This is a genomic window from Saccharopolyspora sp. MMCC62 (genome assembly GCF_057736575.1).
This window is the reverse complement of the sequence record NZ_JBYKCM010000012.1, coordinates 1-113,354: the sequence shown is the minus strand read 5'-3', so window position 1 is coordinate 113,354 and position 113,354 is coordinate 1. Positions and strand designations below refer to the sequence as shown.

Sequence of the window (113,354 nt, the reverse complement as noted above, 5' to 3'; positions counted from 1 at the left end):
CGCTTCCGCTACGAGTTCGACGGCGAGGTCACCCACCACCTGGAGGTCTACCCGGTGCTCGCGGACGAGCTGGCGGGGCTGCTGCGCACCGCCGGCTTCGAGTCCGTCGAGCGCTACGGGGACTTCCGCGCCGAGTTCGACCCGCACGGGGCCGACTTCATCATCCAGGTCGCCCGCAAGTCGTGAAGGAACAACCCATGAACGCATCAACGCACTCCGCTGCGCCCGCGAAGCGCAGCCCCCTGGTCGGTTTCGTGGTCACGGTGCTGCTGACGAGCTTCGTCGCCGCGACCTACGGCTTCGGCTTCTACCTGTTCTCCCAGATCGTCACCGACATGCGGCTGGAGCTCGGTTTCGGCTTCACCGCCGTCGGCACCATCACCGCCGCCGGGCAGCTCGGCTTCCTGGTGTTCGCACTGCTCGGGACCTGGCTGTCCACCCGCATCGGCGGCGGCCAGATGACCTTGGGCTCGGCCGTGCTGTGCGGGCTGTGCCTGGTGCTGGTGCCGGTGACCGACGACATCGTGGTGATCGGGGTGCTGCTGACGATCCTCGGCGGCACCGCGGCCTCGGTGTACGTGCCGCTGGTGGAGATCGTCGGCCGGATCATCAACTACGAGCACCGGGGCAAGGTCCTCGGCCTGATCTCCAGCGGCACCAGCTACGGCGTGTTCATCAACAGCATGCTGGTGCCCTCGTTCGTCAGCGACGACAACTGGCGCGGGCTGTGGTACGCGGTCGGCTCCGGGACGCTGATGGTCACCGCGGTCGCCACGTTCACGTTCTGGCGCATCGGAATCCTCTCCGGCACCGCCGACGAGTCCACGGTGGACTCCGGTGGTGACCGAGCGGTATCCGCCCGCGCCGGCTGGAAGATGGTGCTGGTCCGCTGGGTCGTGATCGTGTGGATCATGAAGTTCCTGAACGGCTTCGCGTCCATGCCGTTCCAGAACTACTTCTCCCCGTACCTGCGCGAGGACCTGGGCTTCGACATCGGTTTCGCCTCCACCGCCTGGGGCGTCATCGGGGTCGTCGGCATGGTCTCCGGCTTCGCCGTCGGCTGGCTCTCGGACAAGATCGGCGTCCGCGCCGCGCTCGTCCTGTGCTACTCGTGCTTCTTCGTGGCCGCGGTGATCCTGGTGGTCGCCCCGGTCGGCTTCCTGCCCATCGCGTCCGGCGTCCTGTTCGGACTCGCCTTCTACCCGATCTACGGACTGGTCCCCGCCTACGTGGCCAAGACCGCGAGCGGTGCGGCGGCGACCATCATCTTCGGCGTCACCAACGTCACCCAGGGCGTCGGCGGCATCGCGGGCAACTACCTGGCCGGCGCGCTGAAGAACCTCACCGGCGGATTCATGTGGTACTACGTCGTGATCGCCGTGACCACCGTGGTGCTGGGCTTCCTCACGCTCCAGCTGCCGCGCGAGGGATCCGTGTCCGACACCGCCGAACCCGCTCGCCCCGACGTGCCGGAGGCCGATCCGGCACCGGTTCCCCGCCCGATCACGGAGGTAGTGCGATGACCCTCGCTCCGAGCTCATCCCGTCCGGACGCGGAGGCCCGGTGGTGCACCTGCCATCCCGGCGCGACCGTCTGGCTGACCGGCCTGCCCAGCGCGGGCAAGACCACCATCGCCCTGGCCCTCGCCGGACGGCTGCGGGAGGAGGGCCGCCGCGTCGAAGTGCTCGACGGCGACGTCATGCGCACCACCCTGTCGCTGGGCCTCGGCTTCTCCCGCCAGGACCGGGAGGCCAACGTCGCCCGCATCGGGCTGATGGCGGAAACCCTGGCCCGCAACGGAGTTCTCGCCCTGGTGCCGGTGATCGCGCCGTTCGCGTCCAGCCGGGCCGCGGTCCGCGATCGCCACGACCGCAGCGGCGCCGACTTCATCGAGGTGCACGTCGCGACCTCGGTGGAGCTGTGCGCGGCCCGCGACGTCAAGGGCCTCTACGCCAAGCACCGAGCGGGCGGGCTCACCGGCCTCACCGGGGTCGACGCCCCGTACGAGGCGCCGGCCGACCCGGACCTGCGGATCGAGACCGACCAGCACAGCGTCGAGGAATCCGTGGTGAGCCTGCGGGCGCTGCTGTTCCAGAGGGGGTTGGCATGACGACCGTCGCCGGACCGTTCACCGACACCGCCGAGACGACCGGCCTGTCGCACCTGGACGTCCTCGAATCCGAAGGCGTGCACATCATCCGGGAGGTGCTGGGGGAGTTCGAGCGGCCCGTGCTGCTGTTCTCCGGCGGCAAGGACTCCATCGTGATGCTGCACCTGGCGCTGAAGGCGTTCGCCCCCGCGCCCGTCCCGTTCCCGCTGCTGCACGTCGACACCGGGCACAACTTCCCGGAGGTGCTCGACCACCGGGACCGCACCGTCGCCCGGCACGGCCTGCGGCTGCACGTGGCCTCCGTGCAGGAGTTCATCGACAGCGGCCGGCTGCGCGAACGCCCCGACGGCACCCGCAACCCGCTGCAGACCGAGCCGCTGCTCGACGCGATCCGCCGCGGCGGGTTCGACGCCGTGTTCGGCGGCGGGCGCCGCGACGAGGAGAAGGCGCGGGCGAAGGAACGCGTGTTCTCGCTGCGCGACGAGTTCGGCGGCTGGGACCCGCGCAGGCAGCGGCCCGAGCTGTGGCAGCTCTACAACGGCAGGCGCGCCCCCGGTGAGCACGTGCGGGTGTTCCCGCTGAGCAACTGGACCGAACTCGACGTGTGGCAGTACATCGAGCGGGAGCGCATCGACCTGCCGAGCATCTACTACGCGCACGACCGCGAGGTGTTCGCGCGCGGCGGGATGTGGCTCGCCCCCGGCGAGTGGGGCGGGCCGCGCGAGGACGAACCCGTCGAGACCCGCACGGTGCGCTACCGCACCGTCGGCGACATGTCCTGCACCGGGGCCGTCGACTCCACCGCGGGCACCGTCGCCGAGGTGATCGACGAGATCGTCGAATCGCGGCTGACCGAGCGCGGCTCGTCCCGCGCCGACGACAAGCTGTCCGAATCCGCCATGGAGGACCGCAAGCGGGAGGGGTACTTCTGATGGGCGTCATCGAGCGGAACCGCGAGATGTCCTTGCTGCGCTTCGCCACCGCGGGCTCGGTGGACGACGGGAAGTCCACATTGGTCGGACGGCTGCTGCACGACTCGAAGTCGGTGCTGTCCGACCAGCTGGAGTCCATCACCCGCGGTGCACCGGAGCACGGGACCGCCGCGCCGGACCTGGCGCTGCTCACCGACGGGCTGCGGGCCGAGCGGGAGCAGGGCATCACCATCGACGTGGCCTACCGGTACTTCGCGACCCCCGGCAGGCGGTTCATCCTCGCCGACACCCCGGGGCACGTGCAGTACACCCGGAACATGGTCACCGGGGCCTCCACCGCCGACCTGGCGATGGTGCTCGTCGACGCCCGCCACGGGCTCGTCGAGCAGACCCGGCGGCACGCCGCGGTCGCGGCGCTGCTGCGGGTGCCGCACCTGGTGCTGGTGGTGAACAAGATGGATCTCGTCGGCTGGTCCGAGCAGCGGTTCACCGAGATCGTCGACGAGTTCGTCCGCTACGCCGCCTCGCTCGGCGCCGGGGACGTGCTGGCCATCCCGATCTCCGCGCTGGAAGGGGACAACGTCGTCGTGCCCTCCCGGCACATGGACTGGTACGGCGGGCCGACCGTGCTGGAGCACCTGGAGACCGCGCCCGCCGACCGGGACCCGGCCGCCGATCCGGTGCGGTTCCCGGTGCAGCACGTCATCCGCCCGCAGACCCCCGAACACCTCGACTACCGCGGCTACGCCGGCCGGTTGTCGTCCGGGACGTTGCGGGTCGGGCAGCGGGTCACCGTGCTGCCGTCCGGGTTGACCAGCACCGTCGAAGCCATCGACGTGCTGGGCGAACCGGCGGCGGTGGCCCGCGCGCCGCAGTCGGTGACGGTGCGGCTCGCCGACGACCTCGACGTGAGCCGCGGTGACCTGCTGGTGCCGGTCGCGGACGCGCCGCGGCCGGTGCGGGAGATCGAAGCCACCGCCTGCCACCTGCACGAGCGGCCGCTGGTCGCCGGGCAGCGCGTGCTGCTCAAGCACGCGACGCGCACCGTGCAGGCGGTGGTGCGCGAAGTGCGGCACCGGCTCACCCCGGAAACGCTGGAACGCAGCCCCGCCCCCGGCGGATTGGAGATGAACGACATCGGCGGGATCGTGCTGCGCACCGCGGAACCGGTACCGGTCGACGCCTACGCCGAATCGCGGGCGACCGGATCGCTGCTGCTGATCGACCCCGGCGACGGCTCGACGCTCACGGCGGCGATGGCGCTGCCCTGATCCGGGGTTCCCGTTCCCACGCGGCTGGCATACTTCTCCGGATCGAAGCTGAGTCGATCAAGACGAATCGAGAGGGAGCCTTCGTGCAGGAGTGGGAACTCGGTCGAGTCCACCGCAGCAGCGCCGGTGACGTCCGCTGGGACGTGCTGGGCGAGGAGGGGAAGGAACCGGTCGTGCTGTTGCACGGCACGCCCTTCTCCTCCTTCGTCTGGCGGGGTGTCGCCAGAGCGCTCGCCCCGCACTTCCGGGTGCACGTCTGGGACATGCCCGGCTACGGGACGTCGGAAAAGCGCGACGGGCAGGACGTGTCGCTCGCCGCGCAGGGCCGGGTCTTCGCGGAACTGCTGGAGCACTGGGGATTGCAGCGGCCCGCGGTGGTCGCGCACGACTTCGGCGGTGCCGTCGCGCTGCGCGCGCACCTGTTGCACGGCGCCGAGTACGAGCGGCTCGCCGTCGTCGACCCGGTCGCGCTGGCCCCGTGGGGATCGCCGTTCTTCCGGCTGGTCGGGGAGAACGTGCAGGTCTTCGAACAACTGCCGCCCGCGATGCACCGGGCGCTGGTGCGCGAGTACATCCGCTCCGCCAGCCACCGCGGGCTGGACGACCCGCTGGTGGACGCGCTGGCCGAACCGTGGCTCGGCGAGCTCGGGCAGCCCGCGTTCTACCGGCAGATCGCGCAGGCCGACCAGTGCTTCACCGACGAGGTGCAGGGCTCCTACGACCGGCTGCGGATGCCGACGCTGGTGTGCTGGGGCGCCGAGGACACCTGGATCCCGGTGGACAAGGCGCACGAGCTCGCCGGCCTGGTCCCCGGCTCCGAGCTGCGGCTGATCCCCGGCGCCGGGCACCTCGTGCAGGAGGACGCCCCGGCGGAACTCGCCGCGGCGCTGTTCGCCTTCCTGCAGCGGAAGGACTGATCGCGGGCGCGCCCCGGGCCTACCCGGCCTGGGGCGCGAGCGCGCGGGCCGGCGCCGGGGCGGGCGCGGTGTGGAACAGCCTGCGGTAGGCCGTCGGCGAGGTCCGCATGATGCGGCTGAAGTGGTACCGGTAGGTCACGACCGATTCGAAGCCGACCGCCTCGGCGACCTCGTCCACCGGGTCCTTCGTCTTCTCCAGCAGCGCCAGGCTCGCCCCGATGCGCTGCGCCGCGAGCCAGCGCATCGGCGAACTCCCGGTGGCGTGGGCGAAGTGGCGCAGGTAGCTGCGCTCGGACATGTGCGCGGCCCCGGCCATCAGCTCCACGGTGAGCGGTTCGGTGAGGTGCGCCAGCGCCCACTCCATGCTGCGCGCCACCCCGTCGTCGGCCGGTGATCCGGCGACCGGCGTCTCCACGTACTGGGCCTGCCCGCCCTCGCGGTGCGGCGGGATCACCAGCCGGCGCGCCACCGTGTTCGCCAGCGCCGGGCCGAGGTCCTTGCGCACCAGGTGCAGGCACAGGTCCAGGCTGGCCGCGCTGCCCGCGCCGGTCAGCACGTCGCCCTCGTCGACGTACAGCGGCGCCGGATCGACCTCGACGCTCGGGTACCGGGTGCGCAGCAGGTCCGCGTAGCGCCAGTGCGTGGTGGCCCGGCGCCCGTCGAGCACCCCGGCGGCGGCGAGGGCGAACGCGCCGGTGCACGTCGACACCAGCCGCGCGCCGCGGTCCCCGGCCGCGCGCAGCGCCGCGACGAGTTCCGCGGACGGCGCCTCGTGCGGGTCGGCCCGGCTGGTGACGATCACCGTGTCGGCGGCCGCGAGTTCGGCGAGCCCGTGCGGGGTGCTCATCACCGCCCCGCCCGCCAGCGGCACCGCGCCCGAGTCCTCCGCGCACACCGCCAGCTCGTAGTGGCTGGGGATCAGGTCGAGCAGGTAGTGCCCGAACACCGCCGAGATCACGCCCAGTTCGAAGGGCGCGGTGCCGGTGGTCGGCAGCACGGCCACCCGGTGCTTGCCCGCGGATCCGGTCGCAGTCGTCATGGCGTGATCTTATCCGCGTGACGGGTTCCCGCCAGGACCGTTCGGCTTAACGGCACCGTCATCCCGCCGCGGGCCGGGGGAAACATCCCGCGGGCAAGGTCGGGGCATGACCGAGCACCGCGGAATCCCGGCAGCGGCCCCCGTCCGAGGTGGCTGGACGCGCGAAGTCGTCGAACTCGCCCTGCTGTGCGCGGCGGCGGGCTTCGCCCACCTGCTCGCCACCGGAAGGCCGACCGCCCCGTCGGTGCTGCTCATCGCGGCGGGCGCGCTGCTCGCGGCCGGTGCCGCGGTGCGGTTCTCCTGGACGCGGCGCCCGGTGCCCCCGCCGGAGTTCGCGCCGGAACAGGTCCTCGGTGAACCCGCCGCACCGCGCGCGCTGTGGCGGCTGCGCGCCTCGGTGACCGACGACCCGGGCAGCCTCGCCGGGCTCGCGTCCGGGCTCGCCGGTCTCGGCGGCGACATCCGCACCGTGCACGTCCACCCGGTCGCCGACGGCGCGGTCGACGAGGTCCTGGTGCACGTGCCCACGTCCGCGGGCGAAGCGGACCTGGTGCGGGCCGTGGCCGACGCGGGCGGCCGCGACGTCACCGCGCGCCCCGCCGACGTGCGGGAGCTCGACGACGTGCCCACCCGGACGCTGCACCTCGCCGCCGACCTGGTGCGCGGGCGCGGCGACCTGGTGCGGGCGCTGCGCGGCACCCTCGGCCCGGTCGAAGTCCGCTGGCAGGAGCACTCGGCCGAACCCGACGGCGTCGACGGCCGGTGGCTGCGGCTGACCGTGCCCGGCGGCGGTGCGCTGGTGCTGGACCGGGCCGGTGCGGAGTTCACCCCGGCCGAGTTCGCGCGGGCGCGGGCGATGGTCGACCTGGCGGCGACCTGCCGGGAACGGCTGCGACCCGAAGTGCGGGAACTCGTCACCACCTGCGGAGAAGCGCTGGTCCTGCGCACCGCGGACCGCGCCGACCTGGATCTCGTCGCCGCGTTCCACGCCCGCTGCTCGGCCGCCACCCGCTACCGCCGCTACGCCAGCCCCGGCCCGGCCGGTGGCGACCGCGGACTGCTGCGGCTGCTCACCCCGGAACTGGGGCGGTCGCTGCTGGTGCTGGATGCCGACGGGCAGGTGGTGGCGATGGGGAACCTGATGCGCGACGGCACGGCCGCGGAACTGGCGCTGCTGGTGCGCGACGACCGGCAGCGCAGCGGCATCGGCACCCGGCTCGCCGCGGAACTCGTCGCGCAGGCCGACGCGGACGGGATGACCGCGGTGTGGGCGCACACCCGCGTGGACGACACGGCGATCGCCCGCACGCTGCGGGCGGCGGGGCTCAAGCTGGTAGGAGTCCCAGAACCAGGCGAGTGGAGCTGGTCCCGTACTTGCCGTGCTCTCGAACCGTCGCGGTGAAGTCTCCGCTGCTCCTGTTGCGCAGTACTCCGGTGGCGGAACCTCAGCGGTTCCCTCGCTGCGGGATCGATTTCACCGGTGGCTCCGCCACAGGAGAAATCGCTGTCCTCGCGAGGGAACCGCTGAGAACCCGCGGCGGTGCCGGTTGCTTGCTGGGTCGCTGCTCAGCGGCTTCGCCGCTGAGAGGACGAAGGTCGAGAGCCGGGTGCGTTCCGGGGATCAGAACTCGCGGTCGGTCGCGGCGGTGAGGAGGTCGGTGAGGGTTCGGCGGGTGTGCTCGGGGACTCGCATCGTCGCCAGCGCTCCTCGCGCCGCGCCGGCGCGGGTGGTGATGAGTCCTTCGACCTCCGCCAGCGCGCCGCTCTCCACGATGACCGACTGCACCCGCCGCACCTGCTCGTCGTCGAGGTCGCCCGCCGCGAAGGCGCGGTCGATCTCGGCGAGTTCGGCGGCCCCGGCGCGCCGCCGGGCGGTCGCCAGCAGCACCGTCGGCTTGCGGGTGCGCAGGTCGTCGCCGACGGGCTTGCCGGTGACGGCGGCGTCGCCGAACGCGCCGAGCACGTCGTCGCGCAGCTGGAACGCCTCGCCCAGCGGCAGCGCGTAGGCCGTGTAGGAGTCGAGCAGCTCCGCGTCGGCCCCGGCGAGCAGCCCGCCGAGGTGCAGCGGCCGCTCGATGGTGTACTTCGCGGTCTTGTAGTGGATGATCGTGCAGGCCCGCTCCACCGAGTGCGTGGACCCCGCCTGCTCGGCGACGTCGAGGTACTGGCCGAGCACCAGCTCCGCGAACGCCTGCGCCACCATCGGCTGCACCGCGGCCAGCCGCTGCGGCGGCAGCCCGCTGGAACCGAGCAGTTCGTGGAACCACGCCAGGCACAGGTCGCCCAGCAGCAGCGCCACGGAGGTCCCGAACAGCTCCGAGGAACCCCGCATCCGCTGGTGCTGGTGCAGGTCGGCGTGCTGGCGGTGCAGCGACGGGGCGCCGCGGCGGGTGTCGCTCTCGTCGATGATGTCGTCGTGGATCAGCGCGAACGCGTGCAGCAGTTCCAGCGCGGCGGCCGCGGCGATGATCCCCTCGTCGTCGGGTGCACCGCCCGCGCCGCGCCAGCCCCAGAAGCAGAACGCCGGGCGCAGCCGCTTGCCGCCGATGAGGAAGGTGCGCAGGGTGTCGATCGCCGCGGCCCACTGCGCGCGCCCCGTGGCGTCGGCGGTCATGTCGCGGTACCGGTCCTCCTGCATGTCGAGGAACCGGGACAGGGCCGCGTCGACCCGCTCGCGGACCCCGTCGACGTCCACGGGGTGGCTCGGGGCGGGGAACGTGGTGGTCATCTGGACTCCGTGGGACGAGGAGCCGGTCGGTGGCTCGCGGTGCTGGACTGGTCCCCACGCTAGGGAGTGCGGGCGGGTGCGGGCATCGGCCGTTGCGCCCGGGATGATCTCCACCGAACGGCCGGGTTCACCGGGATTTTCCGGGCCGTTCGGCCGAGGGCTCAGATCCCGTGGCGGGCGGCGACGCCGTCGAGCAGCGCGTCGAGGCCGTCCGCGAAGCGCTGCCGCGCGGAGCCGGTGCCGCTGAGCCGGGCCCACGCGGTGCCCGGCTCGGCGTCGCCGACGAGGGCGCGCAGCTGCGGGAGGTCGCCGTGGTCGAGCTGCTCGCGGACGAACCGGGCGGTGTCGGCGCTGAGCTCGCCGTGCTGCGGGTCGTCGGTGCGCAGCACGTTGCCCTGCACGTAGTCGTCGACCGCGCCCAGCAGCGCGATCTTCGCCTCGGCGTCCAGCGGGGTGTGCGCGAGCGCGGCGAACGACTGGTCGAAGTGCCGCAGCGCGTTCGGCCCGAGCCGCGCGCCGCGCAGGCCCTGCATCGACCACGGGTGGCGCAGCAGCACGTCGCGGGTGCGGTGCGCGATGGCGGTGAGCGCGGCCCGCCATTCGGTGGGCAGTGCGTCGGCGGGGAGCAGCCCTTCGGCCATCACGGCGTCGTCCATCAGCGCGATCAGGTCGTCCTTGGTGCGCACGTAGTGGTACAGGGTCATCGTCCCGGCGCCGAGTTCGGCGGCGACCCGGCGCATGGAGACGGCTTCGAAGCCTTCGGCGTCGGCGAGGGCGAGCGCGGCCGCGGCGATCTGCTCGCGGGTGAAGCGCGGTTTGCGGGTTCCCGGGGCGGGGGCGGCCCAGATCGGCTCGTGCTCGGTTGCCATGTGGTACACCGTACCGCTAACGTTGTTCGTGCGGTGTACGAATATGGGGTACGCCGTACCGCTTGAAGGAGGTGGGCATGAGCGCCCAGCACGACACCGACGTCCTCATCGCCGGAGCCGGCCCGACCGGACTGGTCCTGGCCTGCGAACTCGCCCGGCGCGGCATCGCGTTCCGGATCATCGACCAGGCCACCGAGCACTTCGGCGGCTCCCGCGGCGACGGCATCCACCCGCGCACCCAGGAGGTCTTCGCCGACCTCGGCGTGCTCGACGAACTGCACGCCGCAGGCGACGGCGGCATCCCGATGCGCAAGTACGACGGCGACGAACTCGTCTGGGAGGGCTACCCCAGCGAGCCGGTGCCCGCCACGCCCGGGGTGCCGCACCCGAACCCGTGGTTCGTCCCGCAGTTCCGCATCGAGGAGGTCCTGCGCAAGGCGCTCGCCGGACACGGCGGCCAGGTCGAGCTCGGCGTCGGGCTCCGCGCGCTGCACCAGGACGGGCAGCAGGTCGTCGCGCAGCTCGCCGACGGCACCGCGCTGCGCGCCCGCTACCTCGTCGGCGCCGACGGCGGGCGCAGCACCGTGCGCCGCGCGCTCGGCATCGCCTTCCTGGGCGAGACCGACGAGACGACCAAGGCGCTCATCGCCGACGTCCGGCTCACCGGGCTCGGCCGGGAACGGGCCCTGGTCTGGACCCGCGACGGCGACATCGCCTCGGTGCAGCCGCTGGCGGGCACCGACCTGTTCACCGTCACCTCCTCCCGCTACGACCTCGACCCCGTGCCGGCGCGGTTGCAGGAATGGCTGCGCGCGGTGACCGGGCTCGATCTGGAGGTGCACGAGGTGCACTGGAACTCGGTGTGGCGGGCCAACGCGCGCCTCGCCGAGCGCTACCGGGACGGGCGGGTGCTGCTCGCGGGCGACGCGGCGCACGTCTGCCCGCCCACCGGCGGCCAGGGCATGAACACCGGGGTGCAGGACGCGCACAACCTCGGCTGGAAGCTCGCCGCCGTGCTGCGCGGCGCGGACGAGGCGCTGCTCGACAGCTACGAGGCCGAGCGGTACCCGGTGGCGGAAGGAGTGCTGCGGCTCAGCGGACGGCTGCTGGACCTGCTGCGCGAGGACGATCCCGAAGCGCACCGGCGCGGACCCGAGCTCAACCAGCTCGGGCTGCACTACCGCGGCGGGCCGCTGGCGGAAGACCGCCGCACCGACCCCGCGGCGGTGCGCGCCGGGGACCGGGCGCCGGACGCCCCGGTCCTGCTCGACGGGGCGGCGGTGCGGTTGTTCGAGCTGTTCGCCGGACCGCACTGGACGCTGCTGGACTTCGGCGGCACCGTCCCCGACCCCGGCATCCCCGGGCTCGACGTGCACGCCGTGCTGCGGGACCCGCGGCCCGGAGCACTGCACGACGTGCACGGCCACGCCCACGACGGCTACGGCGTCGACCGGTCCGCCCTGCTGCTGGTGCGGCCGGACGGCTACCTCGGCTGGGCCGGGGAGCCCGGAGACCTCGCGGGCCTCCGGGCCTACCTGCTGCCGAAGCTGGGGAGCTAGACGAGCATCCCCGCGATGGCGGCGCTCATCAGGTTCGCCAGCGTGCCGCCCGCGATCGCCCGCATCCCGAACTCGGCGATCAGCGGGCGCCGCGACGGCACCAGCCCGCCGAGCCCGCCCAGCAGGATCGCCAGCGAGGAGAAGTTCGCGAACCCGGTCAGCGCGAAGGTGATGATGATGGCGGTGTGCGGCGAGAACGACGCCGCCTGCGGGCCGAAGTCGGTGAACGCGACGAACTCGTTGAGCACCAGCTTCTGGCCGACGAAACCGCCCGCCGCCACCGCGTCCTGCCACGGCACGCCGATCACCCACATCACCGGTGCGAAGACGTAGCCGATGATCTGCTCGAAGGTGATGTCGCCGAGGCCGACCAGGCCGCCTACGGCGCCGAGGACCAGGTTCAGCAGCGCGATCAGCGAGACGAACGCGAACAGCATGGCGCCGACGTTGAGCGCCAGCTTCAGCCCGTCCGACGCGCCGGTCGCGGCCGCGTCGATCACGTTGCGCGGCTTGGTCTCCAGCGCTTCGTCGTCGTCGACCGCGGTGGCGGTGCCCGCCTTCTCCGGTTCGGCGGTGTCGGTGGCGGTGCGCTCCGGTTCGGCGCCGGTGCCGGTGGTGTCGGCGGTGGCGTCGGCGCTGCTCGTGCCGCCGGTGTCCGCCGCCGGTTCCGCGCCGGTCCCGGCCGCGGGCTTCTTCGCGAACCACGCGAGCACGCCGCGCCGCCCGTCCGCGGACCCGGAGGCGGCCTGCTCGGCCTCGCCGGTGGTCGACTCCGTCTCCGGCACGATGATCTTCGCCATCATCAGTCCCGCGGGCGCGGCCATGAAGCTCGCCGCGATGAGGTGGTCCAGGCTCGCGCCGAGCAGCGCGTACCCCACCATCACCGAACCGGCCACAGTGGACAGCCCACCGACCATGACGGCGAAGAACTCGGACCGCGTCATGCCCGCCAGGTACGGCCGCACCACCAGCGGCGCCTCGGTCTGCCCGAGGAAGATGTTGGCCGTGGCGTTCAGCGACTCCGCGCGCGTGGTGCCGAGCACCTTGCGCAGCCCGCCGCCGACGATCCGCACCACCCACTGCAGCACGTTCCAGTGGTAGAGCACCGCGGTCAGCGAGGCCACGAACACGATGATCGGCAACACCTGGAAGGCGACCACCGTCGCCCCGTTCGTCGGCATCACCGGCCCGAGCAGGAAGTCGATGCCCTCCTTCGACGAGTCGATCACCCGCTGCACCCCGGAGGACACCGCGCTCAACGCCGCCTTGCCCGCGTCCCAGCGCAGCACCACGAACGCGAACACCAGTTGCAGCACCAGCGCGCCCAGCACCGTGCGCGGCCGGATCGCCCGTCGATCGGTGGACAGCGCGAACGCGATCAGCAGCAGCACGACCATCCCGGCCGCGCCCCAGAGCACCTGCACGTGACCCACCCTCTCCTCGATGCGAACTCGCGGAATGCTCGCATCCCGGCGGCCCGCGCGTGCGGTCGGCCTCACCTCGGGAAAGCCGGTGAAACGGCCCGCCGCGGCCCGCTCGCGGCCGGTTTCGGCCGAACGGCGGGCCGGATTCCGCCGAAACGCGGCATCGCCGCGAGCAGGCCTCGCTAATCTGGATGATCCGAGGTCACGCGCGGGGGTCGCATGGGCACGCGGAGCAGCAAGGTCGCCGGTCACGGCCGGGCACGCCGGAACGCGCAGCTGCGGCAGCCGCCGCGCGGCAGGTGGCGATCGGCCGCGGTCGCGATCGGGCTGGCGCTGGCGACGGCCGCCGCCGGGCTGGTGGTGCCGAAGGCGTGGACCGCGATATCGGACCGGCTGCACCCGCCGGTCGTCGTGTCCGTCGCGAGCCAGGAGCTCTCCGACGACCACAGCTACGTCCTGCCCTACGTGCCCGGCGCCGCGGAGGCCGCCGCCATCGCCGAGCCCGCGAACCTGTTCGGCGGCGACTCGCCCACCCTGCGGCGCGCCACCAAGGCGGGCACCTCCACGACGCGGATCGTCGTGCAGGGCAAGAGCTCGCACACCGTGGTGATCACCGACATGCGGGCTCGGGTGCTGCGCCGCGAACCGGCGCCCACCGGGACCTACTTCTTCGCCCCCGCGCAGGGGGACCTGAGCACGATCGTCGTCGGCGTGGACCTCGACGAGGTGAACCCGGTGGCGCGCAGCCTCGTCGCCGGGCGCCGCACCGACCCGTACTTCCGGGACAACGCGGTGACGCTCGCCGCGGGGGAACCCGCCGTGTTCCTGGTCGAGTCGCACGCGGCCGAACCCACCTCCTACGAGTGGGCGCTGGAGATCGACCTGGTCGTCGACGGGAAGGCGGAGACGCGGACCGTGCAGCGCGCCGACGGCCCGTTCCGGCTCAGCGGTCTCGGCGGCCACTACTCGGCGGTCTACGAGTGGGCGGGAGATCGGTGGAACCATCCGGATCCGGTCGCCTACTGCGGTGCGGGGAAGTGCGGATGAGGCCCGGTCGTGTCGCGTTCGCCCTGCTGCTGCCGGTGCTGTTCCTCGGCGGCATCGCGCTCGGCGGCTCGGGCGACGAGCCGCCGCCGGTGGCGGGAGCGGGCGCGGACCTGAACTCGGAGGCCGGGATGCTGGGCCTGCTGCCGAAGCCCGGTTCGGGATCGGTGCTCGCCGTGCGCCCGCACGCGCCTGCGGACGGCGTCGACGAGGGCCCGTGGCCGTTGCCTGCCGAGCTCTGCCTGCCCGGCGGGCTCGGCACGCCACCCACCCGCAGTTCTCCGGCCGCCGCGGACCTGGAGCTGCGCGGGGCGGGGCCGGTGCGGGTCCGCTTCGTCCGGTTGGCCGAAGCGGGGATCGCCGACACCGCGGCCGCGCTGCGCGGTGCCGCCGAGACCTGCGAGCAGCAGGTGTTCGGCGCCGACGTCGTGGGCGACCGGTACTACCGGATGCGCGGCCCGGTGTTCGGCGACGCCACCGCGATCTACCGGCGGCTGGGGCGGGTGCGGCTGGACGGCGAACCCGCCGTCATCGCCCGCAGCGGCACCACGCTGCACGCGGTGCAGGGGGAGTGGCTCGTCGCCGTGCACGCGGACTCCGGTCCGGACGAGGAGCTGTTCGCGGCCGCGCGCGAAGTCCTCGGTTCGTTCGACGCGACCGCGCGCACCACGTTCCTCGTCCCGCGTCCGGCACCGGAGGGCTCGGTGGGCTGCGCCGGTGCGGCGGCCCGCGTCGAGGGCCTCCCGGACCCCGGCGCGGCGCAGCCCGCGGAGTTCGTCGAAGCGCTGCACGACGTCGCGTGCGCCCGCGAGGTGCTCGACGTCCGCGACCTCACGTCCGACCCGTTCCTCGCGGACGGCGGGGTGGTGCCGGTGGACCGGGAACCGGTGCCCCCGGACGCGCTCGGCGACCTCGCCCGCGCCCTGGAAGGAAGAGCGACCACTGTGGACGGTCTGATCCGCTACCGCGCGGGGGAGTCCGCGGCGCTGTTCGACTTCCCCCGCGGCGCAGCGGCACCGCGGTTCACCGGATTCGTCCGGGACTGCGCGCACGCCGTGCCCGCGGCGCTCCCGGTGTGCGCGCCCGGCCCGCCGCGCGGGCTGGGCGACGTCGATTGGCCCGCGCTGATCGGGAAGTCGTGGTGCCCGGACGAGCTGCCGGTGGAACCGTCCGTCGCGTACCGGGGTGACCTCACCGGTGACGGGCTGGACGATGCGGTGGTCCTGGTGAGCTGCACGGCGCCGACGTCCGGGATGCCGGACGAGGTCCGCGTCTACGCCGGGACGGCCGCGGAGAATTCCCCACGGCTGCTGGGGATTCCGCTCGGGCCGCGGGACGGGACGGACGAGCGCGGGTTGTTCGTCGACTCCGTCGACCTGCTGGACGGGGTGCTCGTGGTGACGTCGTTCGGCTACGGACCGGGAGACCCCAACGCCGATCCCGGATTCGTCGTCACCGACCGCTTCCGCTGGAACGGCGGCACCTTCGACCGAGGAGCGCGGGATGTCGAACCCGCGCGGTGACCCTCAGCCTTCGATGCCGCGCTGCTCGTCCGCTTCGCGGGAACGCCGGGCGGCGATGCGGATGCAGCGCATGCACGGCATCCCGGTGGATTCCTCGACCAGGGACGGATCGAGCGGGATGCCGCACAACGTGATCAGGACGTCGCGCGGCGTCCAGGTCGCGGCGTGCACGACGCGGGCTCGTTCGCCGACGATTCCCGCGCGGTAGCGGACGTTGAGCACCGCGGGCTCCTCGGGCGGTGACGGGTCGGCACCGATCACCTCGGGCAGCGGCGCCGTGCCGGGTTCGGAGTGGCAATCGTGAAAAGCAGGCATGGTTCTCACCTGACTGGCTAGCGGTGGGTGAGCGCTTGTCCTGTCAAGTTACGACTGCGCAGCAAGGCGGAGTGACAGCTATGTGACAGTGCGGCAATAAGCTGCCCACTCCAACGTGGGTCACCTAGTCTGGTGGTTCTTTGGCCCTACGTGGAAGGAGCCCCGTGCCACGGCCTGAACAGGGATCGGCCCTCGGCGAACGCGTTGCGATGGCTCGAAAAGTCGCGGGACTCAACCAGCAGGCCCTGGCGCAGCGTGCCAATTACAGCATCAGCATGCTCCGAGCGGTCGAACAGGGCCGAGAGCCCGGCTCGCCCGCGTTCGTCGCCGCCGTCGCCCGCGCGCTCGGCATCGAAGCCGAAGAGCTCTACGGGCAGCCGTACCGCGCGACCCTCGACGACGACGGCGGAATCCCGCCCGGGCTCACCGAACTCCGCACCCTGTTCGCCGAAGGGCGCTACGCCGGCGCGCTCGAACCCGGCTCCACCGAGGAGATCGAAGTCGACCTCGCCAAGGTGCGCGACCTCCGGCACTCCGACCGCGCCCGGCAGGCCATCGAACTGACGCCGACGTTGCTGCGCCGGATGGCGGGCGCGATCCGCCAGGCGAGCACCGATTCCGCGCGCGAACGGGGGTACCGGTACCTCGCCCAGGCCTACGGCAACACCGCGCAACTGGTCTACCGCTTCGGCTGGATACCGCTCGCCACCCAGGCCGTCGACCGGATGGAGAGCGCCGCCGAACGCAGCGACGACCCGCTGCTCGCCGCGCACGCCGTGCAGCACCGCGCGCTCATCCTGATGTCCTGCGCGTCCTACGACACCGGAACCCGGTTGGTGGAGCACTCGCTGGACCTGTTGGAGTCCAGACCGGACAGCGAAGAGGTGCTGGCGCTGCGCGGATCGGCGCACCTGCGCGGCGCGATGATCGACGCCCGCGCCTGCGAACTCGACCGGGCCCGCGAGCACATCGCCGAGGCCAGGGCGATCGGCGCCCGCCTCGGCCGCTCCTCCGCCGCCTACGACACGAACTTCGGGCCCGGCAACGTGGACATCCACGACGTCGCGGTCTCCCTCGAAGGCGGTGACCCCGGCCGCGCCGCCCGCGACGGCTCCGAACTGCGGCTGCCCGACGACATGCGGGCCAACCGGATCGGCCACCACTGGCAGGACGTCGCCCGCGCCTGGGTGCTGGCGGGCGACCACGCCAACGCGCTGCGCGCCCTGAACAACGCGCGCCGCGTCGCGCCGCAGCAGACCCGCTACCACCCGCAGGTGCGCGAGACCGCGCGCGCCATCGCGATGGCCGAGCGCCGCAAGTCCGACAGCATCGCCCATTTCACCAACTGGCTCGGCCTCAAGGTCTGACCGCGCGATTCCTAGGTGCGCCACGGCCTGGGTCGGCGGGGCCGCACCGCGCAGAGTCGTCCTCGACGGCCCGCAGGGGGCCGGCCAGGGGAGGACCAGTGGCGAAGACCATCTTGATCACCGGCGCGAGCAGCGGCATCGGCGAAGCCAGTGCCCGCGTGCTCGCGCAGCGCGGACACCGGGTGTTCCTCGGCGCCCGCCGCACCGAACGGCTGGAAGCGCTCACCGCCGAGATCACCGCGGCCGGCGGCACCGCCGCGCACCGCAGGCTCGACGTCACCGACGCCGCCGACGTGCACGCCTTCACCGCCGCCGCCCGCGCCGAGTACGGCAGCGTCGACGTCGTCGTCAACAACGCGGGCGTGATGCCGCTGTCCCCGATCGACGCGCTCAAGGTCGACGAGTGGGACCGGATGATCGACGTGAACGTGCGCGGCGTGCTGCACGGCATCGCCGCCGCGCTGCCGATCATGCGCGAGCAGGGCGGCGGGCAGTTCGTGAACGTGGCCTCCGTCGGCGGCCTCGTGGTCAGCCCCACCGCGGCCGTGTACTGCGCGACCAAGTTCGCGGTGCGCGCGATCTCCGAAGGGCTGCGCCAGGAATCCGACGGCAGCATCCGGGTCAGCGTCGTCTCGCCCGGCGTCGCCGAATCCGAACTCGCCGAGACCATCACGGACGAATCCGCGCGGGAGGCGATGCGCGACTACCGGTCCGTCAGCATCCCCGCGTCCGCGGTCGGCGAATCCATCGCGTTCGCCATCGAGCAGCCGGCGTCCGTGGACGTCTCCGAGATCGTGGTGCGGCCGGCGGCGAGCCCCCTCTGATCGGCCGGGGCGGGCGGGGGCGGTCAGCCGGCACTGCTCGCTGCTGCTACCACCTGCCGCTGCTCTGCTCGCCACTGCACGGCTTGCCGCTGCCCTGCCTGCCGCGCTCCGGGCTTTGCGAGGCCAGTGTTCCGGGCTCCGCTCCGGGCGCCGTGTCCGGGCCGCGCGGCGGGTGCCTTGCTCCGGCTGTGCGGCGATGCCTTGCTCCGGCCGTCCGGTGGGCTCGGTGTTCGGGTCGTGCGGCGGGCTCGGTGTTCCGGCCCGGCGGCGAGCGGTGAGGCCACTTCGGTGCGCGGCGGCCGCACCGGGCACCCTGGAGGCATGGTCAGCATCAAGGACGTTGCCGAGCGCGCCGGAGTCTCGGTGGCCACCGTGTCCAACTCGCTCAACCGGCCCGACCGGGTCTCGGTCACCACCAGGGCCCGCGTGCTGTCGGTGATCGACGAGCTCGGCTACGTCCGCAGCGAATCGGCGCGGCAGCTGCGCGCCGGGCACAGCCGCCTCCTCGCGCTGCTGGTGCTGGACATGGGAAATCCGTTCTTCGTCGACGTGGCCCGCGGCGTGGAGGCCGCGGCCCGCGACGAAGGGCTCGGCGTGATGCTGTGCAACTCCGGGCAGGACCCGGAGGCCGAAGCGCTGTACCTGTCGCTGTTCGCCGAGCAGCGGGTGCGCGGTGTGCTCGTCACCCCGGCCGACGTCAGCGGCGCCAACCTCGATTCGCTGCGGCGGCAGGGAATTCCGTCCGTGCTGGTGGACCGCAAGGTCGGCAGCGAGCGGGCGTGCTCGGTGGCGGTGGACGACGTGGCGGGCGGGGCGCTCGCGGTGCGGCACCTGCTCGAACGCGGGCACCGCGACATCGCCTTCGTCACCGGTCCCGGCTCGCTCACCCAGTGCCTCGACCGGCGCACCGGCGCGCTCAGCGCGCTGCACGAGCACGGGCTCGACGACGACGTGCTGAGCGTGCTGGAAGTGCCCGCGCTCGACGTGGCCTCCGGACGGGACGCCGGGGCCCGGCTGCTCGGCCTGCCCACCCGGCCTAGCGCGGTGTTCTGCGCGAACGACCTGCTCGCCCTCGGCCTGCTGCAGGCCCTGTTCGCCGCCGGGGTGCGGGTGCCGGAGGACATCGCGCTCGTCGGCTACGACGACATCGAATTCGCCGCCGCGGCCGCGGTACCGCTGACCTCGGTGCGCCAGCCCGCGTTCCGCATCGGGCGCAAGGCCGCCGAACTGGTGCTCACCGAAGCCGATCCCGGGCACGTCCACCAGCAGGTGATCTACGAACCGGAACTGGTGGTGCGCAGATCCAGCCTGCCGCCAGCCCGCTGAGCCGCTCCGCTCCTGCGGCGAGCCGGGGCGGGTGGTGGACTCCCGGCCGCCTCCTGGCCACGGGAGCGGTCGAGGAACCGCGGCGGTGCCGGTGTCCCGGGTGGTTCCTGTTCGGCTGCTCCCGCCGCGGACGAGCCGGACGACGAGGAGCGGGTGCGGGTGGGCACCGTCCTCGCTCGCGGCAGGAGCGGCGGCACGAGCCCGATGGGCGGGTGATTCGTCCGGATCGGACGCGGGGGTCGCGGGAAACCGCACGGACGGAGGTTCCTCGCCGTGCGGCCGGTTCGGTAGACCGTTCTGCACCGGTGCCCGCCCGGCGGGGCGCGGGCACCCGCGGAGGACGGGGAATGGCATGGACACCACCGGGCCGGAACTCGATCCCGACGCGGCGAAACCGACCCGCGAGCAGTGGAAGTGGGCGGGGCTCGCCTCCATGGCGTCCTACATCGACGCCGGCTCCATCGTCGCCGCCGCGGCCGGGCTCCCGCTGTGGGAAGCGTTCCTCGGCCTCGACTCCACCGCCATCGGGCTGCTCACCGCGTTCAGCTCCAACGCGATCTCCGCCGCCGTCGGCGCGCTCATCGGCGGCAGGCTCGGCGACCGGTTCGGCCGCAAGCGGATCTACGCGTGGGACCTGCTCGTGTTCGCCTTCGGCGTGCTGTGGATCGTGTGCGCCGTCAACCTGCCGATGCTGTTCGTCGGCTACGTCATCGTCGGACTCGCCGTCGGCGCCGACCTGCCCACCTCGCTCGCGCTGGTCGCCGAATTCGCCCCCGGCCGGTCCCGCGGCAAGCTCATCGGGCTGACCCAGGTGGCGTGGTGCCTAGGGCCGCTGATCACGTTGCTGCTGGCGTTCGCGCTCGCCCCGCTCGGTTTGCTGGGCGTGCGGATCGTGTTCGCGCACCTGCTCGTCGTCGCCCTCGTCACCTGGTACCTGCGCCGCGGCATGGTCGAATCGGCGCGGTGGACGCAGGCCCGGCGCGCGGCCCGCGACAGCGGGAACCCGCTCGCTGCCGGGCGCCTGCGCGACCTGGTCACCGGGCGGAACCTGCGGGCGCTGCTGTTCACCGGCGGGCTCTACGCGCTCTGGAACACCGTGGCGGGCACCAACGGCGCGTTCCTGCCGTACCTGCTGCAACACGCGGGAGGCGTGGACCAGGCCACGAGCGTGGCCGTCCAAGCGTTCAACTCGCTGGTGACGCTGCTCGCCGTCGCGCTGGTGTTCATGCCGCTGGCCGACGGTGCCCGGCGGCGGCCGCTGTTCGCGTTCGGCGCCGTCCTGCAGATCGCCGCGTTCGGCTGCTTCGCGGTGCTGCCGATCGGAGTCGGGGTGGCCGTCGCGAACGTGGGGTTGTTCGGCATCGGTGCGGTGCTCGCCGGGGAATCGTTCTACAAGCTCTGGTCGCAGGAGATGTTCCCGACGATGCTGCGCGCCACCGCGCAAGGCGTCACGTTCGCGTTCGCCCGCATCATCCTCGGAATCTGGAGCTTCCTGGTTCCGGCCATGATCGAATCGGAGTTCGGGGTGTCCGGAATGGCCATGATCATGATGGCTATGCTGGTGCTGTTCGGCGTCATCGGACTCGTCGGGATGCCGGATTCCGCGGGCAGGACCCTCGATGAGCTGGAGCAGGGCCCGTCCGCTCCGGGCACCGCCGAAAGGGTAGATCGCGGCGGCGAATTCGGCGGCGCTGAGTGATCGAATTCGGCCTGATTGGGCTTGATCGGGGAATCACCCTTCAAAATCGGGTGAACTCTGGAAGATTTCGCGGGAATTCGCGTGGCGTCAATTCGCCAACACGGCACGTGTGGTCCATTCGGGACGTTCAATCGATCTCGGCCGGGACGGTCGCGTTCTGGGGTCGAGGACTTCGTTCGGAGGAGCCATGCGTCACATTCGGGGAATCGCGCGCGCCATCGCAGCGACCGTCGTCATCGGAACATCCGTCACCGGCGGGACGGCGTACGCCGCGCAAGCCGACGAGAACTACGCGGCGCTCGGCGACTCGTTCGCCTCCGGCACCGGAACCAGGGACTACTTCGAGGACAGCGGCGACTGCCTGCGCAGCCCCAAGGCCTACCCGCAGCTGTGGGCCGACGCGCACGGCGCCGCCTCGTTCACCTTCGACGCCTGCTCCGGGGCGACCACCGACGACCTCAACGCCGACCAGCTCGGCTCGCTGAGCGCCGACACCACGCTGGTCACCGTGCAGATCGGCGGCAACGACATCGGATTCGCCAACGTCATCCAAGGCTGCCTGCTCGGCAGCGACGAGAACTGCGACTCCGCCGTCACCGACGGAGAAACCGCCACCCGCGACGAACTGCCCGCCAAGCTCGACGCCACCTACGAAGGCATCCGCAGCGCCGCGCCCAACGCCGACATCGTCGTCGTCGGCTACCCGCGCATCAACTCGACCGGCGACTGCGGCATCCCCGGGTTCAGCGAGACCAAGCGCGAACGCATCAACAAGGGCGCCGACGTGCTCGCCGAAGTCATCTCCGAACGGGCCGAAGCCGCCGGGTTCACCTACGCCGACCCGCGCAGCGCCTTCGACGGCCACGGCGTCTGCGGCGACCCGGAATGGATCAACGGGCCCAGCACGCCGCTGCAGGAATCCTTCCACCCCAACGTGACCGGACACGCGGAGGGCTACCTCCCGGTCGTCGAATCCGCGATCGGCTGAGCGAAATCCGCGTCCGCTCCTCGGCGGGGCGGATGGCGGAACCGCACTGCCCGTCTCGCTGCTTCTGATGTGCAGTGCTCGGGTGGCCGAACCTCAGCGGCTTCCTCGCTGCGGGTCGATGTCTGATGTGTGTCCGGCACACTGCGACATCGCCGTCCTCGCGAGGAAGCCGCTGAGAGGGTGTTGTGGATCTGTGGTTTAGGTGGTGTGGGGTGTGGTCTGTTGGGTGTTGTGGCTGGTGAGGCGTTTGGTCATGAGGTGGGTCATGGCGAGGGTGATCATGTTTTCGGCGTGGGTGGGGAGGCGTTCGTAGTCTCGGGCGAGGCGTCGGTGGCGGGTGAGCCAGCCGAAGGTGCGTTCCACGACCCAGCGGCGAGGGAGGACGGTGAAGCCTCGTGCGGTGGCGGGCCGGGTGACGATGTCGAGAGTGACTCCGAGTTCGGTGCGGGTCCAGGTTTCCATGCCGCCGCCTTTCGGGCTGCCGTAGCCGCCGTCGGCCCAGACACGGGTGATCGATCGGTAACGGCTGCTCAGGCGGCGCAGGATCTCTCGGCCGCCGCGCTCGCCCCGGTCTTGGACGGAGGCACTGGTGACCATCACTGCCAGCAGGAGCCCGTGGGTGTCGACCACGAGGTGCCGTTTCCGTCCACGGGTGCGTTTCCCGGCGTCGTAGCCCAGATCGCTGCCTCCTTCACCCGTGACGATCGACTGGGCGTCCAGGATCGCCGCAGTCGGGGCGGGGTCACGGCCGGTGTGTGTGCGGAGCCGGTCTCGGAGGGCGTCGTGCAGGCGGGTGAACGTGCCGTCGGCGGCCCATCGCCGGTACCAGCGGTAGACGGTGTGCCAGGGCGGCAGGTCACGCGGAAGCATCCGCCACGCGCATCCCGACCGCAGCACGAACAAGATCCCGTCCAACACCAGCCGGTCACCGTATTTCCGTGCCACACCGCCCTTCCTGCGGTCCGGCACGGGCATCAACGGCTTCAGCACCGCCCACTCCTGATCACTCAGACTCGACGGATACCATGACCGACGATCATCCCCGCCAGGTCCCTCGCTTGCATACACACAACGAGATCCTGACGGGGATGATCTTGTCTGCCAACCCAGATCCACAACACTCTCTGAGAACCCCCCGCGGTGCCGGTGTCTTGGGTGGTCGTTGCTCAGCGGCGTCGCTGCTGACGAGAAACCGACCCGCCGGGCAGGTTCGGCGACGGGCAGTCAGCGGTTCCCGCGCCGCGAGCTCGATTTCTCGGACGGCTCCGTGAGATCGCCGTCCTCGCGAGGAAACCCCTGAGAGCCCGGCTGGTGGTGCCGGTTGTTCTGGTGGTCGTCGGTTCGGCTTCGCCGCCGGCGGGCGATCGGCGGGTCTCTCGGTGCAGGTGTGACGAGCGGCGGTCGGCGGTGCGTCCGGATGCGGGGCCGTTCGGTGAACGTGGCTCCGTCGCGGGAGGAATGGCTGTTCTCGTGGGGGAATCGCTGAGAACCTGCGGAGGGTGCTGGTCGGTTCGGCGGCTTCGCCGCTGGGTGAACGGCGAGTCCCTTGGCGCAGGTGCGACGGAGTTGCGTCTGCGGTGCACCTTGTTGCTGGTCGTGGTGGGAAACGTGGCTCTGGTGTGGGAAGGAAACGCCGTTCTCGCGGGGGAATCGCTGCGCGCCCGGCTTCCGGTTGGCGGTGCGGGTTGTTCTGGTGGTCGGCGGGTCAGCGGCTTCGTCGCCGGCGAGCGATCGGCGGGTCTCTCGGCGCAGGGAGTGACGAGCGGCGGTCAGCGGTGCACCTGGCTGCGGGTCGTCCGGCACATGTGGCCCTGGCTGAGGAGGAATCGCCGTTCTCGCCAGGGAGCGGCTGAGCGCCCGCGGGTGTTCTGTTGCTCGGGTTGCCGCTGCGCAGCGTCCTCGATCACTGCCGAGATCGGATGATGGTGTCCGTGGTGTCCGTCGGGTGAGGGCTGTCGCCCGGGTAGTGGAGTGCGCGGACTGGTCGTCTGGAGTGCGTGGGCGGCTCGCCCGGGCTGGTCGGGTGTGCGGGCTGGTCTCCCGGAGTCGGGAGCGCGTGGGTCCGTCGCGGCGTGCCGGGTGGGTGAACCGTTCGGCCGGGGTGGTTCTCGGTCCGGTTGGTCAGTCGTGGCCGGGTGCTCGGTGACAGCGGTCCTTCAGTGCTGTTCTCGGTGCGGTGCGGTGCGGTGCGGTGCGGCGGCGGCGGCGGTCGGTGGGAGCGCGCGTTCGTCGATCACCTGCCGGTGGTTCTTCGGACCTGGCCGTACTGCGGTGGCTGTGGCGTCGCTGTGCGCGCCGTCGTGGTGGCGGGCGTTCGACTGAACTTGCCGCGGCGGGCCAACTCGTCCGGCACCGGCTCTCCGAGCTGCGGGGATTCGTCCGAGGGGCGCGGCGCTCAGGACAGGCGGGAGCGGTGGATGGTGGTGAGGGCGCCGTCCTCCTCGGCGCGCTGCAGCGCCACCACCGCGTGCGCGCCGTCGACGTCGAGGACGCCGATCGCGTTGCCGAAGTACGGTCCCGCCGTCCTCGCCCAGGCCAGCGGTAGCGGCGGTACCCCGAGCCGCCTGCCGAGCCCGCGGAACAACGCCGCCAACGAGCGCGCCCACGCCATCCGCAGCGGCGTCGTCAAGTGCGCGGGCGTCGCGTTGTGCAACGGCGAACACGTCACCTGCACGACCCGGGACCGGGTCGCCGGGGCGTACACCGCCTCCGCGACGTAGCTGTGGTGCACGTCCCCGGACAGCACCGACACCGAGGCGGTGTCCGGCCGATCCGCGGCTTCGCGAAGCAGTTCCGACAGCCGGTCGAAGGACTCGCCGAACGCGGCCCAGTGCTCCAGATCGCCCGCCTGCCGCACGCGCTCCGCGAGCTTCGGCCACCGGCCGCGATCCGTGCACGCCGCCTCGTTCCAGGCCTGCAGGTGGTGCACCGCGTGCGGGAGCAGCCACGGCAGCGAGGAAGCGATCACGAGGTGCTCCGGCGACTCCGAAGCACGGCCCGGATCCCCGGTGTGGGCCGCACCCGCCGTTGTGTCGTCTCGTCGGGGTTCGTCGTCGTGCCCGGGTTCGTCGTCGCGCCGGTGTTCATCGTTCCGTCGGTGCTCGTCGTCGCGCCGAGATTCCCTTTCACGCCGAGATTCCCCGTCGCGCCGAGATTCCTCGGCGTGCCCGGACCGTTCGCCCAGCCCGGCCAGACCGCTTCCTTCGGCCCGGGCGCCGCCCTCTGCCCGGCTGTCCCCCTCGGACCGGCTGCTGCGTGGAACACCGCCGTCGAGCTCCGAGTCGTCGTCCGGTCCGGCACCGCTCCCCGGCGGTGAGATCCCGGGCGAGGAGGTCGGTGGCGCCCCCGGTCCGACGCCGTTCGCAGCGCCCCCGCCCGCGGATCCGCGACTCCCGGCGATGCGCACGCGCGCGTGGTCCGGCAGTGGCTCCTGGGCCGGATCGAGCCGCAGCTGCTCGCGCAGCCAGTCGAAGTCGACGTCCGACAGCATCGCCCGGCTGCCGCCCTCCAAGATCCGGCCCGCCCGGGTGTCCAGCACGATCAGCCGCAGCGCGCCCAGGTCCCGCCGGTAGCTCCAGCGCACGTCCTTGTACCGGCCCCGCGGCCCGCCCACCTCCTCCGCGGTGCCCGGGGTGCGCAGCTCGGTGTCGGCGGCCGCGGCGAACTCGCGCAGCACCGGCAGCGCATCCCCGGTGCGACCCGCGGCCAGCACCGCCCGGTAGGTGGGGTCCGCGTCCAGGTCGTCGGGGGAGAGGTTCCCGATGTGCTGGTACACCCAGTAGCCGACGAGGGCGCCGAGCAGACGTTCCCGCCACCAGGGCTGGGCGGACATCGCGGTCCGCCACTCCAGCGAGGTGTTCCAGTCGTCCCGCACGTCGTGATCGTCGAAGATCATCATGCTGGGGACGGTGGACAGCAGCCAGCGCACCAGCGGATCGCCCCAGGCATGCCGGTACAGCACCGTGTACTCCTCGAAGTCGGCGATCTCCTCGCCGGGGGGTTCGCGGAGGTCCCGGTGGGCCGCGAGCTCCCGCTGCACTTCAGGCGCGGTCTGGTCGGCGTACACCTGATCACCGAGGAACAGCATCGCGTGCGGCCAGTCCCGTTCCGGGGTGTCCATCAGCCTGCGGGCGCAGGACTCCAGCGCGTCCGGTCCCAGCGTTCGGCGGCGGCCCGCGTCCTCCGTCGGGCCGAACCGGCACGATCCGAACACCAGCCGGGCTCCAGCTCCCGGCGGCACCGTGCGGATCCGGCTCGGCGGATGGGTGTCCGAGGCGGCCGGCCACACCACGGCGCCACCGACCCGCACGTCGTAGGGAGTCGAGGTGCCCGGCCGCAGTCCGCGCAGCGCGACCAGCGCGTAGTGGTGCCCGCCGACCTGGAACGTGTCGGCAGCGGTGCCGAGCACCTCGACCGTGCAGGCCTCGTCCAGTTCCAGCCACACGGTCGCCGACGTGTCGTCGGTGTAGCGGAGGATCGGCCCCAGCACCACATTCGTCACGCGCCCTGCATACCGCACCGGGCGGCCCGGTGAAAGCGGCCGTGCGCCGGGAGTTCCGCACTGATCGCCGAATGACACCGCCGCGCCCGCGAGGTGCCGGGGCGGGTCCGCGCACCTGTCCGGACCGGCCGAGTCCGGCACCGGCGCATCCGGTGCCGCCGACCGTGCTTCCCGAGGTTCCGACGCTTCCCGAGGTTCCGGCGGCCCGTCCGCGCGGCGCGGTCGTGCGCGTCGACATCCCGGCGCCACGTCGCTCAGCCGCGGACTTCGGCGATGCTCACCGGGCGCCGCTCCCGGCGGGACCGCTCGCACGCCTCCGCGATGCACAGAGCCTCCAGTGCCTCCGCCGCCGTGCACGGGTTGTCCGCTCGCCCGGCCGCGACCTCGACGAACTCGGTGAGCTCGGCGACGTACGCCGCCCGGAAGCGTTCCAGGAACGTGCGGTACGGGGCGCCGGACGGCCAGGGCACACCCTGCTCCGCGGACGGCAGCGGAGCCCGGTCGTCGTGGCCGACGAACAGCGCGCCCAGCGAACCGCACACCTCCAGCCGCACGTCGTGCCCAGCGCCGTTGTAGCGGCTGGCGCTCACCGTGGCGAGGGTGCCGTCGTCGAACTCCAGCAGCGCCACGCAGGTGTCCACGTCGTCGGCCTCGGCGAAGAACGCCGCGCCGCGGTTCGCGCCGAGCGCGCACGCGGACACGACCTCGCGGCCGGTGACCCACCGCAGCGCGTCGAAGTCGTGGATGCTGCAGTCCCGGAACAACCCGCCGGAGGTCAGCAGGTACTCGGCCGGCGGCGGGTCCTGGTCACCGGTGACGGCGCGCAACGTGTGCAGCCAGCCGAGGCGGCCGCTGCGGACCGCCTCCCGCGCCGCCCGGTATCCGGCGTCGTAGCGGCGCTGGAACCCGATCTGCAGCGGAACGTCCACTTCGGTGCTGCGCCGCACCACTTCGCGGGTGCCGGGCAGGTCGAGGGCGACGGGTTTCTCGCAGAACACCGGTTTGCCCCGGTCCAGCGCCCGGTGGATCAGCTCGGCGTGCGCGTGCGTGGCGGCGGTGATCACGACCGCGTCCACCCCCGCCGCGTAGAGCTCTTCCTCGGTCGGAACCGCTTCGGCGGCGAGCCCGTCGGCGCGCAGCTCGGCGGCGAGCCGCGCGGCCCGGTCGGGGAGCGCGTCGGTGATCCGCAGCCCGGTGACGCCGTCCAGCCCCAGCAGGGTCCTGGAGTGCATCGCGCCGATCCGGCCGGTACCGATCAGTCCCAACTGCATCGTCGTTCCTCTCGTCCGGAGTGGAAGTGCGGAGGTGCCGATCGGCCCGCCCGGGCGTGGGGGAGCGGCTCAGGAGTAGCGCACCCGCAGGTCGGTTTCGAGCTCTTCCAGGCTGCGCCCCTTGGTCTCCGGGACCAGCCGCACGCTGAACACGAGCGAACCGATGTTGAGCGCGGCGAACACCCAGAACGTGGCGCTGCCCCCGATGGCCGCCACCATCGGCGGGAACACCAGCGCCACCACGAAGTTCGTCAGCCACAGCACCAGCACCGCCACGCCCATCGCGAAGCCGCGGATCTTCAACGGGAACAGCTCGGTGATCATCAGCCAGGTCACGGTGCTCACGCTGCTCTGCTGGAACGCCATGTACACCACCATGATCGTCAGCGTCAGGTAGCTGACCCAGCTCGCACCGGTCGGCAGCAGGAAGACCAAGCCCAGCAGCGCCAGGCAGCTGGTCACCCCGGCCTGGCCGGTGAGCAGCAGCGGCCGCCTGCCGACCCGATCCATCAGCAGCAGGCCGACCAGCGCCGCCAGCACGGAGATCACCCCGATCGAGATCGTCGCCGCGATGGAGGCGACCTCGCCCAGTCCGGTCTGCGTCAGCAGCATCGGTGCGAAGTAGATGATCGTGTTGACGCCGGTGACCTGCTGCAGCATCGCCAGCCCGATGCCGATGAAGAACACCCGGCGCAGCCACTTCGAGCGCAGTTCCCGCCAACCCCGGCCGGTCGGTTGCTGTTCGTGCGCGGCGGTGATCTGCGCTAGCTCCCGCTCGGCCTCCTCGGGCGACCGGCCGCGGTGCAGCACGGCGCGGGCCTGCTCCGGCCGTTGCTTGCCCGCGTACCACCGCGGGCTGTCCGGCAGGAACAGCATGCCCACGCCCAGCAACACCGCGGGAATGGTCGCGAGCCCGAGCATCCAGCGCCACGCCCCGGCTTCGGCGAGCAGCGCGTTCACCACGTACGCCAGCAGCTGCCCGGTCACGATCATCAGGCCGTTGAAGGTGACCAGCCTGCCGCGCACCTGCGCCGGCGCCATCTCGGAGATGTACAGCGGCACCACCACCGAGGCGGCGCCGACCGCCAGCCCCAGCACCACCCGGGAGAGCACCAGGATCGGGACGTCCGGGGTCAGCGCCGAACCGAGCGTGCCCACCACGAACACCACGGCCGATCCGATCAGCATCGGCCGCCGCCCGGCCCGGTCCGCGATCCGGCCGCCGACCAGCGCGCCCGCGGCGGCGCCCAGCAGCAGCGAGCTGGTGACCAGTCCTTCCAGGAACGGCGTCAGCCCGAAGTGCGGGGTCATGAACAGCAGCGCCCCGGAGATCACCCCGGTGTCGTAGCCGAACAGCGCCCCGCCCAGCGCGGACACGATCGCCACCAGCAGGACGAACCGCTTCGCCTTGCGCACCGCGGCGAGCTCGGCCTGCTCACCGGGCTCGTCGTTCGAGAGCGTTCTCGCCACCATCGATCTCCGTCCTCACCATCGGGCCAAGTACTCGGCGGTCTTCTTCCGCATGAACACCGAGGATTCGCGGGCGCGGTCCTCCCACGCGAACACGGCCACGGTCATGGTGCCGTCGAACCCGTTGTCGCGGAGCGCGCCGAACAGCTCGTCCCAGTCGACCTCGCCCTGCCCGATGTCCAAGTGCTGGTGCACCCGGACCGGGGAGCCCGGCGGGTTGACGATGTAGCGCAGCCCGGACGAGGCGGTGTGGTCGAAGCTGTCCGCCAGGTGCACGTGGGTGAGCAGCTCACCGGCGTGCCGGATGATGCCCGGCGCGTCGTCGCCCATGTGGAAGGTGTGCGGCGCGCAGTACAGGAACTGCGCGTTCGGCGAGTTCAGCCCGCGGATCATGTCCACCGCGACGTGTCCGTCTTCGACGAAGTCGTCCGGGTGCGGTTCGAGCCTGAGCGAGATCCCCTCCCGCTCGAAGATCGGGAGCAGTTCTTCCATCGACTTGAAGAACTTGCCCTCGCTGCGGCTGGAGTCCTCCGGCCTGCCGTTGAACTCCGAGACCATGGCGTCGACGCCGAGCAACGACGTGATCTCGATGGCCCGCTTCCAGTACCGCACGGCCGCTTCCCGCTCCTCCTCGTCGGGGCCGGACCAGCGGTACAGCGGCAGCACCGAGGAGATGCCCACCCCGGCGGCGTCCAGCTCCCGCCGGAACCGGCGGAGGGTCTCGTCGTCGATCCGCGGGTGGCGGAAGAACGGGAGCACGTCCTCGCGCGGAGACAGTTCGATCCACTCGTAGCCGAGTTCGGCGACGAGCTTCGGCAGTTCCAGCAACGGGGTGAACCGGAACATGTTCGGGTCGAGCGCGATCTTCACCAGTTCTCCTCAGGGCCGGTTCAGGTCGGTCAGGCGTAGAGCTCGGGACGTTCGGCGAGCACGATCTCGATGCGCTGCCCGGTCCGCTGGGCGGTCACGCCCGCTTCGCAGGCGGCCGCGGCGGCGTAGCCGTCCCATGCGGAGGCGCCGTCGATACCGCCGGCGCGGGCGGCGCGCACCCACCGCTGGAACTCGGCGTCGAAGGCCTGCCGGAACCGCGGCCGGAAGTCCGAGGTGACGTCGCCGCCCCAGCGGCCCGCGTGGTGCGTGCGCATCCCGGTGTCGTCGCCGACCAGCGCGGTGCCCTGCTCGCAGACCGCTTCGCAGCGGACCTGGTAGCCGAAGCCGCAGTTCACGAAGATCTCGACGTCGACGAGCACGCCACCGGCGGTCTCGATCGTGACGAGCTGGGGGACGCCGGCGTCGGTGCTGGGCGCCGTGCCCTGCTGGCGGACCGATACGGCGGTGAGGTCCCGGCCGAGCAACCACCGGGTGGTGTCGAACTCGTGCACCACCGAGTCGGTGATGAGCATGTCGGTGGTGAACCCCGGTGGTGCGGACGGATTGCGGTGCGCGCAGTGCAGCAGCAGCGTCCGGCCGAACTCCTCGGCGTCGAGCAGTTCCTTCAGACGCAGGTATTCCGGGTCGAACCGGCGCATGAAGCCCACCTGGATGAGCTTGCGGCCGCTCGCCGCTTCGGCGCGCACCACGCGCAGCGCGGACTCGGGGTCCGGGGTGAGCGGTTTCTCGCACAGCACCGGGATGCCGCGTTCCACCGCGGCGAGCAGCAGCGGTTCGTGCGCGGGGCCGGGAGAGGCGATCACCACCGCGTCCACGTCGGACGCGGTGATCACGGCCAGCGGGTCGGTTTCGGCGCGGGCCCCGGGCACACCGCGCACGGCGCGGTCCGCCCGCTCCGCGTCGGGGTCGCCGACGGCGACGAGACGGGCGCCGCTGAGTCGTTCGTGGATGCGGGCGGCGTGGTCGGAACCCATCATGCCGGCTCCGATCACCCCGACCCGGAGGTCCTGATCGGTCATGCTCGTCCCTCCTGGGTGCGCCGTTCGGGGCCGTCGCGCGGTGCGCGCCGGCCGGGGGCGGCGGGTGCTGGTCGCGGTGCGCCGCGCGGTCCGGCAGGACCGGTGGGCAGCGCACCGCGGGTGCGGGTGCGGTGGTGTGGTGGTGCGGTGGCTCAGCGGGCGCCCGCACCGCAGCGGTTCAGGAACTCCCTGGTGCGCTTGGCGATAGGCAGCGGCACGTCCGGTGCGCACGGGTACAGGTCCTGCTCGACGATCGCGAACAGATCGGCGTCGAGCCCGCGGGTGGCTTCGATGATCGGTTCGAGGGCGGGCACGCCCTGCGGTGGCTCGCACATCACGCCGCGGCGCACCGCCGGCCCGAACGGCAAGTCCTGCTCCTGCACCTCGGCCAGCACCCGCGGGTCGACCTGTTTCAGGTGCAGGTAGCCGATGCGGTCCGGGTACTTGCGGATCAGTTCCAGGTTGTCCCCGCCGCAGTAGGAGATGTGCCCAGTGTCCAGGCACAGCGTCACCAGTTCCGGGTCGGTCATCTCCAGGAACCGCTCCACGTGCTGCTGGGTGTCGACGTGGCTGTCGGCGTGCGGGTGGAACTGCAGGTGCACCCCGTACTCCTCGTGCAGCGCCTTGGCCAGCCGGTCGATGCCGGTGCCCAGTGCGCGCCAGGAACCGTCGCCGAGCGACCGGTCCTCGAGCTGCTCGCCGCTCGCCGGGTCGCGCCACATCTCCGGGATGACGACGACGTGCCGGGCGCCGAGCGCGCTGGTGAGGTCGGCGACCTGGCGGACGTGCGCCCAGGTCTGCTCCCACACGTCGCCGCGGTGGAACGCGGTGAAGCAGGTGCCCGCGGAGAGGGTCAGCTCGCGCCGCGCGAGTTCGTCGCGCAGGCGGTGCGGGTCGGTGGGCAGGTAGCCGTACGGGCCGAGTTCGATCCACCGGTACCCGGCGTCGGACACCTCGTCGAGGAACCGCTGCCACGGGGTCTGCTGATCGTCCTCGGGGAACCAGACTCCCCACGAGTCGGGTGCCGAGCCGACCCGCAGCCGGTCGCCGGCCTCGTTGCCGTTGCTCATCGGAATCTCCTTCTGCTGCTGCGTTGCGGCGGAGGGTCGGAGCTGCGCGCGGTGGATCGGCGCGCGGACGGCCGCGGCCAGGGCTCGGCCGGTGGCGCGGTCGTCGGGGAGCGGAGGTGCGGCGCCGGGCGGCGGGCCGCTCCGGAGGTCGGGTGTGACGCCGGTCTCCGCGATTCGGTAGCCGTAGTTTTCCCCCGCGAGCGGACCCGTGTCAAGACTTCGTCCTGACATACTTACGTACGGATGATTCCGATGATCCGGTCGGGGGACGGCGGGCGCGGCAGGGCGCATCGAGGCCTCCGCGCGCGCGAAAACGCGCGCCCGCGAGCGAAGGGTCGTGGGGCGAGGCGGTGGATCGACCGGCGGGACCGCCGGTGGAAGGTGCGAGCGGCTCCGCCGGTCAGGCGTCGCCGCGGAGGGAGAGGTCGAAGGAGTAGCGCGACGCGCGGTACACGTGCGAGCCGTACTCGACGATCCGGCCGGACTGGTCGTAGGTGGTGCGCTCCATCGTCAGCAGCGCGGCGCCCTCGGGTTCGTCGAGCAGCTCGGCGTCCTGCTCGGTCGCGGTGCGGGCTCCGATGGTCTGGCGCGCCGCGTGCAGCGGCACGCCGGCGCCGCGCAGCAGCTGGTAGAGCCCGCGCTCGATCAGCGATTCCGTCGAGGGACGGATCAGCTCTGCGGGCAGGAAGTTGTTCATGCGGGCGATGGGCTCGCCGCCGGCGTAGCGGACGCGCTCCAGGTGCAGCACGCTGTCGGTCCGCTTCAGCCCGAGGGTGCCGGTGAGCTCGTCGGACACCAGCTCGACCTCGTTGATCAGCACCTGGGTGCTGGGCCTGCGGTCGATCTCGGTGAGGTCGTCGAACAAGCTGCTCAGCTCGACGGAGCGCTTCACCTTGTTGAACACGACCTGGGTGCCCGCGCCGCGCTTGCGCACGACGAGGCCCTTGTCCACCAGCGAGCCGATGGCCTGCCGGACGGTCGGCCGGGACAGGCCGAGGTGGCCGGCCAGTTCGATCTCGTTGTCCAGCCGGGTGCCGACCGGCAGGTCGCCACCCTCGATGGCGGCTTCGATCTGGGTCGCCACCTGGTGGTACAGCGGCACGGGGCTGGAGTGGTCCACGGTGATCCGGCTGGCCGGGTCCCAGGTGGAGTTCCCGTCCGCAGGTCGGGATCGGTGCTGCATGGAGGTCACGTTCCTTACGTTAGCAAGATCGGGTGTCATCCTTAAGTAAGTATGTCCGGACATACTATTGACAGGCGCCGTGACGGCCGAGTAGACACGAAATCACAACGCGCGGTTCCGGCGCCCGGTGACGATCCGGTCGTCGCCGGTTCGGCCCACCGGACGAGGTGGCCGAGTCCGGGGAGCACGCGGGCGGGGGCGGCCCGTTCTCGTGCTCCCCGGTCCTGCCGCGGTCGGTTCCGAGCGGGTCCGCCCCACCGGCGTCCGCGGTTCCGCTTCCCGCCAGGCCTCGCCCGGATGGCGGCCCCACCAGGTATCCATCCCGAGCCCATTTCGCTCCACGCGCCCGTTTCGGAGGTCAGCATCCGATGAGCATCCCGTTCGACGTCATCACCATGGGCCGCATCGGGGTCGACGTGTACCCGCTGCAGACGGGGGTGCCGCTGCCGCAGGTCGAGACCTTCGGCAAGTACCTCGGCGGTTCCGCCACCAACGTCGCGGTCGCCGCCGCCCGGCTCGGCAGGCGCGCAGCGGTGATCAGCAGGACCGGGGCCGACCCGTTCGGCGAGTACGTGCACCAGGCGCTGCGCGAGTTCGACGTGGACGACCGGTGGGTCACCCCCGTCGAGCGGTATCCGACACCGGTGACCTTCTGCGAAGTGTTCCCACCGGACGATTTCCCGCTGTACTTCTACCGCTACCCGAAAGCGCCCGACCTGGAGATCCACCCGCACGAGCTCGACCTGGACGCCATCGCGTCCGCCCGGATCTTCTGGATGACCGGCACCGGCCTGGCCGAGGAACCGAGCCGCACGGCCACGCTGGCCGCGCTGGAACATCGCGCGCGACGCGGCCACACCGTCTTCGACCTGGACTGGCGGCCGATGTTCTGGCCCGACCACTCCGCGGCCACCTCCTGGTACCGGGAGGCGCTCCGGCACGTCACGGTCGCGGTCGGCAACCTCGACGAGTGCGAACGCGCCGTCGGCACCCGGGACCCGGACGCCGCCGCGGACGCCCTGCTGGCGGCGGGGGTGGAGCTGGCCGTGGTCAAGCAGGGCCCGGCGGGCGTGCTCGCCAGATCGGTCACCGCCGACGTGGTCGAGCCACCGGTACCGGTGGAGGTCGTCAACGGGCTGGGCGCGGGCGACGCCTTCGGCGGCGCGCTGTGCCACGGCCTGCTCGAGGGCTGGGAAGCGCCGCGGACGATGCGCTTCGCCAACGCTTCCGGGGCGCTGGTCGCCTCCCGGCTGGCCTGCTCCGCCGCCATGCCCCACGCGCACGAGATCGAGAGCCTCCTGTCCGCCGACCGCCCCGGTGCCACCGGCTGAGCGGCTAGTGCGAAAGCGAGAACCGTGTCCACTGTGAGCATCACCGACCTCACCCGGGTGCGCGCCACCCGGCCCGAAGCGATCCGGGAGGCGGCAGCGTCCCGGCAGCGCAGACCGCTGCTCGGCGCCGACGGCCGGATGCTGATCATCGCCGCCGACCACCCGGCGCGGGGCGCGCTGGGCGCCGGGGACGACGCGCTGGCGATGGCGAACCGGACCGATCTGCTGGAGCGGCTGTGCACCGCGCTGGACCGGCCCGGCGTGGACGGCGTGCTGGGCACCGCCGACGTGCTCGACGACCTGCTGCTGCTCGGCGCGCTGGAGGGCAAGGTCGTCATCGGTTCGATGAACCGGGGCGGGCTGGCCGGTGCCTCCTTCGAGCTCGACGACCGGTTCACCGGGCACCGCGCGCAGGACGTCGAACGGCTCCGGTTCGACGGCGGGAAGTTGTTGCTGCGCCTCGACTACGGCGACCCCGGTTCGCTGGAGACGATGGCCGGCGCGGCGCAGGCGGTGAACGACCTCGCGGAGCGCGGCCTGATGGCCCTGGTCGAGCCCTTCCTGTCCCGCCGGGTCGGCGGGAAGGTGCGCAACGACCTGTCCGCGGAGGCGGTCACCCGGTCCATCGCGATCGCCGCCGGGCTCGGCGGTACCTCGGCCTACACCTGGCTGAAGGTTCCGGTGGTGGACGACATCCAACGGATCGGCCCGGTCATGGAGACCACCACGCTGCCCACCGTGCTGCTGGGCGGCGAGGTCGCGGCCGACCAGGACGCCACCTTCGCGCGGTGGCAGCGGGCGCTGCAGCTGCCGAACGTGCACGGGCTGGTGGTGGGCCGCAGCCTGCTCTACCCGCCGGACGGCGACGTGGCCGCCGCGGTGGACACCGCCGCGGGCCTGCTGCGCCCGGCCGGCCTGGTGACGACGGGGGAGTTCGACCGGTGAGGACGGAGGGAGAAGTGGTGCCGGACAAGCGATTCCACCTGCCCGCGGGAACGGCGGCGCAGGACGAGTACGCCGTGCGGGTCGACCCGGAGAGCGCGGGCTGGGGCTATTCCTCGTTGCGCGTGCTGGAACTCGCGGCGGGTGCGGAGCACGAGTTCGCCACCGGCGACAGCGAGTGGATCGTGCTGCCGCTCACCGGCGGCTGCACCGTGCGCTCGGTGGACGGCGCGGGTGAGACCGCGGTGTTCGAACTCGACGGCCGCGACAGCGTGTTCCGCGGCGTCACCGATTTCGCCTACGTGCCGCGGGATTCCTCGGTGCGGGTGCGCAGCGCGGCGGGCGGCCGGTTCGCGCTGACCGGAGCCCGCTGCGAGCGGCGGCTGCCCGCCCGCTACGGCGCGGCCTCCGACGTGCCGGTGGAGCTGCGCGGCGCCGGGCAGGCGAGCAGGCAGGTGAACAACTTCGGTGCGGCGCACGTGTTCGAAGCGGACCGGTTGATCGCGGTGGAGGTGCTCACCCCGGCCGGGAACTGGTCGTCGTTCCCGCCGCACAAGCACGACACCGAGCGCGACGGCGAGTCGGAGCTGGAAGAGATCTACTACTTCGAGATCGCCTCCGGCGGTGGTACCGAGGGCGTCGGCTACCAGCGCGTGTACCCGTCCGGGCCGGATCGGCGGACCGACGTGCTGGCAGAGGTGCGCAGCGGGGACGTGGTGCTGATCCCGGACGGCTGGCACGGGCCGTCGATGGCCGTGCCGGGCTACGACATGTACTACCTCAACGTGATGGCGGGCCCGTCCCCGGACCGGGCGTGGCTGATCTGCGACGACCCCGCGCACGCGTGGGTGCGCGAGACCTGGCGGGACCAGCCGGTCGACCCGCGGCTGCCGCTGTACGCGGCCCCGGCGGCCGAAGCGGGAGGGGATCGAGGATGAGTTCCGGAACGAGGCGGTTGACCGTCGCGCAGGCGCTGGTGCGGTTCCTGGCGCAGCAGCACAGCGAACGCGACGGGCAGCGGACCCGGCTGATCGCGGGCTGCTGGGGGATCTTCGGCCACGGCAACGTGGCGGGGATCGGGCAGGCATTGCTGGAGACGCCGGAACTTCCCTACGTGCAGGGGCGCAACGAGCAGGCGATGGTGCACGCGGCGGTGGGCTACGCGCGGCAGCGCGACCGGCTGTCCACCTACGCGTGCACCACCTCCATCGGACCGGGAGCGACGAACCTGGTCACCGGGGCGGCGCTGGCGACGATCAACCACCTGCCGGTGCTGCTGCTGCCGGGCGACGTGTTCGCGACCCGGCCCGCCGACCCGGTGTTGCAGCAGCTGGAACTCCCGCACGCCCGGGACGTCTCGGTGAACGACGCGCTGCGCCCGGTGTCCCGGTACTTCGACCGGATCTGGCGCCCGGAGGCGCTGATCCCGTCGGCGCTGGAGGCGATGCGGGTGCTGACCGATCCGGTGCAGACCGGCGCGGTGACGCTCGCGCTGCCGCAGGACGTGCAGGCCGAGGCGTACGACTGGCCGGAGGAGTTCTTCGCCGAGCGGACCTGGCGGGTGCCCCGCCCGCCGGCCGACCCGGAGTCCCTGGACGAGGCGGCGGAACGCATCCGCGCGGCCCGGCGTCCGCTGATCATCGCCGGTGGCGGGGTGCACCACAGCGGAGCTGAGCAGCGGCTGCAGGAGTTCGCCGCCGACACCGGCATCCCGGTCTCGGAGACGCAGGCCGGGCGCGGTTCGCTGCGGTTCGACGATCCGCGCGCGCTCGGCTCCATCGGGCACACCGGGACCTCGGCATCTGACGACCTGGCGCGGCGGGCGGACCTGGTGATCGGGATCGGCACCCGCTACTCGGACTTCACCACCGCCTCGCGCACCTTGTTCGCGAACCCGGCGGTGCGGTTCGTCAACATCAACATCGCGCCGGGCGATGCGCACAAGCAGGCGGCGACCCCGGTCGTCGGGGACGCGCGCGCCGTGCTGGCCGGTCTCGCGGAACGGCTGGCGGGCCACCGGGTGGACGAGGAGTACGTGCGCGAGTACCGGGGCGCCGCGGCGACCTGGTCGGCGGTGGTGGACCGCGTCACGCGGGCCGCCGACGGGGGCGAGAGACCAGGGCAGGCCGAGGTGATCGGCGTGCTGGACGAGGTGCTGGCCGACGAGGACGTGGTGGTCAACGCCGCGGGTTCGCTGCCGGAGGACCTCAACAAGCTGTGGCGCGCCAAGCAGCCCCACCAGTACCACGTGGAGTACGGGTTCTCCTGCATGGGCTACGAGATCCCGGCGGCCATCGGAGCGCGCCTGGCCGATCCGGAGCGCGAGGTGTTCGCGCTCGTCGGCGACGGCACCTACCTGATGCTGCCCACCGAGCTGGTGACGGCCGTGCAGGAAGGCATCAAGATCAACCTGGTGCTGGTGCAGAACCACGGCTATGCCTCCATCGGCGGGCTGTCGGAGAAGGTCGGGGCCGAGCGCTTCGGCACGGCCTACCGGTTCCGGGACGAGGACGGCCGGTTCACCGGAGATCCGCTGCCGGTGGACCTGGTGGCGAACGTGGGCAGCCTCGGCGTGGACGTGCTGCGCGCGGACACGGTGGACGAGCTGCGCGAGTCGCTGCGCGCCTCCCGGGAATCGGCGCGGCCCACGGCGGTGTACGTGGAGACCGACCCGGCGAAGGCGCAGCTGCCGCCGGAGGCCTGGTGGGACGTGCCGGTCGCCGAGGTCTCCGCGTTGGAGAGCACCCGGGCGGCCCGGCAGAACTACGAAGAACACGTGCGGGAGCAGCGGCACCACTTGTGAACGCGCAGGGTGCCCGTGAACGGATTCGCGGCGAATCGGGAAGGTTTCGGGAGATCGTGAACGGTATTCGGCATTGGATCGACGGGGCGGCCGCGGACGGGACCTCCGGCCGCTTCGGACAGGTGACGAACCCGGCGACCGGGCAGGTGACCGGACAGGTCCCGCTGGCGAGCGCGGACGAGGTGGATACCGCGATCGCCGCGGCGGCGAAGGCCCACGCGTCGTGGTCCACGTCCTCGCTGGCGAAGCGCACCCAGGTGTTGTTCAAGTTCCGGGAGCTGCTCGACGCGCACCGGGACGAGATCGCCGCGCTGATCACCGCGGAGCACGGCAAGGTGCACTCCGACGCGCTCGGCGAGGTCGCGCGCGGCCTGGAGATCGTGGAGCTGGCCTGCGGCATCCCGCAGCTGCTCAAGGGGCAGAGCTCCACGCAGGTCTCCACCAGGGTGGACGTGGAGTCGATCCGGCAGCCGGTCGGCGTCGTCGCCTGCATCACGCCGTTCAACTTCCCGGCGATGGTGCCGCTGTGGATGATCCCGATGGCGATCGCCTGCGGGAACGCCGTGGTGCTGAAGCCGAGCGAGAAGGACCCGTCGGCGACCCAGCGCCTCGTCGAGCTGTTCGCGGCAGCGGGGTTGCCGGACGGCGTGCTCAACCTGGTGCACGGCGACAAGGAGTCGGTGGACCGGCTGCTCACCCATCCGGATGTCGCGGCGGTCAGCTTCGTCGGGTCCACGCCGATCGCGCGGTACGTGCAGCGCACTGCGGTCGAGCACGGCAAGCGGGTGCAGGCGTTGGCGGGCGCGAAGAACCACATGCTGGTGCTGCCGGACGCGGACCTGGACCAGGCCGCCGACGCCGCGGTCTCGGCCGCGTACGGCTCGGCCGGGGAGCGCTGCATGGCGGTGTCCGTGGTGGTGGCGGTCGATCCGATCGGCGACGAGCTCGTCGGCAAGATCGCCGAACGGGCCCGGGCGCTCGCCATCGGGCCCGGTGACCGGGAGTCCTCGGAGATGGGGCCGCTGGTCACCGCCGAGCACCGGGCGAAGGTGGCCTCCTACGTCCCGCTGGCCCGGGAGCAGGGTGCGGAGGTCGTGGTGGACGGGACCGAGCTGGTGGTGCCGGGCCACGAGGACGGCTTCTTCATCGGGGTGAGCCTGCTGGACAAGGTGCGCCCGGAGATGGACGCCTACGCCGACGAGATCTTCGGGCCGGTGCTGTGCGTGGTGCGGGCGGACGGCTACCGCGACGCGGTCGACTTGATCAATTCCTCGCGGTGGGGCAACGGCACCGCGATCTTCACCCGCGACGGGGGAGCGGCGCGCCGGTTCCAGCTGGAGGTCGAGGCGGGCATGGTCGGTGTCAACGTCCCGATCCCGGTGCCGGTCGGCTACCACTCGTTCGGCGGGTGGAAGGAGTCGCTGTTCGGCGACCACCACATCTACGGCACGGACGGGGTGCACTTCTACACCCGCGGCAAGGTGATCACGACCCGCTGGCCGGATCCGAGCGACGGCGGGGTGGATCTGGGCTTCCCGCAGAACACTTGATTTCGGTGGAACACCCGGTTTCCGTCCGGTGAAGTGCGGCGCGCCCTGGGCTTATGTCACCCGTAGCGGTTACCGTGGACATCAGCACGGTGCGCCGGCGATGAGCTGGCCGTGCCGGTTCCAGGGCGCCACCTGACCGAGCACGGCTGTTCCGGATGGCCACAAGGGAGGGGCGGTTCCGCCGCCTCGGCCATCCGCGTGGAAAGGCCCGCTGACTCCAGAGTCAGCGGGTTTTTCGCGTTCCGGGCCAGGTCACGGCGGTGCTCGGCCCTGGTCCTCGATCCCGGGTTCACTGCTTGGGCATCACGATCCACAGCGCCAGGTAGATCAAGAACTGCGGGCCGGGCAGGATGCAGGAGAGCACGAACAGCAGCCGGACCAGGCCGACGTTCCAGCCGAAGCGCTGTGCGATGCCCGCGCACACCCCGGCGATCAGAGCCCCGCTGCGGGGGCGTTGCAGAACCGTCGTCATGCCGGTGGGGTTCCCCGCCGGACCCGGCGCCACGCCTCGGGCTCGGGTGCGCGGCGGCGGGGCCCGTGCTGGGCTGGGTGGATGGCCGGAGAGCAGGTGCCGGACGAGCTGCTGCAGCAGCTCTACCAGGGAGATCCGGCGAGGTTCGTGGCCGACCGCAACGAGCGGGTCCGCGCCGCCCGGGACGCCGGTGACGAGGACCTGGCCAGGGCGATCGGGGAGCTGCGCAAGCCGACGACGGCGGCGTGGGCGGTGAACCGGGTGGCCGTCGAACATCCGCGGCGGGTGGCCGAACTCGTCGAGGTCGGCGAGGAGTTGCGTTCAGCGCAACGCGAGCTGCGCGGGGACGAGATCCGGCGGCTGGACCGGCGGCGCGCGGAAGTCGTCACGGATCTGACGGCTCGGACGGCGCAGGTGGTGGAACGCGGCGGGAAACCGCTGGGTGAGCAGGCGCGCAGGCAGGTGGAGAGCACTTTCACCGCGGCGGTCGCGGAACCGGACTCCGCGCGCCAGGTGCGGGCCGGGGTGCTCAGCGGCGCGCTGGAGTACAGCGGGTTCGGCCTGGACGAGCTGTCGGTGGCGGCGATGCGCAGCGCCACGGCTCGCCGTGAGCAGGGGACCGGGCCGCGGGGACACGGCCCGCGCGAGGGTGCGCAGCGGGGCGCCGAACACTCCCGGGATGACGCGCCGCCGCTGAGGGGCGGACGGGAGACCGGAAGCCGAGAGCGAAGCCCGGAGCGGCGGACGCGCGCTTCGGCGGAGGAAGCACCGCCGGCGGCGGCCGGTCGGTCCGGCTCGCGCATCGCGGAACGTCCCACGGCGCGCACTGCCCGGGACCAGCCAGGTACCGCGCACGGCAGGCGGGACACCGCACGGGTTCAGAGGAAGGCGGCGCAGGACCGGTCGGAGGGCGCGCGGGAGCGGGTCGCCACCACGCGAGATCAGGCGGAGACCGTGCAGGACCGGCCAAAAGCGGCGCAGGCGCACGGCCGGACGACAGCGGGGAGGGGCCGGCCGGAGACCGCGCACGGCCGAACGAAAGCCGAGCGGGACAGGACGAAGACTGCGCAGGGTCCGCCGGAGGCGGCGCAGGCCCGACGGGAGTCTGCGCAGGGCCGATCTGCGACCGCGCGCGGCCAGGAGATTGCGGCGGAGAACGGGCCGGAGGCCGGGCGGGAGCGGGCCGCCGCTGCGCCGCGCCGGAGAAAGGTGGCCCAGGATCAGGCGACGGCCAAGCAGGATCCGGCGGCCACCTCGCAGGGCCGGGTGCGGACGTTGCACGACCCGACGAGCGTTGCCCAGAAGCGGACCAGAACAGCCCAGGGTCGGCCGAAAGCGACGCAGGACCGGTCGGCCGGTGGGCGGGGGCGGTCGGGAACGGCGCAGGGCCAGGCGAAGGCCGCGCACGACGGCCCGGCCGGTGCGCGGGTCCGGGCGAAGGCAGCACGAGACCGAACGAAATCCGCACCAGCCCCCACCGGCGCGGAGGACGCACCGCCCGCCCGCTCGCGGCCGAAATCCGGGACCGCGAAGGCCGGGACCGCGAAGGCCGGGACTGCGAAGGCCGGGCTTGCGAAGTCCGAGACTGCGAAGTCCGGGACCGCGAAGTCCGGGACGACCGACGGCAAGAACGCGGCGGAAGCGAAGGACGGAACGCGGCGAACGCGAGATGACCGGCGCGGCACCGAGTCCGACCAACACAGCACCGGAATGGGCCCGCGCGGCACCGAGTCCGACGTGCGCAGCACCGGAACAGATCGACGCCGCAGCGAGTCTGACCGGCGCCGCAGCGAGTCTGACCGGCGGCGCAGCGAGTCCGACCGGCGCCCCCGAGAATCCGACCAGCGCGGAACCCAGTCCGACCGGCGCCGCGCCGAGTCCGACCGGCGCCGCACCGAGTCCGACCGGCGCCGCACCGAGTCCGACCGGCGCCGCACCGAATCCGACCAGCGCGGAACCCAGTCCGACCGGCGCCGCACCGAGTCCGATCGCCGCCGTGCCGAAGCCGACCAGCACGACACCGAACCCGGCCGCAGCCCCGACCAGCACCCCCACCTCGACCAGCACCCCCGCCCCGAGTCCGACCACCCCCGCGCCGAGTCCGACCGGCACCGCGCCGAGGAGGCGCTGCGGTCGGTGGAGCAGGAGCGGGACCGGCTCGAACATCGTCGTGACGAGCTCCGCGCGGAGCTGTCGGAGCTGACCGATCGGCTGCGGGACGCCAAGCGGCAGGTGACTCGGGCCCGGCGGCGGCGGGACGCGACACGCCGACGCGGCACCGTGCACCGAGATCGCTGAACGGGGGTAGCGGATTCACCGGAAAAGGTGGGCGAGCCCGCACTGGTCGACACGTATCGTGATCGCTTCCGGGCGAGCGAACACGGTCCTGTCCGGGCGGCGCTCAGACCGCTCTGCTGACACCCTGCTCCGGTGCGTTCCCGTTGGCTCCAGGTCGCGGCGGTGCTGCTGGTGGCGGCGGCGATCGCCGCGCTGGTGTGGGCGAACCGCCACGAGCTGCCCGCGGCGGGCCGGGCGTTGCGGGACGCCGATCCGCGCTGGTTGGCGGTCGGCGCGGGAGTGCTGCTGGTGTGGATCGCGAACTGGGTGCTGCTGCACGTGGCGGCGCGCCGCGTCACCGGGGCGGGCGGCTACCACGAATTCGCGGAGCTGCTGCCGGTGACGGTGGCGTCGATCGCGCTGAACCTGGCGGTGAAGTCGGGGAACCTGGCGGGCTTGGCGGCGTTCTCGCTGCACGCGCGCGGTCGGGGGACGCGCGATCAGGGGCGGGTCACCGGCGCGTACTTGGCGGCGGCGCAGACCGCCGAGGTGGGTTTCGTGGTGACGCTGGCGGCGGGTTTGGCGGTGGTGTGCTGGGACGGCCGGATGGAGCGCGCGGAGATCGTCGCCACCGTGCTGTTCTCCATCGGGCTGCTGGCGAGGGTGGTGGCGCTGGTGGCGGCGGTGCGCAGCCGGGAGGTGCTGCGCCGGGTGTGGTCGTGGCCGGGGCGGGTGCTGGACCGGGTGCTGCGCCGCGAGCCGCGGGAGCGGGACGCGGAGGCCGCGGACGAGTTCTACGACGCGGTGGCGGCGATCCGGGCCCGGCCGTGGACGGCGTTGCCCGCGGTGTGCTTCGCGGTGCTGATCGACCTGCTGGGGGCGGCGGTCCTGTGGGCGTCGATGGTGGCGGTGGGCGCGGGGGACCGGCCGCTGGTGGCGCTGGTGGCGTACGCGGTGTCGACGTTGTTCGGCATCGTCGGGGTGCTGCCGGGCGGGGTGGGTTTCGTGGAAGTGGGTGCGGCCGCGGCGCTGGCCTCGTACGGGGTGCCGATCGGGGTGTCGGCGGCGGCGGTGCTCGTGTTCCGGGTGTTCGTGTTCTGGTTGCCGTTGGCGTTGGGCGGGTTGCTGGCGTGGCGGCTGCGGTCGTCACCCGGTTAGCCGAACCGGTCGCGGAACGCGGCTCGCCCGGCACCACTGGCTGATCTTGAACGGCCGCTTGCACTTATCATGTCCGCGCGGTCGTGGCTGGCCGATCGCTTACGGTGGACGGAGTTTCGTGCGCGGGGTCGACTACTACGAGCTGCTGGGCGTGGAGCGCTCCGCGTCGAGCGCCGAGATCAAATCCGCGTACCGGACGTTGGCGCGGACGATGCACCCGGACGTCGGCGGCACCGCGGGCACCTTCCGGTTGCTGCAGCAGGCGTACGAGACGTTGAACGATCCGGTGCGCCGCGCGGACTACGACGGTGGGGGTGACGGCGCGGAGCAGCCGGAGCCGGTGGTCGCGGAGCCCCGGTCCCGCACGCCGTCCCGGCGGTGGGTGTACCGGCCGGGACAGCGCCGCGACTTCGGCGACGATCCGGATTTCGCACCGCCCGCCCCGGACCTGGGCGCCGCGGACATCCCGTGGTGGGACGAGGTCGATCCGGCGGAACGGGTGGTGTACCTGCCGGTGACGGCGCCGGACCGGACGGCGGCGTTGGCGATGGCCGGTGGCTGGGTGCTGCTGGCGGCGGCGGGCCTGCTGGTGGGGTTGAGCGGGGTGCTGCTGGGGATGTGGCTGGCGCTGCTGGTGTCGGCCGGGGTGGTGGTGCTGGTGCTGCTGCGGCGCCTGCTGGAGGCGCACCGCACGGACCGCTTGTTCGAGGCGGAGAACCGGGGCCGGGTGTTCGGCGGGACCGCGGCGGAGGAAGTGGCCGCGGACGCGGTGGTGAAGCAGCGGTCCGCGGAGTTGCTGGCGGACCACCTGACGCGGCTGCCGGGGGTGCGGATCTTCCACGGCGTGGCCTGGCCGGGTTCGGTGTTCGCGGACGTGGATCACGCGGTGCTGTGCGGCAGGCGGCTGGTGCTGGTCGAGTCGAAGCGGTGGTTGCCCGGCCACTACGAGGTGGACGAGGACGGCGAGGTGTGGCGCAACGGCCACGTGTTCCGCGGTGGCACCACGCGGCTCGGCGAGGGTGTCGCGGCGTTCGAGGCGCTGCTGCCGGAGGTCGAAGTGCGCGGCGTGCTGCTGCTCTACCCGAACCGGGCCGGTGAGGTGAGCATCGGCGAGTCGGACGCGGCGGCGCCGGTGGAACCGCTGACGCCGGAGGGCTTCGTCCGCGAGATCGGCGAGTGGCTGGCGGCGGAGCCGGCCGCGGTGGACCGGGACGCGTTCTCGATGGTCCTCGCCCAGGTGGTGACGCGCTGAACCCCACCGGCCTGGATTCACCCTGATCAGGCGAAGTTCACCGCGGTGTGGGGTGCGGTTCGTTGCCGGGCGGCTCGGGTACCTGGAATGTGGAGCGCACGGTCCCAGCTCCCGCCAGATTCGAGGTTCTCGCGCGATGGTCACCACCGAATCCACCGCAGGCAAGGAACGGGCGCCGCTGCTGGCCGGGCGTCGGGGGTGGGCGCCGCAGCTGTCGGTCTACGTGTTCATCCTGCTGCCGTTCCTGGCGTTGCTGGCCGCGGTGCCGCTGGCGTGGGGGTGGGGCCTGAGCTGGTGGGACGTGGGGTTGGCCGCGGGTTTCTACGTGTTCACGATCCTCGGGGTGACGGTGGGTTTCCACCGGTACTTCACGCACGGCGCGTTCCGCGCGAAGCGCTGGTTGCGGGTGGCGCTGGCGGTGGCGGGCAGCATGTCGGTGCAGGGTCCGGTGATGCACTGGGTGGCGGATCACCGCAGGCACCACGCGTTCTCGGACCGGGAGGGCGATCCGCATTCGCCGTGGGCGTTCGGCACGTCACCGCTGGCGTTGGCGCGCGGGTTCTGGCACGCGCACATGGGGTGGCTCTTCGAACGGGACCTGACGAACCGCGAGCGGTTCGCGCCGGACCTGATGGCGGATCGGGACATCGTGCTGGTGCACCGGCTGTTCGGGCCGTTGACGGTGTTGACGTTGCTGCTGCCCGCGGTGCTGGGTGGCGCGGTGACGGGCACGTGGTGGGGCGCGTGGACGGCGTTCTTCTGGGCGGGCCTGGTGCGTGTGGCGTTCCTGCACCACGTGACGTGGTCGGTGAACTCGATCTGCCACTTGATCGGGGAGCGGCCGTTCAAGAGCCGGGACAAGGCGGCGAACTTCTGGCCGCTGGCGTTGCTGAGCATGGGTGAGTCGTGGCACAACCTGCACCACGCCGACCCGACGTGCGCGCGGCACGGCGTGCGGCGCGGGCAGATCGACGTGTCGGCCCGGGTGATCTGGTTGTTCGAGCGCTTCGGCTGGGCGTCGCACGTGAAGTGGCCGACGCCGCGGCGGCTGGACCGCCTGAGCCGGGGCGCGGCGGACTGACGCGCCGCCGGGAGGGATTCCCGGTTCCGCGAGTTGGGATTCGCGTCCCGTCTGGTTGACACCCCGTTCGCGCCGGTGTTGCGATGGTTCCGTGCTCCCGGACCTGACCGCCCTCCCGGCGTCGTTGACCGAGCGCCGCCACGTGGATCTGCTGCGCGTCGCGGCGCAGGGGTGTCGTTCCCGCCGCCGGACCGGCGCCTCCGCAGCTCACTGATCATTCCACTGTGGACTGCCCCGGTCCGTTTCCCCGCCTCGGATCATCGGCCACCCCCGTGAGGAGAACGCGCGTGTCCACCGTCCTGGTCATTTCCGGTAGCCCTTCGAAGACCTCCAAGACCGAACGCGTCGCCGAGCACCTGGCCCGCAGGCTCACCGCCTCCGGCCGCCGCGCCGAGCACCTGCGGCTGCGCACCCTGCCCGCCGAAGCGCTGCTGGGTGCGGACACGAGCGACGCCGAGATCGCCGACGCGGTGGCGAAGGTCGGGCGCACCGACGGCATCGTGCTCGCCACGCCCACCTACAAGGCCGCCTACTCGGGGCTGTTGAAGGTGTTCCTGGACCTGCTGCCGCAGTTCGGGTTCACCGGCAAGGCGGTGCTGCCGCTGGCCACCGGCGGCAGCTTGGCGCACGTGCTGGCGCTGGACTACGGGCTGCGCCCGGTGGTGAGTTCGCTGGGTGCGCGGCACGTGGTGCAGAGCTTCTTCCTCATCGACAAGCACCTGACCGTCACCGGCGAGGACCTGGCGATCCACGAGGACAGCTCGGCTCCGCTGGCCGACGTGCTGGAACAGTTCGAGAAGGCCCTGGACGGGATTCCGCACGGCACGGTCCTCGGCCGGACCGCGTAGTCCCGCGCGGCGGGGCCCGGCGGCACGGGAACGAGGTCGCGGGGACGAGGGCGCGGACCCGCGGTGAGCGGGGATTAGGATCGCAGTCCTTATGAGCGCCACACTCGTCGCGAAGGGGCTCGCCGCAGGTCACGGCGAGCGCGTCCTGTTCTCCGGCCTGGATCTGGTCGTCGCTCCCGGCGACGTGGTGGGCCTGGTCGGGGTGAACGGCGCGGGCAAGTCGACGTTGCTGCGGATGCTCGCCGGCCTGGTGCCCGCGACGGACGGTTCGGTGCGGTTGAGCCCGCCGACCGCGACGATCGGCTACCTGCCGCAGGAACCGGACCGGATTCCGGGCGAGTCGGTGCAGGCGTTCCTCGCCCGGCGCACGGGTGTGGCGGCGGCGCAGCGGGAACTGGACGCGGCGACGGAAGCGCTCACCGAGGGCGCGGCGGGTTCGGACGATGCGTACAGCACGGCGCTGGACCGCTGGCTGGCGCTCGGTGGCGCTGACCTGGCCGAACGCGCCGAGGACGTCGTCGCGGAGATCGGGCTGGACACGGCGTTGGAACAGCCGATGACGAGCCTGTCCGGCGGGCAGGCGGCGCGCGCCGGCATGGCTTCGCTGCTGCTGAGCCGCTACGACGTGTTCCTGCTCGACGAGCCGACGAACGACCTGGACCTGGGCGGCCTGGAGCGGCTGGAGCGCTTCGTCGCCGAGCTGCGCGCGGGAACGGTGCTGGTCAGCCACGACCGCGAGTTCCTGGCGCGCACCGTGACCAGGGTGGTCGAGCTGGACCTGGCGCAGCAGCAGGTGCGGTCGTTCGGCGGCGGCTACGCGGCCTACCTGGAGGAGCGGGAGGTCGCGCGCAGGCACGCCCGCGAGCAGTACGACGAGTACGCCGACACCCGCGCCGCGCTGGAATCCCGGGCCCGCTCGCAGCGCTCGTGGATGGAGAAGGGCGTGAAGAACGCCCGCCGAAAGGCGTCCGACAACGACAAGGTGGGCCGCAAGTTCCGCAGCGAGGCCACCGAGAAGCAGGCGGCGAAGGCACGGCAGACCGAGCGCATGATCGAACGCCTCGACGTGGTGGAGGAGCCGCGCAAGGAGTGGGAGCTGCGGATGAGCATCGCCGCCGCGCCCCGCTCCGGTTCGGTGGTGGCGACCCTGCACGGCGCGGTGCTGCGCCGCGGCCCGTGGGCGCTGGGGCCGGTGGACCTGCAGGTCGACTGGGCGGACCGGGTGGCGATCACCGGCGCGAACGGCGCCGGGAAGTCGACGTTGCTGGCCGCGCTGCTGGGCAGGCTCGCCCCGGACGAGGGCCGCGCCGCGCTGGGCTCCGGCGTGGTGGTCGGCGAGGTCGATCAGGCGCGCGGGTTGTTCTTCGGTGCGGAGGCGCTGCTGGACGCGTTCGCCGCGCAGGTGCCGGACTGGCCGACCGCCGAGGTCCGCACGCTGCTGGCGAAGTTCGGGCTGCTCGCGGTGCACGTGCTGCGCCCCGCGCACACCTTGTCGCCGGGGGAGCGGACGCGGGCGGCGCTGGCGCTGCTGCAGGCGCGCGGGGTGAACCTGCTGGTGCTGGACGAGCCGACGAACCACCTGGACCTGCCTGCGATCGAGCAGCTGGAGTCGGCGCTGGCGTCGTACTCCGGCACCCTGCTGCTGGTGACGCACGACCGCCGGATGCTGGACGCGGTGCACGTGACGCGGCGGTTGCAGGTTGACGATGGTCGAGTCGTGGAGCTCTGAGGTGGCGGAACCGCACTGCCTGCCTTCGCCCCCGGTTTGCGGGGCGCTCGGGTAGCGGAACCTCAGCGGTTCCCTCGCTGCCCGCTTGCCCGGTGTGGCTGCGATTTCTCATGTACCGGTCCGTACACAGCGAAATCGCTGTCCTCGCGAGGGAACCGCTGAGAACCCGCGGGTGGTCCGGTTGCTTCGGTGGTCGTCGGCTCAGCGGCTTCACCGCTGACAGGGAACCGACAAGGTCTGCTGCGCGAGATCAAAGACGCCTTCGGTGGCCTAGCACTCAGTTCGCGGTGAGGCGGGCGCGGTTGGCCTTGAGGACCTCTTCGGACAGTTCGGGGTCGGCCGCGGCGACGGCGCGGGAGACCACCAGTGCGCCGACCAGCTGGCAGAACAGGGCGACCGCCTGCTCGCGGGATTCCGCCGGGTCCGGTTCGGTGCCCTCCTGGTGCGCGGCTTCGCGGACCATGTCGGTGATGGTGTCGAAGTAGCCCGCGAGCCCGCGCTGGTACTGGGCTTGGGCCGCGCAGCCGTGGCGTCCGGCGTCGGCGGCGAGGGCTGCCGAGGCGCAGCCGGTTTCCGGGTGGTCGCGGTGGTCGGCGGTCAGGTACTGCTCGACCACCGCGTCCAGGGCGGCGCGGGCCGCACCGGGATGGGACTCGCGGACGGCGTCGAGCGCGGCCAGTGAGTCGGTGAAGCCGCGGTTGAAGACCTCGAGCGCGAGGTCCTCTTTCGAGGAGAAGTGGTTGTAGAACGCCCCGTGCGTCATCCCGGCGGCCTTCATCAGTTCGTCGATGCCGATCCCGTCGATGCCGCGCAGTCGGAAGCCTTCGCCCGCCGCGCCGACGATCCGTTCGCGGTTGAGCTTCTTCTGCTCCTGCGTGATGCGTGGCACCTGGGCCTCCTCGGCGCGCGGGGCCCGTGTCGCGCGGCCCCGGTCGGCATGTCGCCTGGTCGATGATACCCGTCATCAAAACGAGCGCGGCGCGCCTTGACAAGTATTGATGTGGGTCATCATCATTAATTTTGATGGCGGTCGTCATCAAAAATTGGCGGGGCCGAGCGCCCCACGCGCTCCGGGAGGACTCGTGCACTTCGGAACCATCGGCGCCGGCGCCATCGGGCAGGCCATCGCCGGTCACCTCGTCGCGGCTGGCCATCGCGTCGTCCTCAGCAACGGCCGCGGCCCGGACTCGCTGAGCGAGGTCGTGCAGCGGCTGGGCCCGTCGGCCACCGCGGGCACCGTCGCGGAAGCGGCCGCGGCCGACGTGGTGTTCCTCGCCGTGCGGTGGTCGGACATCCCCGCCGCGCTGGCGAACCTGCCCGCGTGGAACGGCCGGATCCTGGTCGACACGACCAACCAGCTGACCGGGGTGACGCCCGCGGACCTCGTCGACCTCGGCTCGGACACCGGCAGCGAGTTCGTCGCCCGGCACGCGCCGGGCGCGCGGGTGGTCAAGGCGTTCAACACGCTGTTCGCCGAGCACATCGCCCCCGATCCCCGGCACGCGGAAGGCCGCCGCCTGCTCTTCTACGCCGGGGACGACGCGGCCGCGAAAGCCGACTTCCACGCGATCGCGGACGAGATCGGGTTCGCGCCGGTGGACGTCGGGGCGCTGCGCGAAGGCGGCCGGCTGATGCAGGTCGGCGGCGGCCCGCTGTCCGCGCTGCACGCCCTCAAGCAGGACTGAGCGCAGGGAAGGACGGCAGATGAAAGCACTCGCCTACCAGCAGGCCCACCCGCTGGACGCGTTCGCGATGGAGCTGGTCGACGTCGCCGAACCGCGGCTGCGCGACGCGGACCTGCTCGTGGAGGTCCGGGCCGTCGGGATCAACCCGGGCGAGGCCGGCGTCCGGCGGACCCGCAGCGCCGAACCCGGTGGACGGCTCGTCCTGGGCTGGGAGTTCGCCGGGGTCGTTCGAGCCGTGGGACCGGCCGCCGCGGGCTTCGCGGTCGGCGACCGCGTCATGGGCACCGGGGACATGGCGCGGGACGGCACCTGGGCGGAACGGGTCGCGGTGGACCACCGGGTGGTGGCGCCGATCCCGGACGAGCTGGCCTTCGCCGACGCCGCGTCGCTGCCCATCGGCGGCCTCACGGCGTGGGAAGCGCTGTTCCGCGAGCACGACGGCTTGGCCGCGGGGATCGACCGCGTGCTGATCGTCGGCGGTGCGGGCGGGGTGGGCACCCTGGCGACCCGGCTGCTGAAGACCAGGACGCCCGCGCTGGTCGCGACCACGGCCTCGCGCCCGGCATCGCGCGAGTGGTGCACGGCGATGGGGGCGGACCTCGTCGTCGACCACACCGGGGACGTGCCCGCCCAGCTCCGCGCCGCCGGGATCGACCGGGTCGACCTGGTGCTGTCCACCGCGGGCACCGCGGGCAACCTCGGCTGGATCGCGGAGGTGCTGCGGCCGTTCGGCCACCTCGCCGCCGTCGATCTGACCGGCCCGCTCGACCCGATGCCGCTCGCGGCCAAGTCCCTGTCGCTGCACACCGAGATGGTGTTCAGCCGGATCACGGCCGGAGTCGACGTCGACCGCCAGGGCCGGATCCTCGCCGAGCTGGCGCGGGACGTCGTCGCGGGCCGGTTGCGCCCCATCGCCACGACGGTGCTGGACGGCCTCGGCGCGGACGTGATGCGGCGGGCCCACGAACTGGTCGAGAGCGCGCGGACGGTCGGGAAGACCGTGATCCGGTTCTGAGCTCGGTCCGCGCCGAACGAACACCGCCGAACGATCACCACCGAAACGATCACCACCGAACGGGAGACGAGAACGATGGGAAAGTTGATGGTGACCGGCGCGACCGGTCATCTCGGTCGGGCCGTCCTGCACCAGCTGCTGCGCAGGCAGCCCGCGGACCGGCTGCTCGGGCTCGCCCGCGAACCGTCCCGCGCCGCGGACCTGGCCGAGCGGGGCATCGAGGTGCGCCGCGGCGACTACTTCGACCACGGATCGCTCGTGCGGGCCTTCGCCGGGGTGGAACGGTTGCTGCTGGTCTCGGCCGTCGCCCTCACCGACCGGAACGCGCAGCACTTCAACGCGATCGCCGCGGCGAAGCAGGCCGGGGTCGAGCACGTGGTCTTCACGGCCGTTCAGCGCGCCGAAGGCTCGGAGGTCCGGCAGCCCGGTGTCACGGACTCGGACGTCTTCGCCGAACAGGCGTTGCAGGCCTCGGGGTTGACCTGGACGGTCCTGCGGCAGCCGATCTTCCTCGACGTGCTGGGCACGAACCTGGGCGCCGACCCCTACCGGAACGGGGTGCGGGTGCCCGACGGCGCGGGCGCGGTGGCGCCGGCGCTGCGGCGCGACCTGGCGGCGGCGAGCGCGGCGGTGCTCACCGAGGACGGCCACGAGAACACGACCTACACGCTCAGCGGCAGCGAATCCGGTTCGTTCCGCGAGATCGCCGCCGCGCTGAGCGAGATCCACCGCGCGCCCGTGCCGCACGTGCCCGTCGCGCCGGAGGACTACGTCGACGGCTTGATCGCCGAGCTGGGCGTGCCCCGCTCCCTCGCCGAGTTCATGGCGGAGTGGACGGCGGCGATCAACCGCGGCGAGTTCGGGGCGAACACCGGGGATCTGGAACGCCTCATCGGCTACCGGCCGACCGGCTACCGCGAGTTCTTCGCCCGGCACTACCCGCTCGTCGTCCCGGACGCGGCGCAGCAGGCGGTCGCGGACTAGTGCCCGCCGCGGGCGGAAGCCGTCGCCGTGCTCGGCGGCTTCCGCTCCCGGTGACCGGAAGGTGGCATGAGGGAGGACTCATTGACAGCGCACAGGGCCTTTGCTCGGATGGAAAAGTGATTCCGCCGCTGCTGACCCGACGCCGACACGTGGATTTCGTGCGCGTCGCGGCGCAGCGCTGTCGCGGCTGACGCCACTGCCCCGCGCGCGGGGTTCCGCTCCGTCGCGGGCGGTTCCTGCCGCAGCGCGTCCTGGACGTCCTCCTTCGCACCCATCTCGGAGAAGCCCGATGCCGCTCACGTTCCACTGGTTCCTGCCCACCTACGGCGACAGCCGCTACCTCGTCGGCGGTGGTCACGGGGTGAAGACCTCCACGGCGGGCGGGGCCCGCCCGGCGACGCTGGCGTACCTGGGGCAGATCGCGCGCAGCGCCGAGCAGCTGGGCTTCGAGGGCGCGTTGACGCCGACCGGCGCGTGGTGCGAGGACGCCTGGCTGTCCACGGCGATGCTCGCCGAGGTCACCGAGCGGTTGAAGTTCCTCGTCGCGTTCCGCCCCGGCCTGCTGTCGCCGACGCTGGGCGCGCAGATGGCCGCGACCTACCAGCGGCACTCCGGCGGCAGGCTGCTGTTGAACGTGGTCACCGGTGGGGAGAGCCACGAGCAGCGCGCCTACGGCGACTTCCTGGACAAGGAGGGCCGCTACGCGCGCGGCGACGAGTTCCTGCACGTGGTGCGCGCGTTGTGGCGCGGCGAGCGGGTGGACTTCAGCGGTGAGCACGTGCGGGTGGAGGGCGCGGAGCTGACCCGCACGCCGGATCCGGTGCCGGACATCTACTTCGGCGGTTCCTCGCCCGCGGCGGGCGCGGTGGCCGCGAAGCACTCGGACGTGTACCTGACGTGGGGCGAGCCGCCCGCGAAGGTCGCGGAGAAGATCGCCTGGATCACGTCGCTCGCCGCCGAGCAGGGCCGCACGCCGCGCTTCGGCATCCGGCTGCACGTGATCAGCCGGGACACCTCGGAGCAGGCGTGGGCGGAGGCGCGGCGGCTGCTGGACGCGCTGGACCCGGCGACGATCGAGCAGGTGCAGCAGGGCCTGTCCCGCAGCGAATCGGAAGGCCAGCGGCGGATGCTGGAACTGCACGGCGGCAAGTCCGACGACCTGGAGATCTACCCGAACCTGTGGGCCGGGGTGGGGCTGGTGCGCGGCGGCGCGGGCACCGCCCTGGTCGGCAGCCACGAAGAGGTCGCGGCGCGGATCGAGGAGTACGCGGCGCTGGGCCTGGACGAGTTCGTGCTCTCCGGGCACCCGCACCTGGAGGAGGCGTACTGGTTCGGCGAAGGCGTGTTGCCGATCCTGGAGCGCAAGGGCCTGTGGCGGCATCCGGGCGCGCCGGAACCCGTTGCGGCGCAGGCGATCCCGTTCGCGGAGTGACCTCCTGCGCCGGGTGGCTCGATCCGCCGAGTGATCCGGTTCGCCGAGTGATCCGGTTCGTCGGGTGACCTGGTTCGCCGAGCGACTCGGTACGCAGGATGGGCCGATTCCACCGGGTGGGCCGATGTCGCCAGGTGATCCGATACGCCGGATGGGCCGATTTCGCCGGTCGATCCGGACCCGCACGGCAGATCCGGCGCTGCTGCGGATTGGTACCGGACGTTCCTCCGTACGGTCCGAACATCGGGCGCGCGGAGGTGTTCCCCGCGGACTCGCCCGCTCGTGCTGGGGAGGACACCATGGGGTTGCTGCACGCCTACTACATGTCGAAGCTCGTGTCGGAAGCGAGGCGGGATTACGAGGCGGGGGAGCTCGTGTACGTCGCCGGTTTCGACGTGAACCTCCGGCGGACGTCGATGCGGCAGGTGCGTCGCGAGATCGAGCGGATCAAGAAGGCACTCGAACCGATCGGCCGGCAGCTGGCCGACGTCGAGCAGTTCTTCGCGTCCGTCGAGCTCTCCTTCGTCCGGAAGTAGCCCGGAACCCGGCGACCGCACCGCTGATCGGCCGAACGGCCCGCCCGCTCCTGCCGGGTGAGCGGGCCGTCGACCCGGAGTGGGCGAGAGCCCGCCGCCGGAGCCGCTCGGGGCGGTGCGGCGCAGCGGCGGCGGGTCCGCCCGCCCGGCCCCGTCGGGGAAGGTGGACCGGGCGGAGTCCCGGCTCGCTCGGGGGAGGCGGGGGAGTGCCGCGAGCCGGGAAGTGGGTCAGGCGACGAGCATCGGCAGCGTCCCTACCGCGGAGGGGCAGAGCGCCCGCCCCAGGTGCCCCGGGTTCGGCCGGGCGCGGCGCAGGTGCGCCGGACCCTCGACCCGGTGTCCGCAGAGGCAGCGCAGCGCTCGTCCAGGAGCCCGCCGGAGACGATGCCATCGTCCGTCGGCCGGTCCGCACGCCCAGCAGGCGCCGGTCTCGCCGATGATCCGGAGCGGGAGGCCGCGCGGCGGGACTTCGACTCCCGCGCACAGTCCAGGCAGGACGCCGCACAGCGGATCGCACGTCCGCTGATCGGCAGGCCGCACCGCGTCCGCCGCGTCGTGCCCGCTTCGGCCTCGTGGACCACGCCGTCGGGCGTGGTGGATGAGTACCAGCTCACCCATGCCCACCTCCTCGCACTCTTGGTAGTGGCTCGTACACTCGCTGTTGTCGATCAGGATGTGTAGCACGCTAACTCTGAGCAGCTACATGTGGCGATTCCCTGGAAGTGTGAACGTGAGGTTGGTGTGATGGCAGGCGCTCGGCAGCTTCGGCTCGGCCAGATCCTCAGAGATCTGCGGATCAAGGCGGGCTTCGATCAGCAGGCGGCGGCGGATCGCGTCGGGCGGAATCGATCGAGCGTCGGACATTGGGAATCCGCGCGTTCCCGGCCCGGGCAGAGTGATCTGGACGTACTGCTGACGTTCTACGGCGTCGATGACGCGATGCGGGAGCGCATCCAGCAACTCCGCGCGGATAGCGGGAAGGATGGATGGTGGACGCTTTACCAGCTGCCTGCCTGGTTCACGCCGTACGTCGGATTCGAGGCAGATGCCATCGAGGGCTTCAACTTCGAGACCAACGTGGTCCCCGGGTTGCTCCAAACTCGGGCGTACGCGCGAGCAATCCACGAGTCGGGGCGGATGTCGTTGGACCAGGCCAGCATCGATGAATGGGTTGAGGCGCGAGTGCAGCGGCAGGAGCGGCTTGCCGAGGAACATCCACTGGTTCTCAACGTGGTCATCGCCGAGGAAGCGTTCCACCGCGTCATCGGTGGTCGGGCTGTGATGGAGGAGCAGATTCGCGCGCTCAGCGATGCTTCCGAACGCTCGAACATCGATTTGCGGGTGATTCCGCTGGAAGCCGGTGGGCACCCGGCTTTGCCGGGTGGCTTCATGTTGCTCCGGTTCGAGCAGCATGCCGATGTCGTGTTCGTCGACACCGCGTTGAGCGGTCACATCGTCGACAACCCGGCCGAGACGGCCGAATTCGGCAGGGTGTTCTCAGTCCTCCAGAACATCGCATTGTCCGCAGCCGAAACGAGGACGCTGCTCGCTACACTCGCTGCGAAGTTCTCCGAGGTGTGAGGGGCACGAATGTCCGAGTTCCGGTGGAAGACGTCCTCACGTTCGACGCAGGGTGGTCAGTGTGTGCAGACCGCAGGTCGGCGCGGCGCTGCCTTGATCAGGGATTCCAAGCTGGGCGAGTGCTCGCCCGTGCTGAGCGTGGCGCCTGCCGCGTTCGACCGGTTCGTGGCCGCGGTCAAGCTGGGCAGGTTCCAGCGCTGAGCGACTACCGCCCGGTGGTGAAGTGGAGGTCTTCGCGGCGGAGCAGCAGGGTCGCGGTGGCTCCGATCACGCCCGTGGCGACCAGGTAGCCGCACGCCAGCCACGGCGCGCCGCCGCCCGCCGCGAGCAGCGCCGTCACGATCAGCGGGGTCAGGCCGGACGCGTAGATCCCGGAGAACTGGTAGATGAACGACATGCCGGTGTAGCGCAGCCGCACCGGTGACAGCTGGGCGTAGAACGTGCCCTGCGGCGCGTAGATCACCGAGTGCACCACGCCCAGCACCAGCACGATCACCACGCCGGTCAGCAGCGGGCTGCGCAGCTGGAACGCCAGGAACGCCGGGTACACCGACAGCGCGAACAGCGCCGAGCCGAGCGCGTACAGCAGCCGCGGGGAACGCCGGTCGCCGATCCGCCCCACGACGGGGATCAGCACGGCCAGCACCAGCGCCGCCGCCATCACGCCGATGAGCGCGTCGTTGCGCGGCACGCCGAGCGTGCCGGTCGCGTAGGTCAGGAAGAACACCGCCCAGGTGTTGAACGCAGCGCCCTCCGAGTACCGCGACAGCAGGCCCAGCACCGTGTTGCGGCGGGTCGCCCGGTCCCGGAACAGCTCCAGGAACGGCACCCGCGCGGTGCCCTGCAGCTCCCGCATCTGCTGGAACGCGGGCGTCTCCGCCACCCGCAGCCGGATCACCAGGCCGACCAGCACCAGCACCAGGCTCAGCCCGAACGCGATCCGCCAGCCGTAGCCGAGGAACTGCTCGTCGTCGAGCACGTTGCCCAGCAGCGCGAACAACCCGGTGCCCAGGCCGAGGCCGAGCGCGAGGCCCACCTGCGGCCAGGAACCGTAGGACGAGCGCTTGCCGGGTGGCGCGTACTCGACGGCCATCAGCACCGCCCCGGCCCACTCGCCGCCGATCGCCAGGCCCTGGAACAGCCGCAGCAGCACCAGCAGCAGCGGCGCCCACATGCCCACCTGCTCGTAGGTCGGCAGCGCGCCCATCGCCGCCGTGGCCAGCCCCATCACGACCATCGTGGTGACGAGGGTGCGCTTGCGGCCGATCCGGTCGCCGATGTGGCCGAACAGGATGCCGCCCAGCGGCCGGGCCACGAACCCGACGAAGAAGGTGGTGAACGCCAGCATCGTGCCGACGGTCGGATCGGCGGTCGGGAAGAACAGCTTGTCGAACACCAGGCTGGCGGCGGTGCTGTAGAGGAAGAAGTCGTACCACTCGACGGTCGTGCCGATGAGGCTCGACGTGATGACGGTGCGGACGTTCCTCGCCGACGAGCCGTGCTCGGCCGGCTCGGTCAGGGCGGTGGTCATGCTCGGAGGACTCCTGGCTGCGGCGGGGTGCGGCGCGCGGGCGCGGCCGGTGCGGGGACGGTCAGGAGTCGGGACAGCCCGCGGACGCCACCCGCAGCAGGTCCACGTGGTGGCGCGAGGTGAGCAGGGCCGGTCGCACGCGACGACGCTAGGAACGGCCGCGACCGCTGTCAACGCGCGGGCGCCGACACCCGCCCCGCTCCCGGATGCTGGGACACCGTCGTATCGGGTTCCTGCGTCGGCATGTTCGACGAGGTGATCGCCATCCGATGGCGGAATGATGGATCAGGCCGATATCGCCACCCGAGCACGTGGGACACGCACGTGATCGCACAGCAGGTCGTGTCACGCGGTGATCGAGCACGACGGTGAGACCCCGGTGCTCCGCGCCCCGGCGACAACTTCCCGGGAAGGGAGAGGACCTGCCGTTCGGCGAGGTCGGCAGGTCGCGGAAATGTCGTAGGGGGCTGGCACTCTGCCGTTCGTCGTTGTCGCCGACAGTAGGGGCCGGCCTGGTGAGCGCATTCGAGGAGGTTGAGAAAGGGCTACACGCGGCCGCGGGAAAGACCGAGGAAGGCAGGAAGCATCTTCGGGTGGCTATCGAGCGGCAGGCGGAGGCCGCTTCGGCTTTGTTCGTGATCGCGCAGACTTCCCAGGATTCGGAGATGCAGGCTGCGCTCGCTCGGCAGAGCGTCGTCGCCGACGCCCTGCGTCGGGTGTTCGCGGCGTTGGGCCAGGTCGTCGTGGCGATCGGCGAGTACCGGGTCGGCGTCGGCGGCGAACCCGCAACGCCGAGCAGAGTCCCCGACGCCACTTCGTCGTCGGCCGCCCCGACTCGGGCGAGAACGATCACGAACTCCCACGGCGATCAGTACCCGCCCGAAGCCGCCGGGCTCGTCGAGAACTTGCCGCCGCGGGTTGAACCAGGTGCCAAGCAGCGCACCAAGGGGCGAGCCAAGATCGGCGACAAGACGGTCCCGATCAGCTCGGGGGAGGATCCGCACTGGGTGGCACTGATCCGCGATCGACTCGATGCGATCAACGTGCAGACGGATCAGCTCGAACACCACGTGGAGATCAAGGTGGCTGCGATGATGGCCGAGTGGAAGGTCCCGAACGCTGAGGTCGCCATCAACCACACCCCGTGCGGGTACGAGCGGCAGAAGCGATTCCAGGACGTCTGCCACAAGGTTCTGCCCAAGTTCCTGCCGCCGGGGTATAGCGTCACCGTCTACGGCACAACGCGGGACAACGAGCCGTTCCAGTGGAACTACCGAGGGCAGGAGCAGGGATGACCAGCAGCGCTGTGGAGGAGCTGCTCGAAGACGGCGGCACGCAGGTCTCGGACCTCGAAGAGACTCCGGAAGAGGTCGTCGAGGTGTTGCGGCGCGCGGATCATGAGCGCACGCAGCAGATGTGGTCGTTCTACACCGACATCGACAACACCACCGCGCCGACTCTGAAAGTCGGGCTCAACGGTGAGCGCGGTGCGCTGATCTACTGGGATGGGAAGACGGCTCACCTCCCGGCCGATGGTTCGAACCCGGAACCGGCGGACTACTGGTGGGCCGACCACCACGCTCCGTTCCCGAGGTTTTCGGAGATCCCGGCCGAAGACGCGCTTCAGGTGACCCGCGAGTTCCTGCGGACCGGTCAGCGGCCGACCTGCATCGAGTGGGCTGCTCGGTAGGCACGACGACACCAACCTCCGTTCCATCCGGGATTCGTCCCGAACCGGTGCGGCGGTCTGTCGTGTTCGGTGGCGGCCTTCCGTCCACGTGGTGGCGCGAGGTGAGCAGGGCCGGTCGCACGCGACGACGCTAGGAACGGCCGCGACCGCTGTCAACGCGCCGGCGCCGACACCCGCCCCGCTCCCGGATGCTGGGACACCGCGGCGGGTCCCGAACGGCGGACGCCCCGTCGGGCCAGCGGATCGGGGCGGATGCCGGTCCCGGATGGTCTCGTCGAACCACGTTTCGTCCATTGTGGATGGTCACTGTGGCGGATTCCACGCTTTCGGGCGCTAACTTCTCGCGCTCGGCCGACGACGATGAGTGCGGAACCGGAAAAAGCGCGGAAGGGGCACGACGTGGCAGGCGACCGACCGGAGAGTCGGCAATCGGACGACCGTGATCGCAGTGGCGGGGCACCGCCACCGATCACCCGAGTGGCCGCCACCTCGGCGAACCCGGGCAGCACCCCACCGCCGTCCCGATCAGCGGGAAGCGGGACGCGGCAGGCATGGCTGATCTGGGGCGCCGCCGTGCTCACCTACCTCGCCGCCGTGTTCCACCGCGGGACGCTCGGCGTCGCAGGCCCCCTGGCCATCGACCGGTTCGAGGTCGGGCCCGCCGCGCTGAGCGCCTTCACCGTGCTGCAGGTCGGGATCTACGCCGCCATGCAGATCCCCACCGGGCTCCTGGTGGACCGGTTCGGCTCCCGCCGCGTGCTCACCGCCGCCGTGCTGCTGCTCGGCTGCGGGCAGCTGCTGTTCGCGCTCGCCACCTCCTACCCGATGGGGCTGCTGGCGCGCGGCGTCCTCGGCGTCGGTGACGCGCTGACCTGGGTGAGCATCCTGCGGCTCGTGGCCACCCGGTTCTCCGCCCGCCAGTACGCGCTGGTCGCCACCCTGTCCGCCGCGGCGGGCGCGCTCGGCGGCGTCGCCGCGACGTTCCCGCTCACCGCGCTGCTCGGCTCGCTCGGCTGGACTTGGACGTTCCTGCTCGTCGGCGCGATCACCGCCGCCTACGCGGGCGTGACGACCGGGGTGGTACGCGACGTGCCAGGCACCACCTCCGGTGCCGAGGACGTCGGCGCCATCCTGCGGAAGGTGCGGTCCGCCTGGTCGATCCCCGGCACCCGGCTCGCGTTCTGGGCGCACTTCGGCACCATGTTCGTGCCCAACGCGCTGAGCCTGCTGTGGGGCTACCCGTACCTGGTCGAAGGCGTCGGCGTGCCGCCCGCCACCGCGAGCGTCGTGCTCAGCCTGCTGATCATCGGGCAGGTCGCGGGCGGGCCGCTCGTCGGCGCGATCATCGGGCGGTTCCCGGCGTGCCGGATGCCGATCGTGCTCGGCTACCTCGCGGCCAACGGGCTGACCTGGGTGGTGCTGCTGAGCTTCGCGCGGCCGCCGCTGGCCGTGGTGTGCGGCGCGTTCCTCGTGTTCGCGATGGGCGGGCCCGTTTCCAGCGTGGCGTTCGCGCTGGTGCGCGACTACAACCCGATCAGCCAGGTCGGCACCGCCACCGGCATCGCCAACGTCGGCGGGCACAGCGCCACCGCGCTCAGCGTGCTCGCCGTCGGCCTGGTGCTGCAGCTGGCCGGCGGCGGCTACCGGGTGGCGCTGCTCGCGCTCGTCGCCGTGCTGCTGCTGAGCGCGTTCCGCACCGCCGTGTGGTGGCGCCGGGTGCGCGCCGCCGTGCTCACCGCGCAGGACCGCGGCGACCAGGTGCCGGTGGTGCTGCGCCGCCGCCGCTGGGACCTCCAGGACGACCCGGCCCCGGTGATCGCGACGCGCTGAGCACGGCGGTCGAACGGCCCACCTGGCCAGCCGGACGGGGGGCGCCCACCTTGCTGATCGTCGCAGGTGGGTGGCCCGTTCGACCGGCTCTGCGGGTGGGCGGTTCACGTTGCCGATCCTTTTCAGGTCGGGCGCCCGTTCGACGGACTTCGCGGTTCACGTTGCCGGTCCTTTCCGGCGGGGCGCCCGTTCGACCGGCCGCGGTTCACCTTGCCGGTCGTTTTCAGATGGGGCGCCCGCTCGACCGGCCGAGCGGCTCACGCTGCCGGTCGTGTCCGCTGGGGCGCCCGTGCGACCGGCCGCGCGGGTGGGCCGTTCACCCTGCGCGGCGGTTCCAGGTGGTCGCCGGTGCGAGCAGCGGGCCGTTCACCTGGTGCGGGTCGCGCGCCAGGTGGTGGGGGAGACGCCTTCGCGCCGGTGGAAGGCGCGGCTCAGCGCGGTGCCGGTGGGGTAGCCGACGCGCACCGCGATCTCCTGCACGCTCAGCGAGGTCTCCCGCAGCAGCGCCTTCACCCGGTACGTCCGCCACGCCGCCAGGTACCCCAGCGGTGTGTCACCTGTCCGCTCCTTGAACAGAGCCGCGAACGCCGAACGCGACATCCCGGCCACCTCCGCCAGCGAACGCACCGTCCACGGGTGCGCCAGATCCGCGTGCAGCGTCCGCACCGCCCCGGCCAGCCGCGGATCCCGCAATGCCGCCACCCAGCCGATGGTGCCGCCGCCCACATCCGCGCAGCAGGCGCGCACCGCCTGCACGAACAGCACGTCCGACAGGCGGCTCGTGACGAACCCGGAGCCGAGCGCCGCCGCCGCGGACTCCCGCGCGATCAGGTCGAACGTGCCGCGCAGCAGCTCGCCCCCCGCCGAGTCCAGGCGCAGCCGGAACAGCGGCGGCAGCAGTCCGAACAGCGCGTCCGCGGCGACCGCGTCGAAGCTGAACCGGGCCGACACCAGCTCGGTCGGCTCCCCGTCCCCGCCGAACCGGACGTCGCCCTCGCAATCGACCAGCGGGCGGCCCGGCTCGTCCTGCAGCGCGAACCCGGTGCCCGCCCGCACCAGCACGCAGTCGTCCGCGGACAGCCGCAGCGGCTCCCGCAGCGCCGCCCCGGTCAGCCAGCACGACCCGGTGGTGATCAGCACCAGCCGCGCCACCCGCCGGGAGCGGAACGAGATCCCCCACGGCGCGCGCGCCGTCATCCGCACGTACCGGGACTCCTCGATCCGCATCGTGGCGAGGAGGTCGTCTACCGGGTCCACGCCCGGCTCCTGGACGAACTGCACCGAATCACGGACGCGATGGTACGGATCGTCCAGCCCGTTCGGGCTACCGTCGAGGGCATGGGACCAACGATGCGCACGTTCGAGGTGTCCGGCGACGGTGGACCGCTGCGGATGCGGGACCGGCCGGTGCCCGCTCCGGCCGCCGGTGAGGTGCTGGTGCGGGTCCGGGCCCGCTCGATCAACGCGCGCGACCTGCCGATCGTGGAAGGGCGCTACTCGATGCCGGTGCCGCCCGGGAGGATTCCGCTGTCCGACGCCGCCGGCACCGTCGACGCGGTCGGCGCGGGCGTGCGCGGCTTCCAGGTCGGCGACCGGGTGATGAGCACCTTCCACCCGGACTGGCTGTACGGGGCGCTCGACGGCTGGGGCGAGCTGTACGGGGTGCAGCGCGACGGGTGGCTCGCCGAACACGTCGCCGTCGCCGAGCACGCCGTGCTGCCGGTGCCGGAACACCTGTCGTTCGAAGAAGCCGCGACGCTGCCGTGCGCCGCGCTCACCGCGTTCGCCGCGCTGGACGGCATCGGACCCGGGGACTCGGTGCTGCTGCAGGGCTCCGGCGGGGTGTCGATGTTCGCGCTGCAGTTCGCCCGGCTCGCCGGAGCGCGGGTGCTGATCACCACCTCCGGCCCGGTGAAGGCGCGGTGGCTGCGCGAACTCGGCGCTCCCGACGTCATCGACCGCACCGCCGTCCCCGAGTGGGGCGACGAGGTCCGGGCGCGCACCGGCGGACGCGGCGTGGACCGGGTGGTGGAGATCGGCGGCGCCGGATCGATCGGCCAGTCGATCCGCGCCCTCGCCCACGGCGGGCTGATCTCCCTGGTCGGGAACCTCGCCGACGGGCCGGGCATGGACCTCGGGGCCTTCTTGAGCCGCGGGGCGACGCTGCGCACCACCACGGTCGGCAGCCGCAGCGACTTCGAGCGGATGATCCGCGTCCTCGAACAGCACCGGCTGCACCCGCTCATCGACCGGGCCTTCCCCTTCGACGAAGCCGCCGAGGCGTTCACCCACTTCGCCACCACCGACAGGATCGGCAAAGTGGTCATCGGGGACTGATCTCCCTGCTCCTGGTGCGCGGGGGATGGGTGGCGGAACCTCAGCGTTCCCCTCGCTGCCCGCTTCCGCGGAGTGACGGCCGTTTCCCTCTTGTCAGCGGCGAAGCCGCTGAGCAGCGACCACCAGAGCAACTCGCACCGCAGCGGGTTCTCAGCGCCCTCCTCGCGAGGACAGCGTTTTCTCATGTGGCGGAGCCACCGGTGAAAACGATCCCGCAGCGAGGAGGGCGCTGAGGTTCCGCCACCCGCCCCCGACGAGCAAGAGGACGGGAGAGATCACCCCCGAGGTTTCGCGGAGTCCTGGAGTTTGGCCCAGCCTGGTTCCAGCTGGGACCAGGACCCCGTGCCGGTGAGGACCGCCAGTTCCGCCGTGGCCAGCTGGTGCGGGACCCCGGTCAGCACCGCGACCAGGTCCTCCAGCCCGGGGTTGTGGCCCACCAGCACCGCGGTGTCGGCTTCGTCGGGCACTTCGTTGAGCACCGCGATCAGCTCACCGGCCGTGGCACCGTAGAGGCGCTTGTCGTGCCGGGTCTCGACCTTGCCGGTCACGCCCGAGATCAGCTGCCAGGTGCGGCGCGCCCGCTTGGCGGGGGAGCAGAGCGCGAAGCCGATGTCGGGTACCCGCTCGGCCAGCCACCTCCCCGCTTCCGGCGCGTCCCGTTCGCCACGTTCCGTGAGCGGGCGTTCGAAGTCGTCGACGTCGTCCGGCCACGCCGACTTCGCGTGCCTGCACACCACCAGAGTGCGTGTCATCGCCACCGTTCCTCATCGTCCGTGGCGTCCAGGGTAGTAGGACGAGCGCCGCCGGGGAGCCCGTCGAATCCGGCGCCCGGAGCCGTGTTTCCCGCCGGAAGCGGGCGAACCGCGCAGTCCGGGCTCAACCGGCGAGCCGCACCGGCAGCGCCTTCGGGCCGTTGGAGATGAACGACTCGGAGGGCTCCAACGCGTCCGACCCGACCGCGAGGGCGAGGTCGGGGAACCGGTCGAACAAGGCGGGCAGCGCGATCTGCGCCTCCAGCCTGGCCAGCGCCGCACCCAGGCAGAAGTGCGGGCCGAAGCCGAACGCCAGGTGGTCCCGCGCGCCGCGCCGGGCGTCGAACACCTCCGGCGCGTCGTAGTGGCCGGGGTCCCGGTTCGCCGCCGCGTAGGACGCGAGGATCGCGTCGCCTTCGGCGATGACGGTGCCGTCGGCGAGCTTGATGTCGGTGGTGGCGAACCGCAGCGGCACGTTCGCCAGCGCGGGCTGCCAGCGCAGCGTCTCCTCGATCACGTCGTCCCAGCCGATGTCGCCCGCGCGCAGCGCGGCGCGCTGCTCGGGGTGCGTGGTCAGCGCGACGACGGCCTGGCCGAGCAGGTTCACCGTGGTCTCGTGCCCGGCACCGATCATGAGGATCAGGGTGTCGGCGAGTTCCCGTTCGCTGAGCCGGTTCTGCTCCTCGTCGCGGGCCGCGAGCAGCCCGCTGGTGAGGTCGTCGCCGGGGTGCTGCCGCTTCGATTCGATGAGGTCGGTGAGGAAGCGGCCCATCTCCTGCGCCGTCGCCGCCGTCTCCTCCGGGGTGGCGGAGGTGCGGAACACCTCGTCGACGATGTGGCGCAGCTTCCCGCGCATCTCGTCGGGCACCCCGAACAGGTCGGTGATGACCGCGATCGGCAGCGGGTAGGTGAAGCCGGTGCGCAGGTCCACCTCACCGGTCTCCGCGGCCAGCCCGTCCAGCAGTTCCGCGGTGATCTGCTCGATGCGGGGCCGCAGCGCCTGCACGCGGCGCGGCGTGAACGCCTTCGACACGAGGCCGCGCAGCCGGGTGTGCTCCGAGCCGAACGCGGTGAACATGTTGTCCACGCCGACCCAGGAGATCAGCGGCCAGTCCGCCGGGATCTCGCCGTTGATCCACGCGGGCCAGTGCTGCCGCGGGTCCTTGGACACCCGCGGATCGGACAGCAGCCCGCGCAGCTCGCCGTGATCGGTGATCACCCAGGCGGGCACGTCCCCGGGGAGCGCGATCAGCGCGGCCGAGCCGTGCGCGCGCAACCGGTCGTTCTCGCCGTGCACGTCGGCACCGGCCGGGTCGAGAGCGGTCACGGGGCACTGCGATGCGGACATGCTGATCCTCCTGTGGTGGGTTCGGCGAGCGAGGACACGGCTGGGAAGCGCACCGGCAGGGCCGTCAGCGCCCGGTGGAAGGGGCCGGGACGCCACCGCAGCGGTTGCTGATCATCCAGCTCGACTTCGGGAACGTAGTCCAAAAGGGTCTCCAGCGCCACGGTCGCGATCAAGCGCGCGGGCCTGCTCGCCGGGCAGGTGTGCGCGCCAGCGCTGAACGCGAGGTGCGCCCGGTTGCCCGCCGGGATCTGCCCGGACGGGTGCAGCGCCGGGTCGGTGTTGATCGCGGCCATCGAGATCACGACCGGTTCGTCGGCGGGCAGCAGCACGCGGCCCAGGTACACCGGGTGCCGCGGGTAGGTGATCGCGTAGTTCGCCAGCGGGGTGAACCGCCACAGCACGTCGTCGAGCGCTTCGTCCAGCGCGACGCTGCCGGTGGCGACCGCGTCGGCCACCCGGTGCTCGGTGAGCAGCAGGTACAGCGCGTTCGCGATCCAGTTGCCCAGCGGTTCCGCGCCGGCGCCCATCGTGATGATCAGCTGGTGCTGCAGCTCGTCGTCGTCGAGGCCGTGCGGGTGCTCGATCATCCGGGTCGTCACGTCGTCCCCGGGGTTCGCGCGCTTGTACCGGACGAGGTCGTTGACGCTCTCCTCCAGGTACCGGTTCGCCAGCTGCGGGTCGGTGCCGTCCCACAGCGCGGCGATCGCGGCGACCATGGCCTGCGCGATCTCGGCGGGGCAGCCGAACATCTGCTGCAGCACCAGCATCGGCAGCTGCGCCGCGTACTCGCCGAGCAGGTCGGCGTGGCCGCGGCCGGTGAACCCGGTGATCAGCCGGATCGCGCTGGACTGCACGAAGCGCCGCAGCTGCGCGGGTTTCACCGCGGTGAGGCTGTGCTCCACCGGCGGGCGCAGCCGCGCGTGCCGCTGCCCGTCGGCGAACAGCGTGTTCGGCCGCCAGGACATCATCGGCAGCACCGGGGTGTCCGGCGGCGCGGTGTCCTGCCAGCGGCGCGAGTCCTTGACGAACACGTGCGGGCTGCGCAGCACCTGCAGCGCCGTCTCGTAGTCGACCACCAGCATCGCGGGCACGTCGGGCGCCAGCGTCACCGGCACGATCGGGCCGCGGGAGCGCAGCCGCGCGTACACCTGGTCCGGGTGCGCGGTGAACTCGTCGCCGTGCAGCGGGATGCGGTCTTGCAGGTCGGGGCCGGGCAGGGCCGTCATGGTCGCTCCGTCGTCGGGGAGGTCGTCGGGGGCTGGGGGAGTGCGGTCACGAGCGCACCGTCGGGTCGGCGGCGTGCCTGCCGGAGGTCGAGGCCAGCAGCACGTGCTCGACCAGGTCGATCAGCACCCGGGTGCAGGAGGCGACGTCCCGCGCGTCGCACACCGCGACCGGCGTCTCCGGCGGCGGGTCGAGCGCTTCGCGCAGGTCCGCCACCGAGTGCAGCGGGGCGGAGTCGAACGCGTTCACCGCGATCGCGTAGGGCAGGCCCAGCTCCTCCACCCGGTCCATCACCTCGAACGAATCCGCCAGCCGGCGGGTGTCCGCCAGCACCAGCGCGCCGAGCGAGCCGTTCGCCAGCGTCCGCCACAGGTAGGTGAACCGCTGCTGGCCGGGCGTGCCGAACAGGTACAGCACCAGCTGATCGTTGAGGGTGCGGCGGCCGAAGTCCAGCGCCACCGTGGTCGTCGTCTTCGCCGGGGTGAGGTGCAGGTCGTCGACCGCCTCGCTGGCCGAGGTCAGCGATTCCTCGGTGTGCAGCGGCATGATCTCCGACATGGTGTCGACGAACGTGGTCTTGCCGACACCGGCCGGGCCGACCACCAGGATCTTCGCCGACCGCCGCACCGTGTCGGCGACGTAGGCCGACTCAGGCGGAGGTGTCCAGGCGGCGGAGTCCATCGAGCACCTCCTGCAGCAGATCCGTGCTGGGCACCGACGCCGGGCGGTTCGCCGAGGCGGGCGTCAGGTATCCCTCGTCGATCAGGTCGGCCACCACCACCAGCGTCACCGTCAGCGGCAGTTCGGTGTGCGCGGCGATCTCGGCCACCGACAGCGCACCGCCTTGGGCGACCTGCACGATCCGGCGGCGGTCCGGATCGAGCTCGGACACCGCACCGGTGGCCGCCGCCCGCACCAGGGCGGCCGGTTCCACCGGTTGCTCGGCCCGGGCCCGGCCCCGGGTGAGCACGTAGGAGCGCACCAGCTCCGACTCCCGCCGGCGCGGTCCCGGGGTCACGAACTCCGCCTGGCGGCGGTGCGCGCAGCCGTGCCCATCTCCTGCCCGAGCCGCTTGGCGGTCATCTGCATCTCGGTCGACACCACGCCCAGGTCGGTGTCGGCGTCGGTCACCAGCACGAGGTAGGACTCCTCGCCGAACGGTTGCAGCAGCTGGTAGCCCTGCGCGTGCTGCACCAGCACCTGCTCGAAACCGCCGGTGGGGTAGCCCAGCGGTTCCATCCCGTGCCGGGCGCAGGCCTGTAGCGGCGCGCTGACCGCCGCCCAGCGCTCGGCGTCGGCCTGGTCGAGGCCGCTGTTCTTGACCAGGAGCATCCCGTCGCCGGACACCGCGATGGCCGCCCGGATGCCGGAGTGCTCGACGAGGTCGTCGAGCACCCAGCTCCGGTCGGGTTTCGGCGCCGTCAGGGCCGTCTCGGTCATGCTCGTGCATCCCTTCTGGAAGTGGACGTGTCCACCGGGTCGTCGCCGTCGTGCTCGGCGGCCGGGCCCGGTTCGATCTCGGTGGCCGCGTCGCCGTCGTCGGTGGCGCGAGTGGCGCGCTGGAGCCCGCGCAGGCCTTGGGCCGCGTCGGTGGTGCGGCGCTGCGCCCCGTCGGCGATGGGCTGCACGGAGGCGCTGTCCGGCGCGGACAGGTCGCCGGAGCGGGTCATGGTGCGGCGCGGCCGCTTGGGCAGCCCGGCGGCGGTCGTGGTGGCCGGTTCGGGCTGGCGGTGCCGCGGCGCGTCCGGTTCGGCGGCGACCGGAGCCGGTGCCGGTGCGGGCGCCGGTTCCGGGACGAGCGCGGGCTCGTCCCGCCCGGCGGAGATCACCGGCTGCTGCTCCAGCGTGGTCAGCAGGTGGTGCGGCACCAGCAGCACCGCGCGCAGGCCGCCGCGGCTGGAGGCGGCGTCGAGCCGCACGGTGAACCCGTAGTTCGCGGCCAGCACGCTGCACCCGGCGAGGCCGGTGCGCGGCGGGTTGCCCAGCTCGGTCAGCTCGATCTCGGAGTCGCCGCGGGACAGCAGCGCGTTGGCCTGGTTCAGCGCGTCCGGCGGCATCCCGACCCCGCCGTCGTGGATCTCCAGCGAGACGCCGTGGTACTCGGCGGTGATCAGCACGTCCACCGGCGCGGTCGGCGGCGAGGAGCGGGTCGCGTTGTCCAGCAGTTCCGCCAGCGCGGCGCTCAGCGGTTCGACCACGCGCCCCAGCACCGCGGTGGTGGTGTCGCGGGTGGACAGCCGCACCCGCTCGTAGTCGTGGATGCGGGACTGGGCGGCGCCGACGAGCCGCGCCATCAGCTGCGGGGTGCGCTGCTGGCCGGGCGGCGATCCGCACAGCACGGTCACCAGCTGGGCGCGCCGCTGCGCCTGCGCCAGCAGGTGGTCGATCGGCAGCAGGTCCTCCAGCACGTCCGGCCCGTGGGTGCGCTGCATGTCGTGCAGCCGCCCGGCCGCGTTGTTGGTCAGCGCGAGGATGCGCCGCATCGTGCCGCCGAGCGCCTCCTGGGCACCCTGCACGACCTCGCGGCGGAACCGCTCGTCCGGTTGGACGGGCATCGGTTCCAGCGCGGGAGCGGTCGGCGGTTCCAGCGCCGCGGGGGCCGGTGCCTGCGCGGGCTCCGGTGCCGGGAGCGGGTCGAGCGCCGCGAGCTGCTCGATCTCCTTGTGCTGTTGGCGCAACCGAGCGCTCAACAACGCCACCGCGGCTCCCAGCAGCACCACCAGGATCACCAGGCCGCCGAGTATCCACCCTGTCGTTTGTTGCATCGCCGTCCTCACCCATCCCGCGCCACCGCGGGTTCCTCGGCCTTGCCAGCCGGCTCGTGGTGCTGCGTGCGGCAGCACCACGGCGCACGCGGGCCACCGTAGCGAATGTTGATCACATTGAGTACAGTTGGCCGGTTCAGCCATGATCAACTTCGGAAATGTGATCGAGCACTGCTCCGCACGGGTGGCTGAGGCCTTGCGCGGAGCGCCGCTGCCTGCTCTCGCAGGTCGGATTTCGCCGCCGGATACCGCCGAACGAGTGCCCGGCGGGTCGCCGCGGGGCATCGGTGCAGGTGCCCGGGTTCCGGTGGAGCCGGTACCGGGCCCGCGGCGGATCTTCATATGATGTTGGGAATGTCGACACCTGCCGTTCAGCCGTCGTTGGCCGCCGAGCCGAACCCCTACGTGCCCGGCGTGAGCTCCGACCTGTACCGGGGCATCGCGGGTGCGGGCGCGGCGAGCCCGGAGTGGTTGCAGGCGTTCGCCGAGTTCTTCACCGAGGCCGCGATCATCGGTTTCCTCGCCGCCTTCGCCGTGCTGTTCGTCCAGGCGCGCAACGACGAGGACCACGTGATGGCGCGCGCCGTGCTGCCGCCGCTGGGCACCGCGCTCGCCTACGTGCTCAGCGAGGTCCTCAAGTCCTTCATCCAGGAGGACCGGCCGTGCCGCGCGGTCGCGCACGCGGACTTCATCGCGTCCTGCCCGGAACTCGGCGACTGGTCGTTCCCCAGCAACCACTCCACGATCGCCGCGGCCGCCGCGATCGGCCTGTTCTGCGCGCGCCGCAGCTGGGGCTGGGCCGCGGTCGTGGTCGGGCTGCTGACCGGGCTGTCCCGGGTGTTCATCGGCGTGCACTACCCGCACGACGTGCTGGTGGGCCTGCTGCTGGGCGGGGCCGTGGCGGCGCTGCTGCCGCTGCTGGCCGAGCGGATCACCCCGCTGGTCGGGCGGCTGCGCGCGACGTCCGCGGGTGAGCTGGTGCTCGGCGGCGGCGACGACGGCTGGGACGACTTCGCCGACTACGACGACCGCGACGAGCACGAGCACTTCGACGAGTTCGACGACTTCGGCGGCGTCCGCGGCGAGGACGCCGTCGACGAGGACCGCACGGTCCAGCTCCCCGCGGTGGACGACGCGACGGTCCAGTTCCGCACGATCCGCCGGTGACCGCGGCGCCCGCTGGGGCCGGACGGCCGCGCCGAACGCCGAGCGCGGCCGCGTCCTCCGCTCGGCAGCGGCGGAACGGCTGAGTCCCCCGGCGGGTCCCTGGCGACCCCCGCGCGGACGGCGACTTCTCCGGTGGTGTCGCCACCGGCGCACTCGATCCCGCCGGGGAGCCGCTGGCTGCCTGTCTCCGAACCTGCCCGGCGGGTTCTTGTCGGTGTCCTGCCAGCGGCGAAGCCGCTGAGGTTCCGCCACCCGGGCACTACGCGGAGAAGCAGCGAGACAGGCCGTGAGGTTCCGCCACCCGGCCGGCAGGAGGAGCCGGGCTTCAGCCGAGGAGGCTGCGCAGCCGGGGCAGGAGTTCCCGCCGGGAGAACTCGAAGAAGGCGTCCTGGTGGTCGTCCCCGCCGATCTGCACCAGGGCCACGTCGGTGAACCCGCAGTCCCGGAACGAGGTGACGGCGTCGACGATCGGCTCGGCGTCGGGGCCGCACGGGATGTTCTCGGCCACGTCCTCGGGCCGCACGAACCGGGTCGCGGCGGCGAACCCGGCCGGTCCGGGCAGGTCCGCGTTGACCCGCCAGCCGCCGGCGAACCAGCGGAACTGCTCGTGCGCCCGCTTGACCGCCGCGTCCCGGTCGGTGCCCCAGGACACCGGCAGCTGCCCGACCTTCCGGTCGCCGCCACCGGCGGAGTCCCAACCGCGGCACAGCGCTTCGCTGGGATCGGTGGCGATCATCGTCTCGGCGAGCGGCGCGAACCGGGCGGTGGATTCGGGCCCGGACACGGCGATGCCGATCGGCACCGGCCGCGCGGGCACGTCCCACAACTTCCCGGCGTCGACGCGGAAGTGCTCCCCGGCGTAGTCGAGCCGGTCGCCGCCGGAGAGCGCGCGGATGATCTCGACGGCTTCGACGAGCATCTCGTGCCGGACGCCGACGGACGGCCAGCCGCGGCCCACCACGTGCTCGTTGAGGTTCTCCCCGGCGCCGAGCCCGAGGGTGAACCGGTCCTGCGAGAGCAGGCCGATCGTCGCGGCCTTCTGCGCCACGATCGCCGGGTGGTAGCGCAGGATGGGCGCGGTCACGTACGTCATCAGCTCCAGCCGCTCGGTCACCTGGGTGACGGCGCCCAGCACGCTCCACGCGTACGGCGAGTGGGCTTGGGCGTCCAGCCAGGGCGAGTAGTGGTCGCTCAGCACCGCGAAGTCGTAGCCCGCGTCCTCGGCGAGCGGGGCGTGGCGCACCAGCGCGCGCGGGCCGGACTGCTCGGTCATCAACGTGTATCCGATCCGAACCATGCGCTCAGGCTGGCAGTCGTCGCGCTTGAACGCGTCCGAGCGGCCCGTGCGGTGCGGGGACGCCGGTTCAGCGGCGGGGGCAGAGCCCGTCGAGGGTGACGGACAGCAGCTTGCGCACCGCGTCGTCGCCCGAGCGCAGCAGCTTCGACGCCAGCGCCCCTTCGATCATCTCCAGCACGAGCATCAGGTCGGCGGGTTCGAGGTCGGCGCGCACCTCGGCCGCGGCCTGCGCGCGGCGGAACGCGGGGGTGAGCGCGGCGATCAGGGCGTCGGCGAAGCGCCGTTGCTCCTGCTCGGGCAGCTGCCGGATGAGGTGGACCAGCGGCCGTCGCACCACCTGGTCGGACAGCACGAAGTGCAGCAGGTCGCGGAACGGGCGGCGTTCGCGTTCCGCGGTGCTGACGAGGCGTTCGAGCGCTTCGATGCGGTGCGCGGCGACGGTGGTGGCCAGCGCGTGCCGGTCGGAGAAGTGGCGGTAGACGGTGGCGCGGCCGAGGCCCGCGCGGCGCGCGATCTCCTCGATCTGCACGGAATCGGCGCCTTCGGCGAACGCCTCGTCCGCCGCGCGCAGGATCATCTCGCGGTTGCGGCGGGCGTCGGTGCGCTGCGGGGTCAGCAACACTCGCCGTTCACGCACGACGCGTGATGCTACCCGTGCGTAGTGAGAACGTCGACCGGTTTCCGCTCTCGGTTCGATTCCCTACGCTTCCGAGCCATCCGCCCGCTGTGATCAGCGACGACGCCGCCCGAGCCCCGACCGAGCAGGAGCCCGCATGCCCGAACTGAGCCGACGTTCCGTCCTCGCCGGAGCCGCCGCCACCGGACTGGCCGCGTTCGCGGCACCGCGGGCCGCCGCGGCGAACCGGGTGCGGCTGACCCGCGAGGAGCACCGGGTCGTCGTCATCGGCTCCGGTTTCGGCGGCGGCGTCACCGCGCTGCGCTTCGCCCAGGCCGGGGTGCCGGTGCTCGTGCTGGAACGCGGCGCCCGCTGGCCCACCGGGCCGAACGCGGACACCTTCCCGAGCATCACCCGGCCCGACTCGCGGATCTCCTGGCTGGGTTCCACGCCTTCGCTGTTCGGCGTGGAGCTCGCGCCGTTCGACCGCCGCACCGGGCTGATCGAGCAGATCCCGGGCCGCGGCATGGACATCATGTGCGCCGCGGGCGTCGGCGGCGGCTCGCTGGTCTACCAGGGCATGACGCTGCAACCGGACGAGGACGTGTTCAACGCGACGCTGCCCGAGCGGCTCGACTACCGGCGGATGGCCCGGGAGCACTACCCGCGGGTCGCGTCGATGCTGCGGGTGGCGACCGCGCCGGACGAGCTGATCGCGAGCCCGACCTACGCGCCCTCCCGCGCGTTCGCCCGCGGCGTCGAGCGCGCCGGGTACCCGCTGTCGAAGATCCCGATGCCGATCGACTGGGACTACGCGCTGCGCGAGCTCACCGGCGAGTTCAAGGCGTCCTACACCAACGGGGATTGCGCGTTCGGGGTGAACAACGGCGGCAAGCACTCCGTCGACGTCACCTACCTCGCCGCCGCCGAGGCCACCGGCAAGGTCACCGTCGCCCCCCAGCACCACGTCACCGACGTGGCACGGGCCCGCGACGGGCGCTGGCAGGTGCACGTGGACCGGATCGCCACCGACGGCACCGTGCTCGAACAGAAGATCATCACGGCCGGGGCGCTGGTGATGGCGGCCGGGACCGCGAACACCACCAAGCTGCTGATGCGGGCCGCGGCGAAGGAGCAGATCCGCGACCTGCCGGACGGGCTCGGTTCCGGCTGGGGCTCCAACGGCGACCGCATCTACACCTGGACCAGCTTCGCCGAGGACTTCGGCTCGCCCCAGGGCGGCCCGGTCGTCTACGGCAGCCTGGAGTGGGACGACCCGGCGCGGGCCAACACGGTCATCCAGGCGTCGATCCCGCCGATCGGGGACCTGCGCACCACCATGCTCGTCGGCTACGGGGTCAGCGACGGCCGCGGCGAGTTCGTCTACGACCCGCGCACCGACGACGCCGTGCTGCACTGGCCGCACGACGGCGACGCCGAGCTGGCCCGGCACGTCGACGAGCGCGTCGCCCGCGTCGCCGGGGACGGCGCCGTGCGGCTGGACACCACCTCGCTGGTGCCGAACACCTGGCACCCGCTCGGCGGGGCGTCGATGGGCTCGGTCTGCGACCTGGCCGGCCGGGTGCTCGGCCAGCGCGGGCTCTACGTGCTCGACGGCGCGCTGCTGCCCGGCACCAGCGCCGCCTGCAACCCGTCCATGACCATCGCCGCCGTCGCCGAGCGGGCCACCGACGAGCTCATCGCCCAGGACGTGGGCACCGTCATCTGACCGCACCGCACCCAGCGTCCACATCGGACGGTGCTCGGCGGGCGGTGGTCAGCGGAAGTCCTTCGCCCAGGTGGAGGTGTGCAAGGCGCTGCGGACCCGCCAGCGGTGGATGGACTCGTGCAGCCGGTCCCGGGTCCCGCGGTGCTCGGGGGCGGACCACAGGTCGTGCTCCTCGGCCGGGTCGGCGGCCAGGTCGAACAGCTGGCCGCGCTCGTGGTCGGAGAACTCGACGAGCTTGAACCGCTCGTCGCGGACCATCGTCATCAGCTCGGTGTCGGTGAGGATGAAGTCCCGCGCGTGCTCCGAGAACACCTCGGTGCGCCCGGACCACTCCGCGCCGTCCAGCGCGGGCCGCAGCGACTCGGCCTCCATCCACGGCGGCGGGGTCAGCCCGGCCAGCTCCAGCACGGTCGGGCCGATGTCCATCAGCGAGGTCAGCCCGTCCAGCACCAGCCCCGGCCGCACCCGGCCCGGCCCCCAGATCAGCAGCGGGACGTGCACGCTCGGCTCGTACATCGTCCACTTCTGCGAATGCCCGTGGTCGCCGAGCGCATCGCCGTGGTCGGAGGTGAACACGACGACCGTGTTCTCCAGCACCCCGCGCCGCTCCAGCGCGTCCAGCAGCCCGCCGACCTGCTCGTCGATGAGCGTGACGTTGGCGTAGTAGTGCCTGCGCTGCCGCTGCAGCTGCTCCTCGGTCGGGTCGGCCAGGTGCACGATCGCGTCGTGGTCGTTGTCCAGGTGCTGGCGGCGCAGCGCCTGCAGCGGTTCCGGCTGCGCGGCCAGGTCGCCCGGATCCCGGTGCGCGGCGGGCATCTCCCGCTCCCGGTACGGGTCGAGGTGGCGCGGCGGCGGGTCGTACGGCGGGTGCGGGCCGGGGAAGCCGACCTGGAGGAAGAACGGCGCGTCGTGGTCCGGGTAGGTGTCCAGCCAGTACCGGGCCAGGTCGCCGACGAAGTTGTCGGCGTGCAGGTCCTCGGGCGGCTCCCACTCGAACGCGCCGAGCCGTTCCCCGTAGTCCGCGCGGCGGCGGTAGGTGACGCGGCTCGGCTTCTCCTCGCCCCTGATCCACAGCGCCTTGTCCCACTGGTCCAGGAAGAACGGCAGGTTCGGGTGCGCGCGGTCCTTGTTCTCCACCACGTGCCGCTCGGCGAAACCGACCGAGGCCTCGTACGGGTAGGTGTGCATCTTGCCGATGCTGGTGCAGCGGTAACCGGCCGCGGCGAGGTCCTCCACCCACGAGTGCGACCAGCGGTCGTCGTTGCGCAGCACCCCGGAGGTGTGCGGGTACAGGCCGGTGAACAGGCTCGCCCGCGACGGGGCGCAGGACGGCGAGGCCACGTAGGCGCGGGTGAACGCGGCGCCGCCGCGCGCGAGCCGGTCCAGGTTCGGGGTGTCGACGTGCTCGTGCCCCAGCGCGGCGATGGAGTCGAACCGCTGCTGGTCGGTCATGACCAGCACGATGTTCGGGCGCGGATCCGTCATGGTGCTCTCCTTCATCGAGCGGGGGCGTCCTCGACCAGGTCGGTGCGGTGCGTTTCCTTCGTGAGCAGCACGCAGATCGCGCTGAGCAGGCACAGGCCGCACAGGTACAGCGCGGGTGGCCAGTACGAGTAGCCGAACGCGGCGGCCAGCGACAGCGCGATCGCGGGGGTCGGCGCGCCGCCGAGCAGCGCCGAGCCCTGGTAGACCACGCCGAGCCCGGTGTAGCGGGTGCCGGTGGTGAACATCTCCGCGAAGTACGCGCCCTGAATGGCGAACATGCACCCGGTGCCCACCGCCACCAGCACCACGATCGCCAGCCAGACCAGCACCGCGTTCCCCGTCGCCAGCACCGGGAAGTACAGCAGTCCGCCCGCCCCGCACAGCACCACGCCGAACAGGTACACCGGCCGTCGCCCGACGCGGTCGGAGAGCCTGCCGATGAACGGGACCAGCACGAGTTCGACGGCGGCGGCGAGCACGAACCCGTTCAGGATCATCGACTCGTCCAGCCCGAGCCGCGCGGTCGCGAACGAGATCGCGAACACGTTGATCACGTTGAAGGTGACGGCGTCGGCCATCCGGGCGCCGGTGCCCAGCAGCACGTTCCGCCAGTCCTCGCGCAGCAGCGTCACCAGCGGGATGCGGTCGACCGGTCCGGCGGCGCGGAACGCGGCGGTCTCCGGGACGCGGGAGCGCGCGATCAGGGCGAGCACCACGAACACGCCGCTGAGCAGGAACGGGATCCGCCAGCCCCAGGCGAGGAACCGCTCCTCCGGCAGCAGGCTCACCAGGCTGATCAGCCCGGTGGACACGAGCAGCCCGGCGGGCGTGCCCATCTGGTGGAAGCTGCCCATGAAGCCGCGCCGCCCGGCGGGCGCGGACTCCAGCGCGAGCAGCGAGCCGCCGCCGAACTCGCCGCCGATGCCGATGCCCTGCAGCATCCGCAGCGCGATCAGCGCGACCGCGGCCCACGGGCCGATCGTCTCGTAGGTCGGCAGCAGGCCGATGGCGCAGGTCACGGCGCCGATCAGCACGACGGTGACCATCAGCGCCGGCTTGCGGCCGATGCGATCGCCGAAGTGCCCGAACAGCAGCGCGCCGAGCGGCCGGGTGAGGAATCCGGCGGCGAAGGCGCCGAAGGACTCGATGACGCTGACGGTGTGGTCGCCGCCGGGGAAGAACAGCTTCGGGAAGATCAGCGCGGCGGCGGTGCCGAAGAGGTAGAAGTCGTACCACTCGATGAAGCTGCCGGAGAAGGCGGCGCGGACCGCTCGCCAGGAGGACTGCGGCGGCGTCGCTGCGGTCATGGGAACTCCTCGAGCCGAGAGCATGTCGAGAGCAGTGCTCAGATGTGCGATATGATGTCGCTCATTCGTTGAGCGCGGATGCTAGCAACGACGAATGTGCCCGCACAACGGGCGAAATCGCTGCGCACGACAACGCTCAGATGCGCGTTAGGGGATCTGATGGGTGCGGTGGACGGCCGCTCGACGGCCATCGGCGAGGACCTCGTGCTGCGGGTGGCCCGCGACTACTACCTGGCGGACCGCTCCAAGGTGGAGATCGCGCGGCGGACCGGGCTCAGCCGCTGGCAGGTCGCGCGGGTGCTGCGGGAGGCGCGGGAATCCGGGCTGGTGCGGATCAGCATCGGCGACCCGGACGCCGAGGCCCCGGACGCCGACGACGGGCTCGAACGGCGGCTGGCCGCGGCCCTCGGCATCGACGCGGCCGTCGTGGTCGGGCCCGGCCCGGACGGCGAGCTCACCGCCGATGCGATCGCCGCCGCGCTCGCCACCGTCCTCGGCGAGGTCGTGCGCGACGGCCAGTCGGTGGGCCTCACCTGGAGCCGGGTGATCGAACGGCTGCCCGCGCGGCTGCACCGCCTGGTGCCGTGCCACGTGGTGCAGCTGGCGGGCGCGCTGACCTTCCCCGGCGACCGGCTCGGCTCGGTGGAGGTCACCCGCGAGGTCGCCCGCATCGCGGGCGGCACCGCGCACCCCTTCTACGCGCCGCTGTTCGTCGCCGACGCGGGCACCGCCGCCGCGCTGCGCGCCCAGCCCGAGATCGCCCGTTGCCTGGAACGCGTCGAACACCTCGACGTCGCCGTGGTGTCGGTGGGGCAGTGGAGCGAGCACGGCTCGGCGGTGCACCCGCTGGTGCCCGGCGAACTCGCCGAGCAGGTCGCGGCGGCCGGCGCCGTCGGCGACGTCAGCGGCCGCGTCTTCGATGCCGACGGCGCCGACGTGCGCACCGGGCTCGACGACCGGATCGTCGGGATCACCGCCGAGCAGCTGCGGCGGGTGCCGCAGCGGATCGCCACCAGCTTCGGCGAGTACCGCGCCCGCGCCACCATCGCCGCCGCCCGCGCCGGGCTGATCACCCGGCTCGTGGTGGACCGCCCGCAGGCCGTCGAGATGCTCCGGGTGCTCGCGCCGGAGAGCTGACCGGTGTGCCGCGGACCCGGCCGCCGCGGCCGGGTCCGCTACCGTCCGGTGGAGGCCGGGCGCCCGCGAATTCCGCACCAAGCGGGCGAATCCGGCGACCACGGGCACAGCGCGTCCCACCGGGATCACCGACGGCGATCAGCACCGCCCGAGGCACCGGCCCTGTCGTGGCCGCGGTTTAAGCTGGTCGATGGTCCGCCGCCGATCGCGGCGACCTCCCCGAACCGTAGAGAGATCGCGTGCTGCTCCGATTGCTGCGGGCCCACCTGAGGCCCTACCGGTCGTCGATCGTCCTGCTGGTGCTGCTCCAGCTGGTCCAGACGGTCGCCACCCTCTACCTGCCGACGCTCAACGCCGACATCATCGACCGCGGAGTGCTCACCGGCGACGAGGGCTACATCCTCCGCATCGGCGCCGTGATGCTCGCGGTGTCGCTGCTGCAGCTGGTCTGCTCGATCGCCGCCGTCGGCTTCGCCGCGCGCATCGCGATGTCGCTGGGCGGGGACCTGCGGGCCTCCGTGTTCGACCAGGTGCAGTCCTTCTCCGGTCGCGAGGTCGGCCGGTTCGGCGCGCCATCGCTGATCACCCGCACCACCAACGACGTCCAGCAGATCCAGATGCTGGTGCTGATGACCTGCGCGATGATGATCACCGCGCCGATCATGTGCGTCGGCGGCATTCTGCTGGCCCTCAACCAGGACGTGCCGCTGTCCGGGCTGCTGCTGGTGATCGTGCCGGTGCTCGGCGCGTTCATCGGCGTGCTGGTGTCCCGGCTGCGCCCGGTGTTCCGCGAGATGCAGCAGCGCATCGACACCGTCAACCGGGTGCTGCGCGAGCAGATCAACGGCCTGCAGGTGATCCGCGCGTTCGGCAAGGACCTGCACGAGCAGCGCCGCTTCGGCGCCGCCAACGCCGAGCTCACCGGCAGCGCCCTGCGCGTCGGCAACCTGATGGCGCTGATGTTCCCGACCGTGCTGGCCGTCGTGAACATCTCCAGCGTCGCCGTCACCTGGTTCGGCGCCGGGCGCATCGACGACGGCAGCATGCAGGTCGGGGCGCTCGTCGCGTTCCTCGCCTACCTGATGCAGATCCTCATGTCGGTGATGATGGCGACGTTCATGTTCATGATGATCCCGCGCGCCGAGGTCTGCGCCGAACGCATCCAGGAGGTGCTCGACACCGAGACCACCGTGCGGCTGCCGGAACACCCCGTCCGCGAGCTCACCGGGCACGGCAGGCTCGCGCTGCACGACGTCGGATTCCGCTATCCCGGCGCGGAACAGCCGGTGCTGCACGGCATCGGCTTCGAAGCCGGGCCGGGGGAGACCACCGCGATCATCGGCAGCACCGGCAGCGGCAAGAGCACCCTGGTCAACCTCATCCCGCGGCTGTCCGACGCCACCGACGGCGCCATCCGCATCGACGGGGTGGACGTGCGGGAGATCGACCCGGACCTGCTGACCCGCACCGTCTCCTACGTGCCGCAACGGCCCTACCTGTTCTCCGGCACCATCGCGAGCAACCTGCGCCACGGCGACCCGGATGCCACCGACGAGGACCTGTGGCACGCGCTGGAGGTCGCCGCGGCCGCCGACTTCGTGCGCGCACTGCCCGGCGGCCTCGACGCCGAGCTGTCCCAGGGCGGCGGCAACGTCTCCGGGGGCCAGCGGCAGCGGCTCGCGATCGCCAGAGCCCTGGTGCGGCGCCCCGAGATCTACCTGTTCGACGACTCGTTCTCCGCGCTCGACTACGCCACCGACGCCGAAGTGCGCGCCGCGCTGCGCCGGGACACCGCCGACGCGACCGTCGTGATCGTCGCCCAGCGGGTCAGCACCATCCGCGACGCCGACCGCATCCTCGTGCTCGATGCGGGCGAGCTCGTCGGCATCGGCACCCACCACGAACTGATGCGCGACAACGAGACCTACCGGGAGATCGTCCTGTCCCAGCTCACCGAAGAGGAAGCGGCATGACCGGCCCCGGACGTCCCGGCATGGCGGGCAACAACCGGCCGGAAGGGTTCGCCACCGCGGGCCGTCGCCTGCTCGGGCTGCTGCGGCCCGAACGACCGCTGCTGATCGCGGTGCTGGTGCTGGCCGTGGTGAGCGTGCTGCTCAGCGTCCTGGGCCCGCGCTACCTGGGGCAGGCCACCGACCTCGTCGTCGCGGGCGGCATCCGCGGCACCGGCGTCGACTTCGGCGCCGTCGGGACCGTGCTGCTGGTGGCGCTGGCGGTGTACGTCGGATCCTGGCTGTTCGGCGTCGCCCAGGCCCGGCTGATCAACGGCGCGGTGCAGCGCACCGCCAGCCGGCTGCGCCGGGACGCGGAGGAGAAGCTGGCGAAGCTGCCGGTGAGCCACTTCGACCGGCAATCCCGCGGCGAAGTGCTCAGCCGGGTCACCAACGACATCGACAACGTCGGGCAATCGCTGCAGCAGACGTTCTCGCAGGTGATCACCTCGGTGCTGACCATCCTCGGTGTGCTGGCGGTGATGTTCGTCATCTCCCCGCTGCTGGCGGTGTTCGCGCTGGTCAGCATCCCGATCTCGGCGCTGGTCACCATCCTGATCGGCAAGCGCGCGCAGCCGCAGTTCGCGGCCCAGTGGAAGAGCACCGGCGAGCTCAACGGGCACGTCGAGGAGATGTACACCGGGCACGCCACCATCAAGGCCTTCGGTCGGGGTCGCGAATCCGCCGAGATCTTCCGGCAGCGCAACGAAGCGCTGACCAAGGCCTCGTTCCGCGCGCAGTTCCTGTCCGGCGTGATCCAGCCGAGCATGATGTTCCTCAGCAACCTGAACTACCTGCTCGTCGCCGTCGTCGGCGCGCTGCGGGTCTCGGCCGGGGCGCTGACCATCGGCGACGTGCAGGCGTTCGTGCAGTACTCGCGGCAGTTCAGCCAGCCGCTCACCCAGGTAGCGAGCATGGCGAACCTGGTGCAGTCCGGCCTGGCCTCCGCCGAACGGGTCTTCGCGCTGCTCGACGCGCCCGAGCAGGAACCGTCCCCGGACCTGGCGCCGAAGACCGAACGCCCCCGCGGCCGCGTCGAGTTCGAGCACGTCGCGTTCCGCTACGACCCGGACGAACCGCTGATCGAGGACCTGTCGCTGGTCGCCGAACCCGGTGCCACCGTCGCCATCGTCGGACCCACCGGCGCGGGCAAGTCCACGCTGGTCAACCTGCTGATGCGGTTCTACGAGGTCACCGGCGGCCGGATCACCCTCGACGGCGAGGACACCCGCGCCATGTCCCGGGAACGGCTGCGCGCCGCCACCGGCATGGTCCTGCAGGACACCTGGCTGTTCGGCGGCACCATCGCCGAGAACATCGCCTACGGCAGGCAGAACGCCACCCGCGAGGAAGTGGTGGCCGCGGCGAAGGCCGCGCACGTCGACCACTTCGCCCGCAGCCTGCCCGACGGCTACGACACCGTCATCGACGACGAGGGCACCGGGGTCAGCGCGGGGGAGAAGCAGCTGATCACCATCGCGCGGGCGTTCCTCGCCGACCCGGCGATCCTCATCCTGGACGAGGCGACCAGCTCCGTCGACACCCGCACCGAGACGCTCATCCAGCGCGCCATGGCCACGCTGCGCACCGGCCGCACCGCGTTCGTCATCGCGCACCGGCTCTCCACCATCCGCGACGCCGATGTGATCCTGGTGCTGGAGCGCGGCGACATCGTCGAACAGGGCACCCACGACGAGCTGGTCGCGAAGGGCGGCGCCTACGCGCGGCTGCACCAGGCCCAGTTCACCGGACCGGCCGAAGTGGGCTGAACACCGACGGGAGGACCATGCGCAGTGCGGGGATCGTCGACGGACCGGTGCTGATCACCGGCGGCGGACGCGGGCTCGGCGCGGCCCTGGTGCGGGCGTTCGCCGCCCAGGGCGCCCAGGTCGTGATCGACTACCGGTACAGCCGGGACGCCGCCGAGGAGCTCGCGGCGAGCATCGGCGCGGACCGGGCGCTGGCCGTGCAGGCCGACGTCACCGACGAACGGCAGGTCGCGGACCTGTTCGCGGCGTGCCGGGAGCACTTCGGCACGCCGGTGGCCACCGTGGTCAACAACGCGCTCGCCGACTTCTCCTTCAACGGCGACCAGCGCTCCCCGGCGGACCGCATCCGCTGGGACGAGTTCGCCGCCCAGTTCGGCGGCACCGTCCGCGGCGCGCTGCACACCGTGCAGGCCGCGCTGCCCGGGATGCGGGAGCGCGGCGCCGGGCGGGTCGTCAACATCGGCACCAACCTGTTCCAGCACCCCGTGGTGCCCTACCACGACTACACGGCGGGCAAGGCCGCGCTGCTGTCGCTGACCCGCACCCTCGCCGCCGACCTCGGGCCGGAGGGGATCCTGGTGAACATGGTCTCCGGCGGGTTGCTGCGCACCACCGACGCCAGCGCCGCCACCCCCGAGGCCGTCTTCGACGGGATCGCCGCGGGCACCCCGCTGCGGCGGGTCGTCACCCCGGAGGAGTTCGCCGACGCGGTGCTGTTCTTCGCCTCCCCGTGGTCTCGGGCGGTCACCGGCCAGAACCTCGTCGTCGACGGCGGTCTCGTCAACGGGTGACGTCGCACCGACCTCGGGAGTCGGGGGCGGGTTCCCCGGTGAACCAGGCGGGGGCGAGGTGGCGGAAGCGGTCGGGCGGGAGGTTCCCGGCTCCCGCGGGGAGGGCGCCGAACACGGGCGCTCCGGTGACGCGGGGGAGTTCGGCGAGGTTGCACCGCTCGGCCTGGTCGAGCTCGGCCGGGACCGAACCGAGCACCAGTCCCGGTTCCAGGCCGCGGGAGCGCAGCGCGCCGACCGCCAGCTCGGTGTGGTTGAGCGTGCCCAGGCCCAGCCCGGTCACCAGCACCACCCGCACCGGGTGGTCCCGGGCGAGGTCCACGGCCAGGTCCAGCACCGTCCCGCCCGCCGTGTCGAGGCGCACCAGCACTCCGCCGGCCCCTTCCACGAGCACCGGGTCGTGCCCGCGGGCGAGCTCGCGGATGCGGGCGGCGTGCGCGGCGACCGGCGGGATCTCGACGCCGCGCAACCGGGCCGCGGTGTCCGGCGCGAGCGGGTCCGCCAGCCGCACGAGTTCGGCGACCGCGCACCCGGCGAGCGCCCGCACCACGTCCACGTCGGGCCGGTCGGTCCCGACGCCGGTCTGCGCGGGCTTCACCACGAGCGCCTGCGGCCCGGCGCGGACCGCGAGCGCCGCGGTCGCCACGGTCTTGCCGACCCCGGTGCCGGTACCGGTCACGACGGTGATCACGCGGTCCACCGCCCTGCCGCGCGCTGCTCGCCGACGACCCGCGCGAGCACGTCGAGCGCCCGCGACCAGTCCGCCTCGCCGAGCCCGGCCGAAGTGGTGGCGCGCAGCCGGGACACCCCGTCCGGCACCGACGGCGGCCGGAAGCACCCGACCCGGACCCCGGCGGCCAGCACCGCGGCCTGCGCGGCGAGCGCGGACCGCGGCGACGGCATCGGCACCGACAGCACCGCGCCCGCCGACTCCGGCACGCCGAGCCGTGCGGCCAGTGCCGCCCCGCGCTCGTGGATCCGCGCGGGCAGCCCGGGATTCCGCCGCAGCAACCGCAGCGCGGCCAGCGCGCCCGCCGCCGGTGCCGGGGCCAGTGCGGTGTCGAAGACGAACGGGCGCGCCCGGTTGACCAGGTGGTCGATCAGCGCCGCCGAGCCGAGCACCGCGCCGCCCATCGCGCCGAACGATTTCGACAGCGTCGCGGTCACCACCACGTGCGGATGCCCGGCCAGCCCGCGCGCGTGCACGAGCCCGCGCCCGCCGTGCCCGGCGACGCCGAGCCCGTGCGCCTCGTCGACGACGAGCAGCGCGTCGTGCTCGGCGCACACCGCCGCCAGCTCCGGCAGCGGTGCCGCGTCCCCGAGCACCGAGAAGATCGACTCGGTGAGCACCAGCGCCCGTCGCCCGCCCGCCGCGGCCAGCGCCGCGCGGACCGCGGCCACGTCGTGGTGCGGGACCACCTCGATCGCCGCCCGGGACAGCCGCGCCGCGTCGATCAGCGAGGCGTGCGCGTGCGCGTCGGAGACGATCAGCGCGTCCTTCCCGGCCAGCGCGGTGACCGCGGCCAGGTTCGCCTGGTAGCCGGTGGAGAGCACCAGCGCCGACTCCCGGCCCGCGAACCCGGCGAGCTCCCGCTCCAGTTCGGCGTGCAGCGTCGTGGTGCCGGTGACCAGCCGCGAGGCGCCCGCACCGGCACCCCACTCCCAGCCGGCCGCGGCGGCGGCACGCCGCACCTCCGGGTGGCGGCGCAACCCGAGGTAGTCGTTGCCCGCGAGGTCCAGCAGCTCCTCGTCGGCCGCCCGCGGCCGCAGCTCGCGCTGCAACCCAGCGCGTTCCCGCTCGGCCCGCTGCGCGGCGAGCCAGCCGTCCCAGCCGCTCATCCCGCCTCCGCCGCGGCGGCGATGGCGGCGCACACGGCCGCGATGTCCGCGTCGTCGCACACGTACGGCGGCATCGTGTAGATCAGGTCGCGGAACGGCCGCAGCCACACCCCGTGCGCCAGCGCCGCCTCGGTCGCCCGCGCCACGTCCACCTGGTGGTCGAGCCGCACCACCCCGACCGCGCCGAGCACCCGGACCTCGGCGGCCGGAATCCGGTGTAGCACCTGCAATCCCGCGCCGATCCGCCGCACCTGCGCCGCCCAGTCCGAAGTGGACAGCAGGTCCAGGGAGGCGCAGGCGACCGCGCACGCCAGCGGATTCCCCATGAACGTCGGGCCGTGCAGCAGCGCACCCGACTCGGACGCGGACACGCCCCGCGCGACCTCGGTGCTGCACACCGCCGCGGCCAGCGACAGGTAGCCGCCGGTGAGCGCCTTGCCGACGCACATCACGTCCGGGCGCACCCCGGCGGCGTCGGCGGCGAAGAAGTGCCCGGTGCGGCCGAACCCGGTGGCGATCTCGTCGAAGATCAGCACGAGCCCGTGCTCGTCGGCGACCTCGCGGAACACCCGCAGGCAGGCGGGGGAGTACGGCCGCATCCCGCCCGCGCCCTGCAACAGCGGTTCGACGACGAGCCCGGCGAGCCGGTCGGCGTGCTCGGCGGCGAGCGCCCGGAACCGCTGCGCCCACGCCGGAACCTCGGCGTCGTGCTCCGGTGGCAGGTCGCCGAACACCTGCGGCGGCAGCAGCCCGGACCACATCGAGTGCATGCCGCCCACCGGATCGCACACGCTCATGCAGTCGAAGGTGTCGCCGTGGTAACCGCCGCGGACGGTGAGGAACCGGTTCCGGGCGGGCCGGCCGGTGCCGCGCTGGTGCTGCAACGCCATCTTCATCGCCACTTCCACCGCCACCGAACCGGAATCGGCGAGGAAGACGTGGTCGAGCCCGGTGAGCTCCACGAGCCGCCCGGCGAGTTCGACCGCCGGTTCGTGGGTGAGGCCGCCGAACATGACGTGCGACATCCGGTCGACCTGCCTGCGCACCGCCTCGTCCAGCACCGGGTGCCGGTAGCCGTGCACCGCCGACCACCAGGAGGACATCCCGTCCACCACCGGCCCGATCCCGTCCAGGGTGATCCTGCTGCCGGCCGCGCCGGTGACCAGCCGTGCCGGCGCCGGATCGGTCATCGACGAGTACGGGTGCCACAGCTGCGCCCGGTCCCGCCGGAGCAGCGCGCCGCCGTCCGCGGTCACGCGTTCGGCAGCACGTCGGTGCCCGCGCCGCGGCGGCGGATCGCGGGTTCGGCCCGCTGCGCGAGGTCCTGCTCGGACCCGAGGACCACGAAGCCGCCGTCGCGGATCAGCTCCAGGTCCCGCTCGGCCTCCTGCCCCTCGGAGGTCAGGTAGTCGCCGAGGAAGATCGAGTTCGCCAGGTGCAGCGCGATCGACTGCACCGACCGCAGGTGCAGCTCGCGGCCGCCGGCGATGCGGATCTCCCGGTCCGGGCAGACGAACCGCGCCATCGCCAGCACCAGCAGGCAGCGGGTGGGGGTGAGGTCCCAGGTGTGCTGGAACGGGGTGCCGTCGAACGGGATCAGGAAGTTCACCGGGATCGAGTCGGAATCCAGCTCGCGCAGCGCGAACAGCGCTTCCACCAGCTGCTCGTCCGTCTCGCCGAGCCCGGCGATGAGCCCGGAGCAGGGGGAGAGCCCGGCGTCCTTCGCGCGCTGCACGGTGTCCACCCGGTCCGCGTAGGTGTGGGTCTGCACGATCTCGGCGTGGTGGCTCTCGGCGGTGTTGATGTTGTGGTTGTAGGCGTCGACCCCGGCGTCCTTGAGCCGCTGCGCCTGACCGTCCTTGAGCAGTCCGAGGCAGGCGCAGACCTCCACGTCCGGGTGCTGCCGCTTCAGCGCGCCCGCCAGGTCGGCGACCTTGTCGACGTCCCGGTCGGAGGGACCGCGTCCGGAGGCGACCAGGCACACCCGGCAGGCCCCGCCGTGCAGGCCCGCCGCGGCCTGGTCGAGCGCGGCGTCCTGGGACAGCCAGGAGTACTTGAGGATGGGGGCGCTGGAGCCGAGCGCCTGCGAGCAGTAGTTGCAGTTCTCCGGGCACAGCCCCGATTTCAGGTTCACCAGGTAGTTGACCTTCACGGTGTTGCCGAAGTGCGCGCGGCGCAGCCGGCCCGCCGCGGCCACCACGTGCAGCAGCTCGGCGTCGGCGGCGCGCAGCACCGCGAGCGCGTCGTCGGGGTCGGCCGGGCTGCCCGCGAGGATCGCGTCGGCGAGCCGGTCGAAGTCGCTGGTCATCGTTGCTCCAGAGGTCGGCGACCTGAACACCGTTCAGGTGAACGGCGTTCAGGTTAAACTGGAGGTGCCGGACCGTCAACGGGAGGAACCACGTGCGCTACCACCGCGGCGACGTCATCGACCGCGCCCTCGCGGTCCTGGACGACTACGGGCTCGAATCGCTGACCATGCGGCGGCTGGCCGCCGAACTCGGCGTGCAGCCCAGCGCGCTCTACCACCACGTGCCGAACAAGCAGTCGTTGCTGGCCGCCGTCGCCGACGAGATCGTGCGCCGCGGGCGGCGGCCGCACCGCGCCCGCGAGTGGGACGCCCGGGTGGTGGAGATCTGCACCGAACTGCGCGACGCGATGCTCGCCTACCGCGACGGCGCCGAAGTCGTCGCCACCGCCCACACCTTCGGCCTCGGCGAGGACGAACCGGCGGGCAGGCTGCGGGCCGCGCTCACCGACGGGGGACTGCCCGCCGAACTGGTCGACGTCGCCACCCGCACCTTCCTGCACCTCGTGTTCGGCCACACCAACGAGGAGCAGACCGCGCTGCAAGCCGCCAGCGCGGGCGCCATCGACCGCGAACCCGGCGGGCACGCCGACTTCGAGCAGAGCCTCGACCTCGTCCTCGACGGCCTCCGCGCCCGGGTCGACTGATCTGGAGTTCCTTAGTGGTGCTCGGTTCGCGTAGCACCGGGGTGGCGGAACCGCACTGCCCGTCCCTGAACCTGCCCGGCGGGTCGTGTCGGTTTCCTGTCAGCGGCGGAGCCGCTGAGCCGACGACCACCTGAGACACCGGCACCGCCGCGGGTTCTCAGCGGCTTCCTCGCGAGGACAGCGATGTCGCCGTGTGTTGGACATACATCAGACATCGATCCCGCAGCGAGGAAGTCGCTGAGGTTCCGCCACCCGAGCACTACGCGGCAGAAGTAGCGAGACAGGCAGTGTCGCGGGCGATCCGGCTCAGGGGCGCAGGGCGTAGAAGTGGATCGGGGTGTTCGGGACGAAGCCGATGCGCGGGTAGACGGGGGCGCCCGCTGCGGTGGCGTGCAGGGTCGCACGGGTGAGGCCGGTGGCGCGGGCGCCCTCGTGCAGCGCCTTGCGCGTGACCGCCTCGCCGAAGCCCTGCCGCTCCTGCTCCGGATCGGTGGCCACCAGCACCACGAACAGCCTGCCCGCGCACGGGACGGTCGCGGCCGCCGTCACCGGTACGCCGTCCCGCAACCCGAGGTAGGCGTGCACGTCGGTGCGCCACAGCCGCGAACCGGCCAGCCCGTCCCGGCCGTCGGCGAGCGGGAAGCCGTAGGCGCGGGAGTTCAGGTCCGCGTAGGCCAGCAGCTGCTCCTCGGTGCGGACCCGCACGAACTCCAGCAGCGGGTGCTCGGGGTCCGGCAGCGGCAGGACGTCGCCCGCCATGCCGGCGCCGGAGAACGCCAGGTCCAGCCCGGCGCGCTCGGCGGCCGCGGGCAGCTCGGCGCGGGCCGCCGGGTCCAGCAGGTCCTCGAACAGCCACAGGAACCCGGTGCCCTGCTTCTCCCGCATGATCGCCGCGGCCTGCGCCAGCCGCTCCGGGAGCAGGTCCGCGCCGAGGCCGTGCTCGGTCAAGGTGACGCAGTTCCAGAACGCGAACCGCGACTCCGCCCAGCGCACCGCCACACCCGGCAGGTCGCGCACGTCGGCGGCCGGGTCGGCGTCGAGCACCAGGGTGCGCCAGCCGCCGGTCAGCTGGTGCAGGGATTCCACCGCTGCCGCGTCGATCGCCGTCATCGTCCGCACCTCCCGTTCGGGGCACACCTGGTGATCTCATCGTAGCAATGCGTGATCAGCTGGAAGGCGGGTTCGGCTGGGCCTTCCGTGGGTTCCGCAGGTCCGTCCCACGCGGCCGACCTGCGCGGCGGGGCGGCGTGGCAGGGTGATCGACGACGGGAATTCCTCGACTGCGGCGGGAGTGTCGGCATGGCGGAAGCGGTGCGGGAAGATCTGCGCGACGGCGAGCTCACCTGGCTGGACGCCACCGCGCAGGCCGAGCTGGTCCGCCGCGGCGAGGTGTCTCCGCGGGAACTCGTCGAAGCCGCCGTGGACCGCATCGAGCGCGTCGACGGCGAGCTCAACTCGGTGATCACCCCGCTGTTCGAGAAGGCGCTGGCGCAGGCCGCCGACCCGGACCTGCCCGCCGGGCCGTTCCGCGGCGTGCCGATGCTGCTCAAGGACGCCGTCTGCCACTCGGCGGGCGACCCGCTGCACGCCGGGCTCCGGGTGCTGCGCGACGCGGGATGGGTCGAGCAGGAGGACTCGCACCTGGCGGCCCGGTTCCGCGCCGCCGGATTCGTGTTCTGCGGCAAGACGAACCTGTCCGAACTGGCCATGAGCATCACCACCGAACCGCTCGCGCACGGGCCGACGCGCAACCCCTGGAACCCGGCGCATTCGCCGGGCGGTTCCAGCGGTGGCGCGGCCGCCGCCGTCGCCGCCGGGCTCGTCCCCGTCGCGCACGCCAACGACATGGCCGGATCGATCCGCATCCCGGCGAGCAGCTGCGGGCTCGTCGGGCTGAAGCCGACCAGGGCCCGCACCTCCCTCGGCCCCGGCCACGGCGAGTACTGGGGTCCGGTGACGCACGAGCACGTGCTCACCCGCTCGGTGCGGGACACGGCCGCGGTGCTCGACGCGATCGCCGGGATGGCGCCCGGCGATCCGTACACCGCGCCACCGCCCGCCCGGCCGTACCGCGACGAGGTCCAGGCCGAGCCCGGCGCGCTGCGCATCGGCTTCCGCACCGAACGGCCCGGCGGCGGACCGGTGCACCCGGACTGCGCGGCCGCCGTCGACGGGGCCGCCCGGTCGCTGGCCGAGCTCGGCCACCACGTGGCGCCCACCGCGGCCGCCCCGCTGGACGACGCCGAGCCGATGGCCTCGATGGCGACCGTGTTCGGCGCCACCGCCGCCTGGGAGCTGGAGCGCTGGTCGCAGCGCCTCGGCAGGCGCATCGAGCTGACCGAGCTGGAGCCGATGACCGCGCTGCTAGCCGAGCAGGGCGCCGCGGTGACCGCCGCGCAGTGGCTCGCGGGCATGGCCTCCGCGCAGGCCTGGTCCCGCAGGCTCGCCGCGCTGTGGGAGGACGAGTTCGACGTGCTGCTCGTGCCCACCCTGCCGGAACCGCCCGCCCCGCTCGGCCTGCTCGCACCCGAGCAGGACCCGCTGGTGCTGCTCGCGGAGACCGCCGCGCGCATCGCGTTCACCGCGCCGTTCAACCTCACCGGGCAGCCCGCGATCTCGCTGCCGCTGCACCGCGCCGACGGCCTGCCGATCGGCGTGCAGCTCGTCGCCGCCTACGGGCGGGAAGACGTGCTGATCCGGCTCGCCGCCCAGCTGGAGCGGGCGGTGCCGTGGTCGGACGCGCGGCCGCCGATTTCCGCGTAGCCGCGCGTGATCGCGCTCCGCGTACCGTGGTCGGTGGTTCCGGAACCGGCGCGGTCCGCAGTCCGCGCCGCCGGAACCGGGCGCTCCCGAGCGACGAGAGGACCTCGATGACCACCACCGGCGACCGGACCTCCACCCCCGACACCGACGACTCCGCCGTCTCGACCGACGTGCTGATCCGGCGCCCGCTGCCACCGGAGCTCATGGCGCGCGGTACCGACCCGTTCGCCCCGCCACCCGGCCTCGACGAGGTGCGGGCGCAGGGCCCGGTGGCGGGCGTGCGGCTGCGCAACGGCGCGCACCTGTGGATGGTCACCGGGTTCGCCGAATCGAAGGCGCTGCTCACCGACGAGCGGTTCAGCGCCGACACCCACCGCCACCCCAACGCCATGCAGCTCGACCCCGAGCAGGTGGTGGCCCACCAGGCCGCCGTCGCCGCGGGCACCGGCGGCTGCCCGGTCACCGACCGGCCGTCCACCAGCGGCCGGTTCATCTTCATGGACCCGCCCGAGCACACCCGGCTGCGCAAGCTGCTCGTCGGCCAGTTCACCGTGCGGCGGATGCGGGCGCTCGAAGCCAGGGTGCGGGAGATCGCCGTCGAGCACGTCGAGGCGATGCGGGCCGCGGGCGCCCCGGCCGACCTGGTGGCCGACTTCGCGCTGCCGCTGCCCTCGCTGGTGATCTGCGAACTGCTCGGCGTCGCCCCCGCCGACCGCGACGGGTTCCAGGACCGCACCGCCGTGCTGGTGAACCTGGACGCGGACGAGGCCACCCGGTTGCGGGCCTACGCCGAGCAGGACGAGTTCATGCGCGGCCTCGTCGCGGACAAGCGGGCCCACCCCACCGACGACCTGATCTCCGGGCTGGTGCACGGCGACGCGGACCCGGCGCTGACCGACCGGGAGCTGGTCGACATCGCCTCGATGCTGCTCGGCGCGGGGCACGAGACCACCGCGAACATGCTCGCTCTCGGCACCTTCGCGCTGCTGGAGCACCCGGACCAGCTCGCGGCGCTGCGCGCGGAACCCGGCCTGATCGACACCGCGGTGGAGGAGCTGCTGCGCTACCTGTCCGTGGTGCACACCGGGCCGGTGCGGGTCGCGGTGCAGGACGTCGAGCTGGGCGGGGTCACCGTCCGCGCCGGGGACACCGTGATGGTGTCGCTGCCCGAAGTGGACCGGGACCCCGGCCGCTGGCCCGAACCGGACCGGCTGGACGTGCGGCGCACCCGCAACCACCACTTGGCGTTCGGGCACGGCGTGCACCAGTGCCTGGGGCAGCAGCTGGCGCGGGTGGAACTGCGCATCGGGCTGGCGGAACTGCTGGCGCGGCTGCCCGGGCTGCGGCTGGCCGTCCCGCCCGCGGAGGTCGGGCTGCGCACCGAGATGGTCATCTACGGGGTGCACTCGCTGCCGGTGGCCTGGGACTGACGGGCGGTCGTGCCGCCCGGGCGCGTGCGGTGCGGCTCCGGGTGCGGCGCGGCTGGTGGTGCGGCGGCGGCGAGGTCGGTGGTGCGGACGGCTCGCGGCGAGGACCGGTCCGCCCGACCCGGCCCGCTCGGGCGTCCGTCCGCCGAGTCTCAGGTCCGCTGAGGCTCAAGTCCGCCGAGCATCCGATCCGCCCGACGTCCGGCCCGTCGGGGAGCATTGTCCACCCGGGTGCCTGGTCAGCCCGGGTGCCTGGTCCTTCGGGGATCATGGTCCGCCCGGGCGTCCGGCCCGCCGGGGCGCCCGGTCCGACCGGGCGCCTGCTCCGCCGAGCCCTGCTCCGCCGAGCCCTGCTCCGCCGAGCCCTGGTTCGCCGAGTCCTGCCCTGCCGAGTGCTAGCCCGCCGAGCTCTGCCCCGCCGAGCTCTGCCCCGCCCGGCTCGTCGATCCGTGCTCGCTTCCCGCGGTCGGCCGGGCGTCCTCCTTCATGCCGCGCGCCTCCGCTTTGAGCACTCGCGCGGACTGGCCCAGCGAACGGGCCATCTCCGGCAGCTTGCTGGAGCCGAACAGCAGCACCAGCACGCCCGCGATGAGCACCAGCTCCCATCCACCCGGCATGCTCATGGTCTCGTCCCTCTCGTCGTCGCGTTCCCCCGATCCGGTCTCCCACAGTGGCACACCGCCGGCCGCGCACCGCGCTCACCTCGGCGGGCCGCCGGGAACGCCCGAGTACTCTGGCGCTCGTCGTGCGGGCCTGCTTCCCGCGGGCAGCGGAAGCAGCGGCCCGGCTCCGGGCGCGGGGTGAGGAGAGCGCGTGGTCGGCGACGGTGGTTCGAAGTCCGGCCGCACCATCCGGTTCCGCGGTGATCTCGCCGATGCCGAGCAGGTCCTCCCGATGCCGCCGACCGGGCCGCCGGTCCGGCGCCGCGGCTCGCGGGCGCTGCGCGCGGCGGGGCGCACCCTGGTGGCGCTCGTCTCGACGCTGGTGCTGCTGGTGACCGGTTACGGCTGGAACACCCTCGGCGCGCTCCGCGGCGGGCTGGCGACCAGCGACGTGACGGCGGGGGCCAAGGCGGACGGCTCGCTGGACGTCCTGCTGGTCGGCTTGGACGGCCGGACCGACGCGCACGGCGATCCGTTGCCGCCGGAGGTGCTGCGCGAGCTGCACACCGAGGACAGCGGTTCCAGCCTCACCGACACGCTGATCCTGCTGCACGTGCCCGCGGACCGGTCGCGGGCGGTGGCGTACTCGCTGCCGCGCGATTCGTACGTGGACGTGCCGGGCCACGGCCACCACAAGATCAATTCTGCGTACGGGCGGGGCAAGGCGGCGGAGCGGAAGCGGTTGGAGGCCCAGGGCGTCACCGATCCCGCGGTGCTGGAGCGCGGTTCCGCCGACGGCGGCCGCAAGCTGCTGGTGCGGACCGTGCAGCAGCTCACCGGCGTCGACGTGGACCACTACGCCGAGGTGAACCTGCTGGGCTTCTACCAGCTCACCAAGGCGATCGGCGGCGTCGAGGTCTGCTTGAACGACGCGGTGGACGACCCGTACTCGGGGGCCCGCTTCGCCGCCGGGCGCCAGCGCATCTCCGGCGGGGACGCGCTGGCCTTCGTGCGCCAGCGGCACGGGCTGCTGCGCGGCGACCTGGACCGGGTGCAGCGGCAGCAGGCGTTCCTGGCGGGGCTGGCCCGCGCGATGCTCGCCACCGGGACGCTGGCGAACCCGGCGAAGCTGGACCGGATCTTCACGGCGGTGGAGCAGTCCGTGGTGCTCGACGAGGGCTGGGATCCGCTGGCCTTCGCCGCGGACCTGCGCGGTCTCGCGGGCGGCGACATCACCTTCGGCACCATCCCCGTGGAGGACCCCGAGCACGACACGCCCGACGGGCAGGCCGTGCAGGTCAACCCGCACAAGGTGCAGCTGACCATCGGCCGGGTCAACGACGGGCTGCCCGCCGCGCCGCCGCGCCCCGTCGCGCTGGAGAGCGCCGTGGCCGACGTGCTCAACGGCACCGACACCGGCGGCATGGCCGGTCGCGTGCAGGCCGAGCTCGGCGCCGAGGACATCGCCGTCGGCGAGGTCGCGGACGGGCCGCTCACCGCCACCTCGCGGGTCACCCACCATCCGGACGACGCCGAGGTGGCGGCGTTCATCGCCGAACACCTCGGCGGCCTGGCGACCGCGGCCGATCCGGCGCAGCCGCGCGGGCACGTGCAGGTGCTGCTGGGCGCGGACTACGACGATCCGAACGTCGGCGAACTCGCCCCGGCCCCGCTGATCCGCCTCGACGGCCACCAGGTGCAGCGCTCCGGCGCCGCGGACGTGATCACCGCGGACGGCATCCCCTGCATCAACTGAGCGCTCCGGGTGGCCCCGTCCGGCTGCGGCCGGACGGGTGATCGGGAGCTGCTTCGAGAAGTCGCCGGGCGGGGGACATCCGGCGGGTGATTCGGTATGAAGCGGTGGTCGGTGCGCCGAGGCACCGCTGCGACGCAGGGGGGCGGACGTGGTCCGACGGAGGCTGGGCACCGCGCTGATCGCCGGGACGTTACTGGCCGGGCTGCTGCCGGGCGGCGCCGCGGCCGAGCCGCGGGCGGGCGGGCTGATCGACCGGGACGAGAAGCTCGCGGGGTACGTCGACCCCGGCTGGTACCGGGACAACGTCCCGTTCGTGGACCTGCCGGACGCGGCGGTCGAGGACACCTACTACTACCGCTGGCGCACCTTCAAGGAGGCGCTGAAGTACACCGGCCCGGACGACGGCTGGATCGTCTCCGAATTCCTCGGCCCCGTCGGCTATTCCGCGCCGGGCGGCGGGATCTCCGCCGCCGCGGGGCACCACGTCTACGAGGGCCGGTGGCTGCGCGACACCCGCTACTTGGACGACTACCTCGACTACTGGCTCTCCGGCAGCGGTGCCGGGCCGAAGCCCGCGACCGAGGAGCTGAACCCGAACACGACCGACTGGGCGCACCAGTACTCGTTCTGGATCGCCGACGCCGTCGTCGCCCGCGCCTCCGTCGACGGGCGCTGGGACCGCGCCGCCGCGGAGCTGCCCGCGCTGGAGGAGCAGTGGCACGGCTGGGACCCGCAGTTCGACGCGGATCTCGGGCTGTACTGGCAGACCCCGGTGTGGGACGCGATGGAGTACACCGCGAGCTCCTACCAGAGCGATGACCCGTACCACGGCGGCGAAGGCTTCCGGCCGACGCTGAACGCCTACCAGTACGGCGATGCGAAGGCGATCGCGAGCCTGCTGCGCCGCACCGGGGATGACGCCGGAGCCGCGGACTACGAGCGCCGCGCCGACCAGCTCAAGTCCACTGTGGACGAGAAGCTGCTGGACGACGGCTTCTACAAGCACGTGATGCGCGACGGGAACCCGGACCGCACCCCGATCGCGGACCGCGAGCAGATGGGCTTCGTGCCCTGGTACTTCGGCATGGCCGGGCCGGAGCGCGCCGGCGCGTGGGACCAGCTGACCGACCCGGAGGGCTTCGCCGCCGCGCACGGACCGACCACTGTGGAGCGACGCAGCCCCTGGTACTTGCACGAGGCCGAGGAGGGCTGCTGCCGCTGGTCCGGGCCGAGCTGGCCGTACGCGACCAGCCAGACGCTGACCGCGCTGGCGAAGCTGCTCGACGAGCAGCCCGCGCAGCAGCACGTGGACCGGCAGGACTACTACGAGCTGCTGCGCGGCTACGCGCTCACCCAGCGCAAGGACGGCGAGCCCTACGTCGCCGAAGCGCACCACCCCGACGAGGACCGGTGGCTGTACGACTCGCCCGGACACAGCGAGGACTACAACCACTCCACCTACACCGACCTGGTGCTGTCCGGGCTGCTCGGCATCCGCCCGCAGCAGGACGACACCGTGCGGATCGCCCCGCTCGTCCCCGGCGACTGGGACCACTTCGCGGTGGAGGACGTCGCGTACCACGGGCACGACCTGAGCGTGGTGTGGGACCGGGACGGCCGGCACTACGGCGCGGGCGCCGGGCTGCGCGTGCTCGTCGACGGCGCCGAGGTGCACCGGCAGGACGACCTGGCTCCGGTGCGGCTGCCGATCGCGGGCCGGGCGCCGGACCTCCCGGAGCAGGTCGACGACCTGGTCAACGCGGACGGCGAGGGGTTCCCGACGGCCACCGCCACCTACTCCGGGGAGGGCGACGAACCGGGTGAGGCGATCGACGGGCAGGACTTCCACCTCGACCGGCCCGGCACCCGGTGGACGAACCACGGCAGCCCGAACGCCATCGACCACCTGCAGGTCGAGACGGCCGAGCCGATCGACGTCTCGGACGTGCGGATCTCGTTCTACGACGACGGCGGCGAGGTGCGCACCCCCGACTCGTACCGGATGCAGTACCGGCGCGGCGCGGAGTGGGTGGACCTGCCGACGAGCCCGCCGGTGCGGCCGGACCCGCCGGTGCGCACCGACGCGTTGCGGATCACCCCGGAGCGCGCGGACGGCGGAGCCGTCGGCATCACCGAGCTCCAGTCCTGGCGCACCACCACCTGAGGTGAATGGCCCATTCGCCCAAGGGGATCGGGCTGGTGGGCCATTCACCTCGGTGTTCAGGCCACGGGTTCGGGGGAGCCGGTGAGGGCGCGCAGCACGTCGGCGGGCGCGGGACGGGTGGCGAGCTCCGCCGCGACGGCCGCGGCCCGCTCCGCGTACGACGGATCGGACAGCACCCGCTCGATCGCGGCGGCGATCCCGGCGGGGGAGTCGACGACCACCGCGACCCCGGCGGCTTCCGCCCGCGCCGCGTTGACCGGCTGATCCGCGCCCTGCGGGCACAGCACCAGCGGAACCCCGCGGCTCAACGCGCCGAGCACGGTGCCCGAACCACCGGCGCCCACCACCACGCCCACCCCGTCGAGCAGGTCGTCCAGCGGCGCGAACGGCACGTAGTGGATCTCGGCGCCGGAGTCGCGCACCTCGTCGGCGCGCGCCGCGTTCGGCCCCGCGCCGTGGGACATGCCCAGCGTGACGCGCAGGTTCAGCGGCCTGCTCGACACGGCCGCGACGAACTCGTCCAGCACCCGCGGGTCGGAGAACACGGTGCCCAGCGTGACGAGCGCGGTCGGCCGGTCCGCGGCCGCGAAGCCGCGCTGCGGTGCCTCCCGGCCTTCCGGGCGGCGGTGCGCCCGGCCGCGCATCGGCAACGGCGGCACCGCGCTGGACCAGCCCGGCTCCTGCAACTCCTCCGGCCACGGGTCCAGGTAGGTGGTGGGCGGTTCGACGACGATCCCGCGTTCGCCGTGGTGGCGGGCCGCCGAAGCCTCGATCAGCTCGGCGAGCTCGGGCGGTACCGCCGGGCCGATTCCCGCCTGGTGCCAAGGAATTCCGAGCGCGGCGGCGACGAACGGGCCGAGGGCGTCGTAGTACTCGGCGATCACCAGGTCCGGCGCCCAGTCCCGCGCGCGTTCGATCGACTCGGCACCGCCGAGCTCCAGGCGGCAGGCGCCGAAGACCTCCCCGACGACCTCCGGCGTCGGGCGCATCACGTCGGTCCCGGTGCGGCGCGCGGCTTCGGTGGTGAACTCGATCGCGGTCGGACCGGCGGCGAGCAGCTCCACCTCGGCCGCCAGCTCGTCCTCGACGGCGGGCCGCATGTCGCCGCTGGTGAGCACCGCGGCCTGGTGCCCGTCGGCGAGCGCGGCCTCGATCAGCGGGGCGAGGGGAAGAAGGTGGCCGTAGGCGGGGACGGCGCTGAACAGCACGCGCACGGGGCGACTCCAAGAGCTGAAGGGGGCGCGCGGTGTCGCACGCTCGACCGGTGGCGCCGCGGCGCCACCGGCTCCCACGCTAAGGATGGTGCCGGTGGCACCTGCCGGGAAGGGCCGGAATTCCCTTCTCCGCGGGGAAAATCCTCGCCGGTCAGCGCGGCCGGGCGGGCACGCCCCAGCTGGCGAGCAGGCCCAGCGCCTCGCGGGAGGACGAGCCGGGTTCGGCGGTGTAGACGAACAGGGTGGTGTCCGGATCGCCGGGCAACGCGAAGGTCTCGTACTCGACGGTGAGCTCGCCGACCACCGGGTGCCGCAGCCGCTTCGACCCGTGGGTGCGCTGGTGCACCCGGTGCTCGTCCCACCACCGGCCGAATTCGCGGCTGCCCGCGCGCAGTTCGGCGACCAGGGCGATCGCCGCCCGGTCCGCGGGGTCGGCGCCGACGTCGAGGCGCAGGCTCTCCACGGTGGCCCGCGCGTGCACCTCCCAGTCGGCGAACAGCTCCCGCGCGCCGTCGTCCAGGAACATCCAGCGCGCGTAGTTGCGCCGCGCCGCGGGCATCCGCTCGAAGTCGGTGAACAGCGCCCGCGCCATCCGGTTGCTCGCGAGCACGTCGGTGCGCCTGCCGAGCACCAGCGCCGGTTCCCCGTCCAGCGAGTCGAGCAGCTGGTGGACGCCGGGCCGCAGCCGCTGCACCGAGTTCGGCCGGCTGCGGGGGCTCGCGGTCCGGCCGACGAGGGTCTCCAGGTGCGCGCGGCCCGCGGCGTCCAGGTCGAGCGCCCGTCCGATCGCCGCGACCACGGCGGGCGAGGGCACGATCCGCCGTCCCTGTTCGAGCCGCGCGTAGTAGTCGGTGGACACCCCGGCCAGCAGCGCGACCTCTTCGCGCCGCAGCCCGGGGACGCGCCGGACCCGCCCGTCGGCGGGCAGACCCGCGCGGGCGGGATCACCGAGGCCGCGGGCGCGGCGCAGGAAGTCGGCGAGTTCGCGGTTGTGCTGGGCCATGCCCGCGATTCTGCCGCCGCCCGGGTCCCCGCGCGGGCGTGCGGGTGGACCTCCGAGTCCCAGGTTCGCGGGTCCGCGCCCCGGCAGGGCGCGCGCGGCACCGGTTCCGGCGATCTCCGGCGACCAGGCTGGGGGTCGAGCCGGGGGAGGAACCCCCGCCGAGACCGGGAGGCGCCCGATGCGCAAGGTTCTGATCGTCATGTCCGCCGCCGACACCTGGATCCGCACCGACGGGTCGGCCTACCCGACGGGGTATTGGGCGGAGGAGCTCGCCGCGCCGCACGCGGAGTTCACCGCCGCCGGGTTCGCGGTGGACTTCGCCTCGCCGGGCGGGGTGCTGCAGCCGCTGGACCGGCACAGCGCCGACCCGGAGATCGCCGGGCCGGAGTGCGCGCGCCACGTCGAGCACGCGGCGGCGGCGCTGCGCGAGTTCGGCCCGCTGCTGCCGCTGGCGGAGGTGGTGCTCGACGACTACGCGGCGATCGTGCTGCCCGGCGGGCACGGGCCGGTGGTGGACCTGCACGAGGACGCCGACCTCGGCCGGCTGCTGGTGGCGGCGGACCGCGCGGGGGTGGCCATCGCCGCCGTCTGCCACGGCCCGGCCGCGCTGCTCAGCGCCGTGGACGAGGCGGGGGACTGGCGGTTCGCGCGGCGGCGGATGGCCGCGTTCACCGACGAGGAGGAGCGGCTGTTCGGCACCGCGGACGGCGCGCCGTGGCTGCTGGCGAGCCGGTTGCGGGAGCGGGGCGCGGTGCACGAGGGCGGGCCCGCCTACCAGCCGTTCACCGTGCGGGACGGGAACCTGTTCACCGGTCAGAACCCGGCGTCGAGCGGTCCGATGGCGCGGGAGGTGCTGGCGGTGCTGTGACCCCGGGCGGGCCACCACCCGGTCCTCGTCCTGAGCTGGGCAGGGACGTGGTCCGGGTCGCGCCCGCGAGCGGGTTGCGGCGACCGGTGCAGGCGGTTGCCCCGTCCGGCGCCGGTCGCCGCCCCACCGGACCAGCGCGCCCGATGATCACACCCGATCGGGCTAAGGGGAAAGATTGAACAATGCACTAGGTCATCACTTCGGCCGAATGTTGATCTACCGCTGGCCGCAATGGTGTGACCGCACGGCGTTGAGCGGAAAAATGAGCTGCCTTCTGATTACCGAACGTGCTGGAGTGAACCTCCGATCGGGGAGTTGTTCATCCGGAAGATGGCACGAGAGCTGGAGGCAAGGCTCATGGCAACCGACATCATTCACGACGGCATTCGGCACTGCGGGAAGGTCTCGCCCTGGAACAGCGATGCCACCTCGCTGTGCGGCAAGTTCTTCCTGCACGCGACCTACGAGGACACGTTCTTCAGCGGCATGCCGACCTGCCCGGAGTGCAAGGCGGCCAAGCGCGGCGGCAAGAAGCTCTGAGCCCGGATCGGCGCGGGAACACCCCGGCCGCGCCACGAGGGTGGCGCGGCCGCGCGCGTCCACTCGGTGGAAGCCGAGACGGGTTCTGTTCGTGTACAGACCGCCAACAGATACAGTGCTGATATGTCAAGGCTGGAGATGTGCGGAATCGACCGCCCCTCGGTGAAGCCGAGGCTGCGATGAGCCCGGCGACCACCGATGAACCCGTCTACGCGTCGTTGGCCGACAAGGCCTACGCGGAGATCTGCGACCGGCTCATCATGCTCGACATCCCGCCCATGACCGCGATCGACGACGTGGCGCTGGCGAAATCGCTGGACGTGGGGCGGACGCCCGTGCGCGAGGCGCTGAAGCGGCTGGAGATCGACCGGCTCGTGGTGTCCTACCCGCGCCGGGGGACCTTCGCGACCGCGGTGGACATCACCGACCTGGCCTACATCTCCGAGCTGCGGGTGCAGCTGGAACCGCTGGCGGCCCGCCGCGCCGCCGAATCCGCGAGCGCCGCCGTGCTGGCCGAGCTGCTGGAGATGGCCGACGAGCTGGACGAGGTCGACGTGCGGTCGCTGAGCCGCGACGAGCTGATGCGCTGGGACCTGCACGTCCACCGCGCGATCTACCGGGCCGCGGGGAACCCGCACCTGGAGGACACCCTGGTGCGCTACGACAACCTCGCCACCCGCATCTTCTGCCTGTTCCTGGAGCGCATGTCGCACTTCGACAGCCACGTCGGCGAGCACTCCGGGCTGCTGCGCGCGATCGGTTCCCGGTCCGCCGACGAGGCCGAGCAGCTGGCCTGCGACCACGTGCTCGGCTTCGAGGAGGCCATCCGCGCGGTGGTGTGATCCGCCGGGCGGAGCGAGGGAGCAGGGCGCCTCGCTCCTTCCGGGACGTGGTCACGGCCGCGGCGGCCGGACCGGGTGCGCGATCACAACCTGGCGGCGAGCCGTCGTCGCCAGCGCCCGAACGACTTGGTCCGGTCGACCGAGAGCACTCCGACCGGTTCGTCCGCGGAATCCAGGTACAGCGCGAGGAACTCGCCGGAGTCGACGTCGCCCTCTTCGATCCGGATCGTGCAGCCGGGGCTCCGGTGTCCGGCGAACTGGATCTTGCTGCCGTACTGGTCGGACCAGAAGTACGGGACCGCGTGGTGCGCCGGGGCGGAGTGCTCGGCGCCGAGCAGTGCGGCGGCCGCGGCCGCCGGGTGCTGCGCGGCGTTCGTCCAGTGCTCCAGCCGCAGCGGTTCGGACGTGTAGTCCCGGTGGGCGTTGGCGCAGTCGCCGACCGCCACCACCTCCGGTACCTCGGTCCGGCCCGCGGCGTCGGTGCGCACGCCGTTCTGCAGCGGGATCCCGGAGCCTTCCAGCCATTCGACGTTCGGCTGCGCCCCGATGCCGACCACGACCACGTCGGCGGGCAGTTCGCGGCCGTCGTCGAGCCGCACGGCGGTCACCCGGGGATCGCCGACGAGTCCGGCGACGCCGGTGCCGACGTGCATCCGCACCCCGTTGCGGGCGTGCAGCCTGCCGCACACCTCGCCCATCTCGGGGCCGAGCGCGCGGTGCAGCGGGACGGCGGCGGCCTCGACCACGTCCACTTCGACGCCGAGCCCGACCGCGGTGGAGGCGATCTCGGCGCCGATGAAGCCGGCGCCGATGACGACGAGGCGGGCGCCGGGCACGAGTTCCTTGCGCAGTGCGCGGGCGTCGTCGAGGGTGCGCAACGTCCGGACGCCCTCCGGCACCGGTCCGGGGAACGGGCGGGCGCGGGCGCCGGTGGCGAGCACGACGGCGTCGGAGGTGATCCGCTCGCCGCCTTCGAGCAGCACGGCGCGGTCCCGGGCGTCCAGGCCGGTGGCCGCGCGGCCCAGCCGCCAGTCCACCTCCAGCGCGGAGTCGTCCGGTTCGGTCAGGGCGATGTCGTCCTCGGAGGCGGTGCCCGCGAGGTACTCCTTGGACAGCGGCGGCCGGTCGTAGGGGGCGTGCTCCTCATCGCCGACGACGACGATGCGCCCGTCGAAGCCGTGCTCGCGCAGTGCGCGGACCGCGGTGAGGCCGGCGAGCGAGGCTCCGACGACGGTGATCTCGCGCAATCAACTCACCTCTTCCACGACGGCACCGGCGGCGACCTCGACGTCGCTGGTCTCGAGCACGTAGACGAGTCCGTCGTCCACGGCGACCCGGTGGGTTCGCACGGGTTTCTTGGCGGGCGGGCCGCTGGGGCGGCCGGTGCGCAGGTCGAAGCAGGCCGCGTGCAGCGGACATTCGACCGCGCAGCCTTCGAGCCAACCGTCGGAGAGCGAAGCGTCCTGGTGCGTGCAGGTGTCGTCGATGGCGAACAGCTCGCCGTCCACGTTGAACACAGCGATCGCCACCTCGCCCTGCACCCGGGCCGACTCGCCGGGGGGGATGTCGGACAGCGCGCCCACTAGAATCATTCTGGCCTCCTGTTGCAGATGGCGGAACCCGTACTGCAATGCGCAACCGATAGAATGAGGCTCGTCACCTTGGTCGTCAACGATGAAATTCGCCGTCTTCGCCGAGCGGGCGAATCGGGGCCCACGGAGGCCTGAGAGTTGCCGCGGGTGTAACGCGCGGAAACCCGCCGGTAGCGAAAACCCTTAGTGCTGTGGGAAGTTCGCGGCGCGCCGCCCGCCGGGGAGCGCCCGGCCGCCGGTGCCCGCGATGGGGTCCAGGGCGGGCTCTGGACGGACCGCGAGGGCACCGGAACGGCGTGTTGACCCGGCCCTGACCACGGCTTATCGTGCAACAGATATATCAACCACCGGACCTGGCTTCGAAGGAGATGGGGCAGCCGGGACCGCGCGGCCGCGCCGCGGCTCGCGGCAGCGCGCAGCGGGGGAGACCTCATGATCGACCGATCGAAGCGGCCCAAGCGGGTCTTCCGCAGACCGGCCGTGGAGGAGGAGCGCACCGTCCGCCGCGCCGTCGCCGCGGCCGCGATCGGCAACGTCGCGGAGTGGTACGACTTCGGGATCTACTCCTACCTCGCCGCCGTCGTGCTCGGCCGGGTCTTCTTCCCGGAAGGCGGCCAGTGGGCCACCGCCTACACCCTCGGCGCGTTCGCGGCGGCCTTCCTGATGCGCCCGCTCGGCGGACTCGTGTTCGGCAGGCTCGGCGACAAGATCGGGCGCACCAAGGTCCTCTCCGCCACCGTCGTGCTGATGGCCGTGTCCACCGTGCTGCTCGGGCTCATCCCGGCCTACGGGGCCATCGGCGTGGCCGCGCCGCTGCTGGTGCTGTTCGTGCGGATGCTGCAGGGCTTCTCCGCGGGCGGTGAGTACACCGGGGCGCTCACCCTCGTCGCCGAGTACGCACCGGACCGCAGGCGCGGTTTCTTCGGCAGCTGGCTGGAGTTCGGCACCCTCACCGGCTACACGTTCGGCGCCGGGGTGTGCTGGACGGTGATCGCCGTGCTGCCCGAGCAGGACCTGCTCGCCTGGGGCTGGCGGGTGCCGTTCATGCTCGCGCTGCCGCTCGGCATCACCGGCATCTACCTGCGGCTGCGGCTGGAGGACACCCCGGCGTTCCGGCAGCTCATGGAACGCTCACCGGCGCTGGCCACGATGTCCTCCCGGCGCGCGCTGCAGATCGTGGTGACCCGGTACCGGGCGGCCGCGCTCGTCGCCGTCGGCGTCGTGGTGGCCTGGAACGTCACGAACTACGTGCTGACGAACTACATCCCGACCTACCTCACCGGCACGCTGCCGCGCTACGGGCTCGGCGGCACCAGCCCCGAGGTCGCCACCGCGCTCCAGGTCGTCGTCATGGTGCTGATGCTGTGCGTGATCGTCTCGGTGGGGCGGCTCAGCGATCGCGTCGGGCGGAAACCCGTGCTGATGACCGGGAGCGTCGGGCTGATCCTGCTGGGACTGCCCGCGATCTGGCTGCTGCGGGCGGGACTGGTGGGGCAGGTCGCCGGGCTGCTCATCATCGGGCTCGCCCTGGTGTGCTTCGCCGCCGTCTCGCCGTCCACGCTGCCCGCGCTGTTCCCCACCATGATCCGGTACAGCAGCCTGGCGGTGCTGTTCAACCTCGCCGTGTCGCTGTTCGCGGGGACCGCGCCGACCATCATCGAAGCGCTGGCGACCGCGACGGGGAACCTGGACTGGCCGGGCTACTTCCTGGTGGGGGCGGGGATCGTCGGGGTCGTCAGCACGCACTTCCTCAGCGAGCAGGCGGGGCGGCCGCTGGACGGGGCGGCGCCGCTGACCTCCAGCTCCGAGCTCCCGTCGCCGCCGCTGTCCGCCGACGGGGTGCCGCTGGAGAGCCCGCGGCAGTAGGCGGGCGGCGCTGTCCTGTGCTGCGCTGTCTGGTCCTGCCCTGCCTGATCCTGCGCTGCCTGGTCCTGTGCTGTGCTGTGCTGTGCTGCGCTGCGTGTCCTGTCCTGCCCGGCGCCGTGCTGTCCGGTCCCGTACTGCCCGGTCCCGTGTTGCCCGGTCCAGTGCCGACCGGCTCCGCGTTGTGCCGCCCGGTCCTGCGCCGCGCCGTGTCGGGATCTGCGCCGCGCCGTCGGCTCGGCCCCGGTCCGCGCTGTCCGGCTCCGCGCCGCCCGTTCCCGTTCCGCCCGACTCCGCACCCGGCGCAGTGCGAGTCCGCGCCGGCGGAAACCGTTGCCGCACCGGGAGAATCGAGCGGCCGCGACCGCGCCCGGACCAGGGCAGCACGAGGGCCCCGCGCGGCGGGAAGCCGCGCGGGGCCGGGAGAACGGTGCTCAGCCCACCCGCTTGCGCACCCAGTCGTGGAACTCGCCGATGTGGTGCTCGCTCGGCACCAGCACCCCGCCCTTGCGGTACGACCGCGAGTCCATCGCCAGCTGGCAGCGCTCGCACGCGTCGAAGTCCTGCTGGTTCACCCGGTGGAACAGCTCCACCGACCGGTCGATGTCCGCGCCGGAATCCACCACCTCCGGCAGGTACAGCCAGTCGCAGCGCACGATCGTGCGCTCCGCCGACAGCGGGAACATCCGGTGGAACACCACGTGGTCCGGCACCAGGTTGATGAACACCTGCGGGCGCACCGTGATCGCGTAGTAGCGGCGGTCCTGGTCCTCCTGCACACCGGGAATCCGATCCAGGCCCGCCGAACCGTCGACGGTGAAGCCCTGCACCTCCTCGCCGAACTCGGCGCCGTGGCCCACGAAGTACTGCGCGGCGAGGCCGTCGGCGAACTCCGGCAGCACCTCGGTGAGCTCCGGGTGGATCGTCGCGCAGTGGTAGCACTCCATGAAGTTCTCGACGATCTGCTTCCAGTTCGCCTGCACGTCGTACTCGATGCGCCTGCCCAGCTTCAGGTCCGCCACCTGGTAGCCCACGATCGCCTCCGGCGAGCCCAGGCGGTTGGTGACGTCCCCGATCACCGTCTCCTCGAACGACGGCGGGTCCTCGGCCAGGCACAGCCACACGTACCCCAGCCACTCCTGCACGTGCACGGTGTGCAGCCCGTACTCGACGCGGTCGATGTCCTGCATCGCGTTCAGGTTCGGCGCCGCCACCAGCTTGCCGTCCAAGCCGTACGTCCACGCGTGGTACGGGCACTGGAAGGAGCGCCGCACCTCGCCCTTCTCCTCCGTGCACAGCCGGGCCCCGCGGTGCCTGCACACGTTCAGGTAGGCCTTCACGGCACCGTCCCGGCCGCGGGTCACGATGACGCTCTCCCGGCCGATCTGCACCGTCTCGTACTGGCCGGGGCGCTCCAGGTCGGCGCTGAGCACCGCGCAGAACCACCCCGCCTCGAAGATCGCCTCCTGCTCGGTCCGGAAGATCGACGGGTCCGTGTAGTAGTAGCCGGCCAGCGTCTCGCGCAGGCTCTCGGGCAGGGCTTCGCCGGTGTCGGGAGTGGACAGCTCACCGGTGGTCATGGCAGTGCTCCTCGCGGCAGAGGGGAAGGGGACACAACTCGCTACGGCATCGGAACCGGCGGGCGCAGGGGCCGCCCGCGGAACGTCGGGAACGCACCGCGCGGCGGATTCCGCGCGGTGGCTGCTGAGTGGAAGTCGAGAGTCGTTGCACGAACAGCAACGGGGTGCGCATTGCGCTACAGATGGCAGCGCGTCGCGAACGGGATGTCAAGACCCGCGGCCGGAACCGGTCACCGGAACACCACGGTGCTGTGCCCGTTCGGCAGCACCCGCCGCTCGCAGTGCCAGCGCACCGCCCGGGACAGCGCCAGCGCCTCCGCGTCCCGGCCCACCGTCTGCAGCGCCACCGGGTCGTGCGTGTGGTCGATGCGGATCACCTCCTGCTCGATGATCGGGCCTTCGTCCAGGTCCGGGGTCACGTAGTGCGCCGTCGCGCCCACCAGCTTCACCCCGCGCGAATACGCCTGGTGGTACGGCTTCGCGCCCTTGAAGCCCGGCAGGAACGAGTGGTGGATGTTGATCGCCCGGCCCTCCAGCGCCTTGCACGCCTCGTCCGAGAGCACCTGCATGTAGCGGGCCAGCACCACCAGCTCCACGTCGTACTCGTCCACCAGCTCCAGCAGCCGGGCCTCGGCGGCGGCCTTCGTCTCCGGCGTCACCGGCACGTGGATGAACGGCAGGCCCGCCGACTCCGCCATCGGCCGCAGCGTCTCGTGGTTCGACACCACGGCCACGATGTCCGCGCTCAACCCGCCGGACCGCCAGCGGAAGATGAGGTCGTTCAGGCAGTGGCCCAGCTTCGAGACCATCACCAGCACCCGGGCGTCGCGGTCCGCGTCGAACGAGAAGGACATCTCGAAGTCCGCGGCCACCGGCTCGAACCCGCGCGACACCGCCGCCAGGTCCACCTCGCGGTCCGCCGTCACCTGGGTGCGCAGGAACAACCGGCCCTTCACGCCGTCGTCGAACTGGCGGTACTCGGCGATGTCGCAGCCCTGGCCCACCAGGTAGCTGCTGACCGCGTGGACGATGCCGCTGCGGTTGGGGCAGCTCAACGTCAGGGTGAACTTCCTGGTCATCGTCGTTCCTCCTGTGCTCGCACGGCTCTGGTCGCGGTCGGGGGTCGTCAGCACTCGACGACGTTGAGGGCGAGGCCGCCGCGGGCGGTCTCCTTGTACTTGTCCTTCATGTCCGCCCCGGTCTCGCGCATCGTCTTGATCGCCTTGTCCAGGGAGACGTGGTGCTCGCCGTCGCCGCGCAGCGCCATCCGGGCCGCCGTGATCGCCTTGATCGCGGCCACCGCGTTCCGCTCGATGCACGGGATCTGCACCAGGCCGCCCACCGGATCGCAGGTGAGGCCCAGGTTGTGCTCGATGCCGATCTCCGCGGCGTTCTCCACCTGCTCCGGGGTGCCGCCCAGCACCTCCGCCAGGCCGGCGGCGGCCATCGAGCACGCCGACCCGACCTCGCCCTGGCAACCCACCTCGGCACCCGAGATCGACGCGTTCTCCTTGAACAGCACGCCGATCGCGCTCGCCGTCAGCAGGAACCGCACCACCGCGTCCTCGTCGAACCCGGCCAGGAACCGATGCGCGTAGTGCAGCACCGCGGGCACGATCCCGGCCGCGCCGTTCGTCGGCGCCGTCACGACCCGCCCGCCCGCCGCGTTCTCCTCGTTCACCGCCAGCGCGTAGAGCGTCACCCACTCCATCGCGTGCAGCGCGTCGCTCTCGTCGACGCCGGACTCCAGCCGCTCCCGCAGCTCCTTGGCCCGGCGCCGCACCCGCAGCCCGCCGGGCAGCACGCCACCGGTGCGGGAACCGTTGTCCACGCATTCCCGCATCACCGACCAGATGTGCAGCAGGCCGTCCCGGGTCTCCTGCTCGGGCCGCCAGGACAGCTCGTTCGCCAGCATCACGTCGCTGATCCGCGAGCCGGACTCCCGGGCCCGCGCCAGCAGTTCCGCGCCGGTGCGGAACGGGAAGCGCACCTCGGGCCCGCCCGCCACCAGCACCGGGCGGCCCGCCTCGTCCTCGTCCAGCACGAAGCCACCGCCGACGGAGAAGAACTCGCGGCGCAGCAGCGGTTCCCCGTGCTCGTCGAACGCGTCGAAGCGCATGCCGTTGGTGTGGAACTCCAGCCGCTTCCGCCGGTGCAGCACCACGTCCCGGTCCACCGAGAACGCGATCTTGCGCTCCCCGCCGAGGCTGATCCGGCCCTCCTCCCGCACCGCCCGCACGTCCGGTTCGGTGCGCACCGGGTCCACCAGGTGCGGTTGCTCGCCCAGCAGGCCCAGCACCACCGCCGGGACGCTGCCGTGGCCGTGGCCCGTCGCGCCCAGCGAACCGAACAGCTCGCAGCGCACCGCCGCCACCCGGGGCAGCACCCCGGACTCGCGCAACCGCGCCACGAACCGGAACGCTGCCAGCATCGGGCCGACCGTGTGCGAACTCGACGGCCCGATGCCCACTTTGAACAGGTCGAACACTGAGAGGGTCATGCGCGCTCCTCACCTGGAGGTTTCCCGGTCCGGCGCGGCGCGGTCCGCGCCGTCGACAGCCGGCTCACGGCCGCTCTCCGCGAGCGCGGCCCGCACGGTGTGCCGCAGCAGCAGCGCCGTCGTCACCGGCCCCACCCCGCCCGGCACCGGCGTCAACGCCGCGACCCGGCCGGACACCCCGGGAGCCACGTCGCCGACCAGCCCGCCGTCCGGCGTCGGATTGGTGCCCACGTCCACCACGACCGAACCCGGGTGCACGTGCTCCTCCGCGATCAGGCCCGGCCGGCCCACCGCCACCACCAGCACCTCCGCGGCGCGGGTGCGCGCGGCCAGGTCCGCGGTGTGCCGGTGGCAGACCGTCACCGTCGCGTCCCGCTGCAGCAGCAGCTGCGCCACCGGTTTCCCCACCACGGTGGAACGGCCCACCACCGCGCAGTCCCGGCCCGCGAGCGGCACGACGTGGTGGTCCAGCACCGCCAGCACCGCGGCCGCCGTCGCGGGCGGGAACGCGGGCAGCCCGGCGGCGAGCCTGCCCGCCGACAGCGGGTTCGCCCCGTCCACGTCCTTGTCCGGCGCGATCGCGGCGGCCAGCTCGTCGAAGTCGGCGCCCGGCGGCAGCGGGGTCTGCAGGATGATGCCGTGCACTTCCGGTTCGGCGCTCAGCGAGGCGAGCTCCTCGCGGATGCGGTCCGCGGTGGCGTCGGCGCCGAGGTCCACGACCTCGCACTCCACGCCGGACTTCGCGGCGGCCTTCGCGATCGAGCGCACGTACCAGGCGCTCGACTCGTCGTCGGTGGCCACCACGACGGCCAGCCGGGCGGGCACTCCCGCGGCGGCGAGTTCGGCCGCCGCGGCGGCGACCTCGGCCCGGATGGCACGGGCCGGGCCGGTGCCGTCCAGGACCGCGGTCTCCACCGGCGGCGTCGCGGTGGCGGGTGCGCCGGTCGCGGGCGGATCGGTTGCGGGCGCAGCGGTTTCGGACGCAGGGGTTTCGGACAGAGAGGTTGCGGGCACGGGGTTTTCGGGCACAGCGGCTTCGGCCCGAGGGGTTTCGGACGCTGGGGTTTCGGACGCCGGGGTTTCGGACCGGGCGGCTTCGGACACGTCGGCCGTCGGCGGGTCGGTGTCGGGCACTGCCGGGGAAGTGGTCATCGCTGGATCTGCTCCCGTACCGCGGTGGTGGTCTCATCGGCTCGGTGGAGGACATCGGTGGCCGCGGCGATCGCCGCGGCCAGTTCGTCCCGCATCGCCGGGTCGGCGATGCCGGGCAGGTTCACCTCCGCGTTCACCCGCGAGGTGGCGGCGGCCGCGCGCGCCGCGTCCGCGGCCGCCGCGACATCGGTGATCACGTTGCGGTTCCCGATCGGCCGCAACCGCTCGGCGAGCCCCACGACCCGGCCGGCGACCTCGATGACCTGGGCGGGCACCCGGCTCGCCTCGGCCAGGGCCGCCGCGATCGCCCGGGACCGCGCCGCCTTCGCCTCCGCGGTGTCCTTCGGCAGGCCGTAGGCGGCGCCGACCGCGCCGAACGCGGTGGCGTCCCGCTCCGCCAGATCCAGCGCCAGGCCGCGCAGCTCGTCGGCCGCGGTCAGCACCGCGTCGATCTCCGCCGCGTGCTCGGCGTACTTCGGGCCGTCGCTGAACCGCGCGACCATGGCGATCAGGGCGGCTCCCTGCGCGGCGTGCAGCCCGGCGGTCGCGCCCCCGCCCGGGGCGGGATCGCGGGAGGCGAGCCGCTGCAGGAAGGTGTCGATCGAATCCGTGCGCATCAGCATCCTTCGTCGTAGTGCGGAAAACCCGTTCCAGGTGACCGGGCCGGCGGCCCACCCCGCTCGGAGCGGAGGGGCCGCCCACCTCGCGAGCGGTCCGGGATCACCTGCGGATCCGGTGCATCTCCGGGTCGACGAGCGGTTCGGCGGCGACGGTGGCCCGCACCATCCGGTCGAAGTACTTGATCTCCACCGAGGTCCCGGGTTCCGCCGAGGCGGGCAGCCACGCGTAGGCGATGGGGAAGCCCAGGGTGTGCGAGAACGCCGCCGAGGTGACGTACCCGGCGGGCGCCGAGTCGACGAACACCGGCTCCGCGCCGAGCACCACGCTGCGCCCGTCGTCGATCGTCAGGCAGGACAGCCGCCGCGCCACCGACTCCTGGTCGCGGCCCTCCAGCGCGTCCTTGCCGACGAAGTCGCCCTTGTTCCGGCGGACCGCGAACCCGACGCCCGCCTCGAACGGGTCGTGCTCGGTGGTCATGTCCGCGCCCCACGCCCGGTAGCCCTTCTCCAGCCGCAGGCTGTTGAACGCGGCGCGCCCCGCGGCGACCACCCCGAGCTCGCGGCCCGCCTCGAACAGCACGTCCCACAGCCGCTGCCCGTACTCGGCGCTGGTGTAGATCTCCCAGCCGAGCTCGCCGACGTAGGACACCCGCATCGCGGTGACCGGGATGCCCGCGATGCGCGCCTGCTTGCAGCGGAAGAACTTCAAGCCCTCGTGGGAGAAGTCGTCCCGGCTCAACGGCTGCACCAGGTCCCGGGCCAGCGGCCCCCACACCCCGACGCAGCAGGTGCCGCCGGTGATGTCCCTGACCTGCACGCCGTGGTCGTCGGGCAGGTTCCGCCGCAGGTGGTCCAGGTCCAGGTTCCCGTTGGCACCGACCTGGAACAGCCGTTCGCCGAGCCGTGCCACGGTGAGGTCGCTGCGCACACCGCCCGCGCGGTCCAGCATCAGCGTGTAGGTGACCGAGCCGACGGACTTGTCCATCTTGCCGGTGGTGAGCCGGTCCAGGAACTCCAGCGACCCGGGACCGGACACCTCCAGCCGCTTCAGCGGGGTCATGTCGTAGAGGGCGACGGCGGTGCGGGTCTTCCACGCCTCGACGGCGGCGACGGGGGAGTGGAACATCGCGGACCAGGCGTCCCGCGACGGCGGCTGCCACTCCATCGGCAGTTCCTTGACCAGCGGCGCGTTGGCCTCGTACCAGTGCGGGCGCTCCCAGCCGTGCGCTTCCAGGAAGAACGCGCCGAGTTCGCGCTGCCGGGCGTGGAACGGGCTGACCCGCAGGTCCCGCGGGGAGAACTTCGGCTGCAGCGGGTGCTTGACGTCGTAGATCTCCACGAAGTTGCGCTGCGAGGTCTCGTCCGCGTGCTGCGGGGTCACCTCGATCTCGTCGAAGCGGTGCACGTCGCAGCCGTGCAGTTCGATCTCGCTGCGCCCGTCCACCAGCAGTTGCGCGACGGCGCGCGCCACGCCGGAGGAGTGCGTCACCCACACCGCCTCGGCGATCCAGAACCCGGCCACGTCGGGGGATTCGCCGACCAGCGGCCCGCCGTCGGGGGTGAAGGAGAAGACGCCGTTGAACCCGGTCTCGACCTTCGCGGTGCGCAGCGCGGGCAGCAGCCGCTTGCTGTGCTCCCAGGACGGGGCGAAGTCCTCCTCGGTGAACGCCAGCATCGACGGCATCGCCGCTTCGCTGGGCGCGTCCTCGTCCTGCGGCAGCTCGTCCAGCCCGACCGGGATGGGGCGGTGCGCGTAGGTGCCGATGCCGAGCCGGTCGTCGTGCTCGCGGTAGTACAGGTCGTGGTCCTGGTGCCGCAGGATCGGCAGCCGTGCTTCGATCCGCGCGTCGTTGCGCCCGGCGAGTTCGGGCAGCTGGTCGGTCTGCGCGTACTGGTGCGCCAGCGGCAGCAGCGGCACCCGCATGCCGACCATGTCGCCGATGGCCTGGCCCCAGAACCCGGCGCAGGACACCACGACGTCGGCGGGCACCTCGCCCTGGTCGGTCTCGACGCCGGTGACCTTGCCGCCGCTGGTGCTGATGCCGAGGACCCGGGTGGAGCCCTGGAAGCGGGCGCCGCGGGCTTCGGCGCGGCGGGCGAGGGCGATGACGGCGCGGGAGGCCTTGGCCAGCCCGTCGGTGGGGGTGTGCAACCCGCCGAGGACGCGGTCCCGGTCCAGCAGCGGGTGCAGCTTCGCGCACTCCGCCGGGTCGAGGACGGTGCCGGGCACGCCCCAGGAGGTCGCCCAGCCCTGCTTGCGGTGCAGGTCGGCGAGCCGTTCCGGCGTGGTGGCGATCTCCAGGCCGCCGACCTGGTTGAAGCACCACCCGCCGTCGACGTCCAGCGAGGCGAGCTTGTCCCTGGTGTAGGTGGCGAACTCGGTCATCGTCTTCGACCCGGCGGTCTGGAAGACGAGTCCGGGGGCGTGCGAGGTGGAACCGCCGGTGAGCGGCAGCGGTCCCTGGTCGAGGACGGTGACGCGGTTCCAGCCGCGTTCGGTGAGCTCGTCGGCGAGGTTGGTGCCGACGATCCCGGCTCCGATGATGACGACGCGGGGGGTGCTCATGCTGGTCTCCTAACGGGCGGCCTGCGGCGACCGCTGCGAGGACGGCAGGTGCGGACTGGGTGCCACGGGGCAGGAGCTCGGGTCTGGCGAAGGGGAGTGGTGGGGTTCGGTGGTCGGCCGATGCGGAGTTCCGCGGAGCACGGGGGACGTGTCGGAACGGGCCGCCCGACGGCGGTGACCTGGCCGAGCCGGATGCCGGATTCCGGGTGCGCCCCCGGACCGACCGGAACAGCTGAACACAAGACTGATATATCAAGTGAACGGCAGAGTAAGCACTGGTAGGAGTGGCGGTCAAGAGCCGATTCGGCGCTTCTGGTCGCGGTGCACGCGGACGGCTGAACGCGGCGCCCGCCGTGCGGCGCGGCGCCCCTCCGGGCGCGTCGCGGGGCGGTGGTCGGTGCAGGTCGCGGTGGGCTCGCGCATCCGCGACCTTCGGCCCTTGACCCCGGGAATTCCGCTGCTTACGCTCGGGAAGCCATCTGATATTTCAGTTGGATGATAGTCGTCCGGTCGGCCGTTCAGCCGCCGTCTCTCCAGTGCTCCCATGCAGATTCCCCGCACCGAAGGAGTCCCATGAGCTCGTCCGGCACCCCCTCGACCCCGTCCGGGAACACCGCGGACGTCGACGCGTTCAACGACCGGCTTGCGGTGGTGGATCCGGAGGTGGCCGCTGCTGTGGGGGCGGAGCTGGGTCGTCAGCAGAACACGTTGGAG

97 protein-coding genes (1 of these 97 running past the window's edge) are annotated in these 113,354 nt (G+C 72.6%); 52 read left to right on the top strand and 45 right to left on the bottom strand.

The genetic code is table 11. The features are described from left to right. The 6 genes from AC29IT_RS25010 to AC29IT_RS24985 form a co-directional block, all read left to right on the top strand. On the top strand, positions 1-186 hold the end of the coding sequence (locus tag AC29IT_RS25010) for a class I SAM-dependent methyltransferase (RefSeq protein WP_358441417.1). 582 nt of this gene lie to the left of the window's left edge; the window shows 186 of its 768 coding nt (coding positions 583-768); its start codon lies beyond the left edge, outside the window; its stop codon occupies positions 184-186. Between the two features lie 11 nt (positions 187-197). Continuing rightward, positions 198-1,523, top strand: a complete 1,326-nt coding sequence (locus AC29IT_RS25005) for an MFS transporter (RefSeq protein WP_488220310.1) — start codon at positions 198-200, stop codon at positions 1,521-1,523. Beyond that, positions 1,520-2,110 (top strand): adenylyl-sulfate kinase, encoded by a 591-nt coding sequence (gene cysC, locus AC29IT_RS25000; protein ID WP_488220309.1) that lies wholly within the window; start codon positions 1,520-1,522, stop codon positions 2,108-2,110. The genes AC29IT_RS25005 and cysC overlap by 4 nt, the downstream gene beginning before the upstream one ends. Continuing rightward, a complete protein-coding gene (gene cysD, locus AC29IT_RS24995) occupies positions 2,107-3,042 on the top strand; it encodes a sulfate adenylyltransferase subunit CysD (protein ID WP_358441409.1) in 936 nt (311 codons plus the stop codon). The genes cysC and cysD overlap by 4 nt, the downstream gene beginning before the upstream one ends. Continuing rightward, positions 3,042-4,313, top strand: a complete 1,272-nt coding sequence (locus AC29IT_RS24990) for a sulfate adenylyltransferase subunit 1 (protein WP_358441406.1) — start codon at positions 3,042-3,044, stop codon at positions 4,311-4,313. Before cysD ends, AC29IT_RS24990 begins: the two co-directional genes overlap by 1 nt. An 83-nt stretch (positions 4,314-4,396) precedes the next feature. After that, the gene (locus AC29IT_RS24985; protein ID WP_488220308.1) at positions 4,397-5,230 is read left to right on the top strand and encodes an alpha/beta fold hydrolase; all 834 of its coding nucleotides are present in this window, start codon (positions 4,397-4,399) and stop codon (positions 5,228-5,230) included. A gap of 19 nt (positions 5,231-5,249) precedes the next feature. Here the strand turns inward: AC29IT_RS24985 and AC29IT_RS24980 are convergent, their stop codons facing one another. Next, entirely contained in the window at positions 5,250-6,269 is a 1,020-nt protein-coding gene (locus AC29IT_RS24980; RefSeq protein ID WP_488220307.1) for a helix-turn-helix domain-containing protein, read from the bottom strand. 106 nt (positions 6,270-6,375) lie between these two features. Here AC29IT_RS24980 and AC29IT_RS24975 point away from each other — a divergent pair, with 106 nt between their 5' ends. After that, positions 6,376-7,671, top strand: coding sequence for a GNAT family N-acetyltransferase (locus AC29IT_RS24975; RefSeq protein ID WP_488220306.1), 1,296 nt, complete (start codon positions 6,376-6,378; stop codon positions 7,669-7,671). 219 nt (positions 7,672-7,890) lie between these two features. Here the strand turns inward: AC29IT_RS24975 and AC29IT_RS24970 are convergent, their stop codons facing one another. Continuing rightward, the gene (locus AC29IT_RS24970) at positions 7,891-8,997 is read right to left on the bottom strand and encodes a polyprenyl synthetase family protein (RefSeq protein ID WP_488220305.1); all 1,107 of its coding nucleotides are present in this window, start codon (positions 8,995-8,997) and stop codon (positions 7,891-7,893) included. Between the two features lie 161 nt (positions 8,998-9,158). After that, a complete protein-coding gene (locus AC29IT_RS24965; protein WP_488220304.1) occupies positions 9,159-9,866 on the bottom strand; it encodes a TetR/AcrR family transcriptional regulator in 708 nt (235 codons plus the stop codon). A 77-nt stretch (positions 9,867-9,943) separates the two neighbouring features. On the opposite strand from AC29IT_RS24965, the gene AC29IT_RS24960 reads away from it, so the two are divergent. After that, on the top strand, positions 9,944-11,425 hold the full coding sequence (locus tag AC29IT_RS24960; RefSeq protein WP_488220303.1) for an FAD-dependent monooxygenase: 1,482 nt from the start codon (positions 9,944-9,946) through the stop codon (positions 11,423-11,425). On the opposite strand, the gene AC29IT_RS24955 is transcribed toward AC29IT_RS24960, so the two are convergent. Beyond that, a complete protein-coding gene (locus tag AC29IT_RS24955) occupies positions 11,422-12,858 on the bottom strand; it encodes a NupC/NupG family nucleoside CNT transporter (protein ID WP_488220302.1) in 1,437 nt (478 codons plus the stop codon). The genes AC29IT_RS24960 and AC29IT_RS24955 overlap by 4 nt on opposite strands. Positions 12,859-13,068: 210 nt before the next feature. Here AC29IT_RS24955 and AC29IT_RS24950 point away from each other — a divergent pair, with 210 nt between their 5' ends. Together AC29IT_RS24950 and AC29IT_RS24945 are read left to right on the top strand one after the other, a co-directional pair. Beyond that, positions 13,069-13,896: a hypothetical protein gene (locus tag AC29IT_RS24950; RefSeq protein ID WP_488220301.1), complete on the top strand. Its 828-nt coding sequence runs from the start codon at positions 13,069-13,071 to the stop codon at positions 13,894-13,896. Continuing rightward, a complete protein-coding gene (locus AC29IT_RS24945; protein ID WP_488220300.1) occupies positions 13,893-15,416 on the top strand; it encodes a hypothetical protein in 1,524 nt (507 codons plus the stop codon). The genes AC29IT_RS24950 and AC29IT_RS24945 overlap by 4 nt, the downstream gene beginning before the upstream one ends. Positions 15,417-15,419: 3 nt before the next feature. Here AC29IT_RS24945 and AC29IT_RS24940 read toward each other — a convergent pair whose 3' ends face one another. Beyond that, complete coding sequence (locus AC29IT_RS24940) at positions 15,420-15,731, bottom strand: hypothetical protein (protein ID WP_488220299.1); 312 nt, start codon at positions 15,729-15,731, stop codon at positions 15,420-15,422. A 209-nt stretch (positions 15,732-15,940) separates the two neighbouring features. Between AC29IT_RS24940 and AC29IT_RS24935 the strand changes: the two genes are divergently transcribed. The 5 genes from AC29IT_RS24935 to AC29IT_RS24915 all read left to right on the top strand — a co-directional run bounded on the left by AC29IT_RS24935 (position 15,941) and on the right by AC29IT_RS24915 (position 21,935). Next, positions 15,941-17,098, top strand: coding sequence for a helix-turn-helix domain-containing protein (locus tag AC29IT_RS24935; RefSeq protein WP_488220332.1), 1,158 nt, complete (start codon positions 15,941-15,943; stop codon positions 17,096-17,098). Between the two features lie 98 nt (positions 17,099-17,196). After that, the gene (locus tag AC29IT_RS24930; RefSeq protein ID WP_488220298.1) at positions 17,197-17,922 is read left to right on the top strand and encodes an SDR family oxidoreductase; all 726 of its coding nucleotides are present in this window, start codon (positions 17,197-17,199) and stop codon (positions 17,920-17,922) included. Positions 17,923-18,243: 321 nt separating this feature from the next. Next, positions 18,244-19,248 (top strand): LacI family DNA-binding transcriptional regulator, encoded by a 1,005-nt coding sequence (locus AC29IT_RS24925; RefSeq protein WP_358436884.1) that lies wholly within the window; start codon positions 18,244-18,246, stop codon positions 19,246-19,248. A gap of 352 nt (positions 19,249-19,600) precedes the next feature. Beyond that, a complete protein-coding gene (locus AC29IT_RS24920) occupies positions 19,601-20,947 on the top strand; it encodes an MFS transporter (protein ID WP_488220297.1) in 1,347 nt (448 codons plus the stop codon). 187 nt (positions 20,948-21,134) lie between these two features. Continuing rightward, positions 21,135-21,935, top strand: a complete 801-nt coding sequence (locus AC29IT_RS24915; RefSeq protein ID WP_358436879.1) for an SGNH/GDSL hydrolase family protein — start codon at positions 21,135-21,137, stop codon at positions 21,933-21,935. A 198-nt stretch (positions 21,936-22,133) separates the two neighbouring features. On the opposite strand, the gene AC29IT_RS24910 is transcribed toward AC29IT_RS24915, so the two are convergent. From AC29IT_RS24910 to AC29IT_RS24875, 8 genes are all read right to left on the bottom strand, one after another. After that, complete coding sequence (locus tag AC29IT_RS24910) at positions 22,134-23,003, bottom strand: IS5 family transposase (protein ID WP_488220296.1); 870 nt, start codon at positions 23,001-23,003, stop codon at positions 22,134-22,136. A gap of 1,327 nt (positions 23,004-24,330) precedes the next feature. Beyond that, on the bottom strand, positions 24,331-26,436 hold the full coding sequence (locus AC29IT_RS24905) for an alkaline phosphatase D family protein (protein WP_488220295.1): 2,106 nt from the start codon (positions 26,434-26,436) through the stop codon (positions 24,331-24,333). 254 nt (positions 26,437-26,690) lie between these two features. Then, on the bottom strand, positions 26,691-27,707 hold the full coding sequence (locus AC29IT_RS24900) for a Gfo/Idh/MocA family protein (RefSeq protein WP_488220294.1): 1,017 nt from the start codon (positions 27,705-27,707) through the stop codon (positions 26,691-26,693). Between the two features lie 69 nt (positions 27,708-27,776). Next, on the bottom strand, positions 27,777-29,180 hold the full coding sequence (locus AC29IT_RS24895; RefSeq protein WP_488220293.1) for a sugar porter family MFS transporter: 1,404 nt from the start codon (positions 29,178-29,180) through the stop codon (positions 27,777-27,779). 12 nt (positions 29,181-29,192) lie between these two features. Beyond that, complete coding sequence (locus tag AC29IT_RS24890; RefSeq protein WP_488220292.1) at positions 29,193-30,047, bottom strand: sugar phosphate isomerase/epimerase family protein; 855 nt, start codon at positions 30,045-30,047, stop codon at positions 29,193-29,195. Between the two features lie 29 nt (positions 30,048-30,076). Continuing rightward, a complete protein-coding gene (locus AC29IT_RS24885; RefSeq protein WP_488220291.1) occupies positions 30,077-31,087 on the bottom strand; it encodes a Gfo/Idh/MocA family protein in 1,011 nt (336 codons plus the stop codon). A gap of 152 nt (positions 31,088-31,239) precedes the next feature. After that, a complete protein-coding gene (locus tag AC29IT_RS24880; RefSeq protein ID WP_488220290.1) occupies positions 31,240-32,157 on the bottom strand; it encodes a sugar phosphate isomerase/epimerase family protein in 918 nt (305 codons plus the stop codon). Between the two features lie 400 nt (positions 32,158-32,557). After that, on the bottom strand, positions 32,558-33,340 hold the full coding sequence (locus tag AC29IT_RS24875) for a GntR family transcriptional regulator (protein ID WP_488220331.1): 783 nt from the start codon (positions 33,338-33,340) through the stop codon (positions 32,558-32,560). Positions 33,341-33,708: 368 nt separating this feature from the next. Here AC29IT_RS24875 and iolC point away from each other — a divergent pair, with 368 nt between their 5' ends. Genes iolC through AC29IT_RS24850 form a run of 5 tightly spaced genes read left to right on the top strand, consistent with a single transcriptional unit; the run spans position 33,709 to position 39,966 of the window. Further along, on the top strand, positions 33,709-34,671 hold the full coding sequence (iolC, locus tag AC29IT_RS24870) for a 5-dehydro-2-deoxygluconokinase (RefSeq protein WP_488220289.1): 963 nt from the start codon (positions 33,709-33,711) through the stop codon (positions 34,669-34,671). A 24-nt stretch (positions 34,672-34,695) separates the two neighbouring features. After that, on the top strand, positions 34,696-35,616 hold the full coding sequence (locus tag AC29IT_RS24865) for a Cgl0159 family (beta/alpha)8-fold protein (protein WP_488220288.1): 921 nt from the start codon (positions 34,696-34,698) through the stop codon (positions 35,614-35,616). Positions 35,617-35,633: 17 nt separating this feature from the next. Continuing rightward, on the top strand, positions 35,634-36,551 hold the full coding sequence (gene iolB, locus AC29IT_RS24860) for a 5-deoxy-glucuronate isomerase (RefSeq protein ID WP_488220287.1): 918 nt from the start codon (positions 35,634-35,636) through the stop codon (positions 36,549-36,551). Further along, entirely contained in the window at positions 36,548-38,416 is a 1,869-nt protein-coding gene (gene iolD, locus AC29IT_RS24855) for a 3D-(3,5/4)-trihydroxycyclohexane-1,2-dione acylhydrolase (decyclizing) (protein WP_488220286.1), read from the top strand. The genes iolB and iolD overlap by 4 nt, the downstream gene beginning before the upstream one ends. A gap of 53 nt (positions 38,417-38,469) precedes the next feature. After that, complete coding sequence (locus AC29IT_RS24850; RefSeq protein WP_488220330.1) at positions 38,470-39,966, top strand: CoA-acylating methylmalonate-semialdehyde dehydrogenase; 1,497 nt, start codon at positions 38,470-38,472, stop codon at positions 39,964-39,966. A gap of 289 nt (positions 39,967-40,255) precedes the next feature. Here the strand turns inward: AC29IT_RS24850 and AC29IT_RS24845 are convergent, their stop codons facing one another. Further along, on the bottom strand, positions 40,256-40,438 hold the full coding sequence (locus tag AC29IT_RS24845; RefSeq protein WP_358436849.1) for a PspC domain-containing protein: 183 nt from the start codon (positions 40,436-40,438) through the stop codon (positions 40,256-40,258). 81 nt (positions 40,439-40,519) lie between these two features. Here AC29IT_RS24845 and AC29IT_RS24840 point away from each other — a divergent pair, with 81 nt between their 5' ends. The 6 genes from AC29IT_RS24840 (at position 40,520) to AC29IT_RS24815 (ending at position 48,783) form a co-directional block, all read left to right on the top strand. Further along, positions 40,520-42,736, top strand: a complete 2,217-nt coding sequence (locus AC29IT_RS24840) for a hypothetical protein (RefSeq protein WP_488220285.1) — start codon at positions 40,520-40,522, stop codon at positions 42,734-42,736. Between the two features lie 132 nt (positions 42,737-42,868). Then, positions 42,869-43,873: a lysylphosphatidylglycerol synthase transmembrane domain-containing protein gene (locus AC29IT_RS24835; protein ID WP_358436843.1), complete on the top strand. Its 1,005-nt coding sequence runs from the start codon at positions 42,869-42,871 to the stop codon at positions 43,871-43,873. A 118-nt stretch (positions 43,874-43,991) separates the two neighbouring features. Continuing rightward, positions 43,992-45,125: a J domain-containing protein gene (locus AC29IT_RS24830; protein ID WP_358436840.1), complete on the top strand. Its 1,134-nt coding sequence runs from the start codon at positions 43,992-43,994 to the stop codon at positions 45,123-45,125. Positions 45,126-45,261: 136 nt separating this feature from the next. Further along, positions 45,262-46,206, top strand: a complete 945-nt coding sequence (locus AC29IT_RS24825) for an acyl-CoA desaturase (protein WP_488220284.1) — start codon at positions 45,262-45,264, stop codon at positions 46,204-46,206. Between the two features lie 287 nt (positions 46,207-46,493). Continuing rightward, entirely contained in the window at positions 46,494-47,054 is a 561-nt protein-coding gene (gene ssuE / locus AC29IT_RS24820) for an NADPH-dependent FMN reductase (RefSeq protein WP_488220283.1), read from the top strand. 91 nt (positions 47,055-47,145) lie between these two features. Next, positions 47,146-48,783 carry an ABC-F family ATP-binding cassette domain-containing protein gene (locus AC29IT_RS24815; protein ID WP_358436833.1) on the top strand — a complete coding sequence of 546 codons (1,638 nt, stop codon included), beginning with the start codon at positions 47,146-47,148 and terminating at the stop codon, positions 48,781-48,783. A gap of 277 nt (positions 48,784-49,060) precedes the next feature. Here the strand turns inward: AC29IT_RS24815 and AC29IT_RS24810 are convergent, their stop codons facing one another. Continuing rightward, complete coding sequence (locus tag AC29IT_RS24810; protein WP_358436831.1) at positions 49,061-49,672, bottom strand: TetR/AcrR family transcriptional regulator; 612 nt, start codon at positions 49,670-49,672, stop codon at positions 49,061-49,063. A gap of 193 nt (positions 49,673-49,865) precedes the next feature. Here AC29IT_RS24810 and AC29IT_RS24805 point away from each other — a divergent pair, with 193 nt between their 5' ends. The 7 genes from AC29IT_RS24805 to AC29IT_RS24775 all read left to right on the top strand — a co-directional run bounded on the left by AC29IT_RS24805 (position 49,866) and on the right by AC29IT_RS24775 (position 56,217). Beyond that, entirely contained in the window at positions 49,866-50,468 is a 603-nt protein-coding gene (locus AC29IT_RS24805) for an NADPH-dependent F420 reductase (RefSeq protein WP_358436828.1), read from the top strand. Positions 50,469-50,487: 19 nt separating this feature from the next. After that, positions 50,488-51,483 (top strand): zinc-binding dehydrogenase, encoded by a 996-nt coding sequence (locus AC29IT_RS24800; protein WP_488220282.1) that lies wholly within the window; start codon positions 50,488-50,490, stop codon positions 51,481-51,483. Between the two features lie 75 nt (positions 51,484-51,558). Beyond that, on the top strand, positions 51,559-52,467 hold the full coding sequence (locus AC29IT_RS24795) for an SDR family oxidoreductase (RefSeq protein WP_488220281.1): 909 nt from the start codon (positions 51,559-51,561) through the stop codon (positions 52,465-52,467). A 289-nt stretch (positions 52,468-52,756) separates the two neighbouring features. Then, positions 52,757-53,899 carry an LLM class flavin-dependent oxidoreductase gene (locus AC29IT_RS24790; RefSeq protein WP_358436821.1) on the top strand — a complete coding sequence of 381 codons (1,143 nt, stop codon included), beginning with the start codon at positions 52,757-52,759 and terminating at the stop codon, positions 53,897-53,899. Positions 53,900-54,198: 299 nt separating this feature from the next. Next, positions 54,199-54,435, top strand: a complete 237-nt coding sequence (locus AC29IT_RS24785) for a hypothetical protein (protein WP_488220280.1) — start codon at positions 54,199-54,201, stop codon at positions 54,433-54,435. 744 nt (positions 54,436-55,179) lie between these two features. Beyond that, positions 55,180-56,016, top strand: a complete 837-nt coding sequence (locus tag AC29IT_RS24780; protein ID WP_488220279.1) for a helix-turn-helix domain-containing protein — start codon at positions 55,180-55,182, stop codon at positions 56,014-56,016. 9 nt (positions 56,017-56,025) lie between these two features. Continuing rightward, a complete protein-coding gene (locus tag AC29IT_RS24775; RefSeq protein WP_488220278.1) occupies positions 56,026-56,217 on the top strand; it encodes a DUF397 domain-containing protein in 192 nt (63 codons plus the stop codon). A 4-nt stretch (positions 56,218-56,221) separates the two neighbouring features. Here AC29IT_RS24775 and AC29IT_RS24770 read toward each other — a convergent pair whose 3' ends face one another. After that, positions 56,222-57,547, bottom strand: a complete 1,326-nt coding sequence (locus tag AC29IT_RS24770) for an MFS transporter (protein ID WP_488220277.1) — start codon at positions 57,545-57,547, stop codon at positions 56,222-56,224. A 61-nt stretch (positions 57,548-57,608) separates the two neighbouring features. Beyond that, the gene (locus AC29IT_RS24765) at positions 57,609-57,686 is read right to left on the bottom strand and encodes a putative leader peptide (RefSeq protein WP_358436915.1); all 78 of its coding nucleotides are present in this window, start codon (positions 57,684-57,686) and stop codon (positions 57,609-57,611) included. A 376-nt stretch (positions 57,687-58,062) separates the two neighbouring features. Between AC29IT_RS24765 and AC29IT_RS24760 the strand changes: the two genes are divergently transcribed. The 3 genes from AC29IT_RS24760 to AC29IT_RS24750 all read left to right on the top strand — a co-directional run bounded on the left by AC29IT_RS24760 (position 58,063) and on the right by AC29IT_RS24750 (position 61,067). Beyond that, complete coding sequence (locus tag AC29IT_RS24760) at positions 58,063-58,842, top strand: DddA-like double-stranded DNA deaminase toxin (RefSeq protein ID WP_488220276.1); 780 nt, start codon at positions 58,063-58,065, stop codon at positions 58,840-58,842. Continuing rightward, the gene (locus tag AC29IT_RS24755; protein ID WP_488220275.1) at positions 58,839-59,237 is read left to right on the top strand and encodes an Imm1 family immunity protein; all 399 of its coding nucleotides are present in this window, start codon (positions 58,839-58,841) and stop codon (positions 59,235-59,237) included. Before AC29IT_RS24760 ends, AC29IT_RS24755 begins: the two co-directional genes overlap by 4 nt. Before the next feature lie 477 nt (positions 59,238-59,714). Next, positions 59,715-61,067, top strand: a complete 1,353-nt coding sequence (locus AC29IT_RS24750; protein ID WP_488220274.1) for an MFS transporter — start codon at positions 59,715-59,717, stop codon at positions 61,065-61,067. 366 nt (positions 61,068-61,433) lie between these two features. Here AC29IT_RS24750 and AC29IT_RS24745 read toward each other — a convergent pair whose 3' ends face one another. Continuing rightward, the gene (locus AC29IT_RS24745) at positions 61,434-62,324 is read right to left on the bottom strand and encodes a cupin domain-containing protein (RefSeq protein ID WP_488220273.1); all 891 of its coding nucleotides are present in this window, start codon (positions 62,322-62,324) and stop codon (positions 61,434-61,436) included. Between the two features lie 81 nt (positions 62,325-62,405). On the opposite strand from AC29IT_RS24745, the gene AC29IT_RS24740 reads away from it, so the two are divergent. Then, positions 62,406-63,404 carry a zinc-dependent alcohol dehydrogenase family protein gene (locus AC29IT_RS24740; protein WP_488220272.1) on the top strand — a complete coding sequence of 333 codons (999 nt, stop codon included), beginning with the start codon at positions 62,406-62,408 and terminating at the stop codon, positions 63,402-63,404. 275 nt (positions 63,405-63,679) lie between these two features. Here AC29IT_RS24740 and AC29IT_RS24735 read toward each other — a convergent pair whose 3' ends face one another. The 7 genes from AC29IT_RS24735 to AC29IT_RS24705 all read right to left on the bottom strand — a co-directional run bounded on the left by AC29IT_RS24735 (position 63,680) and on the right by AC29IT_RS24705 (position 69,493). Then, positions 63,680-64,156, bottom strand: coding sequence for a SixA phosphatase family protein (locus AC29IT_RS24735; RefSeq protein WP_358436793.1), 477 nt, complete (start codon positions 64,154-64,156; stop codon positions 63,680-63,682). A 124-nt stretch (positions 64,157-64,280) separates the two neighbouring features. Then, a complete protein-coding gene (locus tag AC29IT_RS24730) occupies positions 64,281-65,504 on the bottom strand; it encodes a cytochrome P450 family protein (RefSeq protein ID WP_488220271.1) in 1,224 nt (407 codons plus the stop codon). After that, entirely contained in the window at positions 65,480-66,730 is a 1,251-nt protein-coding gene (locus AC29IT_RS24725; RefSeq protein ID WP_488220270.1) for a cytochrome P450 family protein, read from the bottom strand. Before AC29IT_RS24725 ends, AC29IT_RS24730 begins: the two co-directional genes overlap by 25 nt. 46 nt (positions 66,731-66,776) lie before the next feature. Beyond that, complete coding sequence (locus tag AC29IT_RS24720; RefSeq protein WP_488220269.1) at positions 66,777-67,409, bottom strand: GTP-binding protein; 633 nt, start codon at positions 67,407-67,409, stop codon at positions 66,777-66,779. After that, a complete protein-coding gene (locus tag AC29IT_RS24715) occupies positions 67,378-67,746 on the bottom strand; it encodes a DUF742 domain-containing protein (RefSeq protein WP_488220268.1) in 369 nt (122 codons plus the stop codon). Before AC29IT_RS24715 ends, AC29IT_RS24720 begins: the two co-directional genes overlap by 32 nt. Beyond that, a complete protein-coding gene (locus AC29IT_RS24710) occupies positions 67,743-68,168 on the bottom strand; it encodes a roadblock/LC7 domain-containing protein (protein ID WP_358436779.1) in 426 nt (141 codons plus the stop codon). Before AC29IT_RS24710 ends, AC29IT_RS24715 begins: the two co-directional genes overlap by 4 nt. Beyond that, complete coding sequence (locus AC29IT_RS24705; protein ID WP_488220267.1) at positions 68,165-69,493, bottom strand: ATP-binding protein; 1,329 nt, start codon at positions 69,491-69,493, stop codon at positions 68,165-68,167. Before AC29IT_RS24705 ends, AC29IT_RS24710 begins: the two co-directional genes overlap by 4 nt. Positions 69,494-69,847: 354 nt before the next feature. Here AC29IT_RS24705 and AC29IT_RS24700 point away from each other — a divergent pair, with 354 nt between their 5' ends. Further along, positions 69,848-70,660, top strand: a complete 813-nt coding sequence (locus AC29IT_RS24700) for a phosphatase PAP2 family protein (protein WP_358436773.1) — start codon at positions 69,848-69,850, stop codon at positions 70,658-70,660. Positions 70,661-70,985: 325 nt separating this feature from the next. On the opposite strand, the gene AC29IT_RS24695 is transcribed toward AC29IT_RS24700, so the two are convergent. Both AC29IT_RS24695 and AC29IT_RS24690 read right to left on the bottom strand, forming a co-directional pair. Beyond that, positions 70,986-71,957, bottom strand: coding sequence for a TIGR03557 family F420-dependent LLM class oxidoreductase (locus tag AC29IT_RS24695; protein ID WP_358436771.1), 972 nt, complete (start codon positions 71,955-71,957; stop codon positions 70,986-70,988). A 67-nt stretch (positions 71,958-72,024) separates the two neighbouring features. Then, positions 72,025-72,594 (bottom strand): TetR/AcrR family transcriptional regulator, encoded by a 570-nt coding sequence (locus AC29IT_RS24690; RefSeq protein ID WP_358436769.1) that lies wholly within the window; start codon positions 72,592-72,594, stop codon positions 72,025-72,027. Between the two features lie 136 nt (positions 72,595-72,730). Here AC29IT_RS24690 and AC29IT_RS24685 point away from each other — a divergent pair, with 136 nt between their 5' ends. Next, positions 72,731-74,302, top strand: a complete 1,572-nt coding sequence (locus AC29IT_RS24685; RefSeq protein WP_488220266.1) for a GMC oxidoreductase — start codon at positions 72,731-72,733, stop codon at positions 74,300-74,302. Positions 74,303-74,350: 48 nt separating this feature from the next. Here AC29IT_RS24685 and AC29IT_RS24680 read toward each other — a convergent pair whose 3' ends face one another. Beyond that, the gene (locus AC29IT_RS24680; protein ID WP_488220265.1) at positions 74,351-75,787 is read right to left on the bottom strand and encodes a sulfatase family protein; all 1,437 of its coding nucleotides are present in this window, start codon (positions 75,785-75,787) and stop codon (positions 74,351-74,353) included. A gap of 11 nt (positions 75,788-75,798) precedes the next feature. After that, positions 75,799-77,094: an MFS transporter gene (locus AC29IT_RS24675; protein ID WP_488220264.1), complete on the bottom strand. Its 1,296-nt coding sequence runs from the start codon at positions 77,092-77,094 to the stop codon at positions 75,799-75,801. Positions 77,095-77,253: 159 nt separating this feature from the next. Here AC29IT_RS24675 and AC29IT_RS24670 point away from each other — a divergent pair, with 159 nt between their 5' ends. The 4 genes from AC29IT_RS24670 (at position 77,254) to AC29IT_RS24655 (ending at position 82,800) form a co-directional block, all read left to right on the top strand. Beyond that, entirely contained in the window at positions 77,254-78,231 is a 978-nt protein-coding gene (locus AC29IT_RS24670) for a sugar-binding transcriptional regulator (protein ID WP_488220263.1), read from the top strand. Positions 78,232-78,470: 239 nt separating this feature from the next. Beyond that, positions 78,471-80,204: an ABC transporter ATP-binding protein gene (locus AC29IT_RS24665; protein WP_488220262.1), complete on the top strand. Its 1,734-nt coding sequence runs from the start codon at positions 78,471-78,473 to the stop codon at positions 80,202-80,204. Beyond that, a complete protein-coding gene (locus tag AC29IT_RS24660) occupies positions 80,201-82,009 on the top strand; it encodes an ABC transporter ATP-binding protein (protein WP_488220261.1) in 1,809 nt (602 codons plus the stop codon). Before AC29IT_RS24665 ends, AC29IT_RS24660 begins: the two co-directional genes overlap by 4 nt. 17 nt (positions 82,010-82,026) lie before the next feature. Continuing rightward, positions 82,027-82,800 carry a 3-oxoacyl-ACP reductase gene (locus AC29IT_RS24655; RefSeq protein WP_488220260.1) on the top strand — a complete coding sequence of 258 codons (774 nt, stop codon included), beginning with the start codon at positions 82,027-82,029 and terminating at the stop codon, positions 82,798-82,800. On the opposite strand, the gene bioD is transcribed toward AC29IT_RS24655, so the two are convergent. Genes bioD through bioB form a run of 4 tightly spaced genes read right to left on the bottom strand, consistent with a single transcriptional unit; the run spans position 82,790 to position 86,944 of the window. After that, positions 82,790-83,488 carry a dethiobiotin synthase gene (bioD, locus tag AC29IT_RS24650; RefSeq protein WP_358436755.1) on the bottom strand — a complete coding sequence of 233 codons (699 nt, stop codon included), beginning with the start codon at positions 83,486-83,488 and terminating at the stop codon, positions 82,790-82,792. The two genes, AC29IT_RS24655 and bioD, sit on opposite strands and share 11 nt — an antisense overlap. Beyond that, positions 83,485-84,636, bottom strand: coding sequence for an 8-amino-7-oxononanoate synthase (locus tag AC29IT_RS24645; RefSeq protein ID WP_488220259.1), 1,152 nt, complete (start codon positions 84,634-84,636; stop codon positions 83,485-83,487). The genes bioD and AC29IT_RS24645 overlap by 4 nt, the downstream gene beginning before the upstream one ends. Next, positions 84,633-85,892, bottom strand: coding sequence for an adenosylmethionine--8-amino-7-oxononanoate transaminase (locus tag AC29IT_RS24640; protein ID WP_488220258.1), 1,260 nt, complete (start codon positions 85,890-85,892; stop codon positions 84,633-84,635). Before AC29IT_RS24640 ends, AC29IT_RS24645 begins: the two co-directional genes overlap by 4 nt. Continuing rightward, complete coding sequence (bioB, locus tag AC29IT_RS24635) at positions 85,889-86,944, bottom strand: biotin synthase BioB (RefSeq protein WP_488220257.1); 1,056 nt, start codon at positions 86,942-86,944, stop codon at positions 85,889-85,891. Before bioB ends, AC29IT_RS24640 begins: the two co-directional genes overlap by 4 nt. 92 nt (positions 86,945-87,036) lie before the next feature. On the opposite strand from bioB, the gene AC29IT_RS24630 reads away from it, so the two are divergent. Then, positions 87,037-87,588, top strand: a complete 552-nt coding sequence (locus tag AC29IT_RS24630; protein ID WP_358436744.1) for a TetR/AcrR family transcriptional regulator C-terminal domain-containing protein — start codon at positions 87,037-87,039, stop codon at positions 87,586-87,588. Between the two features lie 306 nt (positions 87,589-87,894). Here AC29IT_RS24630 and AC29IT_RS24625 read toward each other — a convergent pair whose 3' ends face one another. Continuing rightward, positions 87,895-88,698, bottom strand: a complete 804-nt coding sequence (locus AC29IT_RS24625) for a GNAT family N-acetyltransferase (RefSeq protein WP_358436741.1) — start codon at positions 88,696-88,698, stop codon at positions 87,895-87,897. A 189-nt stretch (positions 88,699-88,887) separates the two neighbouring features. Between AC29IT_RS24625 and AC29IT_RS24620 the strand changes: the two genes are divergently transcribed. Together AC29IT_RS24620 and AC29IT_RS24615 are read left to right on the top strand one after the other, a co-directional pair. Next, positions 88,888-90,351, top strand: coding sequence for an amidase (locus tag AC29IT_RS24620; protein ID WP_358436738.1), 1,464 nt, complete (start codon positions 88,888-88,890; stop codon positions 90,349-90,351). 107 nt (positions 90,352-90,458) lie between these two features. Continuing rightward, entirely contained in the window at positions 90,459-91,781 is a 1,323-nt protein-coding gene (locus tag AC29IT_RS24615; RefSeq protein ID WP_358436736.1) for a cytochrome P450, read from the top strand. Between the two features lie 392 nt (positions 91,782-92,173). Here AC29IT_RS24615 and AC29IT_RS24610 read toward each other — a convergent pair whose 3' ends face one another. Then, positions 92,174-92,401, bottom strand: coding sequence for a twin-arginine translocase TatA/TatE family subunit (locus AC29IT_RS24610; protein ID WP_488220256.1), 228 nt, complete (start codon positions 92,399-92,401; stop codon positions 92,174-92,176). A gap of 190 nt (positions 92,402-92,591) precedes the next feature. Between AC29IT_RS24610 and AC29IT_RS24605 the strand changes: the two genes are divergently transcribed. Together AC29IT_RS24605 and AC29IT_RS24600 are read left to right on the top strand one after the other, a co-directional pair. Next, the gene (locus AC29IT_RS24605; protein ID WP_488220255.1) at positions 92,592-94,136 is read left to right on the top strand and encodes an LCP family protein; all 1,545 of its coding nucleotides are present in this window, start codon (positions 92,592-92,594) and stop codon (positions 94,134-94,136) included. 148 nt (positions 94,137-94,284) lie between these two features. Then, positions 94,285-96,300, top strand: a complete 2,016-nt coding sequence (locus AC29IT_RS24600) for an MGH1-like glycoside hydrolase domain-containing protein (protein WP_488220254.1) — start codon at positions 94,285-94,287, stop codon at positions 96,298-96,300. A 56-nt stretch (positions 96,301-96,356) separates the two neighbouring features. Here the strand turns inward: AC29IT_RS24600 and AC29IT_RS24595 are convergent, their stop codons facing one another. Both AC29IT_RS24595 and AC29IT_RS24590 read right to left on the bottom strand, forming a co-directional pair. Continuing rightward, positions 96,357-97,514 (bottom strand): glycosyltransferase, encoded by a 1,158-nt coding sequence (locus tag AC29IT_RS24595; RefSeq protein WP_488220253.1) that lies wholly within the window; start codon positions 97,512-97,514, stop codon positions 96,357-96,359. A gap of 151 nt (positions 97,515-97,665) precedes the next feature. Continuing rightward, positions 97,666-98,517, bottom strand: coding sequence for a helix-turn-helix domain-containing protein (locus AC29IT_RS24590; protein ID WP_488220252.1), 852 nt, complete (start codon positions 98,515-98,517; stop codon positions 97,666-97,668). 178 nt (positions 98,518-98,695) lie between these two features. On the opposite strand from AC29IT_RS24590, the gene AC29IT_RS24585 reads away from it, so the two are divergent. From AC29IT_RS24585 to AC29IT_RS24575, 3 genes are all read left to right on the top strand, one after another. Beyond that, positions 98,696-99,385 (top strand): type 1 glutamine amidotransferase domain-containing protein, encoded by a 690-nt coding sequence (locus AC29IT_RS24585; protein ID WP_488220251.1) that lies wholly within the window; start codon positions 98,696-98,698, stop codon positions 99,383-99,385. 357 nt (positions 99,386-99,742) lie between these two features. Further along, a complete protein-coding gene (locus tag AC29IT_RS24580; RefSeq protein WP_358436719.1) occupies positions 99,743-99,925 on the top strand; it encodes a hypothetical protein in 183 nt (60 codons plus the stop codon). Between the two features lie 179 nt (positions 99,926-100,104). Beyond that, positions 100,105-100,767, top strand: a complete 663-nt coding sequence (locus tag AC29IT_RS24575) for a GntR family transcriptional regulator (RefSeq protein WP_358436716.1) — start codon at positions 100,105-100,107, stop codon at positions 100,765-100,767. Between the two features lie 83 nt (positions 100,768-100,850). Here the strand turns inward: AC29IT_RS24575 and AC29IT_RS24570 are convergent, their stop codons facing one another. Beyond that, positions 100,851-102,014, bottom strand: a complete 1,164-nt coding sequence (locus AC29IT_RS24570; protein WP_488220250.1) for an NAD(P)/FAD-dependent oxidoreductase — start codon at positions 102,012-102,014, stop codon at positions 100,851-100,853. After that, entirely contained in the window at positions 102,015-102,359 is a 345-nt protein-coding gene (locus AC29IT_RS24565) for a bifunctional 3-phenylpropionate/cinnamic acid dioxygenase ferredoxin subunit (RefSeq protein WP_358436710.1), read from the bottom strand. 432 nt (positions 102,360-102,791) lie between these two features. On the opposite strand from AC29IT_RS24565, the gene AC29IT_RS24560 reads away from it, so the two are divergent. Next, positions 102,792-104,225 carry an MFS transporter gene (locus tag AC29IT_RS24560; protein WP_358436707.1) on the top strand — a complete coding sequence of 478 codons (1,434 nt, stop codon included), beginning with the start codon at positions 102,792-102,794 and terminating at the stop codon, positions 104,223-104,225. 431 nt (positions 104,226-104,656) lie between these two features. Here AC29IT_RS24560 and AC29IT_RS24555 read toward each other — a convergent pair whose 3' ends face one another. From AC29IT_RS24555 to AC29IT_RS24530, 6 genes are all read right to left on the bottom strand, one after another. Further along, the gene (locus AC29IT_RS24555) at positions 104,657-105,802 is read right to left on the bottom strand and encodes an aromatic ring-hydroxylating oxygenase subunit alpha (RefSeq protein ID WP_488220249.1); all 1,146 of its coding nucleotides are present in this window, start codon (positions 105,800-105,802) and stop codon (positions 104,657-104,659) included. Positions 105,803-106,032: 230 nt separating this feature from the next. Next, positions 106,033-106,881: a formyltetrahydrofolate deformylase gene (gene purU / locus AC29IT_RS24550; RefSeq protein ID WP_358436701.1), complete on the bottom strand. Its 849-nt coding sequence runs from the start codon at positions 106,879-106,881 to the stop codon at positions 106,033-106,035. A gap of 47 nt (positions 106,882-106,928) precedes the next feature. Then, positions 106,929-108,302: an L-serine ammonia-lyase gene (locus AC29IT_RS24545; RefSeq protein WP_488220248.1), complete on the bottom strand. Its 1,374-nt coding sequence runs from the start codon at positions 108,300-108,302 to the stop codon at positions 106,929-106,931. A gap of 9 nt (positions 108,303-108,311) precedes the next feature. Beyond that, a complete protein-coding gene (locus AC29IT_RS24540; RefSeq protein ID WP_488220247.1) occupies positions 108,312-109,217 on the bottom strand; it encodes a bifunctional 5,10-methylenetetrahydrofolate dehydrogenase/5,10-methenyltetrahydrofolate cyclohydrolase in 906 nt (301 codons plus the stop codon). A 233-nt stretch (positions 109,218-109,450) separates the two neighbouring features. After that, positions 109,451-110,071, bottom strand: coding sequence for a cyclodeaminase/cyclohydrolase family protein (locus AC29IT_RS24535; protein WP_488220246.1), 621 nt, complete (start codon positions 110,069-110,071; stop codon positions 109,451-109,453). 103 nt (positions 110,072-110,174) lie between these two features. Continuing rightward, complete coding sequence (locus AC29IT_RS24530; protein WP_488220245.1) at positions 110,175-112,640, bottom strand: GcvT family protein; 2,466 nt, start codon at positions 112,638-112,640, stop codon at positions 110,175-110,177. Positions 112,641-113,354: the final 714 nt, after the last annotated feature.

What these genes read in the sequence shown, in the direction of transcription:
- AC29IT_RS25005 (WP_488220310.1), top strand. Translation starts at nt 198, where the DNA reads ATGAACGCATCAACGCACTCCGCTGCGCCCGCGAAGCGCAGCCCCCTG.
- cysC (WP_488220309.1), top strand. Translation starts at nt 1,520, where the DNA reads ATGACCCTCGCTCCGAGCTCATCCCGTCCGGACGCGGAGGCCCGGTGG.
- cysD (WP_358441409.1), top strand. Translation starts at nt 2,107, where the DNA reads ATGACGACCGTCGCCGGACCGTTCACCGACACCGCCGAGACGACCGGC.
- AC29IT_RS24990 (WP_358441406.1), top strand. Translation starts at nt 3,042, where the DNA reads ATGGGCGTCATCGAGCGGAACCGCGAGATGTCCTTGCTGCGCTTCGCC.
- AC29IT_RS24980 (WP_488220307.1), bottom strand. Translation starts at nt 6,269, where the DNA reads ATGACGACTGCGACCGGATCCGCGGGCAAGCACCGGGTGGCCGTGCTG.
- AC29IT_RS24975 (WP_488220306.1), top strand. Translation starts at nt 6,376, where the DNA reads ATGACCGAGCACCGCGGAATCCCGGCAGCGGCCCCCGTCCGAGGTGGC.
- AC29IT_RS24970 (WP_488220305.1), bottom strand. Translation starts at nt 8,997, where the DNA reads ATGACCACCACGTTCCCCGCCCCGAGCCACCCCGTGGACGTCGACGGG.
- AC29IT_RS24965 (WP_488220304.1), bottom strand. Translation starts at nt 9,866, where the DNA reads ATGGCAACCGAGCACGAGCCGATCTGGGCCGCCCCCGCCCCGGGAACC.
- AC29IT_RS24960 (WP_488220303.1), top strand. Translation starts at nt 9,944, where the DNA reads ATGAGCGCCCAGCACGACACCGACGTCCTCATCGCCGGAGCCGGCCCG.
- AC29IT_RS24950 (WP_488220301.1), top strand. Translation starts at nt 13,069, where the DNA reads ATGGGCACGCGGAGCAGCAAGGTCGCCGGTCACGGCCGGGCACGCCGG.
- AC29IT_RS24945 (WP_488220300.1), top strand. Translation starts at nt 13,893, where the DNA reads ATGAGGCCCGGTCGTGTCGCGTTCGCCCTGCTGCTGCCGGTGCTGTTC.
- AC29IT_RS24940 (WP_488220299.1), bottom strand. Translation starts at nt 15,731, where the DNA reads ATGCCTGCTTTTCACGATTGCCACTCCGAACCCGGCACGGCGCCGCTG.
- AC29IT_RS24935 (WP_488220332.1), top strand. Translation starts at nt 15,941, where the DNA reads ATGGCTCGAAAAGTCGCGGGACTCAACCAGCAGGCCCTGGCGCAGCGT.
- AC29IT_RS24925 (WP_358436884.1), top strand. Translation starts at nt 18,244, where the DNA reads ATGGTCAGCATCAAGGACGTTGCCGAGCGCGCCGGAGTCTCGGTGGCC.
- AC29IT_RS24920 (WP_488220297.1), top strand. Translation starts at nt 19,601, where the DNA reads ATGGACACCACCGGGCCGGAACTCGATCCCGACGCGGCGAAACCGACC.
- AC29IT_RS24915 (WP_358436879.1), top strand. Translation starts at nt 21,135, where the DNA reads ATGCGTCACATTCGGGGAATCGCGCGCGCCATCGCAGCGACCGTCGTC.
- AC29IT_RS24900 (WP_488220294.1), bottom strand. Translation starts at nt 27,707, where the DNA reads ATGCAGTTGGGACTGATCGGTACCGGCCGGATCGGCGCGATGCACTCC.
- AC29IT_RS24895 (WP_488220293.1), bottom strand. Translation starts at nt 29,180, where the DNA reads ATGGTGGCGAGAACGCTCTCGAACGACGAGCCCGGTGAGCAGGCCGAG.
- AC29IT_RS24885 (WP_488220291.1), bottom strand. Translation starts at nt 31,087, where the DNA reads ATGACCGATCAGGACCTCCGGGTCGGGGTGATCGGAGCCGGCATGATG.
- AC29IT_RS24880 (WP_488220290.1), bottom strand. Translation starts at nt 32,157, where the DNA reads ATGAGCAACGGCAACGAGGCCGGCGACCGGCTGCGGGTCGGCTCGGCA.
- AC29IT_RS24875 (WP_488220331.1), bottom strand. Translation starts at nt 33,340, where the DNA reads ATGCAGCACCGATCCCGACCTGCGGACGGGAACTCCACCTGGGACCCG.
- iolC (WP_488220289.1), top strand. Translation starts at nt 33,709, where the DNA reads ATGAGCATCCCGTTCGACGTCATCACCATGGGCCGCATCGGGGTCGAC.
- iolD (WP_488220286.1), top strand. Translation starts at nt 36,548, where the DNA reads ATGAGTTCCGGAACGAGGCGGTTGACCGTCGCGCAGGCGCTGGTGCGG.
- AC29IT_RS24845 (WP_358436849.1), bottom strand. Translation starts at nt 40,438, where the DNA reads ATGACGACGGTTCTGCAACGCCCCCGCAGCGGGGCTCTGATCGCCGGG.
- AC29IT_RS24840 (WP_488220285.1), top strand. Translation starts at nt 40,520, where the DNA reads ATGGCCGGAGAGCAGGTGCCGGACGAGCTGCTGCAGCAGCTCTACCAG.
- AC29IT_RS24825 (WP_488220284.1), top strand. Translation starts at nt 45,262, where the DNA reads ATGGTCACCACCGAATCCACCGCAGGCAAGGAACGGGCGCCGCTGCTG.
- AC29IT_RS24815 (WP_358436833.1), top strand. Translation starts at nt 47,146, where the DNA reads ATGAGCGCCACACTCGTCGCGAAGGGGCTCGCCGCAGGTCACGGCGAG.
- AC29IT_RS24800 (WP_488220282.1), top strand. Translation starts at nt 50,488, where the DNA reads ATGAAAGCACTCGCCTACCAGCAGGCCCACCCGCTGGACGCGTTCGCG.
- AC29IT_RS24795 (WP_488220281.1), top strand. Translation starts at nt 51,559, where the DNA reads ATGGGAAAGTTGATGGTGACCGGCGCGACCGGTCATCTCGGTCGGGCC.
- AC29IT_RS24790 (WP_358436821.1), top strand. Translation starts at nt 52,757, where the DNA reads ATGCCGCTCACGTTCCACTGGTTCCTGCCCACCTACGGCGACAGCCGC.
- AC29IT_RS24785 (WP_488220280.1), top strand. Translation starts at nt 54,199, where the DNA reads ATGGGGTTGCTGCACGCCTACTACATGTCGAAGCTCGTGTCGGAAGCG.
- AC29IT_RS24780 (WP_488220279.1), top strand. Translation starts at nt 55,180, where the DNA reads ATGGCAGGCGCTCGGCAGCTTCGGCTCGGCCAGATCCTCAGAGATCTG.
- AC29IT_RS24775 (WP_488220278.1), top strand. Translation starts at nt 56,026, where the DNA reads ATGTCCGAGTTCCGGTGGAAGACGTCCTCACGTTCGACGCAGGGTGGT.
- AC29IT_RS24770 (WP_488220277.1), bottom strand. Translation starts at nt 57,547, where the DNA reads ATGACCACCGCCCTGACCGAGCCGGCCGAGCACGGCTCGTCGGCGAGG.
- AC29IT_RS24755 (WP_488220275.1), top strand. Translation starts at nt 58,839, where the DNA reads ATGACCAGCAGCGCTGTGGAGGAGCTGCTCGAAGACGGCGGCACGCAG.
- AC29IT_RS24740 (WP_488220272.1), top strand. Translation starts at nt 62,406, where the DNA reads ATGGGACCAACGATGCGCACGTTCGAGGTGTCCGGCGACGGTGGACCG.
- AC29IT_RS24735 (WP_358436793.1), bottom strand. Translation starts at nt 64,156, where the DNA reads ATGACACGCACTCTGGTGGTGTGCAGGCACGCGAAGTCGGCGTGGCCG.
- AC29IT_RS24730 (WP_488220271.1), bottom strand. Translation starts at nt 65,504, where the DNA reads ATGTCCGCATCGCAGTGCCCCGTGACCGCTCTCGACCCGGCCGGTGCC.
- AC29IT_RS24725 (WP_488220270.1), bottom strand. Translation starts at nt 66,730, where the DNA reads ATGACGGCCCTGCCCGGCCCCGACCTGCAAGACCGCATCCCGCTGCAC.
- AC29IT_RS24720 (WP_488220269.1), bottom strand. Translation starts at nt 67,409, where the DNA reads ATGGACTCCGCCGCCTGGACACCTCCGCCTGAGTCGGCCTACGTCGCC.
- AC29IT_RS24710 (WP_358436779.1), bottom strand. Translation starts at nt 68,168, where the DNA reads ATGACCGAGACGGCCCTGACGGCGCCGAAACCCGACCGGAGCTGGGTG.
- AC29IT_RS24705 (WP_488220267.1), bottom strand. Translation starts at nt 69,493, where the DNA reads ATGCAACAAACGACAGGGTGGATACTCGGCGGCCTGGTGATCCTGGTG.
- AC29IT_RS24700 (WP_358436773.1), top strand. Translation starts at nt 69,848, where the DNA reads ATGTCGACACCTGCCGTTCAGCCGTCGTTGGCCGCCGAGCCGAACCCC.
- AC29IT_RS24695 (WP_358436771.1), bottom strand. Translation starts at nt 71,957, where the DNA reads ATGGTTCGGATCGGATACACGTTGATGACCGAGCAGTCCGGCCCGCGC.
- AC29IT_RS24685 (WP_488220266.1), top strand. Translation starts at nt 72,731, where the DNA reads ATGCCCGAACTGAGCCGACGTTCCGTCCTCGCCGGAGCCGCCGCCACC.
- AC29IT_RS24680 (WP_488220265.1), bottom strand. Translation starts at nt 75,787, where the DNA reads ATGACGGATCCGCGCCCGAACATCGTGCTGGTCATGACCGACCAGCAG.
- AC29IT_RS24675 (WP_488220264.1), bottom strand. Translation starts at nt 77,094, where the DNA reads ATGACCGCAGCGACGCCGCCGCAGTCCTCCTGGCGAGCGGTCCGCGCC.
- AC29IT_RS24670 (WP_488220263.1), top strand. Translation starts at nt 77,254, where the DNA reads ATGGGTGCGGTGGACGGCCGCTCGACGGCCATCGGCGAGGACCTCGTG.
- AC29IT_RS24660 (WP_488220261.1), top strand. Translation starts at nt 80,201, where the DNA reads ATGACCGGCCCCGGACGTCCCGGCATGGCGGGCAACAACCGGCCGGAA.
- AC29IT_RS24655 (WP_488220260.1), top strand. Translation starts at nt 82,027, where the DNA reads ATGCGCAGTGCGGGGATCGTCGACGGACCGGTGCTGATCACCGGCGGC.
- AC29IT_RS24645 (WP_488220259.1), bottom strand. Translation starts at nt 84,636, where the DNA reads ATGAGCGGCTGGGACGGCTGGCTCGCCGCGCAGCGGGCCGAGCGGGAA.
- bioB (WP_488220257.1), bottom strand. Translation starts at nt 86,944, where the DNA reads ATGACCAGCGACTTCGACCGGCTCGCCGACGCGATCCTCGCGGGCAGC.
- AC29IT_RS24625 (WP_358436741.1), bottom strand. Translation starts at nt 88,698, where the DNA reads ATGACGGCGATCGACGCGGCAGCGGTGGAATCCCTGCACCAGCTGACC.
- AC29IT_RS24620 (WP_358436738.1), top strand. Translation starts at nt 88,888, where the DNA reads ATGGCGGAAGCGGTGCGGGAAGATCTGCGCGACGGCGAGCTCACCTGG.
- AC29IT_RS24615 (WP_358436736.1), top strand. Translation starts at nt 90,459, where the DNA reads ATGACCACCACCGGCGACCGGACCTCCACCCCCGACACCGACGACTCC.
- AC29IT_RS24610 (WP_488220256.1), bottom strand. Translation starts at nt 92,401, where the DNA reads ATGAGCATGCCGGGTGGATGGGAGCTGGTGCTCATCGCGGGCGTGCTG.
- AC29IT_RS24590 (WP_488220252.1), bottom strand. Translation starts at nt 98,517, where the DNA reads ATGGCCCAGCACAACCGCGAACTCGCCGACTTCCTGCGCCGCGCCCGC.
- AC29IT_RS24585 (WP_488220251.1), top strand. Translation starts at nt 98,696, where the DNA reads ATGCGCAAGGTTCTGATCGTCATGTCCGCCGCCGACACCTGGATCCGC.
- AC29IT_RS24580 (WP_358436719.1), top strand. Translation starts at nt 99,743, where the DNA reads ATGGCAACCGACATCATTCACGACGGCATTCGGCACTGCGGGAAGGTC.
- AC29IT_RS24575 (WP_358436716.1), top strand. Translation starts at nt 100,105, where the DNA reads ATGAGCCCGGCGACCACCGATGAACCCGTCTACGCGTCGTTGGCCGAC.
- AC29IT_RS24565 (WP_358436710.1), bottom strand. Translation starts at nt 102,359, where the DNA reads ATGATTCTAGTGGGCGCGCTGTCCGACATCCCCCCCGGCGAGTCGGCC.
- AC29IT_RS24560 (WP_358436707.1), top strand. Translation starts at nt 102,792, where the DNA reads ATGATCGACCGATCGAAGCGGCCCAAGCGGGTCTTCCGCAGACCGGCC.
- AC29IT_RS24555 (WP_488220249.1), bottom strand. Translation starts at nt 105,802, where the DNA reads ATGACCACCGGTGAGCTGTCCACTCCCGACACCGGCGAAGCCCTGCCC.
- purU (WP_358436701.1), bottom strand. Translation starts at nt 106,881, where the DNA reads ATGACCAGGAAGTTCACCCTGACGTTGAGCTGCCCCAACCGCAGCGGC.
- AC29IT_RS24545 (WP_488220248.1), bottom strand. Translation starts at nt 108,302, where the DNA reads ATGACCCTCTCAGTGTTCGACCTGTTCAAAGTGGGCATCGGGCCGTCG.
- AC29IT_RS24535 (WP_488220246.1), bottom strand. Translation starts at nt 110,071, where the DNA reads ATGCGCACGGATTCGATCGACACCTTCCTGCAGCGGCTCGCCTCCCGC.
- AC29IT_RS24530 (WP_488220245.1), bottom strand. Translation starts at nt 112,640, where the DNA reads ATGAGCACCCCCCGCGTCGTCATCATCGGAGCCGGGATCGTCGGCACC.